Annotated in this window: 100 protein-coding genes and 1 pseudogene (2 of these 101 only partly in view); 61 read left to right on the top strand and 40 right to left on the bottom strand. The window is 64.2% G+C overall.

Annotated features, from left to right (window positions below):
- Both Q0030_RS13665 and Q0030_RS13670 read left to right on the top strand, forming a co-directional pair.
- Positions 1-1,281: the 3' portion of a glycoside hydrolase family 99-like domain-containing protein gene (locus Q0030_RS13665; RefSeq protein ID WP_298367557.1), read on the top strand. It extends 927 nt beyond the left edge of the window; the window shows 1,281 of its 2,208 coding nt (coding positions 928-2,208); its start codon lies beyond the left edge, outside the window; it ends in the stop codon at positions 1,279-1,281.
- Between the two features lie 11 nt (positions 1,282-1,292).
- Positions 1,293-2,216, top strand: a complete 924-nt coding sequence (locus Q0030_RS13670) for a glycosyltransferase family 2 protein (RefSeq protein WP_298367559.1) — start codon at positions 1,293-1,295, stop codon at positions 2,214-2,216.
- A 108-nt stretch (positions 2,217-2,324) separates the two neighbouring features.
- Here Q0030_RS13670 and Q0030_RS13675 read toward each other — a convergent pair whose 3' ends face one another.
- Positions 2,325-3,566: a hypothetical protein gene (locus Q0030_RS13675; protein ID WP_298367561.1), complete on the bottom strand. Its 1,242-nt coding sequence runs from the start codon at positions 3,564-3,566 to the stop codon at positions 2,325-2,327.
- 181 nt (positions 3,567-3,747) lie between these two features.
- On the opposite strand from Q0030_RS13675, the gene Q0030_RS13680 reads away from it, so the two are divergent.
- Positions 3,748-4,992: a glycosyltransferase family 92 protein gene (locus tag Q0030_RS13680; protein ID WP_298368034.1), complete on the top strand. Its 1,245-nt coding sequence runs from the start codon at positions 3,748-3,750 to the stop codon at positions 4,990-4,992.
- Between the two features lie 102 nt (positions 4,993-5,094).
- On the opposite strand, the gene Q0030_RS13685 is transcribed toward Q0030_RS13680, so the two are convergent.
- The 3 genes from Q0030_RS13685 to rfbA form a co-directional block, all read right to left on the bottom strand.
- Positions 5,095-5,739, bottom strand: a complete 645-nt coding sequence (locus Q0030_RS13685; RefSeq protein WP_298367563.1) for a hypothetical protein — start codon at positions 5,737-5,739, stop codon at positions 5,095-5,097.
- A gap of 84 nt (positions 5,740-5,823) precedes the next feature.
- Complete coding sequence (gene rfbB / locus Q0030_RS13690) at positions 5,824-6,891, bottom strand: dTDP-glucose 4,6-dehydratase (RefSeq protein ID WP_298367567.1); 1,068 nt, start codon at positions 6,889-6,891, stop codon at positions 5,824-5,826.
- Positions 6,881-7,792, bottom strand: a complete 912-nt coding sequence (gene rfbA, locus Q0030_RS13695; protein WP_298367568.1) for a glucose-1-phosphate thymidylyltransferase RfbA — start codon at positions 7,790-7,792, stop codon at positions 6,881-6,883. The genes rfbB and rfbA overlap by 11 nt, the downstream gene beginning before the upstream one ends.
- Positions 7,793-7,901: 109 nt before the next feature.
- Between rfbA and rfbC the strand changes: the two genes are divergently transcribed.
- Positions 7,902-8,456 carry a dTDP-4-dehydrorhamnose 3,5-epimerase gene (gene rfbC / locus Q0030_RS13700; protein ID WP_298367570.1) on the top strand — a complete coding sequence of 185 codons (555 nt, stop codon included), beginning with the start codon at positions 7,902-7,904 and terminating at the stop codon, positions 8,454-8,456.
- Entirely contained in the window at positions 8,456-9,367 is a 912-nt protein-coding gene (gene rfbD / locus Q0030_RS13705) for a dTDP-4-dehydrorhamnose reductase (RefSeq protein WP_298367572.1), read from the top strand. The genes rfbC and rfbD overlap by 1 nt, the downstream gene beginning before the upstream one ends.
- Before the next feature lie 136 nt (positions 9,368-9,503).
- Here rfbD and Q0030_RS13710 read toward each other — a convergent pair whose 3' ends face one another.
- Positions 9,504-10,811, bottom strand: a complete 1,308-nt coding sequence (locus tag Q0030_RS13710) for a UDP-glucose/GDP-mannose dehydrogenase family protein (RefSeq protein ID WP_298367574.1) — start codon at positions 10,809-10,811, stop codon at positions 9,504-9,506.
- Between the two features lie 228 nt (positions 10,812-11,039).
- On the opposite strand from Q0030_RS13710, the gene Q0030_RS13715 reads away from it, so the two are divergent.
- A complete protein-coding gene (locus Q0030_RS13715; protein WP_298367576.1) occupies positions 11,040-13,379 on the top strand; it encodes a glycosyltransferase family 2 protein in 2,340 nt (779 codons plus the stop codon).
- Here the strand turns inward: Q0030_RS13715 and Q0030_RS13720 are convergent.
- Positions 13,320-15,305 carry a glycosyltransferase family 2 protein gene (locus tag Q0030_RS13720; RefSeq protein WP_298367579.1) on the bottom strand — a complete coding sequence of 662 codons (1,986 nt, stop codon included), beginning with the start codon at positions 15,303-15,305 and terminating at the stop codon, positions 13,320-13,322. The two genes, Q0030_RS13715 and Q0030_RS13720, sit on opposite strands and share 60 nt — an antisense overlap.
- Positions 15,306-15,407: 102 nt before the next feature.
- Between Q0030_RS13720 and Q0030_RS13725 the strand changes: the two genes are divergently transcribed.
- A complete protein-coding gene (locus Q0030_RS13725) occupies positions 15,408-15,917 on the top strand; it encodes a hypothetical protein (protein ID WP_298367581.1) in 510 nt (169 codons plus the stop codon).
- On the opposite strand, the gene Q0030_RS13730 is transcribed toward Q0030_RS13725, so the two are convergent.
- Complete coding sequence (locus Q0030_RS13730; protein WP_298367584.1) at positions 15,901-16,836, bottom strand: hypothetical protein; 936 nt, start codon at positions 16,834-16,836, stop codon at positions 15,901-15,903. The two genes, Q0030_RS13725 and Q0030_RS13730, sit on opposite strands and share 17 nt — an antisense overlap.
- 197 nt (positions 16,837-17,033) lie before the next feature.
- Here Q0030_RS13730 and Q0030_RS13735 point away from each other — a divergent pair, with 197 nt between their 5' ends.
- The 3 genes from Q0030_RS13735 (at position 17,034) to galE (ending at position 20,333) form a co-directional block, all read left to right on the top strand.
- Positions 17,034-18,269, top strand: a complete 1,236-nt coding sequence (locus tag Q0030_RS13735) for a glycosyltransferase family 4 protein (RefSeq protein WP_298367586.1) — start codon at positions 17,034-17,036, stop codon at positions 18,267-18,269.
- 15 nt (positions 18,270-18,284) lie between these two features.
- Positions 18,285-18,947, top strand: coding sequence for a ParA family protein (locus Q0030_RS13740; protein ID WP_298367588.1), 663 nt, complete (start codon positions 18,285-18,287; stop codon positions 18,945-18,947).
- Between the two features lie 390 nt (positions 18,948-19,337).
- Positions 19,338-20,333, top strand: coding sequence for a UDP-glucose 4-epimerase GalE (gene galE, locus Q0030_RS13745; RefSeq protein ID WP_298367591.1), 996 nt, complete (start codon positions 19,338-19,340; stop codon positions 20,331-20,333).
- A 119-nt stretch (positions 20,334-20,452) separates the two neighbouring features.
- On the opposite strand, the gene Q0030_RS13750 is transcribed toward galE, so the two are convergent.
- Positions 20,453-20,806: a VanZ family protein gene (locus tag Q0030_RS13750; protein WP_298367593.1), complete on the bottom strand. Its 354-nt coding sequence runs from the start codon at positions 20,804-20,806 to the stop codon at positions 20,453-20,455.
- A 375-nt stretch (positions 20,807-21,181) separates the two neighbouring features.
- Between Q0030_RS13750 and Q0030_RS13755 the strand changes: the two genes are divergently transcribed.
- The 13 genes from Q0030_RS13755 to Q0030_RS13815 all read left to right on the top strand — a co-directional run bounded on the left by Q0030_RS13755 (position 21,182) and on the right by Q0030_RS13815 (position 37,641).
- Complete coding sequence (locus Q0030_RS13755; RefSeq protein ID WP_163154879.1) at positions 21,182-21,844, top strand: response regulator transcription factor; 663 nt, start codon at positions 21,182-21,184, stop codon at positions 21,842-21,844.
- A gap of 218 nt (positions 21,845-22,062) precedes the next feature.
- The gene (locus Q0030_RS13760) at positions 22,063-23,439 is read left to right on the top strand and encodes a sensor histidine kinase (RefSeq protein WP_298367604.1); all 1,377 of its coding nucleotides are present in this window, start codon (positions 22,063-22,065) and stop codon (positions 23,437-23,439) included.
- Between the two features lie 299 nt (positions 23,440-23,738).
- Positions 23,739-25,133 (top strand): hypothetical protein, encoded by a 1,395-nt coding sequence (locus Q0030_RS13765; RefSeq protein ID WP_298367606.1) that lies wholly within the window; start codon positions 23,739-23,741, stop codon positions 25,131-25,133.
- Positions 25,134-25,492: 359 nt separating this feature from the next.
- Positions 25,493-25,735 carry a DUF6471 domain-containing protein gene (locus Q0030_RS13770; protein ID WP_298367609.1) on the top strand — a complete coding sequence of 81 codons (243 nt, stop codon included), beginning with the start codon at positions 25,493-25,495 and terminating at the stop codon, positions 25,733-25,735.
- Between the two features lie 5 nt (positions 25,736-25,740).
- Positions 25,741-26,004, top strand: coding sequence for a hypothetical protein (locus Q0030_RS13775; RefSeq protein ID WP_298367611.1), 264 nt, complete (start codon positions 25,741-25,743; stop codon positions 26,002-26,004).
- Between the two features lie 348 nt (positions 26,005-26,352).
- Positions 26,353-27,474, top strand: a complete 1,122-nt coding sequence (ccmI, locus tag Q0030_RS13780) for a c-type cytochrome biogenesis protein CcmI (RefSeq protein ID WP_298367613.1) — start codon at positions 26,353-26,355, stop codon at positions 27,472-27,474.
- 59 nt (positions 27,475-27,533) lie between these two features.
- The gene (gene ccmE / locus Q0030_RS13785; RefSeq protein ID WP_207836602.1) at positions 27,534-28,031 is read left to right on the top strand and encodes a cytochrome c maturation protein CcmE; all 498 of its coding nucleotides are present in this window, start codon (positions 27,534-27,536) and stop codon (positions 28,029-28,031) included.
- Positions 28,028-30,013, top strand: a complete 1,986-nt coding sequence (locus Q0030_RS13790; protein ID WP_298367620.1) for a heme lyase CcmF/NrfE family subunit — start codon at positions 28,028-28,030, stop codon at positions 30,011-30,013. Before ccmE ends, Q0030_RS13790 begins: the two co-directional genes overlap by 4 nt.
- Positions 30,013-30,519: a cytochrome c-type biogenesis protein gene (locus Q0030_RS13795; RefSeq protein ID WP_298367623.1), complete on the top strand. Its 507-nt coding sequence runs from the start codon at positions 30,013-30,015 to the stop codon at positions 30,517-30,519. The genes Q0030_RS13790 and Q0030_RS13795 overlap by 1 nt, the downstream gene beginning before the upstream one ends.
- 171 nt (positions 30,520-30,690) lie before the next feature.
- A complete protein-coding gene (locus tag Q0030_RS13800) occupies positions 30,691-32,277 on the top strand; it encodes a Do family serine endopeptidase (protein ID WP_298367625.1) in 1,587 nt (528 codons plus the stop codon).
- Positions 32,278-32,542: 265 nt separating this feature from the next.
- A complete protein-coding gene (locus Q0030_RS13805) occupies positions 32,543-33,223 on the top strand; it encodes a response regulator transcription factor (RefSeq protein ID WP_097670709.1) in 681 nt (226 codons plus the stop codon).
- Between the two features lie 3 nt (positions 33,224-33,226).
- A complete protein-coding gene (locus Q0030_RS13810) occupies positions 33,227-34,681 on the top strand; it encodes an ATP-binding protein (protein WP_298367628.1) in 1,455 nt (484 codons plus the stop codon).
- Positions 34,678-37,641, top strand: coding sequence for a bifunctional [glutamine synthetase] adenylyltransferase/[glutamine synthetase]-adenylyl-L-tyrosine phosphorylase (locus Q0030_RS13815; protein ID WP_298367630.1), 2,964 nt, complete (start codon positions 34,678-34,680; stop codon positions 37,639-37,641). Before Q0030_RS13810 ends, Q0030_RS13815 begins: the two co-directional genes overlap by 4 nt.
- A 172-nt stretch (positions 37,642-37,813) precedes the next feature.
- Here Q0030_RS13815 and Q0030_RS13820 read toward each other — a convergent pair whose 3' ends face one another.
- The 5 genes from Q0030_RS13820 to Q0030_RS13840 are packed head-to-tail and all read right to left on the bottom strand — an operon-like array spanning position 37,814 to position 43,789.
- Positions 37,814-38,035 (bottom strand): formate dehydrogenase subunit delta, encoded by a 222-nt coding sequence (locus tag Q0030_RS13820; RefSeq protein ID WP_298367632.1) that lies wholly within the window; start codon positions 38,033-38,035, stop codon positions 37,814-37,816.
- Positions 38,019-38,855, bottom strand: coding sequence for a formate dehydrogenase accessory sulfurtransferase FdhD (fdhD, locus tag Q0030_RS13825; protein WP_298367635.1), 837 nt, complete (start codon positions 38,853-38,855; stop codon positions 38,019-38,021). The genes Q0030_RS13820 and fdhD overlap by 17 nt, the downstream gene beginning before the upstream one ends.
- A 2-nt stretch (positions 38,856-38,857) precedes the next feature.
- On the bottom strand, positions 38,858-41,734 hold the full coding sequence (gene fdhF, locus Q0030_RS13830) for a formate dehydrogenase subunit alpha (RefSeq protein ID WP_298367637.1): 2,877 nt from the start codon (positions 41,732-41,734) through the stop codon (positions 38,858-38,860).
- Positions 41,735-41,747: 13 nt separating this feature from the next.
- On the bottom strand, positions 41,748-43,316 hold the full coding sequence (locus tag Q0030_RS13835; RefSeq protein WP_298367641.1) for an NADH-ubiquinone oxidoreductase-F iron-sulfur binding region domain-containing protein: 1,569 nt from the start codon (positions 43,314-43,316) through the stop codon (positions 41,748-41,750).
- A complete protein-coding gene (locus Q0030_RS13840) occupies positions 43,313-43,789 on the bottom strand; it encodes a formate dehydrogenase subunit gamma (protein ID WP_298367644.1) in 477 nt (158 codons plus the stop codon). Before Q0030_RS13840 ends, Q0030_RS13835 begins: the two co-directional genes overlap by 4 nt.
- A gap of 256 nt (positions 43,790-44,045) precedes the next feature.
- Between Q0030_RS13840 and Q0030_RS13845 the strand changes: the two genes are divergently transcribed.
- Positions 44,046-44,942 (top strand): LysR family transcriptional regulator, encoded by an 897-nt coding sequence (locus Q0030_RS13845; protein ID WP_229181623.1) that lies wholly within the window; start codon positions 44,046-44,048, stop codon positions 44,940-44,942.
- A gap of 5 nt (positions 44,943-44,947) precedes the next feature.
- Here Q0030_RS13845 and Q0030_RS13850 read toward each other — a convergent pair whose 3' ends face one another.
- Positions 44,948-47,269 (bottom strand): ATP-binding protein, encoded by a 2,322-nt coding sequence (locus Q0030_RS13850; protein WP_298367653.1) that lies wholly within the window; start codon positions 47,267-47,269, stop codon positions 44,948-44,950.
- Between the two features lie 192 nt (positions 47,270-47,461).
- Positions 47,462-48,835, bottom strand: coding sequence for a cation diffusion facilitator family transporter (locus tag Q0030_RS13855; protein ID WP_298367654.1), 1,374 nt, complete (start codon positions 48,833-48,835; stop codon positions 47,462-47,464).
- A 570-nt stretch (positions 48,836-49,405) separates the two neighbouring features.
- Between Q0030_RS13855 and Q0030_RS13860 the strand changes: the two genes are divergently transcribed.
- A complete protein-coding gene (locus tag Q0030_RS13860; protein ID WP_298367657.1) occupies positions 49,406-49,708 on the top strand; it encodes a DUF5076 domain-containing protein in 303 nt (100 codons plus the stop codon).
- A gap of 78 nt (positions 49,709-49,786) precedes the next feature.
- Here Q0030_RS13860 and Q0030_RS13865 read toward each other — a convergent pair whose 3' ends face one another.
- Positions 49,787-50,425 (bottom strand): VOC family protein, encoded by a 639-nt coding sequence (locus Q0030_RS13865; protein ID WP_298367659.1) that lies wholly within the window; start codon positions 50,423-50,425, stop codon positions 49,787-49,789.
- A 248-nt stretch (positions 50,426-50,673) separates the two neighbouring features.
- Here Q0030_RS13865 and Q0030_RS13870 point away from each other — a divergent pair, with 248 nt between their 5' ends.
- Both Q0030_RS13870 and Q0030_RS13875 read left to right on the top strand, forming a co-directional pair.
- On the top strand, positions 50,674-51,234 hold the full coding sequence (locus Q0030_RS13870; protein ID WP_298367662.1) for a TetR/AcrR family transcriptional regulator: 561 nt from the start codon (positions 50,674-50,676) through the stop codon (positions 51,232-51,234).
- 73 nt (positions 51,235-51,307) lie between these two features.
- Positions 51,308-52,171 carry an EamA family transporter gene (locus tag Q0030_RS13875; RefSeq protein ID WP_298368038.1) on the top strand — a complete coding sequence of 288 codons (864 nt, stop codon included), beginning with the start codon at positions 51,308-51,310 and terminating at the stop codon, positions 52,169-52,171.
- A 125-nt stretch (positions 52,172-52,296) separates the two neighbouring features.
- On the opposite strand, the pseudogene Q0030_RS13880 reads toward Q0030_RS13875, so the two are convergent.
- Positions 52,297-52,516: pseudogene (locus tag Q0030_RS13880) on the bottom strand (zinc-binding dehydrogenase); the annotation flags it as partial.
- A gap of 217 nt (positions 52,517-52,733) precedes the next feature.
- Between Q0030_RS13880 and Q0030_RS13885 the strand changes: the two are divergent.
- Positions 52,734-53,228 (top strand): septal ring lytic transglycosylase RlpA family protein, encoded by a 495-nt coding sequence (locus Q0030_RS13885; protein ID WP_363323456.1) that lies wholly within the window; start codon positions 52,734-52,736, stop codon positions 53,226-53,228.
- Between the two features lie 156 nt (positions 53,229-53,384).
- Here the strand turns inward: Q0030_RS13885 and Q0030_RS13890 are convergent, their stop codons facing one another.
- The 7 genes from Q0030_RS13890 to Q0030_RS13920 form a co-directional block, all read right to left on the bottom strand.
- Entirely contained in the window at positions 53,385-54,353 is a 969-nt protein-coding gene (locus tag Q0030_RS13890) for a zinc-binding dehydrogenase (protein ID WP_298367667.1), read from the bottom strand.
- A gap of 185 nt (positions 54,354-54,538) precedes the next feature.
- Positions 54,539-55,534 (bottom strand): nitronate monooxygenase family protein, encoded by a 996-nt coding sequence (locus Q0030_RS13895; protein WP_298367670.1) that lies wholly within the window; start codon positions 55,532-55,534, stop codon positions 54,539-54,541.
- A gap of 246 nt (positions 55,535-55,780) precedes the next feature.
- Positions 55,781-56,215: a CBS domain-containing protein gene (locus Q0030_RS13900; RefSeq protein ID WP_092125272.1), complete on the bottom strand. Its 435-nt coding sequence runs from the start codon at positions 56,213-56,215 to the stop codon at positions 55,781-55,783.
- A 372-nt stretch (positions 56,216-56,587) separates the two neighbouring features.
- On the bottom strand, positions 56,588-57,904 hold the full coding sequence (gene oxlT, locus Q0030_RS13905; protein WP_298367675.1) for an oxalate/formate MFS antiporter: 1,317 nt from the start codon (positions 57,902-57,904) through the stop codon (positions 56,588-56,590).
- 253 nt (positions 57,905-58,157) lie between these two features.
- Positions 58,158-59,453 carry an oxalate/formate MFS antiporter gene (oxlT, locus tag Q0030_RS13910; protein WP_298367678.1) on the bottom strand — a complete coding sequence of 432 codons (1,296 nt, stop codon included), beginning with the start codon at positions 59,451-59,453 and terminating at the stop codon, positions 58,158-58,160.
- Positions 59,454-59,713: 260 nt separating this feature from the next.
- The gene (locus Q0030_RS13915; RefSeq protein ID WP_298367680.1) at positions 59,714-59,851 is read right to left on the bottom strand and encodes a hypothetical protein; all 138 of its coding nucleotides are present in this window, start codon (positions 59,849-59,851) and stop codon (positions 59,714-59,716) included.
- 364 nt (positions 59,852-60,215) lie between these two features.
- On the bottom strand, positions 60,216-60,722 hold the full coding sequence (locus Q0030_RS13920; protein WP_298368041.1) for a DUF2147 domain-containing protein: 507 nt from the start codon (positions 60,720-60,722) through the stop codon (positions 60,216-60,218).
- Positions 60,723-60,857: 135 nt separating this feature from the next.
- Here Q0030_RS13920 and Q0030_RS13925 point away from each other — a divergent pair, with 135 nt between their 5' ends.
- The 3 genes from Q0030_RS13925 (at position 60,858) to Q0030_RS13935 (ending at position 64,718) form a co-directional block, all read left to right on the top strand.
- Positions 60,858-61,415: a DUF2975 domain-containing protein gene (locus Q0030_RS13925; protein ID WP_298367683.1), complete on the top strand. Its 558-nt coding sequence runs from the start codon at positions 60,858-60,860 to the stop codon at positions 61,413-61,415.
- A gap of 5 nt (positions 61,416-61,420) precedes the next feature.
- Positions 61,421-61,666 (top strand): helix-turn-helix transcriptional regulator, encoded by a 246-nt coding sequence (locus Q0030_RS13930; protein WP_298367685.1) that lies wholly within the window; start codon positions 61,421-61,423, stop codon positions 61,664-61,666.
- Positions 61,667-62,114: 448 nt separating this feature from the next.
- On the top strand, positions 62,115-64,718 hold the full coding sequence (locus tag Q0030_RS13935; protein ID WP_298367687.1) for an MASE1 domain-containing protein: 2,604 nt from the start codon (positions 62,115-62,117) through the stop codon (positions 64,716-64,718).
- Positions 64,719-64,932: 214 nt separating this feature from the next.
- Here the strand turns inward: Q0030_RS13935 and frc are convergent, their stop codons facing one another.
- From frc to Q0030_RS13950, 3 genes are all read right to left on the bottom strand, one after another.
- Positions 64,933-66,210, bottom strand: coding sequence for a formyl-CoA transferase (gene frc, locus Q0030_RS13940; protein WP_298367690.1), 1,278 nt, complete (start codon positions 66,208-66,210; stop codon positions 64,933-64,935).
- A gap of 59 nt (positions 66,211-66,269) precedes the next feature.
- A complete protein-coding gene (oxc, locus tag Q0030_RS13945; RefSeq protein WP_298367692.1) occupies positions 66,270-68,000 on the bottom strand; it encodes an oxalyl-CoA decarboxylase in 1,731 nt (576 codons plus the stop codon).
- Positions 68,001-68,073: 73 nt separating this feature from the next.
- A complete protein-coding gene (locus Q0030_RS13950) occupies positions 68,074-68,769 on the bottom strand; it encodes a GntR family transcriptional regulator (RefSeq protein ID WP_097670734.1) in 696 nt (231 codons plus the stop codon).
- Positions 68,770-68,986: 217 nt separating this feature from the next.
- On the opposite strand from Q0030_RS13950, the gene Q0030_RS13955 reads away from it, so the two are divergent.
- The 6 genes from Q0030_RS13955 (at position 68,987) to Q0030_RS13980 (ending at position 74,227) form a co-directional block, all read left to right on the top strand.
- Positions 68,987-71,116 (top strand): acetate--CoA ligase family protein, encoded by a 2,130-nt coding sequence (locus Q0030_RS13955; RefSeq protein ID WP_298367695.1) that lies wholly within the window; start codon positions 68,987-68,989, stop codon positions 71,114-71,116.
- Between the two features lie 260 nt (positions 71,117-71,376).
- Positions 71,377-72,174 (top strand): sterol desaturase family protein, encoded by a 798-nt coding sequence (locus Q0030_RS13960; protein WP_298367697.1) that lies wholly within the window; start codon positions 71,377-71,379, stop codon positions 72,172-72,174.
- The gene (locus Q0030_RS13965) at positions 72,161-72,535 is read left to right on the top strand and encodes a hypothetical protein (protein WP_298367699.1); all 375 of its coding nucleotides are present in this window, start codon (positions 72,161-72,163) and stop codon (positions 72,533-72,535) included. The genes Q0030_RS13960 and Q0030_RS13965 overlap by 14 nt, the downstream gene beginning before the upstream one ends.
- Positions 72,536-72,547: 12 nt before the next feature.
- Positions 72,548-72,745 (top strand): hypothetical protein, encoded by a 198-nt coding sequence (locus tag Q0030_RS13970; protein WP_024579640.1) that lies wholly within the window; start codon positions 72,548-72,550, stop codon positions 72,743-72,745.
- A gap of 28 nt (positions 72,746-72,773) precedes the next feature.
- Positions 72,774-73,082, top strand: a complete 309-nt coding sequence (locus Q0030_RS13975; RefSeq protein ID WP_298367702.1) for a DUF6166 domain-containing protein — start codon at positions 72,774-72,776, stop codon at positions 73,080-73,082.
- 35 nt (positions 73,083-73,117) lie between these two features.
- Positions 73,118-74,227, top strand: coding sequence for a Zn-dependent alcohol dehydrogenase (locus Q0030_RS13980; RefSeq protein WP_298367704.1), 1,110 nt, complete (start codon positions 73,118-73,120; stop codon positions 74,225-74,227).
- A 6-nt stretch (positions 74,228-74,233) separates the two neighbouring features.
- On the opposite strand, the gene Q0030_RS13985 is transcribed toward Q0030_RS13980, so the two are convergent.
- Positions 74,234-74,992 carry a GntR family transcriptional regulator gene (locus Q0030_RS13985; RefSeq protein ID WP_298367707.1) on the bottom strand — a complete coding sequence of 253 codons (759 nt, stop codon included), beginning with the start codon at positions 74,990-74,992 and terminating at the stop codon, positions 74,234-74,236.
- 116 nt (positions 74,993-75,108) lie between these two features.
- A complete protein-coding gene (locus Q0030_RS13990; protein WP_298367710.1) occupies positions 75,109-76,521 on the bottom strand; it encodes an MFS transporter in 1,413 nt (470 codons plus the stop codon).
- A 364-nt stretch (positions 76,522-76,885) separates the two neighbouring features.
- On the opposite strand from Q0030_RS13990, the gene Q0030_RS13995 reads away from it, so the two are divergent.
- The 4 genes from Q0030_RS13995 (at position 76,886) to Q0030_RS14010 (ending at position 80,230) form a co-directional block, all read left to right on the top strand.
- Positions 76,886-77,293, top strand: coding sequence for a hypothetical protein (locus tag Q0030_RS13995; RefSeq protein ID WP_298367712.1), 408 nt, complete (start codon positions 76,886-76,888; stop codon positions 77,291-77,293).
- A gap of 152 nt (positions 77,294-77,445) precedes the next feature.
- On the top strand, positions 77,446-78,240 hold the full coding sequence (locus Q0030_RS14000; protein ID WP_298367715.1) for an NYN domain-containing protein: 795 nt from the start codon (positions 77,446-77,448) through the stop codon (positions 78,238-78,240).
- A 217-nt stretch (positions 78,241-78,457) separates the two neighbouring features.
- On the top strand, positions 78,458-78,847 hold the full coding sequence (locus Q0030_RS14005) for a DUF1236 domain-containing protein (RefSeq protein ID WP_298367717.1): 390 nt from the start codon (positions 78,458-78,460) through the stop codon (positions 78,845-78,847).
- Between the two features lie 321 nt (positions 78,848-79,168).
- Entirely contained in the window at positions 79,169-80,230 is a 1,062-nt protein-coding gene (locus Q0030_RS14010; RefSeq protein WP_298367719.1) for a 2-dehydropantoate 2-reductase, read from the top strand.
- A gap of 6 nt (positions 80,231-80,236) precedes the next feature.
- Here Q0030_RS14010 and Q0030_RS14015 read toward each other — a convergent pair whose 3' ends face one another.
- The 5 genes from Q0030_RS14015 to Q0030_RS14035 all read right to left on the bottom strand — a co-directional run bounded on the left by Q0030_RS14015 (position 80,237) and on the right by Q0030_RS14035 (position 83,030).
- Positions 80,237-80,887 carry a glutathione S-transferase family protein gene (locus Q0030_RS14015; RefSeq protein ID WP_298367721.1) on the bottom strand — a complete coding sequence of 217 codons (651 nt, stop codon included), beginning with the start codon at positions 80,885-80,887 and terminating at the stop codon, positions 80,237-80,239.
- A 17-nt stretch (positions 80,888-80,904) separates the two neighbouring features.
- Positions 80,905-81,345, bottom strand: coding sequence for an SRPBCC domain-containing protein (locus Q0030_RS14020; RefSeq protein WP_298367723.1), 441 nt, complete (start codon positions 81,343-81,345; stop codon positions 80,905-80,907).
- Positions 81,342-81,692: a metalloregulator ArsR/SmtB family transcription factor gene (locus tag Q0030_RS14025; protein ID WP_298367725.1), complete on the bottom strand. Its 351-nt coding sequence runs from the start codon at positions 81,690-81,692 to the stop codon at positions 81,342-81,344. Before Q0030_RS14025 ends, Q0030_RS14020 begins: the two co-directional genes overlap by 4 nt.
- 166 nt (positions 81,693-81,858) lie before the next feature.
- Positions 81,859-82,461 carry a thiamine pyrophosphate-dependent enzyme gene (locus Q0030_RS14030; RefSeq protein ID WP_298367729.1) on the bottom strand — a complete coding sequence of 201 codons (603 nt, stop codon included), beginning with the start codon at positions 82,459-82,461 and terminating at the stop codon, positions 81,859-81,861.
- Between the two features lie 8 nt (positions 82,462-82,469).
- A complete protein-coding gene (locus tag Q0030_RS14035; protein WP_298367731.1) occupies positions 82,470-83,030 on the bottom strand; it encodes a thiamine pyrophosphate-binding protein in 561 nt (186 codons plus the stop codon).
- Positions 83,031-83,216: 186 nt separating this feature from the next.
- Here Q0030_RS14035 and Q0030_RS14040 point away from each other — a divergent pair, with 186 nt between their 5' ends.
- The 4 genes from Q0030_RS14040 (at position 83,217) to Q0030_RS14055 (ending at position 87,076) form a co-directional block, all read left to right on the top strand.
- Positions 83,217-84,182, top strand: coding sequence for a tripartite tricarboxylate transporter substrate binding protein (locus Q0030_RS14040; RefSeq protein WP_298367734.1), 966 nt, complete (start codon positions 83,217-83,219; stop codon positions 84,180-84,182).
- Between the two features lie 4 nt (positions 84,183-84,186).
- Complete coding sequence (locus tag Q0030_RS14045) at positions 84,187-85,083, top strand: amidohydrolase family protein (RefSeq protein ID WP_298367736.1); 897 nt, start codon at positions 84,187-84,189, stop codon at positions 85,081-85,083.
- A 15-nt stretch (positions 85,084-85,098) separates the two neighbouring features.
- Positions 85,099-86,148 carry a hydroxyacid dehydrogenase gene (locus Q0030_RS14050; protein ID WP_298367738.1) on the top strand — a complete coding sequence of 350 codons (1,050 nt, stop codon included), beginning with the start codon at positions 85,099-85,101 and terminating at the stop codon, positions 86,146-86,148.
- Positions 86,149-86,860: 712 nt separating this feature from the next.
- Positions 86,861-87,076, top strand: a complete 216-nt coding sequence (locus tag Q0030_RS14055; protein WP_298367740.1) for a hypothetical protein — start codon at positions 86,861-86,863, stop codon at positions 87,074-87,076.
- 112 nt (positions 87,077-87,188) lie between these two features.
- Here the strand turns inward: Q0030_RS14055 and ilvD are convergent, their stop codons facing one another.
- The 3 genes from ilvD to Q0030_RS14070 all read right to left on the bottom strand — a co-directional run bounded on the left by ilvD (position 87,189) and on the right by Q0030_RS14070 (position 91,335).
- On the bottom strand, positions 87,189-89,033 hold the full coding sequence (gene ilvD, locus Q0030_RS14060; RefSeq protein WP_298367742.1) for a dihydroxy-acid dehydratase: 1,845 nt from the start codon (positions 89,031-89,033) through the stop codon (positions 87,189-87,191).
- Between the two features lie 189 nt (positions 89,034-89,222).
- On the bottom strand, positions 89,223-90,116 hold the full coding sequence (locus Q0030_RS14065; protein WP_298367744.1) for an MBL fold metallo-hydrolase: 894 nt from the start codon (positions 90,114-90,116) through the stop codon (positions 89,223-89,225).
- Between the two features lie 7 nt (positions 90,117-90,123).
- Positions 90,124-91,335 (bottom strand): ABC transporter substrate-binding protein, encoded by a 1,212-nt coding sequence (locus tag Q0030_RS14070; protein WP_298367746.1) that lies wholly within the window; start codon positions 91,333-91,335, stop codon positions 90,124-90,126.
- Positions 91,336-91,496: 161 nt separating this feature from the next.
- Between Q0030_RS14070 and Q0030_RS14075 the strand changes: the two genes are divergently transcribed.
- Genes Q0030_RS14075 through Q0030_RS14085 form a run of 3 tightly spaced genes read left to right on the top strand, consistent with a single transcriptional unit; the run spans position 91,497 to position 93,613 of the window.
- Positions 91,497-92,198, top strand: coding sequence for a TetR/AcrR family transcriptional regulator (locus Q0030_RS14075; RefSeq protein ID WP_298367748.1), 702 nt, complete (start codon positions 91,497-91,499; stop codon positions 92,196-92,198).
- Positions 92,176-92,733 (top strand): carboxymuconolactone decarboxylase family protein, encoded by a 558-nt coding sequence (locus Q0030_RS14080; protein WP_298367750.1) that lies wholly within the window; start codon positions 92,176-92,178, stop codon positions 92,731-92,733. The genes Q0030_RS14075 and Q0030_RS14080 overlap by 23 nt, the downstream gene beginning before the upstream one ends.
- 4 nt (positions 92,734-92,737) lie before the next feature.
- Positions 92,738-93,613 (top strand): SDR family oxidoreductase, encoded by an 876-nt coding sequence (locus Q0030_RS14085; protein WP_298367752.1) that lies wholly within the window; start codon positions 92,738-92,740, stop codon positions 93,611-93,613.
- A gap of 16 nt (positions 93,614-93,629) precedes the next feature.
- Here the strand turns inward: Q0030_RS14085 and Q0030_RS14090 are convergent, their stop codons facing one another.
- Positions 93,630-94,625, bottom strand: coding sequence for a LysR family transcriptional regulator (locus tag Q0030_RS14090; protein ID WP_298367754.1), 996 nt, complete (start codon positions 94,623-94,625; stop codon positions 93,630-93,632).
- Between the two features lie 184 nt (positions 94,626-94,809).
- On the opposite strand from Q0030_RS14090, the gene Q0030_RS14095 reads away from it, so the two are divergent.
- The 10 genes from Q0030_RS14095 (at position 94,810) to Q0030_RS14140 (ending at position 108,052) form a co-directional block, all read left to right on the top strand.
- On the top strand, positions 94,810-95,742 hold the full coding sequence (locus Q0030_RS14095; RefSeq protein ID WP_298367756.1) for an ABC transporter permease: 933 nt from the start codon (positions 94,810-94,812) through the stop codon (positions 95,740-95,742).
- Between the two features lie 77 nt (positions 95,743-95,819).
- Positions 95,820-96,845: a sugar ABC transporter substrate-binding protein gene (locus Q0030_RS14100; RefSeq protein ID WP_298367758.1), complete on the top strand. Its 1,026-nt coding sequence runs from the start codon at positions 95,820-95,822 to the stop codon at positions 96,843-96,845.
- Between the two features lie 104 nt (positions 96,846-96,949).
- Positions 96,950-99,082, top strand: a complete 2,133-nt coding sequence (locus tag Q0030_RS14105; protein WP_363323458.1) for an SMP-30/gluconolactonase/LRE family protein — start codon at positions 96,950-96,952, stop codon at positions 99,080-99,082.
- Positions 99,082-100,203: a hypothetical protein gene (locus Q0030_RS14110; RefSeq protein WP_298367762.1), complete on the top strand. Its 1,122-nt coding sequence runs from the start codon at positions 99,082-99,084 to the stop codon at positions 100,201-100,203. Before Q0030_RS14105 ends, Q0030_RS14110 begins: the two co-directional genes overlap by 1 nt.
- Positions 100,200-101,738, top strand: a complete 1,539-nt coding sequence (locus Q0030_RS14115; protein ID WP_298367764.1) for a sugar ABC transporter ATP-binding protein — start codon at positions 100,200-100,202, stop codon at positions 101,736-101,738. Before Q0030_RS14110 ends, Q0030_RS14115 begins: the two co-directional genes overlap by 4 nt.
- Positions 101,739-102,160: 422 nt before the next feature.
- Positions 102,161-104,476, top strand: coding sequence for a bifunctional salicylyl-CoA 5-hydroxylase/oxidoreductase (locus Q0030_RS14120; RefSeq protein WP_298368043.1), 2,316 nt, complete (start codon positions 102,161-102,163; stop codon positions 104,474-104,476).
- Positions 104,473-105,252: an SDR family NAD(P)-dependent oxidoreductase gene (locus tag Q0030_RS14125; RefSeq protein ID WP_298367766.1), complete on the top strand. Its 780-nt coding sequence runs from the start codon at positions 104,473-104,475 to the stop codon at positions 105,250-105,252. The genes Q0030_RS14120 and Q0030_RS14125 overlap by 4 nt, the downstream gene beginning before the upstream one ends.
- Positions 105,253-105,263: 11 nt before the next feature.
- A complete protein-coding gene (locus Q0030_RS14130) occupies positions 105,264-106,103 on the top strand; it encodes an enoyl-CoA hydratase family protein (RefSeq protein ID WP_298367768.1) in 840 nt (279 codons plus the stop codon).
- A gap of 1 nt (position 106,104) precedes the next feature.
- Positions 106,105-106,500: a RidA family protein gene (locus Q0030_RS14135; protein ID WP_050405073.1), complete on the top strand. Its 396-nt coding sequence runs from the start codon at positions 106,105-106,107 to the stop codon at positions 106,498-106,500.
- Positions 106,501-106,810: 310 nt separating this feature from the next.
- A complete protein-coding gene (locus Q0030_RS14140; protein ID WP_298367773.1) occupies positions 106,811-108,052 on the top strand; it encodes a flavin-dependent oxidoreductase in 1,242 nt (413 codons plus the stop codon).
- A 134-nt stretch (positions 108,053-108,186) separates the two neighbouring features.
- Here Q0030_RS14140 and Q0030_RS14145 read toward each other — a convergent pair whose 3' ends face one another.
- Positions 108,187-108,639 carry a cupin domain-containing protein gene (locus tag Q0030_RS14145; RefSeq protein WP_298367776.1) on the bottom strand — a complete coding sequence of 151 codons (453 nt, stop codon included), beginning with the start codon at positions 108,637-108,639 and terminating at the stop codon, positions 108,187-108,189.
- Positions 108,640-108,721: 82 nt separating this feature from the next.
- The gene (locus Q0030_RS14150; protein ID WP_298367779.1) at positions 108,722-109,888 is read right to left on the bottom strand and encodes an ABC transporter substrate-binding protein; all 1,167 of its coding nucleotides are present in this window, start codon (positions 109,886-109,888) and stop codon (positions 108,722-108,724) included.
- A gap of 294 nt (positions 109,889-110,182) precedes the next feature.
- Here Q0030_RS14150 and Q0030_RS14155 point away from each other — a divergent pair, with 294 nt between their 5' ends.
- From Q0030_RS14155 to Q0030_RS14165, 3 genes are all read left to right on the top strand, one after another.
- Positions 110,183-110,677 carry a MarR family transcriptional regulator gene (locus tag Q0030_RS14155; RefSeq protein WP_097670770.1) on the top strand — a complete coding sequence of 165 codons (495 nt, stop codon included), beginning with the start codon at positions 110,183-110,185 and terminating at the stop codon, positions 110,675-110,677.
- 3 nt (positions 110,678-110,680) lie between these two features.
- On the top strand, positions 110,681-111,496 hold the full coding sequence (locus tag Q0030_RS14160) for an alpha/beta hydrolase (RefSeq protein WP_298367783.1): 816 nt from the start codon (positions 110,681-110,683) through the stop codon (positions 111,494-111,496).
- Positions 111,497-111,655: 159 nt separating this feature from the next.
- Positions 111,656-113,050 carry the 5' portion of a benzoate-CoA ligase family protein gene (locus Q0030_RS14165; protein ID WP_298367786.1) on the top strand. It continues 249 nt past the right edge of the window, so only the first 1,395 of its 1,644 coding nucleotides appear in the window; the start codon lies at positions 111,656-111,658; its stop codon lies beyond the right edge, outside the window.

Below are 113,050 nucleotides of genomic sequence, written 5' to 3' on the forward strand. Positions count from 1 at the left end.
TGGTCCCGCCGATGGGACGGCTCGGATGCCGAGCTCCTGTTAGGACAAAATCACTCGCTGGACGACGATGTCCGCTTCATCGACGACATGGCTGACCTGCTGCTCGATGAGCGCTACATCACCGTCGATGGCCGAAAGGTCATCGTCATCTACAGGCCGTCACTGTTGCCGGACAAGCAGCGTCTGTTCGAAATCTGGCGCGAGCGGGCCAGAGAACTTGGAATCGGCGAGCTGCTGATCTGCAATGCGATGACCTTCGGAGAGTTCGATCCGCGTGACGTCAATTGTGATGCTGCGATCGAGTTTCCGCCGCACACGGTCTCGACGCGGGAGGTGCCGCCGGCCGAAGTCGATGCGCCGCCGACCTTCGCTGGAAAGGTGTACGACTATGTCGATGCGATGCGATCGTCGATCGGCAAGACCTACGATTTCCCGTTCTTTCCTGCCGTGATGCCGCGTTGGGACAACACGCCTCGCAAGGGCGCGCGCGGCCACGTCTTCACCAGGTCCAGTCCGGAGGCGTTCGAGGTCTGGCTTCGCGACGCGACGCTGCGGGCCAAGGGCAACAGCTTCTCCGAGTCGTTGGTGTTCATCAATTCCTGGAACGAATGGGCGGAGGGTGCGCATCTCGAGCCGGACTCGCGTCACGGACGGGCATTCCTGGACGTCGTGCGAAGGGTGGCTTCGGCTGAACCCATTTCGGCGCAGATCCGGAATAACCCGGATCTGCTGGATTGCCTGAGCAGGCAGGAGCTTGAATGGGCGGTGAAGGAGGCCTCGACACACGTCGAGGTGCTCGCAAACCTGCACCGATCGGGTCTCACTCATTCGGGCGTGCAGCGCGTCAGGAACGGCACGCCGGTTGAGGCAGAAGGCGCGTCCGACAATCCGGCAGGTTCGTTGCTGGTCATCGAGAACATCAATTCTCAAACCAGCGAGCGGGTGATCGTTGATCCGCGCTTCGAGATATTGGTGCGGGGATGGATCTGCGCGGGCAATGCGTTCGAAGCAAGCCGGCAACGAACGGGATTCCTGGTGCTGTCCGGGCTTGCGCCGGTTAGCGCGGTCAACAGCGGGTACTGCCTGATCGTTGATTGGCACGAGCGCGTGGACGTGAAGGAGTACATGAAGACCGAAAGCAATGACTGCTACTTCGGCTTCCAGCTGTCCTTCTCGATTCGAGACTTGCCGGATGGTGAGTATCAGCTCGCGGTCCTGGAGGTCGGCGACGGCGCCAGTGCGCTGGTGGGGTCGCGCCATTCGATCATCGTGAGACGTTGAGGTCGCCGCCGATGCTCGCAAGTGTCGTCATCGCGTGCTACAAGCACGAGCAGTATCTCGAGGAATGCCTCGAGACTGTCTATCAGCAGACTTTTGCCGACATTGAGCTCGTCATCGTCGACGACCATTCGCCGGACAAGAGTTTTGAAGTCGCGCAGCGGGTGATCAGGAAGCGGTCGTTTGGAAAGCGCTTTGTCTCCTGCAAGCTGCTCAAGAACCCGCAAAACCTCGGCGCCCACTACACCTGGAACAGGGCATTGTCGCTGACCAGCGGCGACATGATCTTTCTTTTGAACTCGGACGATGCCTTCTCGAAGGAGCGGGTTCGGCTGTTCGCGGATCAATATGCCAATGAGCGGCTGTTCTTCGGCTTCTCGGCCGTTGAGCCGATCGACGAACACGGCAAGTCGATCAGCAACTACCAGTTTCCCACGCGCCTGCGCTATGCAATCGATCGGGCCCAGATTGCCGGTGCGCCGCTGTCATGGACATTCCTGGATTCCCAGATTGCCGCGTCCACCGGAAACTTCGTCTTCAGCCGTGAACTGCTGCGGCAGGTGGGCTGGCTCGCCGACCTCAAATATTGTCACGACTGGGACTTCGCCCTGCGCGCCGTCACCAAGGTCGAGCCGACCTATCTCGAGACCGACCGCTATCTGTATCGGCTTCACTCGACCAACAGCTTCCGAAGTCTGAGCAAGGTGGCGGAGAGTGAGACGAAGGCGTGCATGGAATCGTACTGCCTGAATGCGATCTCATCGCGGCCGCAAAACAAGGCCTGCCTCAGCCCGTCCAATTTCGGCGATTCGTTCTATGAGTTCGTGAAGCTGCACCCGAACTTCAATTATTGGGTCAAGCAGATCTACGCGCCCTATCATCCGGAGCATCGGACGGTGGAGTCGAACGATCGGACCAGGCCCCTACGTTGGCGCTGATCGGGGGCGGAAGCCGACCTTGTCCGTTCCGATGCAATCGGAACGGCGCCTTGATCGAGAGTGCGGCGCGGCTTCACGCAAGCCGCGACACGTGTCTCTAAAACCGACCTAGCAGAGGTTTTTCGACGCCGCCCGTGCCGTCGCCTTGAGAACTTCGCGCAGCGCTTCCAGGCGATCGGTTTGGCAGGGCACGGTGGGGACCAGCCAGCCACCTTCGTCATTCTCGTTCCAGGCATAGATCAGCACCGCGGGGGCCCGGCGATCGGGCGCACGGCTGTTCACCCAGCTGATCGATCGCGCCAGATGGCTGGCCAATTCCTTCTTCGTCGGCGCGGTGTAGAAATTGGTGACGCCATCGCCGGGACGCTGCGACTTTTCCCAGGGCACGGGACGTTCGATGCGCGGGCGCCTGTCCCATCCGGTCATCACCGTTGGCACGACCGGGACTTGGCTCGCCGCCAGATCATTCCAGCCTTTTTCGGCATACTTTGCGAGATCTGCAAAGCTTCCGCGGCCGTTGCCGGTTGTGATCGCATATGAGCCTACCGCGTCGGCGCCCAGATTGGCGGCCTCCTGGCTCAGGAATTTCGTGTCTCCTGCCAGCACGACGTAGGGATCGGCAAGCCCGGCGCCGTTGGCGTCGGATTTGAACTTGCTCAGCTGGGCGCGGAGACCTTGCACGCCGCCCCAGCTTCGCTGCACGTCCGCACCCTTGATGAAGCCCAGGAAGTAGAGCGGCCGATCGTTCTCCACCCTCAGATAGTTCTTGTCCGCCATGAGGCCGATATGCTCCTGGGGCAGCGAGGATAGCTTGGCTGCCGATCCCCATCGCCCGAGCTCGGTGAACATGCAGTATCTCAGTTCGGCTGCCTTTGGCCGGGCTCTGAACGCGTACAGGGCTTTCGACATCGGGTGGTTTGCCCCGTAGGCGGCAAATGCCCAATAGTCCAGTCCTGCAAAGATGGCCTGGTCGATCTCCTTGTCCATCTCGGCCTCGATCGAAGCCGAAAAATCGAGCGCGTTGGGATCGCGGTTCATTTGCGTTCCGAAGAAGGGCGTTCGCCAACGATATTTTTCCGGGCCGAGCGATTGCTTCATGGCTTCCGTCGGCTGCGAGCCTGGCGAATACCAGGCGTCCCATCGGATTGCTCCGACCAGAGGCCGGGAAGCCGCCGCGGCCGCAGCAGGATGGCTGGAACCGAGCACGCTGAGCGAGCCGGGCAGGAGGCTTGCGGATAACGATGTCAAAAACATCCGTCGCGTAAGCGCGAACGGCTTACGAACTGTTGCATTCTCATTGTTCATTGGCGATCTCCGATCGTTCCCGTCGCGTGCGACGGTTTCGTGCAAATGACAGCGAGTCCTCTGCTTCTACTGTATTGATTTCCCTCGAAATAACCTTACAACAGTTAAATGTGAGCGCTACGTGTTATAGCCTTATTCTTGTAGGATAAGTGCGCTAATAGGGAATTCGTGGTGCGAACCAATGGTAATTGCTTGTTGATCTCGTGGGGAGTGGCTCAGGTTGGACATGGAAATTCCTGCATTGTCTAGTTTCAGCTCAGGCGTGAATCTCGATACGCTTCCAGCAAGTGAGATCGAGACAAGGCTTCGAGATTTCTTTTCCGGGCGGATCGCAAACCCGAAGCCCGACGACCTCATCCAATCGGTCGAGCAGTTGGAGCCGCAATACGGCCACTACAAGGAATTCCAGTTTGCAAAGGCGGCAGCGCTTGTGCAGGCATGTGATTTCGCCGGAGCGCGCGCAATCCTTCTTGACCTCGTCAAGCAGCTGCCATCGGACTCGCGGGTGTTGCATCGCCTTGCGATCGCGGATCTCAACATGGGATCAGCCGACGAAGCGCAGGACGTTTATCTTTCCGCGCTCGCTGCGGCCCCGACGAGTGAAAATCTGCGGCGAGAGTTTGCCGGCCTCCTGCGCGTGATGGAGGCGAAGAAGCTCTATGTCGGGCTCGATCGGAAGAAGCATGGCCTGGCCGTCGTGTGCGCCGTCAAGAACGAGGGCGACGACCTCTTGGAATGGCTGCACTTTCACAGACTGGTCGGAGTCGATCATTTCTACCTCTATGACAACGGCAGCACCGACAATACGCGCGCCGTGATCGAGTCCTTCCCGTGGCCCGAAATGATCACCTATCATTTCGTGGAGGGGGAATTTGGCCAGATGCGTGCGTTCTCCCATGCGATCGACAGCTATCGCAATTGTTCGGAATGGTGCGCCTTCATCGATGCGGATGAGTACCTGTTTCCGACCCAGGCCGGCAGTATTAAGGACGTCCTGGCGGAGGTTGGATCAGCGCCGGCGGTGGCGGTGCATTGGTTGAACTTCGGATCGAACGGTCACGACGCAAGGCCGGCCGGCTTGTGTATCGAGTCGTTCACGCGTCGCGCTCCGGACGACTTTCCGGATCATTTCATCATGAAGTCAATCGTGCGGCCCGACACCATCGTGTCCTACCTGCATCCCCATCAATCGCTCGTTCTGGGTTGCTACGTCCAGGAAGACGGCACGCCGGTTTTCCCGATCGACGGCCGCTGTACGGTTCCCAAGTGGAACAAGCTCGCCATCAATCACTACTACACGAAGTCACGGCAACAATTGTTGAAGAAGCGTGAGCGCGGCCGGCCGTTGGGCGATGGAGATCCTGAGAAGATCCGCGCAATGGAGTTTTTCACGTTGCGGGATCGCAACGATGTGGAAGACGCGACGATCCAGCGGTTTCTTCCGGAACTAAAGAAGCTGGTCCAGAGCTGAATCCGGGGAAAGCAAGAAGGGCGCGCCAATTGGCGCGCCCTTTTGTTTCGTGCGTTGAACTGATCGTCGACCGTAGCGGCCGGCTACAGAGGCTCTGGTCGGCTATAGCGGCTCCAGCCGGTATTTCGCGAGCAGGGCCTGTGCGGCATCGACGTCGATCCTTGGCGGCCGTTGGAAGATGGACATGTTGTTGGCACGCGCGATTTCGCGCGCGACCGTCCGCACGGAATGGTAGTGGGGACGGTTCTCGAAGTCGTGAATTGCGATGAAAGCTCCCGGTGTGGCGTGAAGCACGCACTGCACGAAGCAAGCCACGCGAAACCGGCCGTCGACGAAGTACAAGTCCGCAGTCCCGCTTTCGGGACGCTCCCAGATCCGTTCGTGATAGTCGGGCCAGGAGCTCTCCCTATCCTTGTCGATCGGATAACCCCACTCGCGCAGCTTGCCGATATCGACGTGCAGCAGCAGCGGTTGGGTGCTCGCATCGCTCGTGGCTTCGCCGACCTTGGAGAGCCATTCCGAGGAGGAATCGATGGAAATGACCCACTCCTTCTTGGTCTGACAGGCGAGCCAGGTGCTTCCGCCCGATCCGAATTCCAGATAGCGCGTCGAGAGGTCCACGAAGCTTTTGAACAGTGTCTGTTCCTGACCGTCCATTGCGATATTCATGGCGGGATCCCTTGGTTTCTCGATTTGCTGTCTTGGGGGTGGTTGCCAATCCACAGTCGGAAGGCGGTCGCGGCTCATCAAGCCGCGATGAGATCTGGTTGAATCATCATCGGGCTTCTCGGCTCCTTGTTGGCTATCCACGCCGATTGGAGCGACCGGCGGTTACTGGTTCAGCCCGACGCGCTCCACCTTGTAGCCGCGCTCCAGGATCGCGCGCCACCAGGGTTGCTCGTCGACATACCAGCGCACCGTCTTCGCGATGCCGGTCTCGAAATTCTCCTCAGCGCGCCAGCCGAGCTCGGTCTCGAGCTTGGTGGCGTCGATGGCGTAGCGGCGGTCGTGGCCGGGCCGGTCGGCGACGAAGTTGATCAGCTGGCGCCGCGGGCCCGCCGCAGCCGGCATCACCTCGTCGAGCAGGTCGCAGATGCTTTCCACGACGTGCAGGTTGGTGCGCTCGTTGCGGCCGCCGACATTGTAGGTCTCGCCGACCTCGCCGCGTTCCAGCACCAGCGTCAGTGCCTTGGCGTGATCCTCGACGAACAGCCAGTCGCGGACGTTCTGGCCGTCGCCATAGACCGGCAGCGGCTCGCCGGCGAGCCCCTTGATGATCATGTGCGGGATCAGCTTTTCCGGGAAGTGATAAGGGCCGTAATTGTTGGAGCAGTTGGTCACCAGGGTCGGCAGCTCGTAGGTCTCGCGCCAGGCGCGCACCAGATGATCGGACGATGCCTTGCTGGCCGAATAGGGCGAGTTCGGCGCATAGGCCGTGGTCTCGGTGAACAGGCCTTCGTCGCCGAGCGAACCGAACACCTCGTCGGTCGAGATGTGCAGGAAGCGGAACTGGTCGCGCTTCTCGGGCGAGAGCGTACGCCAGTGGCGGAGAGTCTCCTGCAGGATCGTGAAGGTGCCGACGATGTTGGTCTGGATGAATTCGCCGGGGCCATCGATCGAGCGGTCGACATGGCTTTCCGCCGCAAGATTCATCACCGCATCGGGCTGATACTTCTCGAACAGCCGGCGCAGGAGCTGTCCCTCGCAGATGCAGGCCTTTTCGAAGGTGTAGTTCAAGCTCTCGGTCGAGCCGGGCAGGGAGGCCAGGTTCGCCGCATAGGTCAGCTTGTCGATGTTGACGACGCGGGCATGGGTGTCTCGTAGCAGGTGCCGGACTACGGCGGAGCCGATGAAACCCGCGCCGCCGGTGACGAAAATCGTCGATCCCTTAAACCGCATGTCTGAATACCTCGGCTGTGCGGGGCTGACCCTGGAACGAACGGTAGACCGACAGCAGATACTCGCCGTAGCTGCTCTTGGCGGTCTTCTGTGCCACCCGCGCGAAGGCTTCCAGCGAGATGTAACCCTGGCGCAGCGCGATCTCCTCGGGACAGGCGATGCGCAGGCCCTGGCGCTGCTCCAGGATCTGGACGAAATGGCTGGCCTCGACCAGCGAGGAATGGGTGCCGGTGTCGAGCCAGGCGAAGCCGCGGCCGAGCACCTCGACATAGAGGTCGCCGCGCTCGAGATAGGCCTTGTTCACGTCGGTGATCTCGATCTCGCCGCGCGGCGACGGCCTGATGCCGGCGGCGATGTCGACCACGTCATTGTCGTAGAAGTAGAGGCCGGTGACGGCAACGTTGGACTTCGGCCGTTTCGGCTTCTCCTCGATCGACAGCGCCCGCCCGGTGCCATCCAGCTCGATCACGCCGTACTGTTCCGGCGCGTTGACGACGTAGCCGAACACGGTGGCGCCCTTCTTGCGGACCGAGGCGGCCGACAGCATGCTCGGCAGGCCGTGGCCGTAGAAAATGTTATCACCTAACACAAGGGCGACCGAGTCATCGCCGATGAACTCGCGTCCCACGATGAAGGCGTCGGCGAGGCCCCGCGGGGTCTCCTGCGTGGCATAGGCGAACCGGACGCCCATCTCGCTGCCGTCGCCGAGCAGGCGCTGGAACAGCGGCTTGTCCTGCGGCGTGGAGATGATCAGGATATCGCGGATTCCGCCGAGCATCAGCGTCGACAGCGGATAATAGATCATCGGCTTGTCGAAGACGGGCAGCAGCTGCTTGGAGACGACGGTGGTCACGGGGTAGAGGCGCGAGCCGGTGCCACCGGCAAGGATAATGCCTTTCATGGTCCCTCACAATTTGATTATCAGAACATAACATATAGCGTGCGCTGCACAAGTTTGTTATGAGGGGGAAATTAACATTTCGGGCGCATCAAACTGGAACAAATGTTAAATGAACGTCATCAAGACCGAGCTTCCTGAAGTTCTGATCGTCGAGCCGAAGCTGTTCGGCGACCAGCGCGGCTTCTTCCTCGAGACCTACCAGTCGCCCCGTTATGTCGAGCACGGCATCACGCGCCCCTTCGTGCAAGACAACATGTCCCGCTCGGCCTATGGGGTGCTGCGCGGGCTGCATCTGCAAAACCCGCTCACCCAGGGCAAGCTCGTCTCCGTGCTGCGCGGCAAGGTGCTCGACGTTGCCGTCGACGTGCGTGTCGGCAGCCCGAATTTCGGCAGGCATGTCGCGGTCGAATTGAGCGAGGACAACCGCCGTCAGCTATGGGTGCCGCGCGGCTTTGCCCACGGCTTCGTGGTGCTCTCGGAAACCGCCGACTTCTTCTACAAATGCGATGACTTCTATAGCCCGAAGGACGAGCTCTCGATCCGGTGGAACGATCCGGCGATCGGGGTCAAATGGGGCGTCGATAAGCCACAGCTGTCGGCCAAGGATGCGGATGCACCGCTGCTCGCCGACGCCAGCAATCTCCCGACCTATGGACAAATCTGATGCGGATTCTTTTGACGGGAACGCGCGGCCAGGTCGGCAGTGCGCTCAAGCCTCTGCTGGAAAGCCACGGCACCATCATCGCGCCGCCGACCGCGGAGTTCGATCTGTCGAAGCCGGAGGTGCTGACGGGCGAGCTTGAGAGACTGAAGCCCGATCTCATCATCAATCCCGCGGCCTACACGGCCGTCGATCGCGCCGAGGACGAGCGCGAACTGGCGTTCCTGGTCAACGCGAAGGGACCCGAAACGCTCGCGAAATGGGCGGCGACAAACCGTGTGCCGCTGGTGCATTTCTCCACGGACTACGTCTTCAACGGTTCGGGCGACCGGTCGTGGCGCGAGGACAGCCCGACCGAACCGTTGTCGGCCTATGGCGCGAGCAAGCTTGCCGGCGATGTCGCGATCCAGGCGGCCGGCGGGGCGCATCTGATCGCGCGCACCTCCTGGGTCTATGCCGCAAAGGGCACGAATTTCCTGCGCACCATCGCGCGGCTTGCCGGCGAGCGTAAGGAGCTGCGAATTGTGGCCGATCAAATCGGCGCGCCGACAACGGCACAAGCGATTGCGAGCGCGGTCGCCGGCATCGTCCTGCCGAACATCACCACGCTGCACGATCAGCTCGCGCGCAGGGGCGGTGTCGTCAATCTCGTTTGCGCCGGCGAAACCAGCTGGCACGGCTTTGCAACCGCTATTGTCGGCGGGCTGAGGTCGCGTGGCGTTACGCTCGCGGTCGACAACATCGTTCCGATTGCGACGGCCGATTTCCCGACCAAAGCGGTACGTCCGGGCAATTCACGGCTGGATCTGACGCGGCTCAAGACGCAGTTCGGGGTCGCGATGCCGACGTGGCAGGAAGCGCTCGCACGCGAGCTCGACGCATACGTCCAGCTCGGCGCGCCCGCCCACGCCTAGAGCCCAAAGCGCGGAGCGGATTTCCTGCGGCAAATGCCAGGCGTTTGCGCTGAGATAATCGTGAGACAACAGCAAAAAGCGCGATGAGGATTCAACCTCATCGCGCTTTGGGATTAGACGGCGCCGGTGCGGCCGCTTAGCGCGGCCGGCCGATGCTGTCGTAGGTGAAGCCGTGCGCGGCCATCTCGTCCGGCCGGTAGATGTTGCGCAGGTCGACGACGACCGGATGCTTCATTTCCTGCTTGATGCGCTTCAGATCGAGCGCACGGAACTGGCGCCACTCGGTCACGATCACCAGCGCGTCGGCCTGGCGCGCGCATTCATAGGCATCCTCGCAGTACTCGATCTCCGGCAATTCCTTGCGGGCCTGCTCCATGCCAATCGGATCGTAGGCCCGAACCTTGGCGCCGAAGTCGATCAGGCCGTTGATCAGCGGGATCGACGGTGCCTCGCGCATGTCGTCGGTATCGGGCTTGAAGGTCAGGCCGAGCACGCCGATCGTCTTGCCGCGCAACTCTCCGCCGAGCACGTTGGCGACCTTGCGCGCCATCGCGCGCTTGCGGTTGTCGTTCGCGGTCAGCGTGGCTTCGACGATCTTCAGCTGGACGTCGTGATCGAGCGCCGTCTTGAACAACGCGCGGGTATCCTTCGGGAAGCACGAGCCGCCATAGCCTGCGCCGGCATGCAGGAACTTGGTTCCGATCCGGTTGTCGAGCCCGATGCCGCGCGCGACTTCCTGTACGTTCGCCCCGACCTTTTCGGAGAGATCGGCGATCTCGTTGATGAAGGTGATCTTGGTGGCGAGGAAGGCATTTGCGGCGTATTTGATCAATTCCGCCGTGCGTCGTGCGGTATAGAGGATCGGCGCCTGGTTCAAATAGAGCGGGCGATAGACTTCGCCCATCACCCTCTTGGCCCGATCGTCCTCGGTGCCGACGACGATCCGGTCGGGATGGCGAAAATCCTGGATCGCGGCGCCTTCGCGCAGGAATTCGGGGTTCGAAGCAACCGCGAAATCCGCGTCGGGACGGGTCTCGCGGATCAGGCGTTCCACCTCGTCGCCGGTGCCCACGGGCACGGTCGACTTCGTCACCACCACGGTGAACTTCTTCAGTGCTGCGCCGATCTCCTTGGCGGCAGCATAGACGTAGCTCAGGTCCGCATGGCCATCGCCGCGCCGCGACGGTGTTCCCACCGCGATGAAGACGGCATCGGCGTCGCCGACGGCGCCCGCAAGCTCCGTCGTGAAGGTCAGCCGTCCGGCGGCGGCATTGGTCTCGACGAGCTTATCGAGGTCGGTTTCGTAGATCGGGATCTTGCCGCGCTTCAGGGCCTCGATCTTGCCGGCGTCCTTGTCGACACAAACGACCTGATGGCCGAAATCGGCAAAACACGCCCCGGATACGAGACCTACATATCCCGTTCCAACCATTGCAATCTTCATGAATCCGCTCGTCGATCAGTGTGGAGAGGAGGAGTTAGCACTAGCACAATTGGCGCCGATAACGCCAAGTTTTATGACGTATGGTTTGCGTTGGAGCTCGGCGGCTTTTTGTGCAAACGGTGATTGCCTCAGTGCAGGTGAGTGCTCGCTAGTCACCTTGGGCGCGCCATGGACACATTCTCAACTTGAAATCGACCGACAATCGAGCCGCCGTTTTGAGGGGTGGACATGAGCACGAAGACGATAGGCAAGCAGAGGCCCTCAGGAGCTGAATACGCGTCGTTGCAGACGCAATTCTCCAGATACGATCGCACCACGTTTTCTGGATTTGTTTATGACCGCGCCGATCCCAGCCGACGCTACGCCGTCGAGCTGCTGGTCGACGGCGAGCCATACATGTCATCATTGTGTGACGAGTTTGTAACAGAGCTTGCCGATGCCGGAATCGGCGACGGTCGATTTGGCTTTACGTTCAACGTGCAGGATGAGGTCAGCTCGAACGCTGCGATCATCGAGGCAAGACTGGCGAATATCGGAAGTCCGGTCGGTGCTCCGATTCGCTGCGATCTCGCTGCACCGGAAGCGCAGTGGCACCGAATCGGCGAGATCAAATGGGCCGGAGGCTTGCGCTTCGAGGGCTGGCTCTCGCAGGACGTCGATGAAGACATCGAGATCCTGATCGCGCAACGGCCGGTGATGACGGTGAAGCCGACAGGGTGGACCAACGTTGCGCGGGGCAGCGAGTTCGGCGTCGGCCGCCGGATCGATTTTCACCTGCCCGAGCATTTCGCCGATGGTCGCGTGCGCGGGCTGTCCGCGCGGACAGTTTCGGGACGGAGCCTGATCTCGGAGCCGGTTGCATTCGTCGCTTTCGAGCGCGGCCTGGAGCAGACCATCGCGGAGCTTGGACGCTGGGATAGCGAGCGGCTGCGCGGACAATTGTTCGATCAGCTGTTGCCTGCCTCGGTGCCGTTCCACACCTATCGCAGCTGGAAAGAGCGCTTCTCGCCGACAACACCGTCTGACGTTCCATCCGAGGCCGCGGTCGTCCTGATCGGGGACGCCAGGGTGGAGGAAAGCATCGAGAGCCTAGAGGCCCAACGGCACTCGGCGTGGTCGGCGGTGTGCCTCCCGGCGCGCGGGTTCAGTCAGTTCGATTCCGGCGCTGCGCGCGAGTTCGTCGACGGCGATGCCGCCAACAGCGCGTTCTTCGTCTTCTGTTTGAGCGGGACGATTCTTGCGGAAGATGCCTTGCAGCGCTTCGCCGATGTGTTCGCGTCCGAACCCGGCTGCGATCTCGTCTATGGCGACGTCGAGGTCTCGGCCGGCGCCGGCGCGGTCTGGCCGCTGGCGTTTTCGGCGTTCGACCTCGAACGTGCGCTCGAGCAGGGCTATGGCGCATATTGCTTTGCGGTGCGCCGGGAACGTGCCGTGGAAGCGTTGCGATCGGCGGCGTCGCTCTACGACATCTTCATTGGCTGCGTGGAGGCTGAGCGAATCTATCATCTGCCGGGATCGGTTGCGGCGTTGCCGCGGATTGATGCGTCGGCCGCAACCGCCGAACTGGTCGCTGCAAGCCAGGCGTATTTTGCCAGGACTGGCGTCGAGGCGAATGTCGAGCCGCGGAAAGCGGGGCTCCTTCCAGCGGTGCGGGTCAAGCGCGCGGTCGATTGGAACGAGCGCACCACCATCATCATCCCGACCAGAAACCGCGCCGAACTGCTCAAGCGCTGCATCGAGACGGTCTTGCCGGCCGCACATGAGACCAACGCTCGGATTCTCGTCGTCGACAACAGCTCGAGCGAGCCGGAAGCGCTGGATTATCTCGAAGGTCTCTCAGCGGACGAGATCGACGTCATTTCGGTCGAGGGGCCGTTCAACTTCGCGGCCATCAACAACGCCGCCGTCGATTGTGTTGATACGGACAACATCTGCTTCCTCAACAATGACGTCCAGGCGCTCGATGACGGCTGGCTGGCGGAGATGCTGTGGCGGCTGTCCGCGCCCGATGTCGGAGCCGTCGGCGCAAAGTTGCTCTGGCCGAGCAGCGTCGTGCAGCATGGCGGGGTGGTGCTGGGCGCCAATTTCTCCGCTGCGCACGCCTTCAACGACCGGATGGATGGTGATCCCGGCTACGGTGATCTGCTCCAGGTGGCGCATGAATGTTCGGCGGTGACGGCCGCCTGCCTCTTGATGCGCAAGCGTGATTTCGTGGCCGTCGGCGGCATGGACGAGATCCGCTTTCCCATCAGTTTCAACGATATCGATTTGTGCCTGAAGCTGCGCCAGCTCGGAAAGCGGATCGTATTCACGCCGGACGCGAAACTCGTTCACCTGGAGTCGGCAAGCCGGGGCCGCGATTCCGCGCCGGACCGCAAGGCACGCTTCGGGCGCGAGCTGGCGATGCTGCGCGCGAAGTGGGGCGAGGTGCTGCTCGATGATCCCTATTACAGCCCGCTGCTGGGGCTGGATTCGACGCCGTTCTCGTCGCTCGCATGGCCGCCGCGGTCATGGAAGCCGCGCGCCAACCTCCCGCCTGTGCCGACTGCTCCACCGATCGGGATGTAACTGCACGTCTTCGACCGCCCAGTCGAGGACGGCGGCAACCGCGTCATCGGCGTCAAGGCCGGGCTGCAGCTTCAGGTCGGTCTTTCGGCGACGTTCTGGTGGTGCCGGAATCCATTCCGTCGTGGCGGCCGGCAATCCGGTCGCCAGCAGCGCGTCCAGCAGCGGATGTCCGAATGCCGGTTCGCCGATGTCGAGAACCAGTTTCGTGATGCCGTGACCTTCGATGAGGGTAGCAACGTCGTCGACGGCGATTTCGCCGGTGACCATCACATTGGTCCGCTGCATCAGCTTGAGATCGTCGAGGGTGGTGCCGAGCACGATGATCTCGACGTCTGCATCGGCATTGGCGACTTGATCGCTCAGCGCTCTCGCGAAGCGAAATTCCACCGCGCTGCCGTGCAGGGCAAGTAGGCCGATACGCACCGGGCCGTCCACGGCAGGATGTCGCACCGGCCGCGCCGGCGGGTCGCTCGGCCTGACCACTTGCAGGCCGAGAACCGACACCGCAAAGGCTGCCCCGTCTTCGCCGATCGCAATCACGCCTCGGGCCCGTTCGACGAGACCGGTCCAGTCCGGATGGAGGCCCGATCCAATCGCGGCGCGCGCGGCAAGGCTGGTGTCGGTGATCAGGAGCTCGTAGGCGAAATGTTGCGTAAGCTGCGCGAGACATGCGCCGGGGATGCGGTTCGGCTCCGCAATCTCCAGCGAGCGGATTCGGAGATCGGCGAGAAGCTTCAGAAAGGCGTCGCGACCCTTAGCTGTCGCAACGTCGAGTGCGATCGACTGCGGAGCTCCGCCGTCCGGCGCGAAGATCGCAGCCTGCTGGCGCTGTCCATCGATGCGGAAGTGCACGATCAGACCGCGCGTTTTGTCCGCCGCGAGCTGCCTGCACCGCCTGATCGCAATCTCGCGGCCGACGGCGGAGCCGCAGAGGATGACGTGCGGGCCGGCCGCGCGCTGGTCGTTGCAGAGCAGCTTGAGCTCGAGCGCCGCGCGGCAATCGCGGAGCGGATCGGCAAGCAGGAACGCCGCGCACTCCGTCGCATAGCGCCGGTAACGGTGCTCGAGCACGCGAAGATTGCGCAACACCAGCGAACGCTTCTCGCCAAGAAACGAGCGCGAACCTTCGTGGCCGACAAAGACCGAAGGGATGCACACGTTGCGGAAGCCGGCCTCCGCGGCGCGCAGGCAGAAGTCGACGTCTTCAAGATAGCCGCGATAGAAGTCATCGGAGAGCTCATGCACGGCGTCGAGGCATTCGCGGGTGATGTACAGGCAGAATCCGATGCCGTTGGGAATGTCGATGGCCATCCCGGGATTTGCCGTGCCGGCAAGTTCGTCCAGCAATTCCAGCTCGTCGGGCGAGGGCAGGGGGTTCGACCGGTTCGGAATTGGAAAGCTGGTATATTCGCCGTTGTTCGAGAGCGGGGTTGCCGTGCCCACGCCCGGCGTCGATTGCACGGCGCTTCGCAAGCGCTGCAGCGCGAATTTCGGCACCGTCGTGTCCGAGTTCAGCAGCACGACGTCGCCGGTATCAGTCTCGCCAAGCGCGCGGTTGACCGCGCCGACAAAGCCCAGATTGTGCGCGTTGGTCAGGAGCCGGATGCGCTGCTCGGACGCCAGCTCGCCGAGCAGGCGCTTGATGTCGGGCTCGGGCGAGGCATCATCGACGACGACGATGGTCGCGCCCGGCGTGCAGGCCACCGCGGTCAATGCGCTCTCGATGCAGGCGCGCGTCGCGGCCAGATCCCGGTAGACCGGGATGATGATGGTGAGCGGCGGAGTTTCGGCGCTCCCAGCGCGAGGCGGTCGTTGTGGCGCGTCGCGGCGATCCGGCGCGCGGTTGGCCGGGAGCTGAATGCTCGCGATGACGCGGCCCGCCTGCGCGATCTCGAGGCGTTGCGAGGCCGCGGACGCCGGCCGCATCAGACGGAAGCTCGCAGCACATCGCCCATTGAGCGCAAACCTGTGACGGGGATCGGCAGGAAGCTGCACGGTGCTGGATTGATCCGCCTGCGCCAGTGAAAGGTGCGGCTCATCAGCGCCTCGCCACGTCACCCATCCCTTCACCTCCTCATCCAGGAAGTCGATACGGGCGCAGCTGTCCTGACCGTTCTGTTCGAGCAGCAGGAGAGCGGTCCTGACGGAATCCGGATCGTCATCGCGCCGCGCGACGCTTCGTGCGGCTTCGGTCTGCGCAGGACCGTCGCCCCAAGCCATCATCCGCCGCGCGGCGGCAAGATCGTCCGGTTCGAGCTCGAGCGCCCTGGTTACGCTGGCGACAGCCGCATCCCTCAGATCGAGGCGAAACAGCGCTTCTGCGCGCAGCAAATGGGCGCGGGCGCCCGGATGCGGCAAGATCCGGCAACGGCGGTCGGCGAGCGCGAATGCGCGACGGAAATCACGTGCCTCGAGCGCCGCGACAGCGGCCCGCTCGAGATCGACGTGGTGGAGCGTTCTGGAGGTGAAGGCGATCCTGCGCGCGTCGGCGGTCAAATGTCGCCCTTGTCTGCCCGCATGGTCAGCTCGCCGTCTTGACGGCGTTCTGCCGGCTCCGGAACACGCGTACCCGTCCCTCGAGGCGCGGTGCCTCCTGGCGCGGCATCGGGGGGGCGGGTTCAGCAGGCCTTGGCTGCCGGGGCGCGAGGGGCGCTGCCTGTACCCGGTGCTCTTCGAGGCTGAGCTTGAGGCCCACCAGGGGTTCCCGGCCTGAAGGGCCCATCACCACAATCCGGTTCCCGGTTACGCGTAAAGCGGGAGCCCCCAGGAAGATGGTTTCGGCTGCGATGGCGTAGCGATCCGCGCCGGGGCCTGTGGCTTCCAGCGAGAACCCCGTGATGGCCAGCGCGCGCCCCCGGGTTCCGGCAAAGGTTCCGAGCGGAACGAACTGGTTGTCGCCGCGCTGCGGCCTGGCAAACTTGACCGCGTATTGCAGGTTCAGATCGTGCGGCTTGTTCGGCCATTCGAGCGAAATTCCCTCAATTCGGGCGGGCGCGGCCGGTCCGGCGACCCACGCATTCGGGCCGACCGTCACGTCACCCAGACCCGCGACATGCGCGAGCAGCTTGAGGTCGCTCAACTCGTCAGGGCCCGCTTCAGGCTCGTAGGTGTCGAATGGCTGGCTGGCCGGCTGCGCGGCCGGTTGTCCGACCGGTTGTCCCTGGGTCAGCGGTTCGATCTTGATGTTGGCGGCGGTCGAGCCGCCGACGCGCCCTGCCGTGACCTCGACGATGAGGCGGCTTGGCCGGGCCACCGACACGACCAGTGCGGTCTCGGGCGCAAACAGGGTTCCATTGGCCGCATCGGGCCCGGTAATAATGTTACAATTGTTAAGGCTGGCGCGATCGGCATAGACGCGCACCACCGGAGGTGATGTCTTGTCTTCCGCGCCATTGTAGCGAACAAGGAAAAGCCCCCGTGCCAGGTCAATGGTTTTCTGCTGAATCTGTTCGTTCATGGTCGCCTGCGAGCCTAACGGAATGGGTTGATATGTTTCTCACACAGTGTGCCCCAAAAATTGATGTGATAGAAGGGGGCTTAATGTTAATCCGGTGAGATAGTTCGCACGTGCATATCGAAGACACCCTGCCGGTCATGATCTCGACCCTGACCCCAATCGAAGACCGCGCGGCCGGGGGGCGCGCTCGCCCGCCAATGAACGTCCTCTTCGTCCACAACAACTTTCCAGCCCAGTACCGCCACATTGCGCGTGCGCTCGCGGAGCAGCCCGGAAACAAGGTCGTTGCGGTCGGATCATCGACCGCCAGCACGACGCGGGATATCCGGCTGCTGAAATATTCGACGACCAAGTCGGACTCCGCGATGGTCCATCCCTTTGCCCGCCGCTTCGATGTCGAAGCGCGGCGTGCCGAAGAGGTCCTGTATGCGCTGTCGTCGCTGTCGGGGCAGGGCTTCGTGCCCGACCTGATCTTCGCGCATCCCGGTTGGGGCGAGACGCTGCCGCTGCGCACGATGTTTCCGAAAGCGCGGATCATCCTCTATTGCGAATTCTACTACGGCGCCGAGGGCCGGGACGTCGGCTTCGATCCCGAGTTTCCGATGACGGGCCTCGACGGCAATGTCGCACTCCATCTGAAGAACGCGACGACGCTGCTGGCGCTCACGGAGTGCGATTCCGGCGTTTCGCCGACGCCATGGCAGAGGTCGACCTTTCCCCGCGAGTTTCAGAGCAAGATCGAGGTCATCCACGAGGGCGTCGACACCGACGAGGTGAAGCCCAATCCCGTCGCCAGCTTTCAGCTTCCGAACGGCGCGACACTGTCGGCGGACGACGAGGTGATCACCTACGTCTCGCGCAATCTGGAGCCGGTGCGCGGATTCCATGTCTTCATGCGATCGCTGCCGAGGATATTGGCTGCGCGGCCGCATGCGCAGGTGGTGATCGTCGGCGGCAGCGGGACATCCTACGGCGCCAATCCGCCGAAGGGCTCGAGCTGGAAGTCGATGTTCCTGGACGAGATCAGGTCGGACATCGATCTCCGCCGCGTGCATTTCCTCGGCCGGATTCCCCGGGACCAGTATCTCGCGCTGCTGCAGATCTCCTCGGTGCACGTCTATCTGACCTATCCTTTCGTGCTGTCATGGTCGCTGCTGGAGGCCATGAGTGCCGGATGTGCGGTGGTGGCATCCGACACGGCCCCGCTTCGCGATATCATCTCGGACGGCAACGGCCTGCTGGCGCCGTTCTTTGATATTGATGCGCTGTCCGATCAGGTAGTCTCGGTGCTGTCACGGCCGAAAGCCTTCAAGAAGATGCGGATGAAGGCGAGGAGCTTTGTGAGAGACAATTACGACGCAAAGCGGGTCTGTCTGCCCCGGATGCTGACGCTCGTTGATGAAGGTGTCCTCCCGCGCACGTACGGCGGATAACGCCAGGAGCTAGCGATGCCGCTCGTCATCTCGGTTGCCCAGCGCAAGGGCGGGGTCGGAAAGACAACTCTTGCGGTCTTGCTGGCCGCAGAACTGGACCGGCGTACGGGCGTGGTGGGACTGGTCGACGCCGACTCCCAGGCGTCCGCCTGTCACTGGGCCGAGCCCGGCAATTTGTCGTTCCCCGTCTACCAGCTTGATCCGGAAACCCGGCCGGTTGCCGAATGGGCCAAGCTGATGCGCCAGATTCCGCATCAGATCATCGTCGTGGATTCCGCACCCAACGACCGGGTGCTGGGCGCCGTGCTCGCGGTCGCCAATATCGTGCTGATGCCCTGTACGCCGTCGGGCCTCGACATCGAGGCCACCGCGCGGACGCTCGACATCGTGCGTGAGGTACGTGCAACGCGACGAACGGCGCTCCGAGCCATGATCGTGCCGAACCGCGTCGACCAGCGCACGCTCGAAGGCCAACAGTTGATCGAGGAGCTGGATGCGCTCGACGAAGAGATCGGGCCGATGATCGGAAGCCGCTCGGCCTATGTTCGCGCCGTCGCGCTGGGACAATCGGTTGCCGATTTCGCCAGCGGTACGCCCGCGGATATCGAGATCAAGACGCTCGCCGATCTGGTCATGAGCTGGTGCGGGATCGCACCCCGGCAGCGCGCGACGGTCTAGATTTAACTGAGCGCTCCGGCTGCTTCACATTAGGCTAACCATGCCTGCATGGGAACAAGAAATCCCGCGCCACAGCTGCCGCTTCATCTGACGGCGGCGTCCACCGAAACCGCAGGAAAAATGGCGCGCAAGCGCGATGGAGACGCGGTCCGTCGACCTGCACGCGCGTTATCATTCGGCAACCGAAAGGCTCGCGGGCGCGGCAATCCGGCTTGGTTAACGGACTGCTCGCGCGCATCCGCTGGGGGCGCGCTAACCGTCACTGCGGCGGTAAATCCGTTCGGTCTTAACGCTATTCCCATCGTCATTTTGCCGCGCCGGACGGAATGTCGTACCCATCATTGCGTTTGGTGAGGCGCGGGATTGGTCCGCGCAGGGACGGCATTTTCAATGGCGAGCAGGGATTCGATCCTCATCACGGGCGGCGCAGGATACATCGGATCCCATTGCGCCAAGGCTGTCGCCGAGGCCGGGTTTCTCCCGGTCGTCTACGACAACCTCTCCACCGGCCATCGCAATTTCGTGCAATGGGGACCGCTCGTGATCGGCGACGTCGCCGATCACGACAAGATCGCCGGCACCATCCGCGAGCACAAGGCGCGCGCCGTGATGCATTTTGCTGCGTTCAGCGCGGTCGGCGAGTCCGTCGCGGATCCGCAGAAATACTTTGGCAACAACGTTGCCGGCACGCTCGGCCTGCTGCGCGGCATGCGTGAGGCTGGCTGCGACCGCCTGGTGTTTTCCAGCACCGGCGCCGTCTATGGCAATGCCGGGCGCGAGCCCATTCCCGAGAGCGCTGCAGGGCCGACCGTCAATCCCTACGGCCGCTCCAAATTCATGATCGAGCAGATGCTCGATGATTATCGCGCCGCCTATCGGTTCAAATCGGTCTGCCTGCGCTACTTCAACGCCTGCGGCGCCGATGCATCCGGCACCATCGGCGAGCTCCGCGATCCCGAGACGCATTTGATTCCGCGCGCGCTGATGGCGCTGCTCGGGCACGTGCCGGACTTTGCGATCTTTGGCGAAGACTATGAGACGTCTGACGGCACCGCGGTGCGCGACTACATCCATGTCGACGATCTCGCCGCCGCCCATATCGCAGCGCTCGAGCTGCTGTTGAAGGGGAGCGCCGGCGGTGTGTTCAACCTCGGCACCGGCACCGGCTATTCGGTCCGCGAGGTGCTCGACGCGATCCGCGCCGAGACCGGTGAAGCGGTGCCGAGCGTGGTGCGCGAACGCAGGGCAGGCGATCCGCCGATCCTGGTCGCTGATCCCGCCAAATCGGAGAGCGGCCTCGGCTTCAAGGCGAGCCGGTCGGATCTCGGCTACATCATCCGCTCGGCCTGGGCGTGGCACCAGAAGGCGCATCCGCGCCGGCGATAAACGCGCCGCCGCGGAGCATCAATCCAGCGTGATGTCGTGCTGCTCCGTCAGCCGGGCGAGGAACGGCATATCGACGAAGCTTGCCACCAGGAAGACGGCGACCAGCGCTAGCCGGAAGACTAAGCTGCGTCCGTGCGCGACCTCAACCGGCCGAACTGGCTGCGCAGCACCAGCAGGATGAAGTGGCCCGCGCCGACGCCGGCAAGACCTCCCGCCACCTTGACGATCGCGTCAAGCAGGCGGCCGTGACGGTCCGGTGTCAGCAGTTGCATCGCTTCGAGTGTGAACGAGCTGAAGACGACGAAGAGCACGATCAGCGCGGTACGCCGCGGGTATCCCAGCACAAAGGCCATTGCCATCATTGCATATGCGGCGAAGCGCTCGGTCTGAGGATGGAAAAACGACGGACGGTCCTGGATCGGCGACAGCGTCACGAAGGCGATAAAGGCGAGCGCGAGCCAGCCCGCAATCACGCCGAACTTCCGTATCTGTGAATTATGCAACAAAGTATTCCCGGTCCTGTACCGCAGGCGAGCCCTGGCTGGATTAGCGCATCACTCGTGTCAGCGACATGGAAATGGTCGCCGAAGGTTAACTTGCCCGCCGACTGTGACAGACACGACGCGCCGTCCTGTTGCCAATAGTAGGTACTAAAATACCTAGTTCTGAAACTCAATCCCATCTGGCGCGCATCTCTCTGCGGGAACCTGTCGCGCTTGCGCGGGTTCCCGGGATGGTGCACCTGACGAAAAAATAAGGTTTCGCCTGCGGCTCCATTCATAGGCCGTTCACGGCCGGAAGCCTCATTTGATGCCGGAATATCGCAATGCTCACTCTCGGAGGCTAAAGTGCGTCTGCTCGTCGTTGAGGATGACCCGGATCTGAACCGCCAGCTCACCACTGCCCTGACGGACGCCGGCTATGTGGTCGATCGCGCGTTCGACGGCGAGGAGGGGCATTTCCTGGGCGACAGCGAGCCCTACGACGCGGTCGTGCTGGATATCGGCCTGCCGAAGATGGACGGTATCTCGGTGCTCGAGGCCTGGCGGCGGAACAAGCGGGTGATGCCGGTGCTGATTCTCACCGCGCGCGACCGCTGGAGCGACAAAGTTCAGGGGTTCGATGCCGGCGCCGACGACTATGTCGCAAAGCCCTTCCATCTGGAGGAGGTGCTGGCGCGGATCCGCGCGCTGCTGCGCCGCGCGACCGGGCATGCCCAGGTCGAGCTGGTCTGCGGGCCGGTGGCGCTCAACACCCGCACCAAGCGGGTCACCGTCAACGGCAACCCGATCAAGCTGACCTCGCACGAGTACAACCTGCTTGATTACCTGATGCACCACACCGGGCGGGTGGTCTCGCGCACCGAGCTGGTCGAGCATCTCTACGACCAGGACTTCGACCGCGACTCCAACACGATCGAGGTGTTCGTTGGCCGCATCCGCAAGAAGCTGGAAGTCGATATTATCCAGACTGTTCGCGGCCTCGGCTACATGCTGTCGCCGCCGACCTAAAGCGTTTTCGAGCGAAGTGGATAGCGGTTCGCTCATATGAAGAAAACGCGACCAAACAAAAGGATGAGAGCATATCCTATTCAATCGGATCATGCTCTTAGAGCGCTTGATCGGCGTACACGGGCATTGGCATGATCCGCGCCGGGAGGACTGGATTCGCCAATGTTTGAATCCCTGATGTCTGTTGTCGCTGACGCGCTGTTCGAGCCCGTGCCCTGATGGGCGGCAGCTCGCTTGCGACCCGCCTGTTCGTCTCGGCGACCGCCTGGGTGGTGGTGATCCTGGCGATCACCGGCGTCATCCTGTCGTCGGTCTATCGCGACGCCACTGAGCGCGCCTTCGATCGGCGACTCAATCTCTATTTGCGCACCCTGATCGCCGAGGTGGCGACGCCGGACGAGCCGGCGGACCGCCAGTTCCAGTCGCTCGGCGAGCCGCTGTTCGACCTGCCGCTGTCGGGCTGGTACTGGCAGATCACCCGCACCGATACCGAGAAGGGCGAGACCCGCGCCTCGCGCTCGCTGTGGGACAAGAAGCTGCCGAAGCTCGAGGAGCACGGTGCCGAGCTGACCGCCGCCGGCGTCCGCCTCGGCTATGTCGATGGGCCCGAGGGCCAGAGCCTGCGCGTGGTGGAGCGGCCGGTCGATCTCGGCGCCGACGGCAAGTTCCTGGTCAGCGTCGCCGGCGATGCCACCGAGATCTTCGATGAGACGCGCAGCTTCGACTATTATCTCGGCGGCACCTTCGCCGCCCTCGGCATCGTGCTGCTGCTGACCACGATCTTCCAGGTGCGCTATGGCCTCGCGCCGCTCAAGCGCATTTCGGATTCGATTGCCGATATCCGCTCCGGCCGCGCCGAGCGGCTGGAGGGCCGGTTTCCGGTCGAGATCGCGCCGCTCGCGCGCGAGACCAATGCGCTGATCGATGCCAACCGCGAGATCGTCGAGCGCTCGCGCACCCATGTCGGCAACCTCGCCCATGCGATCAAGACGCCGCTGTCGGTGATCGTGAACGAAGCGGGCACGCATACCGGCGATCCCTTTGCCAGCAAGGTGCTGGAGCAGGCCGACCTGATGCGTGACCAGGTCGCGCACCACCTCGAGCGCGCGCGGATCGCCGCCCGCGCCACCATCGTCAGCACCATCACCGACGTCGCCCCCGTCATCGAGGCGCTGCGCCGGACCATGGAGAAGATCCATCGCGATCGCGATCTCGCGATCGAGGCGAAGGCGGACCCGGCGGCGCGGTTTCGCGGCGAGCGGCAGGACCTCGAGGAGATGGTCGGCAATCTCGTCGACAACGCCTGCAAATGGGCGGCTTCTCAGGTGTTCATCGAGGTCAGCGTGGTCCCGCCGGAGGCGTCGGGCGCTGGTCCCAGGCTGCGCATCGTGGTTGACGACGACGGGCGCGGCCTGTCGGAAGCCGAGCGCGCCCAGGTGTCGCGGCGCGGCCAGCGGCTCGACGAATCCAAGCCCGGCTCGGGGCTTGGACTATCGATCGTGACCGATCTCGCCGGTCTCTATGGCGGCAAGCTCGCGCTGAATGACGCCCCGATCGGCGGCCTGCGGGCCGAGCTCGTGCTGCCGGCGGTGTAGACCGGGATGAAATCACTATGGCCACGAACACGGTTCACCTCTCCCCGACGGGGAGAGGTCGATTTGCGCAGCAAATCGGGGAGGGGCCGCAGTTCTAACGAGAGACCGTAATCCCTCACCCGGCGCTGCGCGCCGACCTCTCCCAAGGGAGAGGTGAGCCTCCGTTGCCGCTCCAGCTCAACCTAATAGCGGGCTCGGCGCCGTCATTATTCCTAAACGGCTTCTTAACGCGCCCACCTCTATCATCGCGGGCGGACGGGCTGCGGCGTTTGCCGGGCACCTAGCTTTCACGACCGGGCATGAGCCAGAAATCGACCGAGCGGCTGAGGGATTATCTCGCGCAGCTTCCGCCGCAATCGCAGGCGCTGCTGATGCGGGAATTGGAGCGCGCCGTCGAACGCGGCGATGATGTCGCCGTCGCCAACCTGGTGCTGGAGCAGCTCCGCAAGATCGTGCGCGGGGCCGAGGAGGCCGAACAGATCCAGCCGCGCAGCGACGACCCGGCGCGGCTCCTGTTCCGGCCGCTCGAGCCGTTCCTTGCCGAGACCAATTTCCCGACCCGGCCCGGCCAGCTCCGGCGCGCCTCGCTGCTGCCGATCTGGCAGTGGCTGGCCCGCGAGGGCGCGCCTGAGGCTACCCGCGAATTCGAGACGGCGCTGGCGGCGGCCACGGAGAGCGGTCCGATGGAGATCGCCGCGCGCAAGTTCCAGCTTGCGGCTGCGGAAGCCATCCTCAAGATCGCGGGGCCGATGCAGGACGACCGTCAGCGCGCGCTGGCACGCGTGGGCCCGCCGAACGTTGTCGAGGATCTGCTGCCGATCGGCCTCGTGTTGCAGGCCCGTGAAGCCCTGGAAACCCTGGGCAGCCGGCTGCCGAGCCAGATCAGGGTGTTTTCCGATTCCCAGATCGCCTCCGCGATGGATGCGCTCAAGCTGCCGTCGCTGCAGACGCCGCAACTGCTGCCGTTCGCGTTGTCATTGATTGCGCAGCGGCTCGCCGCGCCATGGCAGCTCATCCGCCTTGCCATCAAGATGGCGGCCTCCGACGACGAGCTGCGGGTCGCGGCAACGCCGTACGGCATCGCCGTCACCATCGCGCTGCACGACCTGTCATTCGTCGCAGCCTGTCTGCGCACCGACATCAGGCGCGGACATTTCGATTATGTCGGCGAGCAGCTCAAGACCCTGCATGACGGGGTCCGCGGCCTGCGCACCGAGCTTGACCTGCGCAACGATTCCACCTGGGGCCGCCAGCTCACCTCGGTGCGCGCCGATACCTCCAACGCGCTGCAATCGGAGATCGACAGCGTGCCGGGCCGGGTCCGCCGGATCCTGCGTCAGCGCGCCGACAAGGACATTACGGCCGGCGCCAAGATCGATGCGTCGGAGGTCGAGGATGCCGCGGCCCTGATCGACTTTGTCGCGGTGTGCCGCACCTACGCCAGCGAGCTCGCCATCAACGAGGTGACGCTGCGGACCTTCTCGGACCTGCAACATTATGTCGAGCAGTCGACCGAGGGGCTGGTGCAGTCGCTGCGCGGCGGCGATGCGCGGGTCCGCGCCTTCCGGCAGCAGCAGGTCAAGGCCGCGATCCGCTTCTGCGAGGTGCTGTTCGGCCACGACTACGCCTCCCTGATGAACCGGGCGGCCGAGAACGCCGTGACCGGCGAGCGGAAGTCGTCTCGCGCGGGTTAGCGATACCTAGTGCGCTGTTACCGCAATTTCTGGCGCTTTTCGCGACATCGATTGAGGCTGAACTGATTTGCGCCGCCTGAGTAGTCAGTTGGGTCATCTTCCCAGCCTCATCTGTCACATATCTCATACGCTCCCACCTCCATGAGAACTTCGGAAGCGCAGTAGGGGCACAGAAGGAGGGCTTTTTCCGGTGTTGTGGCGCTCGCGGCCTCGACGTGCCGCATTTGCTCGTTCAAGGCGTCGTGCTGTTGCCGGTTCGCGAGTATCTGCCCGCCCAGCTCCATATGGAGCCGTTCAAGGGTGTTGATCGCCGGTCGGGTGTGAGGGTCTTTCGTCGGTCTGCCGCGCATTGAGATGCCATGGTCCTACCCACGGCGGAAGAGGAATGGGGCCAGCGCGCCAGCGCCTTCCTCAAGGCGGAGATGAAGAAGGCCGATGTGACCTATGCCGATCTGGTGAAGCGGCTGACAAAGCACGGCCTCAAAGACGAGACCGAGGCCGGGATCACCATGAAGCTCAAGCGGGGGTCGTTTACGGCGATTTTCTTTCTTGCATGCGTTGCAGCGTTGGAGCTTGAACAGGTGGTGTTGGAAGAGATTTGAGGATCATGCGCTGGCTTATTTATGTCTGGGGATCAGCAATACCTGTTTTTGCGTATCTCGAACTGCGTTTCGGCAGACAGGCGTTGCAGAACCTAGCTCCCGGCGTTGAGCCAAATGGCGTGAACTTCGTCCGCAAATTCGCGGCGCAGGTCGAGCCTCAGTACTTTAACGAACGGGGTCGGAAGTACCGAGCCCTAATGATTAGGAATGAAATCGTCTACGTGTTCTGGATTTTTGTGATTGGTCCAATAGCTATCCACTTTTCGTAGGCTTGTGGCGTTTGCGCCATAATATGGGGTCCCGCCCAAGGCCGGCACGACAAGCATTTGCGCAATTTCGGAATAATGGAAGTGTGGCGCTGATTTGCCCGACGTGTCAAGTCGTCAAGCGAGCGTCGGCGGCCCCTGCTACTTTGCATGGGGTTGTTTTCGATATTTTGGTCGCGCGCGCCTTCGCCCGGAGACGCCGTTGCAACATCGCCGGAACGGCGCCGGAAACCGGCTGATTTCGACCTTCGGTCGATCCAGCAATTGTCAATTGCCGGGCTTGGCGTGGGTAGTGTAAAGCGATTCTAAGGCGGCTTGCCGGAAGCCGCCGTTCCATCCGGGAACCGCTTGATGACGCTGTGGTTTGTGTTCGCGCTGATGACGGTCGCGGCGATCTTTGCCGTGCTGTGGCCGCTCAGCCGCCGCGGACTGGCGGATACCGGCGGCAGCGAGGTCGTGGTCTACCGGGACCAGCTCGCCGAAATCGACCGCGATATGGCCTCAGGCATCATCGGCGCCGCCGAGGCCGATGCTGCGCGGATCGAGATCAGCCGCCGGCTGCTGGCCGCCGCCGACCAGAGCGGACGTGACGCTCCGGTGACAGGCAGTCTCAGTCTGCGGCGCGCCGCCGCAGTCGTGGCCCTGGTCGGGCTGCCGGTGATTGCCTCGGGCTTCTATCTCGCGCTCGGCTCGCCGCGGCTTGGCGACTTTCCGCTGGCCGAGCGCAGCCGGGTGGCGGATGTCAATCAGCCGCTCGCCAACCTGGTCGCGCAGGTCGAGGCCCATCTGGAGAAGAACCCGACCGACGGCCGCGGCTGGACGGTGCTGGCGCCGGTGCTGTCGCACCTCGGCCGCTACGATGACGCGGTCCGGGCCTATCGCAATGCCATCACCTATGCCGGCGATAGCGCCGACCGCCGCGCCGATCTCGGCGAGGCGTTGATGGGGAGCGCCGGCGGCGTCGTCACCGCGGACGCCAAGGCAGAGTTCGAGCGCTCGGTCGCGCTGAATGGCGACGACGCCAAGGCGAACTATTTCCTCGGTCTCGCCGCCGAGCAGGACGGCCGCAAGGCGGACGCCGCGGCGCTCTGGCAGAAGATGCTGGCGAAGGGGCCGTCCGATGCACCGTGGCGGCCGCTGGTGCAGGCCGCGTTGGTGCGGGTCGGCGGGAGTGTGCCCGCTGGCGTCAGCGCACCTGCGCTGCCGGATGGCGCGGTGGCGGCGGCCAGGGACATGAGCGAGGCCGATCGCGGTACCATGATCAAAAGCATGGTCGATCGGCTGGCGACGCGGCTGAAGACGAATGGCGACGACGTCGAGGGCTGGCTGCGGCTGGTCCGCGCCTATCTCGTGATGGGAGAGCGCGACAAGGCGATGAGCGCGCTCGCGGATGCCCGCCAGGCGGTGGGCAATGATGCGGATCGGTTGCGTCAGCTCAATGAAGGGCTGAAGAGTCTCGGATTGGATGGATAACGCATGATGCCGAAACATGTGCAGCGGTTTTCGGCTGACGTCATGCGCAAGGAAGCACCATGACCAGGAAGCAACGGCGTTTGACACTGATCGGCTGCGCGCTCGTCGTGCTCGCGATCGCCGCGGGCCTGGTGCTGAACGCGCTGCGCGATTCTATCGTGTTCTTCTCGACGCCGTCGATGGTGGCTGAAAAGCATCTCGGTCCGGGCAAGCGGTTCCGCCTCGGTGGCCTGGTGGAGCAAGGCTCGCTCAAGCGCGGCGACAACCTCGCGGTGACCTTCACCGTCGGCGACGGCGGCGCGACGCTGCCGGTCGCCTACAAGGGTATCCTGCCGGACCTGTTCCGCGAGGGGCAGGGCGTCGTGGCCGAAGGCGCGCTCGATGCTGACGGCGTGTTCCGCGCCGACACTGTGCTCGCCAAGCATGACGAGACCTACATGCCGAAGGACGTCGCCGACGCCCTGAAGAAGCAGGGCCACTGGAAGGACGATTACGGCGCCAAACCAAACAGCATGCCGAGCGCCTCCGCGGCACCGACCCAGGGAGCGATGCGGTGATCGCCGAAAGCGGACATTATGCCCTGGTGCTCGCGCTCGCCCTCGCGCTGATCCAGTCGATCGTGCCGATCGTCGGGGCGCGCTGGCGCGATGCGGCGTTGATGAATGTCGCGCGCTCGACCGCGCTCGCCCAATTGCTGTTCGTCGCGGCGTCGTTCGCGGCGCTGGTGACCTTGCACGTCACCTCGGATTTCTCGGTTGCCAATGTCTTCGAGAATTCGCATTCGCTGAAGCCGCTGCTCTACAAGATCACCGGCGTCTGGGGCAACCATGAAGGCTCGATGCTGCTGTGGGTGTCGATCCTGGCGCTGTTCGGCGGCCTCGTCGCCGCCTTCGGCAACAATCTGCCGCTGTCGCTGCGCGCGCATGTGCTGGCGGTGCAGGCCTGGGTCGCCAGCGCGTTCTATCTGTTCATCCTGATCACCTCGAACCCATTCCTGCGCATCGCCAATCCGCCGATCGAGGGACGCGACCTCAATCCGGTGCTGCAGGACATCGGCCTCGCGGTGCATCCGCCGATGCTCTATCTCGGCTATGTCGGCTTCTCGATCTCGTTCTCGTTCGCGGTGGCGGCGCTGCTGGAAGGGCGGATCGACGCCGCCTGGGCGCGCTGGGTGCGGCCGTGGACGCTGATGGCGTGGATCTTCCTGACGCTAGGCATCGCGATGGGCTCCTACTGGGCCTATTACGAGCTCGGCTGGGGCGGCTGGTGGTTCTGGGATCCGGTTGAGAACGCCTCGTTGATGCCGTGGCTGGCCGGCACCGCGCTGTTGCATTCGGCGCTGGTGATGGAGAAGCGCAACGCGCTGAAGGTGTGGACCGTGCTGCTGTCGATCCTGACCTTCTCGCTGTCGCTGCTCGGCACCTTCCTGGTGCGCTCCGGCGTGCTGACCTCGGTTCACGCCTTCGCCACCGATCCGACGCGCGGTGTGTTCATCCTGCTGATCCTGTTCGTCTTCATCGGCGGCAGCCTGTCGCTCTATGCCTGGCGCGCGCCGGCGCTGAAGCAGGGCGGGCTGTTCGCGCCGATCTCGCGCGAGGGCGCGCTGGTGCTCAACAATCTGCTGCTCACCACCGCCTGCGCGACGGTGTTCATCGGCACGCTGTATCCGCTGGCGCTCGAGGTCCTGACCGGCGAGAAGATCTCGGTCGGCGCGCCGTTCTTCAATTTCACCTTCGCGCCGCTGTTCGTGCCGCTCTTGCTCGCGGTGCCGTTCGGGCCGCTGCTGGCCTGGAAGCGCGGCGACCTGCTCGGCGCGGCGCAGCGGCTGATGGTCGCCGGCATCGTCGCGCTGGTTGCGATCGCGGTGGTGTTTGCGTGGACCTATGGCGGCGCGACGCTGGCGCCGCTCGCGATCGGGCTTGCCGTCTTCGTGATCATGGGCGCGCTGTGCGACCTCGCCGAACGTATCGCGCTGTTCCGGATTCCGCTGTCGCTCTCGCTGCGCCGTGCACGCGGCCTGCCGCGCGCGACCTGGGGCACGGTCTTCGCGCATGCCGGCCTCGGCGTCGCACTGATCGGAATCGTCTGCGAGACCACCTGGAACAGCGAATATATCGGCTCCATGAAGCCGGACGACGTTGCCAAGCTCGCCGGCTACGAGCTGCGGCTTGACGGCCTGAACCCACGGCAGGGGCCGAACTTCCGCGAGATGGTCGCGCAATTCACCGTGACACGTGACGGCGAGAAGGTCAGCGTGATGACGCCGTCAAAGCGCAACTTCACGACCCGCGGCGCTTCGACGACCGAGGCCGCGCTGCTGACGCGCGGCGCCAGCCAGCTCTATATCTCGCTCGGCGATACCTCGGCCGACGGCGCGATCGCGGTGCGCATCTATCACAAGCCGCTGGTGCTGATGATCTGGTGGGGGCCGGTGCTGATGGCCTTCGGCGGCATGCTGTCGCTGTCCGACCGGCGCTTGCGGGTCGGTGCGCCGAAGCCGGCCAAAGCAGCGGCGCGCGCATTGCAGGCGGCCGAGTGATGCGGTCGCGCGGTCTTGCAGCCTCCGTGCTTGCGGCGAGCCTGATGCTCGGCGCGATGCCTGCCCGGGCGGTGCTGCCCGACGAGATCATGGCGGATCCGGCGAAGGAGGCGAGGGCGCGCGAGCTCTCCAAGGAACTGCGCTGCATGGTTTGCCAGAACCAGTCGATCGACGATTCGGAGGCGCCGCTGGCGCGCGACCTGCGCCTCCTGGTGCGCGAGCGCATCTCGGCCGGCGACAGCGACCGCCAGGTGATCGATTTCCTGGTGGCCCGCTATGGCGAATTCGTGCTGCTCAAGCCGCGCCTCAACGAGCATACGCTGGTGCTGTGGCTGACCCCGCCGCTGGCGCTTTTGCTGGGCGGCTTCGCGCTCTGGCGCCTCGGCCGCCGCAAGGCAAATCCGGCCGCCGGCGGGGGCGATTCCACCCCCGGATTGACGTCCGACGAACAAGCGCGCCTGGAGCGGCTGCTGGCTGCCGAATCCGCGCCGGACAAGCCGCTTTAGTTCCTTTCTAAGCCCTTAATTTGCATGCGCTATTCTGCCGCAGCACCGGCCGGCTCAATTACCAAAGTTTAATTCCGCAGCCAGCGCGCCGTAAGGCTGATGACCCCATGTTCAGACGCATCAGGTGCTCGCCCGCGCACCGAATGATTCTGGCCCTGGAGATCTCAAGACATGACCGACCGTCCCGACCTCTCGACCCTTCCGTCCTACAAGGCGCCGAAGCGCTCGCTGTTCTCTGCCCGCAAACTCGCGCTGATGGCGTCGGTCGTGGCCGGCCTCGGTGCCGCCACCTACGGCTTCAGCCCCACCCACAACCCGGCCGACCTGTTCACGACCCCCGCGCACGCGCAGGTCAATAACGAGGTCAAGAAGGTTCAGCAGCCGGTCGGCTTTGCCGACATCGTCGAGCGGGTGAAGCCGTCGGTGATCTCGGTCAAGGTCAACATTCGCGAGAAGGTCGCGAAGGACGACAGTGGCAATAATGACGATTCGCCGTTCCAGCCGGGTTCGCCGATGGAGCGCTTCTTCCGCCGCTTCGGCGGTCCGGATGGCTTGCCCCCGGGTCTGCGCGGTGGACCGCGTGGCGGCGGCGTGGTGACGGGCCAGGGCTCCGGCTTCTTCATCTCGGCTGACGGCTATGCCGTGACCAACAATCACGTCGTCGACGGCGCCGACAAGGTCGAGGTCACGACCGACGACGGCAAGACCTATTCCGCCAAGGTGATCGGCACCGATCCGCGCACCGACCTCGCGCTGATCAAGGTCGAGGGCGGCTCCAACTTCCAGTTCGCCAAGCTCTCCGACACCAAGCCGCGCATCGGCGACTGGGTGCTGGCGGTCGGCAATCCCTTCGGTCTCGGCGGCACCGTGACCGCGGGCATCGTCTCGGCCTCCGGCCGTGACATCGGCAATGGTCCGTACGACGATTTCATCCAGATCGATGCGCCCGTGAACAAGGGCAATTCGGGCGGCCCGGCGTTCGACGTGTCCGGTGAGGTGATGGGCGTCAACACCGCGATCTACTCGCCGTCCGGCGGCAGCGTCGGCATCGCGTTCTCGATCCCGGCCCAGACCGTCAAGAGCGTCGTTGCCCAGCTGAAGGACAAGGGCTCGGTCAGCCGCGGCTGGATCGGCGTCCAGATCCAGCCGGTGACATCAGACATCGCCGACAGCCTCGGCATGAAGAAGGCCGAAGGCGCGCTGGTTGCCGAACCGCAGGCCAACGGCCCCGCGGCCAAGGCCGGCATCGAGTCCGGTGACGTCATCACCGCCGTCAACGGCGAGCCGGTGAAGGATGCGCGCGAACTCGCCCGCACCATCGGCGGCCTCGCGCCCGGCAATGCGGTGAAGCTGAACGTGCTGCACAAGGGTCAGGACAAGACCGTCAACCTCACGCTCGGCCAGTTGCCGAACAACCTGGAGGCCAAGGCTGACACCGACAACAGCGACAAGGGCAACTCGTCCCGCGGCACCGACGTGCCGAAACTGGGCCTCACTGTGGCACCCGCCAACAGCGTGGCCGGCGCCGGCAAGGAAGGCGTGGTTGTGACCGAAGTCGATCCCAAGAGTGCTGCCGCTGAGCGGGGCTTCAAGGAAGGCGACGTGATCCTCGAGGTCGCCGGCAAGACCGTCGGCACCGCCGGTGAGGTGCGTGATGCGATCACCGCGGCGCGCAATGACAACAAGAACAGCGTTCTCATGCGCGTGAAGAGCGGCGGTTCGTCGCGCTTTGTGGCAGTGCCGCTGGCCAAGGGATAACTATCTATGAGTTGGAACGCGTCGCCGGCATTCGTCGCCCCCGCCGACGGCGCGTTCCGGGGGGCGGGCCCCTTGCTCGCTCCCTATGTTGCCTTTCGATGGAATATGCCCCCCTCTGTCGGAAGGTCTCAGGGCGGTGAGGTCCCCCAGCTTCACCGCCCACTTTTTTCAGACAATCTGGAATATTCGCGGTCGTCTTGCATGTGCAGGCCGGCCGCGCCATGCTGACAGAGGGCCCATTCCCGTGACCGCAACCGCTCCGCAAATGCGCATCCTGATCATCGAAGACGACCGCGAGTCAGCCGACTATCTGGTCAAGGCATTCCGTGAAGTCGGCTATATCGCCGATCTCGCCTCCGACGGCGAGGAAGGCTTGTCGATGGCTGAGACCGGCGATTACGACGTGATGGTTGTGGATCGCATGCTGCCGAAGCGGGACGGCCTGTCGCTGATCGGCATTCTGCGCGACAAGGGCAACCGGACGCCGGTCCTGATTCTTTCGGCGCTCGGCCAGGTCGATGACCGCATCAAGGGCCTGCGCGCCGGCGGCGACGACTATCTGCCAAAGCCCTATTCCTTCGCCGAGCTGCTCGCGCGCGTCGAGGTGCTGTCGCGGCGCAATGTCGGGCCGGCCGAGGAGACGACTTATCGGGTCGGCGATCTCGAGCTCGACCGGCTGTCGCATCGCGTCGCCCGCGGCAAGGATGAGCTGACCTTGCAGCCGCGCGAGTTCCGCCTGCTCGAATATTTGATGAAGCATGCAGGGCAGGTGGTGACACGCACCATGCTGCTCGAGAACGTCTGGGATTATCATTTCGATCCGCAGACCAACGTCATCGACGTCCACATCTCGCGGCTGCGGTCCAAGATCGACAAGGGATTTGAGCGGCCGCTGCTGCATACCATCCGCGGCGCGGGGTATATGATCAGAGACGGTATCAGGTAGATCGTGACGGCATTCGGCAAACTGATCCGGACCACGGCGTTTCGGCTGACGCTGGTCTACCTGTTCCTGTTCGCGCTGTTTGCCGCCTCGCTGCTGGCCTACTTCGCCTGGAACACGCGGCGGCTGATCACCGAGCAGATCACGACAACCGTCAACGTCGAGATCGGCGAGATCACGGCCATCTATAATCGCCGCGGCCTGCACGGCCTGCTGACCACCATGGGCAATCGTGCGCTGCGGCCGGGCGCCAACCTCTATCTCCTGACGGCGCCGAACGGGCAGGCGCTGGCCGGCAATGTCGGCTCGCTGGCGCCGGGCGTAATGAGCGTCCAGGGCTGGAGCGAGACCGCCTATCGCCGGTTCGACGACCAGGACAAGACCGATCACCGCGCGCTGGTGCGGGTCACCGAGATGGACAACGGTTTCCGCCTCCTGGTCGGGCGCGACCTTGAGGAGCGGCGGCGGCTGTTCGGCATCGTCGCGAAGGCCGCGCAATGGTCGATCCTCGTCGTCGTCGTGCTCGGCATCGGCGGCGGCATCTTCGTCGCGCGCCGCGTGCTGCGCCGGATCGACGCCATGACCGGCACCACCAAACGCATCATGGCGGGCGATCTGTCCGGCCGGCTGCCGGTCGGCCGCAGCGGCGACGAGCTCGACCGTCTCGCGGAAAATCTCAATGCCATGCTGGAGCGCATCGAGGCGCTGATGACGGGGCTGAAGGAGGTCTCCGACAACATCGCCCATGACCTCAAGACGCCGCTGACGCGGCTGCGCAACCGCGCCGAGGAGGCGCTGGCGCGCTCTAGCAGCGAGGCCGATTATCGCGCGGCGCTGGAGCGGACGATCGAGGAGTCCGACGGCTTGATCCGCACCTTCAACGCGCTGCTGATGATCGCGCGGGCCGAGTCCGGCCAGGCGCGCGGCAACATGGATGATTTCGACGGCGCCGACGTCGCCAACGGCATCCACGAATTGTACGAGCCGCTGGCCGAGGACGACGGCATGACGCTGCAGGTGAAGACCGCGCCGGCGCCGATTCACGGCAACCGCGAATTGATCAGCCAGGCGGTCGCCAACCTGGTCGAGAACGCCATCAAATATGGCAAGCCCGAACCGGGCGTGGAGCCGATGAAGGCCGATGCGCGGGAGATCCTGATCGAAGCCCGGCGCGAGGGCGATCAGGTCCTGCTCAGCGTCACCGACCACGGTCCCGGCATCCCCGAGGGCGACCGCAAGCACGCGGTGGAGCGCTTCGTTCGGCTCGAGGCCAGCCGCACCTTACCCGGGTCCGGTCTCGGCCTCAGCCTGGCCTCGGCGGTTGCCACGCTCCATGGCGGCGAGCTGCGGCTCGGTGATGCCCATCCGGGGCTGGTGGCCACCCTGGTGCTGCCGGCGCGGGCGGGCGGCAGTGACAGGCTTGCGGCTCAAACGCAGGATGTGCCACAGAAGGCGGCATGAATGCCGCCGCGCCGGGAAACGCGGATCGACACCATCTGGCCGCGCGGTTCGCGGACGGACCGCGTGTCGCCGTTTCCGTATCTGCCGATCAGCGCCTGACTGACTGGTTCGCCGAGCTCGAACCGGCGCAATCGGCCGCGCTCGCGGCGCTGCTGGAGCACCCATTCGCACGGGACATCCTGCGCGGCATTGCCGAGTTCTCGCCCTATCTGTTCGAGCTCGCGCGGGCTGATGCCGCGCGGCTGATCCGGGTCCTGTCATGCGACCCGGAGTCGCATCTGGCGGGCCTGATTGAGACCACCTCGCGCGACGTGCTTGCCGCCGGCAGCGAGGCCGATGTGATGGTTCTGCTTCGCCGCATGAAGGCGGAGGCCGCGCTGATGATCGCGCTGTGCGACATCGGCGGCGTCTGGCCGGTGATGCGGGTGACGGCGGCGCTGACCGACATTGCGGTGAATTCGGTGCAGTCGGCGCTGCGATTTCTGTTCCGGCAGGAGGTCGCCCGCGGCCGGATGACCGCCGCCGACCCTGACCATCCCGAGATCGGCTCGGGCCTGATCGTGCTCGCGATGGGCAAGATGGGCGCGGGCGAGCTGAACTATTCCAGCGACATCGACCTGATCGTGTTCTTCGATCGCACAGCCACCTCGCTCGCCGAGGATATCGAGCCACAGCCGTTCTTCGTCCGCGTCACCCAGGCGATGGCGCGGATGCTGCAGCAGCGCTCGGGCGAGGGCTATGTGTTCCGGGTCGATCTCAGGCTGCGTCCCGACCCGGCCTCGACCCAGGTCGCGATCTCGACCGACGCGGCCTTGCATTATTACGAGCGCGAAGGGCGCACCTGGGAGCGCGCCGCGATGATCAAGGCGCGGCCTTGCGCCGGCGATCCCAAGGCCGGCGACGCGCTGATCGCCGAGCTCGCGCCCTTCGTCTGGCGCAAGCATCTGGACTTCGCCGCGCTGGCTGACGTCCACGACATGAAGCGGCAGATGCAGACCTATCGCGGCCAGAGCGAGATCTCGGTCGAGGGGCACAACGTCAAGGTCGGCCGCGGCGGCATCCGCGAGATCGAGTTCTTCGCCCAGACCCAGCAGCTGATCGCCGGCGGCCGTCATCCGGAGTTGCGGGTCCGGCCGACCCTGGAGGCGCTCAATGTGCTCGCGGACAGCAACTGGATCACCTTTGAAGCGCGCGACGAACTGACGACGGCCTACGAATTCCTGCGCCGGGTCGAGCACCGGCTGCAGATGATCGCCGACGAGCAGACCCACTCGTTGCCCGAGGAGCCGGAAGCGGTCGAGCGCTTTGCGCATTTCTTCGGCTACGAGAATCGCGAGGCCTTCGCCAGGGATCTGCTCGGCCAGCTCAACATCGTGCAGAACCACTACAGCAAGCTGTTCGAGGGCGACGATCCGACCGGAAGCGCGAAGCTGCCGGATGTCGACTACGGGGCGGGCCCCGAAGACGGTCGCCTGATCGAGCATCTCGCCAGTCTCGGCTTCAAGAAGCCGGTCATGGTCGCCGGCACCGTGCAGCAATGGATCGAAGGCGACTATCGCGCGTTGCGCGTGGAGGCGACGCGGGCGGCGTTCCTCGAATTCATTCCCGGCCTGATCGACGGCCTCGCGGATGCCGAGGAGCCTGACGATGCGGTCGCGGCGTTCGACCGTTTCCTCGGCGCGTTGCAGCGGGGCGGGCGGCTGATCTCGCTGCTCAGCCAGAACCGCGATTTCGTCGCGCTGGTGGCGCTGATCCTTGGCGCGGCACCGCGGCTCGGCGACATGCTGGCGCGGAAGCCGCAGATCATGGACGGCCTGGTCGATCCACGCTTCTTCGGCGCGATGCCGGACAAGAAGGAGCTGTCGGAGCGGCTTGCCGCCACGCTGCAGGATGCGTCGTCTTATGAGGACTTCCTCGATCGTCTGAGACTGTTCGGCCAGGAGAGCCTGTTCCTGATCGGCACGCGAATCCTGTCCGGCACCGTGTCGGCGCAACATGCCAGCACCGCCTTTGCCGATGTCGCCGAAGGCATCGTGCACACCGTGCACGGTCTCGTCACCGATCAGTTCGCCGCGCAATACGGCCGGATCAAGGGGCAGGAGACCGCGATCATCGCGATGGGCCGGCTCGGCAGCCGGGAGATGACGGCGTCCTCCGACCTCGATTTGATTCTGCTCTACGATTTCGACAGTGAGACGCCGGACTCCGACGGCGAACGCTCACTGCACGGCGCGCAGTATTTTGCCCGCTTCACCCAGCGCCTGATCAGCGCCTTCACGACCCGGACCAATTACGGCGTGCTCTATGAGGTCGACATGCGGCTGCGGCCGTCGGGGCGTGCCGGCCCTGTCGCCTCGCGGATCGATTCGTTTTCCGACTACCAGGAGCGTGAAGCGTGGACCTGGGAGCACATGGCGCTGACGCGCGCGCGCGTGATCTCGTCGTCAGCGGAATTCTGCGAGAAGATCGAGGCGATCATCCGCAGCGTGCTGACGCGGCCGCGCGACGCGGCGTCGACCGCGGCTGACGTTGCCGACATGCGGCGCGCGATCGCGCTGGAGAAAGGCGAGGACGATGTCTGGGACCTCAAGCTTGCCGCCGGCGGGCTCGTCGACATCGATTTCATCGCGCAATATCTCCAGCTCGCGCACGCATCAGTGAAGCCGGAGATCCTCAGCGTCTCGACGCTGCAGGTGCTCGAGCATGCCGCCAAGCTCGGCCTGCTCGGCCAATCCGAGGCCGAGATCCTGCGCTCGGCGGCACGGCTCTATCATGACCTGACGCAGATCCTGCGGCTGTGCGTCACCGGCAAGTTCAATCCGGAGACCGCGGGCGAGGATCTGCGGCGCGTGATGGCGCGGGCCGGCGACGCGCCGGATTTCTCCGCCCTGGAAGCCCGCCTGCGCGAGACGCAGAGCGAAGTGCGCCGCGTCTTCAACGCGATTGTGGGCGGGGGATAGCGCCTCCAATCACGGCTCTATCTGCGTCATTGCGAGCGAAGCGAAGCAATCCATCGCTCCGCAAGCGGAGAAATGGATTGCTTCGTCGCTATCGCTCCTCGCAATGACGCCGGGGATAAGGCGTCACAATCTCTCGGAAGACGGTGAGTAGGCTGGAACAGGGCTCCGAGAGCTACGCCTGCTGCTGCAGCTTCTGCAAGGCGTCGCGGACGTCGGGGTCGAGGCCGAAACCGCCGGCATCGAGATGGGCGAAGATCTGCTTGCGCATCCGCGGATCCCAGAACTTCCAGATGTGCTCGGAAATGCCCTGCACCGCGCGGTCGTGCCCCTGGCTGTGGAAGAACTTTCCGATCTGGTTCGCCATATAGACCAGTTTGTCAGGCGACGACGACATAGGCGGACTCCTTGCCGGGCACCACGCCTGTGACGCGTTCCGGATGCGTAAAGATTTCAAATCCATCGGCGCGGGCGATCGCGGCAAGCGTGATGCCGGCGGCATCCGCCATCCGTACCGCAAGCGCGGTCGGGGCCGACACGGCAGCAATCAGCGGCGCGCCGATCGCGGCGGTCTTCTGCACCATCTCGACCGAGACGCGGCTGGTCACCAGCACGATGCCATCACTTGCGACGATCTTGTCGCAGGCCAGCGCGCCGGCGAGCTTGTCGAGCGCATTGTGGCGCCCGACATCCTCGCGCAGCGCGACGATGCCGCGCGCGGCGGTCCAGAACGCAGCGGCGTGCACTGCGCGGGTCTGGTGGTTGATCTCTTGCAGCGGCGCGACCGCCGCCACGGCGCTCATGATCTCGCGCGGCGAGAACACGCGGCTCGCCGGCACCACCGCGGCCGGCCGGACGGCCTCGGCGATGGAATCGATGCCGCACAGGCCGCAGCCGGTCGGGCCGGCGATGTTCCTGCGGCGTTGGGCGATCTGCTCGGCCTTGTCGGGCTTGAGCCACATCCGCAGCTCGATGCCGTCGTCGAGCTCGACGATGTCGAGGGTCTCGATCTCGTCGGCCGATTGCACGATGCCTTCGCTCAGGCTGAATCCGACCGCGAAATCGCCGAGGTCCTCGGGCGAACCCATCATCACGGCGTAGGTGCCGCCATTGTAGGTCAGCGCCAGCGGCGTCTCCTCCGGGATCAGACGCGCGCCGTCGCTGAAGACGCCGTCACGCCAGACCTTTCGGTTCGCCTTGTGGACCGGCTCGCGCATCGTTACTCCGCGGCTTCCACCACCGGCGCGATGCGGCGCGAATGGCGAGCCTGCTCGTCATAGGCCTTCTGCCAGTCGGACGGACCGTTCGACGGCGAGATCTGCACGGCAGTGACCTTGTACTCCGGACAGTTGGTCGCCCAGTCCGAGAAGTCGGTCGTGATGACGTTGGCCTGGGTGTCCGGATGGTGGAACGTGGTGTAGACCACGCCCGGCGCCACGCGGTCGGTGATCTCGGCCCGCAGCGTCGTCTCGCCGGCGCGGCTCGCCAGCCGAACCCAGTCGCCGTCGCGCACGCCGCGCTGCTCGGCGTCGTGCGGATGGATCTCGAGCCGGTCCTCGGCGTGCCACACCACGTTCTCGGTGCGGCGGGTCTGCGCCCCGACATTGTACTGGCTGAGGATGCGCCCCGTCGTGAGCAGCAGCGGGTAGCGCGGGCCGGTGCGCTCGTCGGTCGCGATATATTCGGTGATGATGAACTTGCCCTTGCCGCGTACGAAGCCGCCGATGTGCATCACCGGCGTACCCTCAGGCGCCTTCTCGTTGCAGGGCCACTGCACCGAGCCGAACTCGTCGAGCTTGGCGTAAGAGACGCCGGTAAAGGTCGGCGTCAGCGCCGCGATCTCGTCCATGATTTCCGACGGATGGTTGTAGTGCATCTCGAAACCCATCGCCTTGGCGAGCAGGATCGTCACTTCCCAGTCGGCATAGCCGTTGAGCGGCGTCATCACCTTGCGGACGCGCTGGATGCGGCGTTCGGCGTTGGTGAACGTACCGTCTTTCTCGAGGAAGGTCGAGCCGGGCAGGAAGACGTGGGCGTAATTCGCGGTCTCGTTCAGGAAGAGATCGTGAACGATGACACATTCCATCGCCGACAGCGCCGCCACCACATGCTTGGTGTTCGGATCGGACTGCAGGATGTCCTCGCCCTGCACGTAGAGCCCCATGAAGCTGCCCTCGATCGCGGCGTCGAACATGTTGGGGATGCGCAGGCCGGGCTCGTTGTTGAGCTTGACGTTCCACATCGCCTCGAACTGCTCGCGCACGGCATCGCCCGAGATATGGCGGTAGCCGGGCAGCTCGTGTGGGAACGAACCCATGTCGCAGGAGCCCTGCACGTTGTTCTGGCCGCGCAGCGGGTTCACGCCGACGCCGGGCCGGCCGATATTGCCGGTCACCATCGCGAGGTTGGCAATCGCGATCACCGTGGTCGAGCCCTGGCTGTGCTCGGTGACGCCGAGCCCGTAATAGATCGCGCCGTTGCCGCCGGTGGCATAGATCCGCGCCGCTTCGCGCAGATCCTTCGGATCGACGCCGGTCATGATCGCAGTGGCTTCAGGGCTGTGCTTCGGGTCTGCGACGAAGGCGGCCCAATCCTCGAACTCGCTCCAGTCGCAGCGCTCGCGCACGAAGGCCTCGTCGACCAGTCCTTCGGTCACGATGACATGGGCGAGCGCGGTGAGCACGGCGACATTGGTGCCGGGCATCAAGGGCAGATGCAGCGCCTTCACATGCGGCGATTCCACCATCTCGGTGCGGCGCGGATCGATCACGATCAGCCTGGCGCCCTGGCGCAGCCGCTTCTTCAGCCGCGAGGCGAACACCGGGTGAGCCGAGGCCGGGTTGGCACCGATGATCAGCACGACGTCGGTGTCCTCAACCGAATCGAAATCCTGCGTGCCGGCCGAGGTGCCGAAGGTCTGCGACAGGCCGTAGCCGGTCGGCGAATGGCAGACGCGGGCGCAGGTGTCGACATTGTTGTTGCCGAAGCCGGCGCGGATCAGCTTCTGCACCAGGTAGGTCTCTTCGTTGGTGCAGCGCGACGAGGTGATGCCGCCGACCGCGTCGCGGCCGTATTTCTGCTGGATGCCCTTGAACTTCGCGGCGGCGAAATTCAGCGCCTCGTCCCACGACACCTCCTGCCAGGGATCCTCGATCCGCTCGCGGATCATCGGCTTCAGGATGCGCTCCTTGTGGGTGGTGTAGCCCCAGGCGAAGCGGCCCTTGACGCAGGAATGGCCGCGATTGGCCTTGCCGTCCTTCCACGGCACCATGCGCACCACTTCCTCGCCGCGCATCTCGGCCTTGAAGGCGCAGCCGACGCCGCAATAGGCGCAGGTGGTGACCACCGAGTGCTCGGGCTGCCCGATCTCGATCACGGATTTTTCGGTCAGCGTCGCGGTCGGGCAGGCCTGCACGCAGGCGCCGCAGGACACGCATTCGGAGCCGAGGAAGCTCTCGCTCATGCCGGGCGAGACGCGGCTGTCGAAGCCGCGGCCGGAGATCGTCAGCGCGAACGTGCCTTGCACTTCCTCGCAGGCGCGGACGCAGCGCGAGCAGACGATGCACTTCGAGGGATCGTAGGTGAAGTACGGATTGGATTCGTCCTTCGGCATCCAGTTGTCGTTTTCGCAGCCGTGCGATTTGGCGAAGACGTGGTTCTCGCCCTCATAGCCGTAGCGCACGTCGCGCAGGCCGACGGCGCCCGCCATGTCCTGCAATTCGCAGTCGCCGTTCGCGGCGCAGGTCAGGCAGTCCAGCGGATGGTCTGAGATGTAGAGCTCCATCACGCCCTTGCGCAGCTTCTTCAGCCGCTCGCTCTGGGTATGCACGACGAGGCCGGGCATGACTGGCGTGGTGCAGGAGGCAGGCGTGCCGGCGCGGCCCTCGATCTCGACCAGGCAGAGCCGGCAGGAGCCGAAGGCGTCGACCATGTCGGTCGCGCAGAGCTTTGGAATCTGGGTGCCGGCCTCCATCGCCGCGCGCATGATCGAGGTGCCCTCGGGCACGGTGATCTGATTGCCGTCGATGGTCAGCGTGACCATCGCCTCGGATTTGGACTTGGGCGTGCCGAAATCGATTTCCTGGATCAGCGACATCGTGATTTCCTTGCTATTCCGCGGCCTGCAGGTGGGCCGGTGCGGGACCTAAATCTCCGCCAAAATCTTCCCGGAAGTGTTTCAGTGCGCTCATCACGGGGTAGGGCGTGAAGCCGCCGAGTGCGCAGAGCGAGCCGAATTTCATCGTGTTGCAGAGGTCTTCGATCACGGCGAGGTTTTCCGCGACGCGCTCGCCGTTGATGATCTTGTTGATGGTCTCGACCCCGCGGGTCGAGCCGATCCGGCACGGCGTGCACTTGCCGCAGGATTCGACAGCGCAGAATTCCATCGCAAAGCGCGCCTGCTTGACCATGTCGACGGTGTCGTCGAACACCACGATGCCGCCATGGCCGATCAGGCCGTCGCGCGCGGCGAATGCCTCATAGTCGAACGGCGTATCGAACAGCGCGCGCGGGAAATAGGCGCCGAGCGGACCGCCGACCTGCACCGCGCGCACCTCCCGTCCGGTGAAGGTGCCGCCGCCGATCTCGTCGACGAGCTCGCCGAGCGTGACGCCGAACGCGGTCTCGAACAGCCCGCCATGTCTGATGTTGCCGGCGAGCTGGATCGGCATCGTGCCGCGCGAGCGGCCCATGCCGAAATCGGCATAGGCCTTGGCGCCGTTGTCGAGAATGAAGGGGATCGCCGCAAACGACAGCACGTTGTTGATCACGCTCGGGCGGCCGAACAGGCCCTTGTGCGCCGGCAGCGGTGGCTTGGCCCGCACGATGCCGCGCCGGCCCTCGAGGCTTTCCAGAAGCGAAGTCTCTTCGCCGCAGACATAGGCGCCGGCGCCGACCCGCACCTCGAGATCGAACTCATGCTTGGTGCCGCCAATGCGCTTGCCGAGGAAGCCGGCGCGCCGTGCGGCCGCGATCGCCGCGTTCATCGCCTCGACCGCATGCGGATATTCCGAGCGGATGTAGATGTAGCCCTTGGTGGCGCCGACCGTGATACCCGCGATCGTCATGCCCTCGATCACGACGAAGGGGTCGCCTTCCATGATCATGCGGTCGGCGAAGGTGCCGCTGTCGCCTTCGTCGGCGTTGCAGACGATGTATTTGCGGTCGGCGCTGGCCTGCGCCACCGTCTTCCACTTGATGCCGGTGGGGAAGCCGGCGCCGCCGCGGCCGCGCAGGCCCGACGTGGTGACGTCGGCAAGGATCTGGTCGGAGTTCAACGTCAGCGCCCGCTCGAGGCCCTTGTAGCCGCCATGGGCACGGTAGTCGTCGACCGAGCACGGATCGACCACGCCGCAGCGGACGAAGGTCAGTCTCGTCTGACGCTTCAGCCAGGGGATCTCATCCGTGACACCAAGCCGCAGGGCATGCTGGCCGTTGCCCGCCATCGCATCGAGCAGTGACGGAACGTCGGCCGGCGTCACCGGGCCGAACGCAATGCGGCCCTGGGCGGTCGAAAGCTCGACCATCGGCTCCAGCCAGCACAGCCCGCGCGAGCCGTTCCTGACGATCTCGATTGCCGCGCCACGTGCTGCTGCGGCCTGCGCGAAGGCGAGGGCGACATCGTCGGCGCCGACCGCGACGGCTGCGGCATCGCGAGGGACGTAAATTCGCATCGTCATCGCTGTGCCTCCGCGACCAGCGCGTCGATGCGCGCTTCGTCGAGCCGGCCAACCAGCCGGCCATCCAGCATCGCCGACGGCGCGGTGGCGCAGAGCCCGAGGCAGTAGATCGGCTCCAGCGTCACGCGCTCATCCGCCGTGGTGTTTCCCAGGGATACGCCGAGCTTGGCCTCCGCGCGCGCCGCAAGCCGGTCGCCGCCAGCAGCCTGGCAGGCCTCGGCGCGGCAGAGCTTGAGGACGTGGCGTCCGGCAGGTCGCTTCCGGAAGTCGTGGTAGAAAGTGAACACGCCGTGCACCTCGGCGCGGGACAAATTGAGCGCCTCGGCCACCATCGGGATCGCTGGCTCCGGCACATAGCCAAAGGCTTCCTGCAGCGCGTGCAGGATCACCAGCGTGGCGCCTTCAAGCCCGGCATGCTCGGCGACGATTTCAGCGCCGCGCGCCTTGTCCCAAGGTTCGTATCCCACCGTCATCAGCGCTTCTCACGATCAGTTTTTTGCTTTGCACATGAGAATTGGAATCCTTCGAAACATCAATAAAGCTGTCTCATGCGGCGATTGCGAAACGCGATTAATAGCGTTGCCGAATGGGTCGATCCGGGATCGCAATAATGTTCTGGAATCACGCACTTCCGGGGCGCTTTGGATTTCGGGATCGCACCCCGATCGTGCTACCTATGGACAGGTCGGGCCGCCATTGGGGGCCCCGTTTTCCGAAGGGATTTGAACGTTGATCGACAAGCTGGAACTTCTGCTGGCGCTGGCCAAGGAACGGCATTTCGGCCGCGCTGCGGAGGCCTGCGGGGTCACCCAGCCGACCATGTCGACCAGTCTCAAGCAGCTCGAGGAAATCCTCGGCGTCATGCTGGTGCAGCGCGGATCGCGGTTTCAGGGTTTCACGCCGGAGGGCGAACGGACGCTGGACTGGGCGCGGCGCATCGTCGGCGATGCGCGGGCGATGAAGCAGGAGATCAACAGCCTCAAGGACAAGCTGTCGGGCGAGATCCGGATCGCGGCGATCCCGACCGCGCTGGGCATGGTGGCCTCGCTCACCACGCCGTTCCGGGCGCGCCATCCTGATGTGCGGTTTCGTATCCAGTCGTGCACGTCCGCCGACGTGCTCGGCCTGCTCGAAAATCTCGAGGTCGATGCGGGGCTGACCTATATCGAGAACGAGCCGATCGGCAAGGTCCGCACCATCCCGCTCTACAATGAGAGCTATCGTCTGCTGACGGCGCCGGATGCGATGTTCGGCGACCGCAAGCAGGTGACGTGGAAGGAAGTCGGCACCGTGCCGCTGTGCCTGCTCACGCCCGACATGCAGAACCGCCGCATCATCGATCGCGCGCTGACCTCGGTCGGTGCGGAGGCGACGCCGTCGCTGACGTCGAATTCACTGCTCGTGCTCTACACCCATGTGAAGACCGGACGCTGGGCCAGCGTGATGCCGGCCAAGCTCGCCGAGACGCTTGGCCTTGCCGATGCCGTGCGCAGCATTCCGATCGTCGATCCGGTGGTCGACTACAGCATCGGCCTCGTGATCCCGCAGCGCGATCCGATGACGCCGCTGATCGCAGCCCTGGTGCAGGTCGCGCGCGAGGTCGCGCCGAAGCTGGAGAGCGCGTAGCCAGCCTAGGCCGCCTCCTGCAGCTTCGCCCGCAAGCTACGCGGATCGCGCGGCAGCGTGACACGGACGACGGTGCCGACGCCGAGCTTGGAGCGCAGCTTCATCGAGCCGCCGTGCAGGTTGGTGAGCGAGCGCGCGATCGCCAGTCCGAGGCCCGAGCCCTGGTAGCTCTTGGTGAGTTGGCTCTCGACCTGCTCGAACGGCTTGCCGAGCCGCCGCAGCGATTCCGGCGCGATGCCGATCCCGCTGTCGGCAATCAGGAGCACGATCGAGTCATCCAGCATCTGGCCGCGCACCAGCACGCGGCCGTTGTCGGGCGTGAACTTCACGGCGTTGGAGAGCAGGTTGACGATGATCTGCTTGACCGCGCGGCGGTCGGCGACGACCGAGATCGTGCTCTCGATATCCGATTCCAGCGACAGGCCCTTATGCTCGGCACGGCCGGAAACCACCCGCAGCGACTCGGCGAGGATGCCGGAGAGATCGAGCGGCTCCATGTCGAACTTCATGCGGCCGGCTTCGATCTTCGACATGTCCAAGATGTCGTTGATGACCTCGAGCAGGTATTTCCCCGAGGTCAGGATGTCGTGGCAGTACTCCGCGTATTTGTCCGAGCCCAGCGTTCCGAACAGGCCGGAGCCCATGATCTCGGAGAAGCCGATGATGGCGTTGAGCGGCGTGCGCAGCTCATGGCTCATATTGGCGAGGAATTTCGACTTCGCGGCGTTGGCATCCTCGGCGCGGGTCTTCTCCTGCGAGTACTTCTCGGCGAGGTCGGCGAGCTCGACGGCCTGGCGCTCCAGCTCGGATTGCGAGCGCTGCAGGTCGATCACGGTGGCGCGCAGGCGGAGGTCGTTGTCGACCAGCTTCTGCTCGTGCGCCTTGATGCGGGTGATGTCGGTGCCGACAGAGACGTAGCCGCCGTCCTTGGTGCGGCGCTCGCTGATGTGCAGCCAGCTGCCGTCGTCGAGCTGCGCCTCGAAGGTGCGAGCGCCCGGAGCCGGCACGCCGCTCTCGTGCAGGCGGGTGCGCACCTCGGGCATGCTGCCGACCTCGATCACGGTCTCATAGGAGGTGCCGGGGCTGACCGCGGTGTCCGGCAGCTTGTGCAGCCGCTGGAAGTGCGAGTTACACAGCACGAGGCGGTCCTCGGCGTCCCAGAGCACGAAGGCCTCCGGAATGGTTTCGATGGCGTCGCGCAGCCGGAGGTCGGCTTCCACCGACTTCTCGGCGAGGCTCTTCTGTTCGGTGATGTCGACCGCGATGCCGATCAGATGCAGGCCGCTGTCGGCCGCGGCGTGGCTGAGCTCGCAACGCACGCGCAGCCAGATCCAGTGGCCGCCGACATGCCGCATGCGGAAGCTCTGGTCGATGTGATCGATCTTGCCCGAGATCAGCTGGTCGGCGATGTCGAACAGGTTGATGTCGTCGGAGTTCACCAGCGCGTTGACCTCGCCGAAGGTGAGGAGGTCGTTGCGGGTATCGAGGCCGAGCAGCGTGAACATCGACTGCGACCAGAAGATCCGGCCGCGCGACAGGTCCCAGTCCCACAATCCGCAACGGCCGCGATTGAGCGCGGTGTCGATCCGGCCGCGCACGGCGTCGTTGATCAGGTCGCCCTCGCGGGCGCGGGTCGATTGCCAGTGGAAGGCGAAGCCGAGGATCAGCACCACGAAGCTCGTGGTCGCCGACAGCGTCACCGAGAGCGCAGCGTCCGATCCCCAGATAGGCTCGTTCATCTCCTGGATGACGACGACCTGGCCGGGTAGCGACTTGACGAGCTGCGAGATCGCCAGCGCGCCGGTGCCGCCCGGCAGCGTCATGTCGCTGACGGCACCCTGCTGGCCCGGTGCGACCAGGAGCTGCGCGGTGGAGACGATGTCGAGGACGCGGTCGTTCTCGCCGGCGACGTCGATCGGCGCGCGCGCCAGCACGCGATGATCGGCGCTGGTGATGATGACGTGGCGGCCGTTGGCGATGCCCCAGGACGGGATCAGGTCGGGCAGCAGCTCCTGCATCCGCTCGATATTGGCGAGCCGGTCGCGGCGCACCGAGGTCAGGCGGTCGAGGCGCTCGGCGAGGATGTCGGAGAGCGCGGCCAGGTCGCGCTTCATCGCACCGCGCTTCTGCCGGTTCTGGTCGATCACCTGGACGAAGGCGCCGAGGCAGATCGTAATGAGGAAGGCGATGATCAGCGTAGGAACAGCGCGGCGCAGTGCAGGCTCGGCCGTCAAGAGCCTGTGATAGGCCGGTTTCGCGATCGACTGCGCCAATCCCTTGATCGAATCGGATTGGACGCAAGCGTTCGCTGCATGCGCGCGCGCCATGCCTTAGACCCCCATCTAAGCTGATTTTTTACCCGGATCGGATGCTCCCCACGTCGCATCCGAATCATGATGATTTGAATCCAGATTTCGCGGGCTGTCGAGAGTCAACGATTCGTTAATGCGAAAAAATTCTTGTCCAAGAGAGAATCATGGGGCGCAAAGTGAGTCCGAAACAGGAACGGCTCCGTAGAATTACGCGCGCGCCGGTTCTGCGTGACTGATCACACGCTTCACGGTGGGGAACGTGCGACGCAGCTTGCGTTCGATCTCGTCGACGCTTTCGTGCACCTTGATCACACTCATCGAGGGCGCGGCGCGGCAATGGAAGTTGACGATCTCGCCGGCGTCGGTGTTGCGGACCCGCACATTATGGATGTCATGGATCGCGCCGCCATCGGCAAAGCCGGTCAGCGCGGTCTTGATGGCTTCGACGCGGTCGGGCGCGGCGTCGGTTCCCCACGGCAGTTCGGGCTCGAGCGGCTCGATATGGGTGTCGACCTCGACGTCCTCGCCAAAATCCTCGCGGATCGCGCGCTCGAGCTCGTGGGCGATGTCGTGGGCGGCGTCCAGCGCCATGTCGCTGTCCACCTCGAGGTCGATGCCGACGATCAGCTTGCCGCCGATATCGTGCACCGTGACGTGGTGGATGGCGAGGCCGGAATTGCGCGCGATCACCATGATGCGCTCGCGCACGCTCTCATTGTCGCGCGCCACCGGCACCGCGGTGAAGGTGAGGTCGGCGTCGCCGAACGTCTTGGTCATCGCCTGCTGCGCCCGGCGCTTGATGTCCTCGACGCGGTCGATCGGGTAGGTGCGCGGCACGGCGGCAATGGCGTCGATGAAATGCGTGGCGCCGACCATGCGGACCCGCAGCCGCTCGACGTCGACGACGCCCGGCACGGCCTTGATCGCCGCGGTGGCCTTTTCCAGCGCGCCTTCGGGCGCGCGGTCGAGCAGGGTCTCGACCGTCTCCCGCGCCATGCGCAGGCCGAGCAGGGCGATCATCACGGCAACCGCGATGGCGGCCGCGGCATCGCCCCACCAGAAGCCGAAGCCCGCCAGCACCAGGCCGACGATGACTGCCGCAGATCCCATCACGTCGGAGGCGAAATGCAGCGCGTCGGCGGCGAGCGCCTGGCTCTTGGTGTCGCGCGCGGCGCGGTGCAGCGCGCGGGCGCGCCACAGATTGACGCCGATATCGAGGACGAGGACGATGAAGGGAATGGCTGAGATCGACGGCGGCGGCGCGCCTTCGCGCAGATGGCTGTAGGCCTGCACCAGGATGCCACCGGCCAGCACGTAGAGCAGGGCGATGATGAAGAGCGCCGAGACGCTCTCGAACTTGCCGTGGCCGTAATGATGCTCGGCGTCGGCCGGCTGGTCCGACACCCGCACCACCGCCCAGGTGATGATGGTGGCGACCAGGTCGATCGAGGAGTGCAGCGCCTCGGAGATCAGCGCCAGCGACCCGATGGCGATACCGACGACGAACTTCGCCGCGGCCATGCTGCCGCTGGCAAGGATCGAGATCGCGGCGACTGATGTCTTGGTGCTGGATGCGCTCATGGGCGGCGGTTTAGCAGGGAGTCCGTGAACATCAAGTGTCAGTCGTCACGCGCAATCGCCACTCACTTGCAATTGCATCTTTGTGCCAACCACGCCGCCGTCGTGGCGAAAGCCAGGATCCATAGCCACAGGGTTGTGTTGTTGAAGTGAGCTGTAGCAACTGCCGTGTCATGACCCGCATCCGGGGTAATGGGTCCTGGCTTTCGCCAGGACGACACTGGAAGTGGTGCGCAGTGTGTGAAGCATACATCCTCGTTTTCGCGGCGCGCTTCACCCGAGCTTTGCAAAATCTTTTCCGCCCCGAAGCGCAGGGAATGCCAGGTGCGCGCTGCACCCGCGGTCTTGTGTTTGAGGCGAGGGATTGAGGGGTTTTGCTGAGTTGCCCGTCGTGTCGAACATGCAATACATGTCGCCAGTCACGATCTGTGATCGTAGGATGGGTAGAGCGAAGCGAAACCCATCAATTGCGCGGTGAGGTGATGGGTTTCGCTTCGCTCTACCCATCCTACGCACTATGGCGCAAGCGCCACAAGGGTACGGCAGTGATCAGCGTCAAAGGAGATCAACCATATGAACGAGAGGCCGATCCCAGAAGCTGCCCTACGCGATAAGAACGCAGTGGAAATGTTGCGTGTCTGGATCGCGGAAGAGCAGTTACAATGTTCGATGAAAGTTGGAATGTATCAGGAGACCATGAATATCCCAGAAGGTCGTGCTTGGGGGGTCATTCTTGCCGATGTAACCCGGCACGTCGCATCGGCGCTGGAAGCTGGCTATTCGGCCGATCGAGCCGAAATTATTCAGGAGATTCGTGCCAGTTACTTGAGGGAGCTTGGAAAGCCTTCGTCAGGCGCTACCGGCGAATTCATATAGTTCAAAAGCGAAACCCATCATCTCACCGCGTGGCCGCAATGGATGGGTTTCGCTTCGCTCTACCCATCCTACGGACCACTACGCCGGCAATCCGATGCTCGGAATTTGCTCGGGCAAATAATGGCCCGCACGAATTTCTTTCAGCAGGGTGCCGAAATCGGTGCCGGATTTGAAGCTCTGGTGGACGCGCGCCGGATCGAAGAATACGCCGATCGGATTTTCGGAGAATGCTCGGGACGTCCGCATGTACTCGGTCGACAGCTTCCAATCGGAAAAATTGTCGCTTTGCAGTTCAACGTAGTTGGCCTCGGGGTCCTGATAGTAGATCGAGATCGTCAAGCCATGATCGACGCTGAACGCCGGCTCGACGCCGGCCTTGCGCAAACGGTCGTACGACGACATCAGGTCAGCGAAGCTCGCGTATTCGAACGCACAATGGTGCATCCCGTTGTGACGGATCTTGTCGGCGTCGTCTCCGAGACCGGGCACAGCCAGGAATGCGATCCGATGGTTTGCCTCGTCATTCGACGTCCAGGCGGCCACTTCGTTTCGGAACTGCACCTGCGTGCCGAGAACAAGACCATACCATTCGATCATCTGGTCGAGGCGGCTGGTTTTCATCGTCACGTGGTGGAGCGAGGGTCTGATGACGGTCGTGGAAGTTGTCATGGCTTTCTCCTTTTCGCCGCAGAGTGTTCGCGTCAGGCCGCCGCGCAACGAGGATATCAAGCCGGGCGTGACGGCGGCAGCTTTTCCGGTTCAATTGAACCCGACATCGCTGATCTAGGTGGGCATCGCGTCGCGATGTCGCCAAAGCACCCACGAATCCCGCCAGCCCTGCCGCAGCTCGCGGGCTCGTGATCCAAAGCGACTACTTGCCATATATGGACCAATCGGTCTATATGTGGGGAATGAGCCGCCAAGCCCCCGTGCAGTTGCCCCGTGGCCGCCCGCGAAGCTTCGACATGGAAGCCGCCGTCGAACGTGCGATGGATGTGTTTTGGTCGCGCGGCTATCATGCCACGGCGCTTCCGGACCTGCTTCGTGCGACGAAGCTCTCGCGTGGCAGCCTTTATGCCGCTTTCGGCGACAAGCACTCGCTGTTCCTGCGCGCACTCGATCGCTACATCGCCGATGCGCTGACTCGGATGGATGTCGAACTCGCCCCCCGCAAAGAGCCGGTTGCCGGTCTGCGGACCTACCTTGCCGGTTACGTCGAGCGCGCCAGCGGCGCCAATGGCCGGCGCGGATGCCTGCTGGTGGCGACAGCCATGGAACTGGCCGGCCAGGATGCCGAGGTTGGCCGTCGCGTCGCAAGCTTTTTCAAAACCATGGAAGCCAGGGTGGCAGACGTGCTGTCTCGCGCGGAGGCGGCGGGCAGATTGGCCGATGGCGTCGAGCCCGCAAGTGCCGCCCGAATTCTCGTCTGTTTCGTTTGGGGGTTACGAGTGGTCGCCAAAACGGCACAGACGCGGATCACATGGCAAGCCACCGCTGACGCGCTTCTCGATCGCTTCATCAGATAAACGATAACCCATGGACGCCTTCGATATTGGTGCGTCCATATTTGGACTGATCGGTCTTGAAAGGAATGATGCCATGACTGCCATCCAGATCGTCTGCGCAGTGGCCGTTCCCTTGCTCTGGGGTCTTCAGTTCGTGGCCATCAAGGTGGGCGTCGCGGAGTTTCCGCCGCTGTTCTTCCTTGCACTGCGCTTCCTGGCGATCGCGCTGCTGCTCGTTCCGTTCGTCAAAAAGCCCACGCGTCAACAGTTCGGCCCTGTCGCAGCTATTTCGCTTTTCCTTGGTGGACTGAACTTCGGGCTGTTCTATGTTGGCCTTGGGCTCGGCTCGGGAAGCATATCGGCTGTCGCATATCAACTCGCGCCGCCTTTCACCGTCCTGCTGGCCTGGCCGCTGCTCGCGGAAAGGCCGTCTCTCGTCACGTCAGCCGGCGTGGTGCTTGCATTCGCCGGCGTGGTGGTGTTGGCAGCGGGGCCGGGGCTGTCGACCAACGCGCTTCCGCTGCTGCTTGTGGTCGGGGCGGCGTTCGCGTTCGCGGTGTCCAACGTCCTGACGAAACGCTACGGCCCGTTTGATCCCCTGATGTTGATGGGCTGGTCCTCGCTGCTCACCGTGCCGCAGGTGATGGTGATGTCGCTGCTGCTCGAATATGGACAGCTGGCGAGCCTTGGTACGGCGGATCAACGCGGCTGGCTGGCGCTCGCCTACACCATCTTCATCGGAGGCATTGTCGGCTTTGGCCTCTGGTTCTGGCTGATCGCGCGTTGCTCGATGGGCCGCGTCGCACCCTTCGGGCTGCTGCTACCGGTATTCGCGCTGATCTCGAGCGTGATGTTCCTTGGCGACAGCGTGACGCCGAAATTGGTTGTCGGCGGGCTGCTCGCAATCTCCGGCGTCGCCATTACACAGGTAAGACCGAGGCAGGCGCGTAGCGCGTAGGGCGGATTAGCCCACCGGGTCCGCGCGTAGCGCAGCCCGATGACAGGCTCCGGCGTAATCCGCCGTTGCACCCGATAGAAGATGGCGGAACTACGCTTCGCTAATCCGCCCTACGCACCTCGTCGCTACAGCGTCACCACGATCTTGCCGAGGTGCTTGTTGGCTTCCATGTGTTCGAACGCCTTGCCGACGTCGGCGAATTTGTAGACCTGGTCGATCGGCAGCCGCAGCTTGTGCGCCTCAACCGCGGGCCAGATGTCCTTGCGCCACCTCGTCGAAGATCTCGCGGATCTCCTCGATCGGGCGGGTGCGGAAGGTGTCGCCGATATACTATTCGCGCGCCGCCGAAGAGGATCTGTCCAGTCATGTTGCTGACGCAATCTCTGTCTTAGTCGGGCGAGAACTAAAAACACTGTGTGGGGCCGCTCCGGTTCCCACATTGGTTCCGTCGCCGGAGTTGGCGCGAATCCGCAAAGAATTGGCACGCGTTAACGCCTCCGCGTTCGCTCCACCAAGTCTTGCGGAATCGGGAACCGAACGATCAAAAATCAGTCAAGGAGTTATGATGCTGTTCGGCTCGAGCGCCGCAGTTTGCGGCGCCGTAGTTGCGCTTGCCGTTTTTGGCCCCGCTGCTGGAAGTGAAGTCGGTGCGGTTCATTCAAGCGATGTCGTCAATGCCGCTCGTGGGGATGCGATCGTTGGCGCGGCATCCATGTACAATCCGTTCAAGCCCGGCAAGGAGGAGGGCGGTCCGAGCACAGCCTCCGGCGAGCGCTATGATCGCTCGGTCTGGGCCGCTGCCATCAAGACAAGTTTGCGTCGGAAGTTTGGTGGGGTCGAATTCGGCGCGAGGCCGAAATATGCCTTGGTCGAGGCCGTAGGCAAGAAGGTCATCGTCAAGATAAATGATGTGGGGCCACTACGGCCTGGCCGCATCATTGACCTCAATGAGCGGACGATGCGCTATTTCGATCCAAGCCTGGAGCTCGGAGTCATTAGTGACGTAAAAGTTAGCCCGCTTGCGGGGGATTATTGGGTTCCCGGACCGGTCGGCTGAACACCGCACGCGAAAGAGCCAGGGCATAGCGCGTAGCAGGCGGATTAGCCCACCGGGTCCGCGCGAAGCGCGGCCCGATGACAGGCTCCAGCGTAACCCGCCGTTCCATCCGGAGAAAGGATGGCGGATTACGCTTCGCTAATCCGCCCCTCGTCGCTAGAGCGTCACCACGATCTTGCCGAGGTGCTTGTTGGCTTCCATGTGTTCGAATGCCTTGCCGATGTCGGCGAATTTGTAGACCTGGTCGATCGGCAGCTGCAGCTTGCGCGCTTCGACCGCGGGCCAAATGTCCTTGCGGACCTCGTCGAAGATTTCGCGGATCTCCTCGATCGAGCGGGTGCGGAAGGTGACGCCGATGTACTGGATGCGGCGCGCCGCGTGCAGGTCGAAGTTGAAGTCGGCGTGGGTGCCGCCGAGCCGGCCGACATTGACGATGCGGCCCTTGACCTTGGTCGCCTTCAGGTTCTGGTTTGCGACGGGTCCTGAGATCTGATCGACGATCAGATCGACGCCTTCGCCGCCGGTGGCTTGCAGCACCTGATCGACCCAGCCGGGATCCTTCGAGTCCACGGCGAGATCGGCGCCGAATTCCTTCAAGCGCCCGCGGCGCATCGCATCGGTCGATGATCCCACCACGAGCTTGGCGCCCTTCAGTTTTGCGATCTGCATCGCCATCAGGCCGACGCCGGAACTCGCGCCCTGGATCAGCACGGTCTGGCCCGGTTGCAAAGCGCCGTTGGTGACGACGGCGTTGTGCATGGTGGCGAGCGCGACGGGGAGGGTGGCGGCCTCGTCGAAGTTCATGTTCGAGGGGCTGCGAAACAGCCGGCCGTGATCGGCGAGCGTGTATTCGGCGAAGGCCGCTCCGCCCGAGCCCATGATCTTGTCGCCGACCTTGACGCCCTTGGCGTCGGGACCGAGCTCGGCGACCTCGCCGGCCCATTCCATGCCGAGCACGGTGCCGACGCCGCCGGCTGCGCCGTGGGCATGGCCCTTGGTCATGCCGAGATCGGCGCGGTTCAGGCCGCAGGCGTGAACCTTGACCAGCACCTGGGTGCCCTTCGGCGTGGGCTTCGCGACGTCGGTGATTTCAGGGCCGTTGGCTCCGTACACATAGGCTTTCATGGGCTTCTTCTCGTTTGGGTCTAACGTGAGGTGAACTCTGTTCCGTCATCCCCGCGCAAAGGCTTCGCCTTTGTCGCTTGAGGTGCGAGCGAAGCGAGCCTCGAAGGATAAACGGCCCGGCCGGTGGCCGTCGACCCTTCGAGACGGCCGCTGCGCGGCCTCCTCGGGGTGACGGCACTTGAGACCTATTCCGCGGCCTGGCGCTTGCCGGCGGCCGTCATGCGGTCCAGACGTTCGCGGATGATCGCTTCCGCCTCGCTTACGATGCGCGAGATCAGTTCGGCGCAGGACGGAATGTCGTGGATCAGGCCCTGCACCTGGCCGGCCGACCAGATGCCTTCGTCGGCATCGCCGGTGGCGTAGACCATCTTGCCGCGGGCGCCGGCGACCAGCTCGCGGACGTCCTCGAACTTGGCGCCTTCCTTCTCCATCTGCACGACCTTGGTCGAGATCGCATTCCTGGCGACGCGCGAGGTGTTGCGCATGGTGCGGAAGATCAGCTCGGTCTCGCGCTCGTCATTGGCGACGATGCGTTCCTTGACGAGCTGATGGATCGGGCTCTCCTTGGTGCACATGAAGCGCGTGCCCATGTTGATGCCTTCGGCGCCGAGCGCCAGCGCTGCGACGAGGCCGCGGGCATCGCCGAAGCCGCCCGAGGCGATCATCGGGATCTTCACCTTGTCGGCGGCGGCCGGAATCAGGATCAGGCCGGGGGTGTCGTCCTCGCCGGGATGGCCCGCGCATTCAAAGCCGTCGATCGAGATCGCGTCGGCGCCCATCCGCTCGGCGGACAGCGCGTGGCGGACGCTGGTGCATTTGTGCAGCACCTTGACGCCGTGCCGCTTGAACTCGTCGACATGTTCCTGCGGCTTGTTACCGGCGGTCTCGACGATCTTGATGCCGCTCTCGATGATCGCCTGGCGATACTCGGCATAAGGCGGCGGCTTGATCGCGGGCAGGATGGTCAGGTTGACGCCGAACGGCTTGTCGGTCAGCTCGCGGCAGCGCGCGATTTCCTTGCGCAGATCGTCCGGCGTCGGCTGCGTCAGCGCGGTGATCATGCCGAGCGCGCCGGCATTGGCGACGGCGGCAACCAGCTCCGCGCGCCCGACCCATTGCATGCCGCCCTGCACGATCGGGTGGTCGACGCCGAACATTTCGGTGAAGCGTGTCTTGATCATTCTGCCCTCGTTTCCATCTGAATTTTCCGCGACGCGGACGGCCGCGCACGGTGTTGTTTTTGGATGTCGAGGGAAGGATGCAGTCCTGTCCGGCAAATGTCTACCGGCGACGTGCGGCGCGCCCATGCGGAAATGGACGGGGCGCGGCGATCAGGCGAGGGCAGAACGGAAATCTTTCGTCATCTCTTCAGGCGCTGCTGATCGCACGCAGCGCCTGGCCGAGAGCAGTGACAGCCGGGATGCTGGTTACGCTGGCACGGCGTCCTTCTTCGACGCGGAAGTTTCCTCGTCGAACGCGGCCGCGATGTCGCGCATGCTGACGACGCCGATCAGGCTGTAATTGTCGATCACGGGCACGTGGCGAATGTGGTGCTTGGTCATGAGATGACGGATGTGCTCGAGCGTGTCGCTCGAGGTGCACGACACCAGCTGCTGCACCGAGACCAGCTGCGAGACCTTCATGCTGGCGCCCGCGGCGCCGTGCTCGGCAATCGCGCGCACCACGTCGCGCTCGGTGAACATGCCGACGGCGGTGTTGCCCTCGGTGCGAACGACATCCTTGACCACGAGCGCGCTGATATTGCTGGCGCGCATCAATTGCGCGGCGATCGCCACCGTCTCGTTCATGCGAACCGTGGCGACGCGAGGGGTCTTCTTGCGCAGGATATCTCCGACTTGCATGGCAACCTCCTTGGTTATCGTTGACAGGATTCTGGTATACAAAATGCCAATTGTCAACGCCGCCGTGACTGGAATCTACCACCTGGAAACAGCCGAAATAGGCAGAGTCGCTGACGTTTCAGACGATTGTGACCTGTTGTGAGCGGGCAGGCCATCGGCCGCTCAAGGTCCTTGTGGTATCTGGCATCCCTGTCGGGTCAAACGAAAGAGGCGCACCGAAGTGCGCCTCCATCCGTTCCGTGAAAAGCTCGGGACGACATTTGCTCCGTCATTGCGAGGAGCGAAGCGACGAAGCAATCCATCCCTCGCCGGGGGGATAAATGGATTGCTTCGCTCCGCTCGCAATGACGGCTAGAGAGTGGCGCGCTTCTTTCAAGCGGTCTTGGCGTTCGTCGCGGTCTCGGCTGCGGCGGCAGCCTCGTTGCCGTTGATGAAGGCGCGGCGCATCGGCTTGATCACGAACAGCGCCATCAGCGCGGCGGTGGCATTGAGCGCGACCGCGATCACAAACACCGCCTGCCAGCCATAGCTGGCGGCAACGATGCTGGCGGCCGGCACCAACAGCGCGGCGGTGCCCTTTGCGGTGTAGAGCATGCCGTTGTTGGTGGTCGCGAACTTCGAGCCGAAGGTGTCGCCGGAGGTCGCCGGGAACAACGAGTAGATCTCGCCGAACACGCCGAAATAGACCGCGGTCGCCAGCACGAACACCAGCGGGTTGTGGCCCCAGGTGGACAGCGTCAGCAGCATCAGCGCGCCGGTACCGAACGCGATGAACATGGTGTGCTCGCGGCCGATATTGTCGGAGACCCAGCCGAAGAACGGCCGTCCGAAGCCGTCGAAGATGCGGTCGAGCGAGATCGCAAAGGTCAGCGCGGCCATCTGGAAGCCGGCAAGCGAGACCGGCGTGGTGGCGATCTTGTAGTCGTGCGCGATCGGCGCGATCTGCGCCGCCGCCATCAGGCCGCCGGAGGCGACCATCACGAACACCAGATACATCACCCAGAAGATCGGGCTGCGCAGCACCTGCGGCGGCGTGAAGTCGATCTTGGTCTGCGGCAGGTTGAGCTGCTTCTTCTTCGGCGGGATCGTGACCGCAGGCTTCTGGATGAAGAACGCGAGCAGGAACACGATCAGGCCTTGCCCGATTCCGAAATCGAAGAACGCGGTCTGATAGCCGCTCGAGGCGATCATGTTGGCGATCGGCACCACGGTCAGCGCAGCGCCGGCGCCGAAGCCTGCGGCGGTTGCGCCGGCGGCGAGGCCGCGGCGATCGGGAAACCATTTCAGCGCATTGCCGACGCAGGTGCCGTACACCGAGCCGGCGCCGATGCCACCGATGACAGCCGCGGCGTAGAGCAGGGTGAGTGAGTCAGCGTAGGAGTTCAGCACCCAGGACAGCGTGATCATGACGCCGCCGAACATGATGACGATCCGCGGGCCGTATTTGTCGACGAACCAGGCCTCGACCGGCACCAGCCAGGTCTCCGTCACCACGAAGATCGTGAAGGCGAACTGGATCGCCGCGCGGCCCCAGTGATGCGCGCCGTCGATCGGATCGACGAACAGCGTCCAGCCATATTGCAGGTTGGCGATCATCGCCATGCAGACGATGCCCATGACGAGCTGAAGCCAGCGGAAGCCACTGGACGAAGGTTGTGCTTGTGTTACGGCGGCATTGCTGGAAACCATCAAATCCTCCCGAGCGCGCCTGGTCTTGTTGTGACCCAGTGTCGCAATTCTTGTGGCGTATCGTCGCAAGCGCTTAGTCGGAGGTTGGTATACTATATTCCAGAAAGCAAGCCCATCTTTCTGCTGCGTCGCAACAAAACTGGCATACGAAGCGCCGGTTCGGGCGCGTATCCGAGCTCCTTAAGGGACGCCGGAAAATGAAAACGCCCGGCGTTGGCCGGGCGCTTTCGTCAGCTGAAGAGTGGCGCGTTGCTTAGGCCATCGCCGCCGATTTCTCGACCACGATTTTCCGCCAAGGCTTGAGCACGGCGATCGCAAGCAGCGAGGCAAGGATGTTGGCGCCGGCTGCGATGATGAACACGTTGTCCCAATGGCCCGACGACTGCTGCATGTAATTGGCGATCGGCACAAGGAGCGCAGCAGTGCCTTTCGCGGTGTAGAGCAGGCCCGCATTGGTCGTCGCGAACTTTGCGCCGAATGTGTCGGTGCAGGTCGAGGGGAAGAGCGAGTAGATCTCACCCCAGGCGAAGAACACGAAGCCCGAGAGCAGCACGAACCAGACCGGGTCGTGGCCCCAGAGGTAGAGCATCCAGATGCCGAGGCCTTCCATGCCGAAGGCGATGAACATCGTGTTCTCGCGGCCGATCATGTCGGAGATCCAGCCGAAGAACGGACGCGTCAGACCGTTGAGGACGCGGTCGATGGTGGCCGCGAAGGTCACGGCCGTCATCGTCACCGCCATCAGCGTGACCGGCACGCTGTCGACCTTCCAGTCGACCGCGATAGGCTTCAGGTTCGCCGTCACCATCAGGCCGCCGGCGCCGACGATCACGAACATGAAGTACATCAGCCAGAAGATCGGCTGCCGCAGCACTTCGGTCGGCTGATAGTTGCGTCGGGTCTGGATGATGTTGGCATTCGCGACGACGGCCGGCACCTGACCGGCCTTCGGCGCGAGCAGGAAGAAGGCGAGCAGCACGATGATGATGCCCTGGCCGAGACCGAAATAAAGGAAGGTGGTCTGGAAGCCGGAGTCCTTGATCATCGCCTGGATCGGCGCGACCGTGAGCGCGGAGCCCGCGCCGAAACCGGCTGCGGTGATGCCCGCCGCAAGACCGCGCTTGTCGGGAAACCATTTCAGCGCGTTGCCGACGCAGGTGCCATAGACGCCGCCGGCGCCGATGCCGGCGATGATCATGCCGAGATAGTAGCCGTTCAGCGAGGTCGCCTGCGCGTTGATCGCCCACCCGATCGCGCAGAGAATGCCGCCGATCAGCACGACGAGGCGCGGACCATATTTATCGACGAACCAGCCTTCGACCGGCACCAGCCAGGTCTCGAACAGCACGAACAGCGTGAAGGCCCACTGGATCGATGCGCGATCCCATCCGAATTTCTTCTGGATGTCGGGGACGAAGAACGTCCACCCGTATTGATAGTTTGCGATCATCACCATTGCGGCGACGCCGATCGCAAGTTGCGTCCAGCGATAGGCATCGCTGACACGTGCGGCCGCGGGGGCCGCAGTTGCATGAACCATGTCCGACATTGATCCTCCCAGTGCGCGCTTTGTCATTCTGCTTGTGGCGCGGCTCGGTCATCTTGGTATTTGATATGCCAAGGTTCAAGCTGACGCAGAGGTCGCGTGCGCATATGCCGCAGAGAACTCAAGGCGGTCACCGCGGTGAGAGTAATTCAGCGCGCAAAAAAAATGGCCCCGAAAATCGGGGCCATTGGTCGAAGGTTCAATGCACGTCGCGCGTCGCGACGAAACAGTCTCGGTGAAGCGTGTGCAGAATCCTTCAGGCCTCAGAGGCCGAAGCGCGGCAGGTCGCCATTACGGTTCGCGATTTCCGCGCTCTTCATCAGCAGGCGGTCGATCGTGGCCATCAGGCGGCCGAACAGGGTGGAGGAGGGCGCGAGCGCGAGTGCAGAAGTCTTGGACATTGGTGTCCCCTTTGGCTGGAGGGCCAGCAACGGGCCGGCTCATCATCTGCAGCCAAATTATGTATACCAGATGCCAGAGACAATGGACTTGTTTGCATAGCAGCATACGCGATTGTGCAATGCAACAAGATAGGTGGGGTTGGCATCCCAGATTGAAGGGGAGCGCATTGAAACCACGGCCAAGTCCAAGCAATCGCGGGCCTTCGCCAGATCCAGCAATCCTGCTGCTCTTGCGCGGTGCCCTTCGATGCGGCCGGACCGACGCCGTCGCTGCCGTCATAAAGAAAGGCCGCCGAATGCGGCGGCCTTGAGTGACTGGGTTTGCTTTTCTTCTTGGCCGATGAAGGGTCGGGGCCAGATCCCTTCACCGCGTCCAGTCTTCGCCCGCGCACAGCGTTCCCATGCAGCCGCGAACGTTCAGCGTGCCCGACGACACCAGCGTCACCGAGCTCTCATAGGTCTTGCCGTCATCGGCGTTGTAGATCCTGCCGGCCCATTTGTTCGGGCCTGCGGGCTGCATGTTGATGAAGAGCGAGATGCCCATCACCGGCCGGGTCCGCAGCGTGGGATCGGCATTCTTGTCGTCGCGCTGCGGCTTGCCGGTGGCCTTGTCGGTCGGCTCCTTCAGCCAGACGACGCGGCCGCACAGCGCGCTGCCGCAGCGGTGGACCTTGATCCTGGCGTCACCGGACTGGGTCAGCCAGACGCCGGCCGGATCGTTGGCCTTGTCGTTGGCTTTGGCGGCATCGGCGGCGCTGCCGAGCAGTGGAATGTAGAACGCTGCCACGATCAGGCGGCGCGTGAGGTGAGCGCGAATCAGCTGTTTCAGGGCCTTGGCGAGGCCGTCATTATCTGGGGGTAACGTCATTATCCACCTTCTTCATGAAAAATTTCATGATAAACATGAAATAAATCACGTTTAAGGTTGAGTCAACAACATTACCGCAGCATGATGCTGCCCGGCCGTAACGGCCTGCATGGGCAAAAAATTATTCGGATGGATGCGATGAGGAAATCGGTTCGTGAGCAGCGCCAGCTTTGGTTTCGCCGGCTCGATCGGACGTTCTGGGTGATCTGGGCCGCGCTGCCGGTGGTGCTGTGGCTGGCCTATTACCGCAGCACGACTGCCGCGGGCGCGATCGCCGAAAGCCTCACCGCCGAGCAGGCGAAATGCGCGGCCATCGTCGCCGACCCGCTCACCATGTCGGCCAAGGGGCAGATGCTGTTCTGGGCGCTGTTCGCGCTTGGGGTATCGTTTTATGCCGTGTTGATCGGCATCCTTCATCGCATGGTGAACCGATTCGCCAATGGGCGAATCTTCGTGTCGGAAACCTTGCAGGGTGTGTGGTGGATGGGGATCTTCCTGGTGGTCTGGCCGTTTGTCGATACGATCACCACCAACGCGGTCGCCTATGCCTTGTACAAGCTCGGCGACATCAAGTTCTTCCTGCCGAGCTACGGCGTCGACGTCGGCACCATCGCAGGCGGCGTTTTCCTGATGGCGCTGAAGTTCGTGATCGAGCACGCCATCCTGCTGCAGTCCGAAAACGAGCTCACGATCTGAGGTGAATGCTGGTGCCCATCGTGGTGAACCTCGATGTCATGCTTGCAAAGCGCAAGCGCCGCCTCGGAGACCTCGCGGAGGCGATCGGCATCTCGATCCAGAACCTGTCGATCCTGAAAACCGGCAAGGCGAAGGCGATGCGCTTCTCGACGCTGTCGGCGATCTGCCGCGAGCTGGACTGTCGGCCGGGCGACATTCTGGAATATGTGCCGGGCGATGAGGGTGAGGCCGAAGGCGGCGAGGGCGGATGATCGAGCGGGATTGATCGCGCGCGAGTGTCCCCGAGCACACCCTGGTCCATTGGTCCAATGTCGGCGTGTCAGATTTTGCTTCTCGGCTGCCCCTTCGAGTTCCGCCGCCCCTCGTTAATCACGGCAGTGGTTTGCCTCTTTGCCTAGACAAGATGCAAATCGCACTAAGGTCCGCTTCTGATCTGAAGTGGTCATCAGAGCGACAGCGAGAGTTCTTGCGCCAACAGGGAAAATGATTGCTGATGATCTCACCGAAACGCGGCGGGATCGGCCCGATTCGTATTCCGGATGCCGCCGCGCCTAGTGTACCATCGCTGTTGGGTCAACGGTGCTGCCCGATGGCCCCTCGTTCCGAAGTTGGCTAGCGCCACTCTACTCACGATCGTGCGGCCATGTTTTGGTCAAAACTGCGTCCGCATTGTTGAGATGCCCACTGCAAAGGCTTGCGATGGAAAGGGCAACGTTCGCCAAGGCCAAGATTGTCGCTTTTGGCGACGCTCGGAGCGTTGCGACCTACGCGGTCGAAATCCTGATAGTTGCCGCGATTTATGCTGGTCTTGCCGAATCCGCGCGGTTCCTTCCCGCAATAAATCCAACGGCGACACCGCTATGGCCACCAACCGGGCTTGCCCTCGCGCTGGTCCTGCTGCGCGGCTACCGGATCTGGCCCGCGGTCCTGGTGGGGGCCGTCTCGCCTTACCTCATGGCCGACCGATCGCTCCTGGAGATCGGCGCCGCCGGGATCGGCAGCCTCCTTGCCGCATGTGCCGGGACATGGCTGATCGGCCGCTGGTCGAACGGTCGCCAGACGTTTGCCACGCCGTCCGGTGTCGCTAAGTTTGCAATCATTTCGTTTGCGCCGACCACGATGATCAGTTCAGCCATCGCCTTGGCCGGCTTCACGCTCACCAACGAATCGAGCTTTTCCGATTCTGTCGTCGCCGGGTTGACCTGGTGGCTTGCGGACGCCGCCGGGGCCCTGGTGATTGCTCCGGTCATCGTGCTCTGGGCGACGATGCCGTTACGCATTGCTTCCAGATGGGCGTCGTTGGAATCGATCACGGTCGCTGCTCTCGCTGGTATCATCGGGCTCGCTACTTACAGCCCGCTGATCGGTAGCGATCTCGTCAGCAACGGCCTCGACGTGTTGCTGCCACATCGCAGCCTTCTGGGCTTTCTGGTTCTGCTGCCCTTGATCTGGGCCGGTCTGCGCGGCGATCGATGCACCGTGGCGACGGCCGCGTTCATTTTCATCGGAACTGCCGTGTGGGGGTTCTCGGTGGGGAATGATCCATTTCCGAAAATCGATCCAAACGGTGCGCTGTTATCCTTGTTCGTGCTTTCGATCATCGTGTCGGCGCCTCCGCTTGCGCTGGCCGCGGCCAGCGCGACGCGCCAGGCCAGAGAAGCCCATTTGCTTTCAATCCAGGATCAGCTGAACGGTCAACTTGAACGGAAAGCCCTGGCGCTCGACAGCATCAGACGGCACTTCCAGACCCTTATCGAGGGCGTTGTCGACTACGCAATCTTTGCGCTTGATCGAGAAGGACACGTGACGAGCTGGAATAGCACCGCTCAAAAGATCATCGGCTACAGCTCGGAAGAAATCATAGGCAAGCACTTCGGGATCTTCTATCGGCCGGACGAACGCCGCGCGGGTTCACCGACACACGCGCTGGAGTCGGCAATCGAAAGCGGCAAGTACGACGTAGAGGGTTGGCGTATCAGAAAGAATGGTACGCCGTTTTTCATCACGGGCTCAGTCTCTTCGAGCCATGATGATGCAGGAAATCTGATCGGTTTTATCAGTATCCTGCGCGACGCGACGGAGCGCCGCGACGCGGAGGAGAAGCTGGTCCAGGCGCGCGAACAGCTCGCGATGTCTCAGAAGATGGAGGCAATCGGCAAGCTGACTGGCGGGATTGCACACGACTTCAATAATCTATTGATGATCATCGGAGGCAGTGCTCAGATATTTCAACGCCTGCTTGATCCAAAACTGCCAAAGGCCATCGAAGCCATACAAACCGCGGCCAAACGCGGCGAGAGCCTCACGCGCCAATTGTTGACATTCTCTCGTCACCAGCACCTCAGCCCGACGGTCGTCGATCTGAATGCGTCCATCAAGAACATGCGGACCATGATCGAGAGCTCGCTGCGCGGCAACATCGTGTACAACGAGAACGTTGGCGACGGTGTTTCGCCGGTCAAGGTGGACCTCGCCGAGCTGGAGCTTGCGATCGTCAACATCGCCGTTAACGCGCGAGATGCAATGACAAGCGGCGGCACATTCACGTTGTCCGTCCACGCGGTCACCGCCAATCAGGAAACCGGCGGCGATCGGCGTGGCAAGGCCTTCTTTGCGATCACGCTTGGCGATACGGGCACCGGTATTCCGCCAAATCTTCTGTCCAAGATGTTCGATCCGTTCTTCACGACCAAGGAGGTCGGCAAAGGGACCGGGCTCGGTTTGTCCCAGGTCTATGGTTTTGCGCACCAGGCGGGCGGAACCGTGACGGCAGACAGCAAGGTTGGACAAGGGACAACGATTACAATCTATCTGCCATCCTGTGCGGACGAGCAAATCACCAGCAAGGAGCTCGCCGCTGCCCGGGCAAAGCCAAGGCAGCCGCCGCGGCAGACGGTTCTCGTTGTCGACGACAGCCCCGAAGTGGCGGACGTGACATCCTCGCTGTTCGAGCATCTGGGTTATGAAACCATCTACCGAGATTCGGCCGAAGCGGCATTGAAGTTGCTCGATAGCGGTACAAGGATCGATCTCGTCTTCAGCGATATCGTCATGCCGGGGACCATCGATGGCGTCGGGCTCGCGAGAGAAGTTCGGTCGCGGTACCCCGGTTTGCCCATAGCCCTCACAACCGGTTACAGCGACGCCGCAAAGGCAGCCCCGCCAAGCCTGAAAATCCTCCGCAAGCCGTTCGATACCGAGGCGCTCAGAGACTTTATCCAGGATCTTGCGCCGCCGAGATCGACGCGCTCATCCGGCGTACCTTTGGCGTCAAACACGACTGACGCTGTGCGCAGAAGCTGACCGGTCGCACCATCGCGGGCATTGCCCTGCGGTGCCGACGCAGTGATCGAACAGGCTATCGTCGCAAAAGCTGAATGGATTGTCCGCATCTCGCCCTGGGCAGACATGAGGCATCGAGCTCATCAATGTCCGCCATTGATGCGGCGAGCGGCAGTCGAAACAAAAATGGCCGCGGTTGCCCGCGGCCATTTGTAGTCTCGTCAGTATGCCGCCGTTACTCGGCCGCCTGCTTGCGCGGCGGATCGAGTGCGCCGGAGCCGTGGATCTCGGCGACCTGGTGATCGCTGAAGCCGAGCACCTCGCGCAGGATTTCGTCAGTGTGCTCGCCGAGCAGCGGCGAGCGCTGAACGTCGCTCGGCGAATCCGACAGCTTGATCGGGTTGCCCACCGAGATGTACTTGCCGCGGGTCGGGTGATCGACCTCGACCACGGTACCGGTCGCGCGCAGCGACTGGTCTTCCGCGATCTCCTTCATCGACAGGATCGGGCCGCAGGGGATGTCGTCCTTGTTGAGGATCTCCATCGCCTCGAACTTGGTCTTGGTCATCGTCCACTGCTCGATGCGGGCGAAGATCTCGTTGAGGCGCGGCAGGCGGGCCGGCGGCTTGGCGTAGTTCGGATCGGTCTTCCAGGTCGGCTCGCCGATCACGTCGCAGATCTTCTCCCAAACCTGCGCCTGGGTGATGAAGTAGATGTAGGCGTTCGGGTCGGTCTCCCAGCCCTTGCACTTCAGGATGCGGCCGGGCTGGCCGCCGCCGGAATCGTTGCCGGCGCGCGGCACCGCGTCGCCGAACGGAATGCCTTCGCCGAACTGGCTGTATTCCCTGAGCGGACCATGGGCGAGGCGCTGCTGGTCGCGCAGCTTGACGCGCGCCAGGTTGAGCACGCCGTCCTGCATCGCGGCGGTGACCTTCTGGCCCTTGCCGGTCGTGGTGCGCTGATGGAGAGCGGCCAGGATGCCGATCGCAAGATGCAGGCCGGTGCCGGTGTCGCCGATCTGCGCGCCGGTGACCAGCGGCAGGCCGTCGCGGAAGCCGGTGGTCGAGGCGGCGCCGCCGGTGCACTGCGCGACGTTCTCGTAGACCTTGCAATCCTCATACGGGCCGGGACCGAAACCCTTGATCGAGGCGACGATCATCTTCGGGTTGAGGCTGTGGATCTTCTCCCAGGGGAAGCCCATGCGATCGAGCACGCCCGGGCCGAAATTCTCGACCAGCACGTCGCACTGCTTGATCAGCGCGGTCAGCACTTCCTTGCCCTTCGGGTTCTTGGTGTCGAGCGTGATCGAGCGCTTGTTGTGGTTCAGCATGGTGAAATACAGGCTGTCCACGTTCGGGATGTCCTGCAACTGGCCGCGCGTAATGTCGCCGACGCCGGGACGCTCGACCTTGATCACGTCGGCGCCGAACCAGGCCAGCAATTGCGTGCAGGTCGGACCCGACTGGACGTGGGTGAAATCGAGAATGCGAACGCCCTTGAGCGCCTTGGTCATATCTATTGCTCCGTACTCTATCTGCCCCTGCACCCGCAGGGAGTGGTGGGGTTAGGGGGTTACTTCTTCTTCAGAACGCTCTGAGGATTGAGGTTGCCGATGCGGCCGCTCTCCGAGCCCGCCGCCGGATCGATCACGGCGTTGATCAAGGTCGGCTTGCCGGAATCCAGTGCCGCATTGACCGCGCGCTTCAGCTCGTCGGGCGAGGTGGCGTTGACGCCGACGCCGCCGAAGGCTTCCATCATCTTGTCGTAGCGCGAGCCCTTGACGAACACGGTGGTCGCCGGATCGTCGCCGGCGCTGTTGACGTCGGTGCCGCGATAGATGCCGTCATTGTTGAAGATCACGACGCAGATCGGCAGCTTGTAGCGGCAGATCGTCTCGACCTCCATCCCGGAGAAGCCGAACGCGCTGTCGCCTTCGACCGCGAGCACGGGCAGGCCAGTCTCGACCGCGGCCGCGATCGAATAGCCCATGCCGATGCCCATCACGCCCCAGGTGCCGACGTCAAGCCGCTTGCGTGGCTTGTGCATGTCGACGACGCCGCGGGCGAGGTCGAGCGTGTTGGCGCCTTCGTTGACGAAGATGGTGTCGGGGCGTTCCGCGATGATGGTGCGCAGCGCGCCGAGCGCACCGTGATAATCCATCGGCGAGGCGTTGCTCATCAGCTTCGGCGCCATCTTGGCGACGTTGTCGTCGCGCTTCTTCGCCACGGTGGCGAGCCAGTCGCTCGGTGCGGCCGACCAGTTTGCGCCCATGGCGTCGAGGAAGGCGGACACGCAGGAGCCGATATCGCCGACGACGGGGGCGACGATCTCGACGTTGGAATCCATTTCCTTCGGCTCGATGTCGACCTGGATGAACTTCTTCGGGGCCTCGCCCCAGGTCTTGCCCTTGCCGTGCGACAGCAGCCAGTTGAGGCGGGCGCCGATCAGCATCACGACGTCGGCTTCCTTCAGCACGGTCGAGCGCGCCGCACCCGCGCATTGCGGATGCAGATCGGGCAGCAAGCCCTTGGCCATGCTCATCGGCAGGAACGGCACGCCGCTCTTCTCGACGAAATTCTTGATCGCCTCGTCGGCCTGCGCATAGGCAGCGCCCTTGCCGAGGATGATCAGCGGGCGTTTCGCGTTCTTCAGCACGTCGAGCGCGCGCTTGACCGCCGACGGGGCAGGCAGCTGCGCCGGCGCAGCATCGATCACCTTGACCAGCGACTTCTCGCCGGCAGCCGCGTCCATGACCTGGCCGAACAGCTTTGCGGGGAGATCGAGATAGACGCCGCCGGGACGGCCTGACACCGCGGCGCGGATCGCGCGCGCGAGGCCGATGCCGATGTCCTGGGCGTGCAGCACGCGGAACGCCGCCTTGCAGAGCGGCTTGGCGATCGCGAGCTGGTCCATCTCCTCATAGTCGCCCTGCTGCAGGTCGACGATCTCGCGCTCGGACGAGCCCGAGATCAGGATCATCGGGAAGCAGTTGGTGGTGGCGTGGGCAAGGGCAGTGAGGCCGTTGAGGAAGCCGGGCGCCGACACCGTGAGGCAGACGCCGGGACGCCTGGTCAGGAAGCCGGCGATCGAGGCCGCATATCCGGCATTCTGCTCGTGGCGGAACGAGAGCACGCGAATGCCCGCCGCCTGGGCCATGCGGCCCAGGTCCGTGATCGGGATACCCGGCACACCATAGACGGTGTCGATGCCGTTGAGCTTGAGCGCATCGATGACAAGGTGGAAGCCATCGGTTAGTTCCTGCTCGGTGCCCGGTGCCTCGGACTTCGTAGCGGTATTCAGCATCGGCATCGTCTCCCTGATCGTTCTTTGTTCGGACGATCTGATCGTCGTCTGAAGCGGGTGTGGACTCTCAAACTTACGTGAACAACTCTTGGCCATGCGCCTCGACATAGGCGGCAAGCCCAAGGGTGTGATCGCGGGCGCGCTTTTCGGCGAGCTCGGTGTCGCGTGCTTCCAGCGCCTCGATGATCCCGAGATGCTCGGGCAGCGAGGTCGCGGTGCGGTCCTTGCGGCCGATCGTGAGCTGGCGATAGCCGCGCACATGCAGCAGCAGGTCATTGGTGAGGTCGACCAGCACAGGCGATTCCGACAGCGAGATCAGCGCCTGGTGGAAGGCGATGTTGGCCTTGGAATATTCCTCGACGTGATCCTGCGGCAGGCGGTCGTCGCTGAAGTCCTTGAAGAAGTCGCGCAGCGCAGTGATGTCCTTCTTGCGCGCCGTGGTCGTGATCAGGCGTGCGGCCATGCTCTCCAGCGCCGCCCAGGCACGGATCATGTCGACGATCTCCGCCTTGGTGCGGCGGACCACGACGATGCCGCGGCGCGGCACGGTCTTCACGAATCCGTCCTGCTCGAGCATCGCGATCGCTTCGCGGATCGGCGTGCGGCTGACGCCGAGGCGCTCGGACAATGCGCGCTCGTCGAGCATCACGGGCTCCGGCGTTGCGTAGATGTCCATCTTCAGGATCGCTTCCTTCAAGGCCTCATAGGCCTTGTTCTTGAAGCTCGTCTCCGGCGCGATCCGGACGATGGCGATATCTGTGTCAGCCATGGTGGGCGACGCCTTGGTCTGTTTCGGTTCTGGCACGACTCGTCTCCTCCTCTTGGAGACGTCTTCTTAGCAGAAGAAATTACCTTAGATTTTTGGCATGCCAAATACCAGAATGTCAAGCTGCCTATATTTTTCGGCATTTTTGGACATCGACGGACCTTGACAATTACGTTTTTGGCATACCAAATGCCACGAAATCTGTCCCAGGAGGAAGCCAATGTCAAATTCGAAGGATGCGGTCCGCAAAATTCTCGATGCGGTCAGGGCCGACAAGCGCACGAGCCTCACCGCGCCCGAAGGCAAGGTGGTCTGCGACGCCTACGGCATTCCGGTGCCGAAAGAGGGCGTCGCCAAGTCGGCCGCCGAGGCTGCCCGGATCGCCTCCGACATGGGCTTCCCGGTCGTGATGAAGATCGTCTCGCCCGACATCCTCCACAAGACCGAGGCGGGCGGCGTGATTGTCGGCGTCAAGAGCGCAGCGGACGCCGAGAAGAGCTACGAGACCATTCTGGCCAACGCCCGGAAGTACAAGGCCGATGCCAAGATCGAGGGCATCCAGGTCCAGCAGATGCTGGGCGGCGGCACCGAGGTGATCGTCGGTTCGATCACCGACGGCTCGTTCGGCAAGCTGGTCGCCTTCGGCCTCGGCGGCGTGCTGGTCGAAATCCTCAAGGACATCACCTTCCGCCTCGCGCCGGCGACCAAGGAAGATGCGCTGTCGATGCTCGACGGCATCCAGGCCCATGAGATGCTGAAGGGCGTGCGCGGCGGCGAGCCGGTCAATCGCGAGGCGCTCGCCGACGTCATCGTCAAGGTGTCGCAGCTGGTCAGCGATTTCCCCGAGATCGTCGAGCTCGACCTCAATCCAGTGTTCGCCACCAGCAAGAACGCGATCGCCGCCGACGTCCGCATCGTTGTCGACTTCGACTACAAGCCGCGTCCGGCGCCGCGTCCGACCGAAGAGATCGTCGCGGCGATGAGCCGCATCATGCAGCCGAAGGGCGTCGCGGTCATCGGCGCCTCCGCCGAGGACGGCAAGATCGGCAACTCCGTGATGAAGAACCTCATCAACGGCGGCTACAAGGGCGAGATCTATCCGATCCACCCGAAGGCCGCGGAGATCCTCGGCTACAAGGCCTACAAGAGTGTCAAGGACGTGCCCGGCGTGATCGACACGGCGGTGTTTGCGATCCCGGCGAAATTCGTCGCCGGCGCGCTCGTCGAGTGCGGCGAGAAGAAAATCCCCGGTGCGGTGCTGATTCCCTCGGGTTTTGCCGAAGCCGGCGCGCCCGAATTGCAGGCCGAGATCGTCGAGGTCGGCAAGAAGTACAACATCCGCCTGATGGGGCCGAACATCTACGGCTTCTATTATACCCCGGCCAATCTTTGCGCCACGTTCTGCACCGCCTATGACGTCAAGGGCCACGCGGCGCTGTCGTCGCAGTCGGGCGGTATCGGCATGGCGATCATCGGCTTCTCGCGTTCGGCGAAGATGGGCGTGTCGGCGATCGTCGGTCTCGGCAACAAGTCCGACATCGACGAGGACGATCTGCTCGCCTTCTTCGAGCAGGACCCCAACACCAATCTGATCGCGCAGCACTGCGAAGACCTGAAGGACGGCCGTGCCTTCGCGGAGGCCGCCAAACGCGTCTCCAAGAAGAAGCCGGTGGTCGTGCTCAAGGCCGGCCGCACTTCTGCGGGTGCCAAGGCAGCGTCGTCGCACACCGGCGCGCTCGCCGGCAACGACAAGATCTATGAGGATGTGTTCAAGCAGTCCGGCGTGATCCGTGCTCGCTCGCTCCGGCAGCTGCTCGAATTCGCCCGCGGCGTACCGGTGCTGCCGACGCCGAAGGGCGAGAATGTCCTGATCATCACCGGTGCCGGCGGCTCCGGCGTGCTGCTCTCCGACTCGGTCGTCGACAACGGCCTGTCGCTGATGCAGATGCCGCCGGATCTCGATGCGGCGTTCCGCAAGTTCATCCCGCCGTTCGGCGCGGCCGGAAATCCTGTGGATATCACCGGCGGCGAGCCGCCGATTACCTACGTCAACACGGTGAAACTCGGTCTCTCCGATGAGCGCATCCACGCGTTGATCCTCGGCTACTGGCACACCATCGTGACGCCGCCGATGGTGTTCGCGCGCAACATGGTCGAGGTGAAGAAGGAGATGGAAGCGAAGGGCTTCGTGAAGCCGATCGTCGCCTCGCTCGCCGGCGACGTCGAGGTCGAGGAAGCCGCCGAGTATCTCTACCAGAACGGCATTCCGGCCTACGCCTATTCGACCGAACTGCCGGTCGAGGTGCTCGGCGCCAAGTACAAGTGGGCCCGCGGCGCGGGTCTGCTCTGATCGTCTGATCTGTCGAAGACCAGAGGCCGCCTCGGACATTGTCCGGGGCGGCTTTTTTCATGAGTCGCCTCGTTGTCGAGGTGGACGGGAAGGGGCGGCATCGGCCCGATCGTTCGAAAACCAGCCCAGGCTTCCTGGCCGCCTTGCGCGGGTTCCGCGCGCCATCCCTTTTCCCGACCGCGTCCGGCCCACCAAGGCAGCTTGCCTTTCGCATCTGATGTGCTACTGATATGTCAGATAAGAATGATGGAGGACCCGCGATGGAGTTGGCTGCAACAGGGATGACCGACCGCCAGCGCAAATATCGCGCGACCTACCGCGAGCGTGTGGTGGGCTGGTACAATGGCTGGCTGCACGTCGTGCTGATCTACACGATCGGCTTCACCGCGCTGTACGTCTATCTGGCCAATGTGCACGACGTGAAGTGGTGGGAATACCTCACCATTCCGGCGGTCTTCCTGATTGCGAACTTCTTCGAATGGGCGGTGCATCGCTTCGTCATGCACCGGCCCTCGAATGTGCCCTTGCTGCGCGCGATCTACAGCCGCCACACCCTGATGCACCATCAGTTCTTCACCGAGGAGGAAATGCGCTTCGCCGATCACCACGATTGGCGCGTCACCTTCTTCCCGCCCTATGCGCTCGTGGTGTTTACCCTGATGTCGATCCCGCCGGCGATCGTCGCAGGGCTCGTGATCTCGGCCAATACCGGCTGGCTGCTGATCACCACGACCACGTCGATGTACCTGATCTACGAATTCATGCATTTCTGCTGCCACGTCGAGGAAAACGCCTTCGTGCGCAACATGCCCTTCGTCAACACCATCCGCCGGCATCATACCGCCCATCATAACCAGTCGATCATGATGGAGCGGAACATGAACCTGACCTTCCCGGTGATGGACTATGTGTTCGGCACCTCCGACCTCAATCGCGGCCTGCTTGGCCACGTCTTCAACGGCTACAGCACGCGCTACGTGAAGACCGACATGCGACGGACGGCGCGGACGCCGCGGGTCGTGGTGAAGGAGCAATCGGTGCCGCATGGCGCAGCTTGAACCCAATCTCGCCGGCCTCGCCTGGTTCGGCCTGCTGTGGAGCGTGTGCTGCATCGGCTTCCTGCAACTGGCCGGGATGTATCCGCTGCGCAGACGCGCCGTTCTGCCGGTGACGATGACGACCGCATTGTGGGCGATGTTGCTCGCCGGCACGCTGGCGTTCGCCTCGGCCGAGCTGCGCTGGACCACCGTCGTTGTCGTGGGCGGTGTGCTGTTCCTGTTCCTGCCCGGGCTGTTTCAGGCGCTGCCGGAATGGTGGCGCGACGGACGCGCGGGATTGCGCCTGTCCTGTTGCGCCATGATTGCGGCGCTGGCGCTGCTGGTCGGCGTGGCTGCACCGTCGTTTCACATGTGGACCTAGAGGGAGGGCTCGATGCCAAGCCACATCAAGCTCATGCTGTCGCTGGCGTGCCTCGCCACGGCGGCCTGCGGATATTTCTTCATGGTCTATCTGGGACAGCAGGGACCGAGCTACGCGGTCGCCTTCCTCGGCGTATTCGCTACCGTCGCGATGTGGATCTTCCCCGAGGTCGTCAAGAAGGACCTCAAGATGCGTCCGCCGGGATCCTGATATGATGCTGCAGCACAGGGAGACTCCGATGGCGAGCTATGCCGGGGACCGTACCATCGACGGCATTTCCGTGCTGGTCGACGGCGAGCCGCTGTCACCGCATTACGACCAGCTTCGTCTCACCGAACACGGATTCGAATGGAGCTACGAGGGGCCGGAGCCGGCACAACTCGCCTTCGCGCTGCTCTATGATCATCTGCACGACGCCACTTCTGCAAAGGCGCTGCACGAGAGCTTCATGCGGCGCATCGTCGCCAATTTCGGCAATGAATGGGAGCTCTCCTCGGCCGATCTCGACGAGGCGGTCGCGGCGCTGCGGTCCGGACCAACGGCCTGACCCCACGCTGATTTCCCGGCGAGAGAATTTTTGAGATGACCCTGACCTGTCGCGCGGCGGTGCTGCACCAGAGCGGAACGCCGCTCTCCATCGAGCGCGTTTCGCTTGCACCACCGATGCCGACCGACGTCGTGGTGAAGGTGCGTGCCGCCGGGCTCTGCCACACCGATCTGGAGGTGATCGACGGATCTCTGCGCTATCCCTTGCCGATGATCCTCGGGCACGAGGCCGCCGGCGTGGTCGAGGAGGTCGGCAGCGCGGTGCGTGACGTGCGCGCCGGCGATCACGTGATCCTGTCCTGGAATCCGCATTGCGGGCATTGCTTTCACTGCGACCGCGGGCAGCCGATCCTGTGCGAGACCTATCTCGCCAGGGGCGCGGAAGGCGTGCATTTCGACGGCGCCTCGAAGGCGCAGCTTATGGGCGGCGGCGGCCTGGCGCATCTGATGTTCCTCGGCGCGTTCTCGGAATATGTCGTGCTGCCGGCGCAGCAGGCGATTGTCGTGCCCAAGGAGATCCCCTTCGATCGCGCCTGCCTGATCGGCTGCGGCGTCATGACCGGCGTTGGCGCCGCGCTCAACGTCGCGGCCATCGGCTATGGCGATACCGTGATGGTCACCGGCTGCGGCGCGGTCGGGCTGGCAGCGGTGCAGGGCGCCCGGCTCGCCGGCGCCGGTGCTGTTATCGCGGTCGACCTCGATGATGCAAAGCTTGCGCTGGCGCGGCAGCTCGGCGCCACACACGCCGTCAACGCGACGCGCGAGGACCCGGTCCAGTTCGCAAGGGAGGCGACGCACGGGCGAGGGGCCGACGTCATCCTCGAGGCGGCGGGCCATCCCACGGCGTTCCGGCAGACCGCGGAGGCGGTGCGGCCGGGCGGCGAGGTGATCTGGCTCGGCAAGATCGACGTCGCGCAGGACGTGAGTTTCCGCTGGGGGGCGTTGATGGGCGAGAAGCGATTTCGCCGCTCGAGCTACGGCGGCGCGCGGCCACGGCGCGACTTCCCCTTGCTGGCGCAGGCCTATCTCGACGGCCGGCTCAAGCTCGACGAACTGATCACTGGCCGCTGCAGCCTCGACGGCATCAATGACGGCTTCGAGGCGTTGCGGCGCGGCCGCTCGATCCGCACGGTCGTCGAGTTCTGAAAGCTCTTAGAGCGTCGAACGCGCAAAACTCTCGATGTAGTCGATCAGGCTGTCGGAGGCTGCGCCGGCGGCATCGACGCGGCGCTCGGCGACGGCTTCGGCGACGTCGGCATGCAGCCGTGCTGCGAGCGGCAGATCGGCCGCTTCCTTGTAATGCTGGTACCAGAATCGGCGCGACAGCCCGTGCATCAGGCCCATGGCGCGGGAGGCGAACTCGTTGCGTGACGCCGCCGAGATCAGTGTGTTGAACTGGTGATCCAGCCGCATGAACAGCAGATCGTCGGATTTTTCCGACGCGCGCCGCATGCCGGCGGCGATCTCGGAGAATTGCTTGCGTTGCTCGCTGGTGGCGCGCTCGGCGGCGCCGCGCGCCATCAGCCGTTCCAGCTCGCGCCGGACCTCGAGCAGGCGGAGCTGGGCCCGCAGGTCGATCTCGGACACCAGTACGCCGCGGCGGGCCAGGATGTTGACGAGGCCGTCGCGCGACAGCCGTTGCAACGCCTCGCGGATCGGGGTGCGGCCGATATCGAGCCGCTTGGCGAGCACGAGCTCGGAGAGCGCGGTGCCGGGCGGCAGTTGCAGCGTCACGATCAGCTCTTCCAGCTCGGCATAGGCGCGATCGGTGAGGGTGACGTCGGCTTGCGGGAGCGGGGCCTGCGCGGCAGTGCGCGGCTTGCCGGCAGCAGCGGACGATGGCCGCGCCGGCCGGCGGCTTCCTGCTGCGCGGGCGCGCACCGTGCTGGATCGTTTGCTCGAATCGGCCATCGGGATCTTGAGTGCTGCTGTACAGCAGATATCTCACACGCCCCGATGGCACTGACAAGGCCGCTCGATCGGCGCCACACCGAATCCGGCCGCATGCAGCCAACAGCGGCGCATCATCAGTGCGAAATGCTCTCCAGCGTGCGGCCACGGGTTTCCTCTCCGAGCACCAGCACCGCCAGCGCCGCCACCACGAACGCGCCGGCGCCCAGCGCGAACACGCCGCTCTGTCCCGCCGCAGGCAAGATCACGCCGATCACATAGGGGCCGATCAGCGAACCGATTCGGCCGACCGCGGAGGCAAAACCGGTTCCAGTGGCGCGGACATGGGTCGGGTACAGTTCGGGCGTATAGGCGTAGAGCGCCGACCACATGCCGAACAGGAAGAACTGCATGCAGAGGCCGGCGATGATGAGCTGGGTCTGGTCCGCCGCCGAGCCGTAGAAGTGGCAGGCGATCGCGCCGCAGAGCAGGTTCATCACCAGCGTCGCCTTGCGGCCCCAGGATTCGACGAGCCAGGCGGAGACCAGGAAGCCGGGGATGCCCGCGAGCGAGATCAGGATGGTGTAGAACACCGATTTGGTGATCGGGAATCCCTTGGCCTGCAGCAGTGCGCCGAGCCACGTGGTCAGCCCGTAGAAGCCGAGCAGGGCGAAGAACCACAAGGTCCACAACATCGTGGTCCGCTTGGCGTAGATGCCCGAAAACAGCGTCCTCAGGCCGGTCACTTCGGATGCAGGCGCCGCGGCCTGGCGCACAACAGGCGGCAGCTCCTTGCTGCCGAGACGATCGCGGACCCTGCTTTCGATGTCGCGCACGGTCGCTTCGGCCCGTTCGGAATAGCCGTGGGAAGCGAGCCAGCGCGGCGATTCCGGAACGTAGCGTCGTACCACAAGCACGAAGACGGCCGGGATCGCCTGCAGGATGAAGACCCAGCGCCAGTCGGCGGCCTGCAGCACGAAGTAGGTCAGCAGGCCCGACGCGATGAAGCCGAGCGGCCAGAACCCTTCGAGGAATGCGATGTAGCGGCCGCGGTTGCGGGCCGGCATGATCTCCGAAACCATCGACTGCGCGACCGGAAACTCCATGCCCATGCCGAAGCCGAGCAGCAGACGGGATGCGCCGAGCGCGGTCGCGGTCGTCGAGAGACCACAGAACAGGCTGCCCAAGCCCCAGAAGATCATGCTGACCTGGAAGACGCGGGCGCGGCCGAAACGGTCGGCCAGCAGGCCGGCGGACGCGGCGCCGACGAACATGCCGAGGAAGCTCATGCTGGACAGCAGCCCGGTTTCCGCCGTCGACAGGCCGAAGGTCTGGCGGATCGAGCCGAGCACGAAAGTCAGCGCGGCCAGGTCCATGCTGTCGAAGAACCATGCGGTTGCGATGATCCCGAAGATCCATCGCTGATAGGAGGTCAGCGGCAGCCGTTCGAGCCGTGCCGCGATGTCGGCGACCTGCTGCGCCTGCGCGGTGCGCGCGACGGCGGCCGGAGCCCGGCTTCCGGCCGATGCGGTGACGTCGGAAACGGTCATGCTGTCCTCCCCAAGTGGACGTTGCCGGGCTCTTGTCGGCCCGTTCCATAAAATGTCACACGGATAGCAGTGATATGTCAATTGGTGATCACGCGCGAATTAGCGGCGTGAACCGACCTGCGGCGCCGGACAGGACCGGGGATGAATCGGCGCGGAGCGCGGGCCTTCTGTGGTCTGACCGACGTTCGATGCCGCTTCGGACATCTTCCGAAGCGGCATCAAAGCCCGGTTAACGACTTCCGAGAAATCGGGGCATGTCCGATAATCCGGCCTTAATGGGGGGCCGACTAAAAGTCTCGTGGTTGCAATGTGCCGGACGCCTGGGGGTATCCGGTGTTGCGTCCGGAGGAGGCGTTTCCCCATCATGTCAGTTCAGGTCGATCCGGATTTTGCGAGCGACGATCGCGCAAGGGCGCAGATCGGCGCGGCGGTGAGCTATCTGCTCAGGGACGCGACCGGTGCGGCGCGTGAGCATGCGGTCGAGATGATTATCGAGATGGTCCGCGATGTCGCAAGCCGGCCGGCCGACCTCGAAGCGGCGTCCCTTCAGCCGCTCATGAGCGGCGTCACCTATCGGGATTTTGTGATCGATGCCTACCGGCGCGATGTCGATCGCTGGCGCGCGACGATCCGCCGGTCTAACGGCAAGAAGATCCGGATCGCTTCTCCGCCGTCGGTGCGCGACGAGGCGACGACGACAGCGGATGCGATCACCGCCGAGAAGGCCATCGAGTTCGCCAAGCGCGCGATCGATATGGGCGAGGTGCTCTGACCACACTGCCCGAGGGTGCATTCGCCGCGAAAGTCCCGGCGATGCCACCGACCCTATGCTTGGGACGCGCGATGTGCTCCGATGCGACGGCTGCGTCGGTTCCGGAGCCGTCAGCGGAATCTTGATCCATCGTACCCCAGCAGAGAGAAGCCATGCCTTCCGAACTCCGTTCGCCCCGTCTGGCGGTCCTGATCGACGCCGACAACGCATCTGCCAGGATCGCCGATGGGCTGTTCGAGGAGATCGCCAAGATCGGCGAGGCCAGCGTGCGCCGCATCTATGGCGACTTCTCCAATCCAAGGTCCAAGGGCTGGGCCGACATTCTGTCCAAGCACGCCATCATCCCGCAGCAGCAATTCGCCTATACGACCGGCAAGAATGCCTCCGACATCACCCTGGTGATCGACGCGATGGATCTGCTGCACAGCGGCCGGTTCGATGGATTCTGCCTGGTGTCGTCGGACAGCGATTTCACCCGGCTCGCCGCCCGCATCCGCGAGCACGGCATCGACGTGTTCGGGTTCGGCGAGCAGAAGACGCCGGAGAGCTTTCGGCAGGCCTGCCGCAGGTTCGTCTATACTGAGAATTTGCGCGGCGGCGTGACGAGCAATCAGGACGCAGCGGTGCGCGCCCAGCCATTGCAGCCGCCCGACGCCGCCACGCCCATCCTCAAGAAGGTGATCGGCCAGATGGCCAGCGAAGACGGCTGGGTGACGCTTGGTGAGGTCGGACGGCAGCTGGCCAATCTGGCGTCGGATTTCGATCAAAGGACCTACGGCTTCCGCACCCTGAGCGAACTGGTGCGCAGGACAAATGCCTTCGAGATCGAGCAGCCCAAGGGCGGGACGACGCGAATCCGCATCAAGCCTTCAGTTGACACCCCTGCGAAAGCATCTCCAAGACGGCGAACGCCAAGACGGCGAGCCGATCAAAGACCGCCGGAATGAACGGCGCGCAGCGCGCTTCTGCTCTGAACCATCTCCGAATCTGAACCAACGATGAATGCTGCTTCGGACATGATCCGGAGCAGCATTTTCGTTTGTGCGGGAACCGGAGCGAGTTGCTGCGGAACTGGAATTTGCGCGCAACTTGCCGCGTTGGAACTGGAACGTCTCGTTCCCTCCGATGTTGAAGGGGCGTCTCATAGCTCGGAGGAGGAGAATCATGAACAAGCGTTTTGCTGTTTCCATTGTTGCTGCTGCGTCGCTGCTCGCGTCCGGCTCGGCCTTCGCACAGTCGACGACTGCGGCGGGCGCCGCGAACGGTGCACGGACCGGTGGCGAGATCGCAGGCCCGGTTGGTGAGATCGTCGGCGGCACGGTCGGTGCTGCGGTCGGTGCCGGCCTCGAGATTCCGAATGCGGTGATCACGTCGATACCGCGCGACGAGCCGTCGGTCGTGGTGCGCGAGCGCGTCGTGGTCGGCGAGCCGCTGCCCGACACCGTCGTGCTGCGTCCGGTGCCGCGCTACACCGAATACCGCTACGCGATCGTCAATGATCGCCGCGTGATCGTGGAGCCGCGCACCCGCAGGATCGTCAAGATCATCGACTGATCGCGTTTATTTCCCCGTCATTGCGAGGAGCTCGCGACAAAATTGCAAAGCAATTTTGCGCTGAAGCGACGAAGCAATCCATTGCACCGCATATGCTGAAGCGTGGATTGCTTCGCTTCGCTCGCAATGACGGGCGTGGGAACATGTCATCCTCGCGGGCACATCACCCGTGGGGATTTTCGTGGTCTCATGAATACCGGCATGGCACAGGCCCGCTTTTTTCATGAGGCGCCTGGTTGGCCTGACGGCCCGATCCCCTAGACTGGTCCGCAATAAGCGGACGCAGCCAGCGGCCGCCTGAGGCAAGAGCAGGGTGGAAACATGGGTCGGAAGATCGCGATCGTCGGCGCGGGTGCGGTCGGCGGCTATGCCGGCGCGCATATGGTGCAGGCGGGTGAGGACGTCACCTTCATCGATCCCTGGCCCGAGCATGTCGAGCACATGCGCAAGCACGGATTGCGCGTCACCCACGCGATGGATGTTGCGGAATTCTCGGTGCCGGTGCGCGCGCTGCACGTCACCGATGCGCAGCAGCTGGCTAAGGAGAAGCCGGTCGACATCGCCTTCGTCTGCATGAAGTCCTACGACACCGCTTGGGCGACCATGCTGATCCGGCAATATCTGGCCGCCGACGGCTACGTCGTGTCGCTGCAGAACTGCATGAACGAGGAGACGATCGCCGGCATTGTCGGCTGGGGCAAGACGCTCGGCTGCATCGCGAGCAGCATCACCGTCAACCTGCCCGAGCCCGGCCATATCCATCGTGGCGCCGGCAAGGGCGGTGCTGATCACACCGTGTTCCGCGCCGGCGAGGTGCACGGCCGCATCACCGCGCGGGCGGAGGAAGTTTGCCGCCTGGTCGGCACTTCCGACAGTGCCAGGGTGACCTCCAATCTCTGGGGCGAGCGCTGGTCGAAGCTCGTCGCCAACGTGATGGGCAACGGGCTGTCGGCCTGCACCGGCTTGCCGGGCGGCGAGGTGCTGCAAAGCGAACCGCTGCGCCGCTTCTCGACGCGGCTTGGCAGCGAGGCGATCCGCGTCGGCCAGGCGCAGGGCTATCAGCTGGAGGAGATCCTGCATCTGCCGCCGGAGACGATCGCGCGTGCCGGCGAGGGCGACGAGGCCGCGACGCGCGCCTGCGACGAGCAGCGCTTCAAGGATGCCAAGCGCACCTCATCGGCGCAGCGCCCCTCGATGGGCCAGGACATGCAGAAGGGCCGCCGCACCGAGATCGAGTTTCTCAACGGCTTCGTGGTGCGCGAGGGCGAGAAGCTTGGCCTGGCATGCAATGCCAACGCCGCGCTGACCGACATCGTCAAGCGCGTCGAGCGCGGCGAACTCACGCCCGATCCGCGGCATATCACGGAGTTGAGGCTGAATTGAGCGATCTCACGATGTCTGGCTCCGGCGCGGCGGGCCCGCGGGAGGCAACGTGCGCTGGAAGCTCGGCCGCGCAGCGTGCTGCTCGTAGTAGCGGGTCAGATGCGGCGCAGCGGCAAGCACGCTGGCGCCTTCAGGCGCCTGCCGTACCCGATGCAGGATCGGCAGCAGATTGAGGTCGGCGAATGTGAGATCGCTGCCGACGAGGTAGCCGCGCGGCGCGACCGCCTTGTCGAGAACCTCGATCTGCGCCTGCAGCGCCGGCATGATTGCGTCGATCGTTGCACGATCGGGGCCGCCATCGGCGGTGTTCGGCGCGATATAGGCGAACAGGTACGTGCGGATCAGGGTGTGGTCCATCAGGGTGTTGACGAGCGAGATCCACTGCTCAGTCAGCGCGGCCAGCCGCAGGTCGTCCGGAAACAGATACGGCGCTGGGAAGCTGCGGTCGAGATAGCCGGCAATCGCCTTGGACTCGAACAACTCGAAATCGCCGTGGCGCAGCACCGGCATCTTTCCGAACGGATGGATCGCATAGAGCTCCGGCGCGCGCAGCGGGCATTCGGTCAACTTGTAGTCGATACGCTTTTCCTCGCACACCAGCCGGATAGCGTGCGTGTAGGTCGAGCGAGTCGAGCCGATGATTTCCGGAGTGGTCATGGAGATCTCCCGTACCGTCAGTGCGCGATCGCAGCGATGCGGTCGAGCGCGGATGACCAGCCGATCACGTGGCGGTCGCCAATATCCTTGTTCTCGAAGCGCGCCTGCAGCAGCACGAGCCGCGTGCCGCCGGGGGCGGCTTCAAAGCTCACCGCGACCTCGCTTTCGTGGCCGCGCGCGCCGTTCTCGTCTTCCCAGGCCCAGGTGAAGGAAAGACGGTGCGGCGGCTCGACGATGCGATAGACACCGCTGGTTGCGACCACGCCGCCGTCGGGCCGCCGCATCGTGGTGCGCCAGCGGCCGCCAGTCTTCACGTCGAGCAGGTCGACCGACGGCACGTGGCCGTCCGGCGCCCACCATCGCAGCAACTGCGCAGGCTCGATCCAGAGCGCGAACAGCACATCCGGCGGGGCGGCGATCAGCCGTTCGATGCGCAACGTCGTGTCGGTGTCGCTCATGACTTCCTCCGCTTCGGCGTTTGCGCGGCGGCCAGCGCTTCGAGGCGATCGAGCGCTGCCGACCAGTGCTGCCGGTGGCGCGACAGCCAGCTCTCCATCGGCGCCAGCGCATCGGCGCGCAAGCGCACGAAACGCCATTGCCGCTCGATCCGGCGCTCGATCAGCCCGGCCGCCTCCAGCACCTGCAGGTGCCGCGTGATCGCAGGCGTGCTGATGGCAAACGGCTCCGCGACCTCACCGACGTTCAGCTCGCCGCGGGTCAGCAGCCGATCGAGGATCGCACGCCGGGTCGGATCGGCGAGCGCCGCGAATAGATCGTCGAGCTGAGGCCGAGCTGCGGCCGGCATGGGAAAGTCTCGAAGTTGATTAACGAGTTCATTAAATAACATAGTTGTTAAATAATGCAATCGTTAAATAGCAGCGTCGATCGAGTTGCTCCGTCGTCCGTGCGAGGAGTGACGCGGCCAAGCAATCCACCGATCGGCAGATGCGGATCAACCTAATCTCACCGCGCTACAGCAACTGCCTCACCCCCATCCCATGCATGAAGCGCTCGCGGATCTGCACGGGGTCGCGGCGGGTGGTGCCGGTGCCGGGCTTGTCGTCGATGCGGACGCCGATCAGGGTCGGGCCGGAGGCCTGTTTCGACTGCGCGATCAGCCGCTCGAAATCGTCCTCGTCGGCGGCCCAGGAGCTGCTCGCAATCCCGCTGGCAAGCGCGACCGCGACGATGTCGGTATGGCCCGCCGCAGGCGTCGGCTGGCTGCCCGTGATCTGGTAGATGCCGTTGTCCATCACCACCATGGTGAGATTCTTCGGCGCCAGCGTAGCGATGGTCGAGAGGCAGCCGAGCTGCATCAACAGCGAGCCGTCGCCTTCGAGTGCGAACACGCGCCGCTTGGGCTGCGCAAGTGCGACGCCGAGCGCGATCGGAAACGCCAGCCCCATGCTGCCCAGCATGTAGAAATTCTCAGGACGATGGCCGGCGGCCCAAAGATCAAAGTTGGTGTTGCCGATGCCGCCGATCACGGCCTCGTCCTTCAGCCCGGCGACAAGGCGCTGGGTGAGCTCGAAGCGGTTCATCACCTTGGTGTTGCGCGCGTGGGTGCTGGTCATGGCCGATCTCACTTGTCGAAGGTCTTGCCGCCGGTCAACAGCGGCGAGAGGATCAGCGCCACCGGCGCCTGGGTGGTGACGGCCTGCTTGATCGAGCGGTCGGCAATGAATTCGAGCTCGTCGAGCCGGGTGATGGTGTGATGTTCCATCGCCAGCGAATCCAGCACCGGGCGCATGGTGCGGCAGACCAGTGCCTGGCCGTAATTGAACTCGCCGAGCGTGCCGCGCTCGGAGATGAACATGATCAGCGGGATCTGGTAGGGCACCGCGAGAGAGGCCAGCACGTTGGCAAGCGTGGCAAAGCCCGAGGTCTGCATCAGCACCGCGCCGCGCGTCCCGGCCATCCAGGCGCCGGAGACGATGCCGACGGCTTCTTCCTCGCGCGCGGTCGGAAACGTCGTGAAATAGGGATCGGCGTGCAGGTCCTTGATCAGCGTGGTCAGCACCCGGTCGGGCACATAGGGCACCAGCTTGATCTCGTTCCGCTTCAGCGTCTGCAGCACGATGCCGTGCCAGGTGGTCGCTGACTGGGCTTTATCTTTGGACGAGGCTTGTTCCGCGGCCGCCATCCGGTTCTCCCTCTCGCGCGGCGCTGATGGCCGCTTGCCGCTCGAAACTTGACGCTGACCATGCGATTGTCAACATGCCCCGGCCGCATCGCGATCTGCGGAATTCGGTCATCGCAGCGCCGAACCGCCGTGCGATACAGGCGGTAACGACAAAGAGACGGAACGATCACGGGACGGGAGGCGTCGATGGCCGGATGGGTCTGGCGGACCGCCATTGCGGCAGCGGCCATGGTGATGGCCGGCCTTGCGTCCGCGCAGCCATACCCGGCAAAGGCCGTTCACATTCTCGTCCCATACCCGCCCGGCGGCGGCGTCGACGTTCTGACGCGGACGCTCGCCGAGGTGGTGTCGAAGACCTGGACGCAGTCGATCGTGGTGGAGAACCGGCCCGGCGCCGGCGGGGTGATCGCCTCGCAGGCGATCGCGAGCGCCGCGCCCGACGGCTATAACCTGATCATGGTGGCGAGCGGCCACGCCACCAATCCGTTCCTTTATCCGAAGCTGCCTTACGACACGTTCAGGGATTTTTCGCCGATCTCGCTGCTCGCGTCGTCGCCGAACGTGCTGCTGGTGCGCGCGGACTCGCCGTTCAAGTCGGTCAGTGACGTCATCGCCGCGGCGAAGGCCAAGCCGGGCAGCCTGTCGTTCGCCGATGCCGGCAACGGCACCTCGACCCATCTGGCCGGCGAGTTGCTCAACAGTCTTGCCAAGATCGATCTCAACGCGATCCCCTACAAGGGCGGTGCACCCGCGATCAACGATCTGCTCGGCGGACAAATTCCGATGTCGTTCAACAACGGGCCGGAATCGGTCGGGCAGTTGCAGGCCGGCACGGTCCGCGCGCTGGCGGTGACGACGGGCTCGCGCGCGCCGTTCTTGCCCGATGTGCCCAGCATGTCGGAGACCGTGCCGGGCTACGACACCGAGGTGTGGTGGGGGCTGCTCGGACCCGGCAACATGCCCGCCGATCTCGTCGCGAAGATCTCGCATGATTTCGTCGCGGCCGTAAACACCGATGCCGTGAAGGAGCGTCTCGGCAAGCTCGGCGCGATCTCGATCGGCTCGACGCCGGAGCAATTCGCGGCCAAGATCAAAGCCGACTACGACAAATGGGGCCCGATCATCAAGGCCGCCGGCATGAAGGCGGAGTAAGAAGATGGTTGCGCCCGAGATTCCCGCCTGCCTGCCGCCGCGTCCAGTGACGCCGCCGAGAGAGAAGTTGCCGCCAAAGGCCTGCGATACGCATGCGCATGTATTCGGCCCGGCGGACCGCTTCCCCTATGCCGCCGATCGCAGCTACACACCGCCGGACGCGCCGCTCGCGAGCTATCTCGGCATGCTCGATGCGCTCGGTTTCACCCGCGGCGTGCTGGTGCAGGGCAGCGCGCACGGCCACGACAATTCGGCGATGCTGGACGCGCTGCAGCGCGAGCCGGCGCGGCTGCGCGGCGTCGCGGTGGCCGATGCCGACGTGGCGGCGGGCACGCTGCGGCAATGGCATGTGCTCGGCGTGCGCGGCTTGCGCTTCAACCATTTCTTCCGCGGCGGGCAGTTGCACTATCGCGGCGGCATCCCCCTCGATGTTGCCGAGACGCACGCGCCCGTGATGGCCGAGCTCGGCTGGCATTTGCAGCTCTGGATCGATGTAAAGGATCTGCCCGACACGGTCCCGACGCTGAAGGCGCTGGGCCTGCCGGTCGTGGTCGATCACATGGGCCGCACAGATGCTGCCGCCGGCACCAATACTGCGGGCTTTCAGAGCCTGCTGCGCGCGGTCGGCGAGGGCTGGTGCTGGGCCAAGCTCTCAGGTGCGCATCGCCTGAGCCAGCGGGCGCCGGATTATCCGGATGCGCGGCCGTTCCACGAGGCGCTGGTGTCAGCCAACTCCGAACAGCTGGTGTGGGGCGGCGACTGGCCGCATCCGCGCGTCGAGGGCGACATGCCCGACGCCGGCCACCTGCTGACGCTGTTCCAGGCGTGGACGCCGGATGTGGCGACCCGGCACCGCATCCTCGTCGACAATCCCGCACGACTCTATGGCTTCCCAAACTGAAAGCTGCCCGAAGACATGACCGTCAACAACAAGCGCGTGTTCTACGTCAAATACCTCGCCCACGAGATCTACGTCGACATCCTGAAGAAACGGCCGGATGTCCGGCTCGACCGTCTCGAGAACGAGACGCCGGAAGCGGCGTTCGCACCTGTCCTCGCCGACGCGCATGCCTACCAGATCGGCGCGGCGCGCGACGAGCTGGCGCCGCATTTCCATGCCCATGCCGAGCTGCTGAAGCGCGCGCCGAACCTGTTGATCGTGTCGTCGAACGGCGCCGGCTTCGATCCCGTCGATGTCGATGCCTGCACGAAGGCCGGCGTGCTTGTGGTCAACCAGTCCGGCGGCAACGCCAATTCGGTTGCCGAGCACGCGCTGGGCATGATGCTGACGCTGTCGAAGCGCATCATCCAGTCCGACCGCCGGCTGCGGCGCGAGGCCAACGTCAACCGCAACGATCTGATCGGCAACGAGCTGAACGAGAAGACCGTCGGCATCGTCGGCCTCGGCAACGTCGGCCGCCGCATCGCCGAGCTGTGCAAGGGCCTGCTGCATATGAAGGTGATCGCTTACGATCCGTACCTGACGGCCGAGGAGATGGCGAAGCGGGGCGGGGAGAAGGTCGAGCTCGACGATCTCTTGCGCCGGGCCGATTTCGTCTCGATCTCCTGTCCGCTGGACAACAAGAGCCGAGGCATGATCGGCGCGCGCGAATTCGCGCTGATGCAGCCGCCCGCCTATTTCGTTACCACCGCGCGCGGCTTCATCCATGACGAGAAAGCATTGGAAGAGGCATTGCGAGAGAAGCGCATCGCCGGCGCAGGCCTCGACGTCTGGGCCAAGGAGCCGCCGCCGCCGGATCATCCGCTGTTGCAGTTCGACAATGTGCTGGCAAGCCCGCACACCGCCGGCGTCACCCGCGAGGCGCGCATCAACATGGGCCGGATCGCGGCCGAGCAGATCCTCGACGCCCTCGACGGCAAGCGCCCGCCGCGCATCATCAATCCCGAGGTCTGGCCGGTTTATGCCAGAAGGTTCGAGAAGGCGTTCGGGTTCATGCCGGGGTAGGTCGACGGTCATTGCTGTCAACGATGAAGTCAGCCAGCTGAGGTGAGCACGCTGGTCAGGCCTCCGTCTTGCGGGGCCGCGGCTGCGCGCGGCCAAAATATCGAAAACAACCCCATGCAAAGAAGCTGACGGCTGCCGGCGGTTCGACCGGGTAGCTTGACGCGTCGGGCAACTCAGGGGTAGATTTCCAATATTCAGAAATCGTCGAAGCGCCCGGCCTTGCGGGACGAGAGACCGCAAGGGCGGAGGGAACTGTCCCGCCAGTGCGTGCCTCACACAAATGATCAATCGTACGAGTGTTGTTGCAGGCGCAAAAAAACACCGGAGAAAATCTCCTTCGTGGTAGCCTCGATCGAGGCAATAAACCCACTGCCAAAGCACCGCCCCACAACGCGTCCGTTGTTATTTTCCCTGAGATATCGACGGCTTAGCCCGATATCGCCATCTTCCCTTTGTGCTCGCCCGTTCGAGGCACGGAAGGAAGAAGTGTCATGCGACAGGTCCAGTCATTGCTCCGCAACGCGCACGCCAGGATCGGCCGCCGTCTTGCGCAGATCGTCGCGATCGCTGCCGCCAGCCTGCCCCAGGCCGGCGCGTAGTTTCCACCGCTGCGCAGCGCCGCATCCGCGCGCGCCGAATTAACTCACCACCATTTCGCGTTAGTGCTAACGTGGTACCCCCGGGCTCTGCCGGCGCAGCAGGGAGGGTTTCCATGTCGCGTTTCGTCGTTCAATTCATGAAGGACGTGCTCGGCGGCAACGGCCGCGAGCGCGAAGTTTGCCAGGGTGAACTCGAGGTCGACGCCTCGAGCGAAGGCCAGGCCACCGAGATGGCCAAGCTCAAATTCTGTCAGGAACAGGCGCTCTGCGACTGGTCATTGCATGCCGACCGCATCCGGATCGAAGCGGCCGACTTGCGAGTGACCTGATGCGTCCAGAGCCCCGTTCCGATTGAATCGAAACGGGGCTCTGGATTTTCGTTTGACGCGTTTTCTTGACGCGAACCGGTATCCACCTCGCACTTGAAAACGCTTAGGCCGATTACTCCGGCAGGATGCGCACTGCACCCTTCGCCGCGCTGCTTGCGAACGCCGCGTAGGCCTTCAGCGCGGTCGAGACGGCGCGCTTGCGCGGCGCGGCCGGCTTCCACGCCGCATTGCCCTTGGCTTCCATCGCCGTGCGGCGGCGCTTCAGTTCGGCATCGTCGACCTTGAGGTTGACCTTGCGGTTCGGGATGTCGAACTCGATGATATCGCCTTCCTCGACGAGGCCGATCAGGCCGCCTTCGGCGGCTTCCGGTGAGACGTGCCCGATCGACAGGCCGGACGATCCGCCGGAGAAGCGGCCGTCGGTGATCAGCGCGCAGGCCTTTCCGAGGCCCTTCGACTTCAGATAGCTGGTCGGATAGAGCATCTCCTGCATGCCCGGGCCGCCGCGCGGACCTTCATAACGGATCAGCACGACATCGCCGGCCTTGACCTTGTTGGTCAGGATGGCGTCGACCGAGGCGTCCTGGCTCTCGAAGATGCGGGCTGGACCCGAGAATTTCAGAATGCTCTGATCGACGCCGGCGGTCTTCACGATGCAGCCGTCCTCGGCGAGGTTGCCGAACAGCACGGCGAGACCGCCGTCCTTGGAATAAGCGTGCTCGGCGTTGCGGATGACGCCCTCGGCGCGATCGATATCGACGTCGTCGAAGCGGCGGTCCTGGCTGAAGGCTTCCTGGGTCGGCACGCCGCCCGGCGCGGCGCGGTAGAAGTTGCGCACCCTGTCGCTCGTGGTCCGCACCACATCCCAGCGGTTCAGCGCGTCGTCCAGCGTCGCCGCATGCACGGTCGGTCCGTCGGTCGTGAGCAGTTTGGCGCGGTCGAGCTCGCCGAGGATCGCCATGATGCCGCCAGCGTGATGCACGTCCTCCATGTGGACGTCCTGCACCGACGGCGCGACCTTGCACAGCACCGGCACCTTGCGCGACAGCCGGTCGATATCGGCCATCGTGAACGGCACTTCGCCCTCGCGCGCGGCGGCGAGCAGATGCAGCACGGTGTTGGTGGAGCCGCCCATCGCGATGTCGAGCGTCATCGCGTTCTCGAACGACTTGAAGTTCGCGATGTTGCGCGGCAGCACCTTGGCATCGTCCTGCTCGTAGTAGCGGCGGGCGAGATCGACGATCAGATGGCCAGCCTCGACGAACAGGCTCTTGCGGTCGGCATGCGTCGCCAGCACCGAGCCGTTGCCGGGCAGCGCGAGGCCAAGCGCCTCGGTCAGGCAGTTCATCGAATTCGCGGTGAACATGCCGGAGCAGGAGCCGCAGGTCGGGCAGGCCGAGCGCTCGATCACCTCGACCTCTTCGTCCGACACGTTGGAGTCGGCGGCCGCGACCATCGCATCGATCAGGTCGACCGCGCGCTTCTTGCCCTTGAGCAGGACCTTGCCGGATTCCATCGGACCGCCCGAGACGAACACGGTCGGGATGTTCAGGCGCAGCGTCGCCATCAGCATGCCGGGGGTGATCTTGTCGCAGTTGGAGATGCAGACCATCGCGTCGGCGCAATGCGCGTTGACCATGTATTCGACGCTGTCGGCGATCAGTTCGCGCGAGGGCAGGCTGTAGAGCATGCCGTCATGGCCCATCGCAATGCCGTCATCCACCGCAATGGTATTGAATTCCTTGGCGACGCCGCCGGCCTTCTCGATTTCCCGCGCCACCAGCTGGCCGAGGTTCTGCAAATGCACATGGCCGGGCACGAACTGGGTGAAGGAGTTGACCACCGCGATGATCGGCTTGCCGAAATCCTCGTTCTTCATGCCGGTGGCGCGCCACAGGCCGCGGGCACCCGCCATGTTGCGGCCATGGGTGGTTGTGCGGGAGCGATAGGCGGGCATCGTAAATCCTTGGGCTATGGCCATTTTTTAGGGAGATGGCAGCCCTTATGCCCGCCCGTGGATGCGGATTCAAGCGCGGAACCGCATGGCTGAACCCCGCTATCTGACTTCGATCCCGGCCCTCGTGGCGACGGCAGGCGCCAGACCGGCCGCGGCTCGTTTTCGCGGCGCCCTTTCGATCCGATTGTCTCAATCCTCGAACCTGAATCGGAAGGCCTCGCCATGCCGGACCACGCGGCCCGCGGTCGGGGCGGGGAAGTGCCCGGTCAAGAGATAGCTCGGCGTATCCGCCAATTCCTCCAGCAGCGTCATGCGGGTGGCGAGCGCCGCCGCGGGATCGACATCCGCGGCATTCGACAGCCACGGCTCCGCGCACTGGATCGGATGATGGATCACGTCGCCCGACATCACGGCATGATCGCTGCCGCCGTTGAGATGAATCTGCATGTTGCCGGCGGTGTGGCCCGGCGCCGGCGCAAAGCGCAGGCCGGCGTCGCGGTCGTCGAACAGCAGGTGATCGGTCTCGACGAATTCGGCCTGGCCGGCCGCGACGACAGGCAGCACCGAATCCTCGAACGCGCCGTGATTGACCGGTGTGGGCGGAGTTGCCCGGTGCGCGGCCTCCCAGTGCCGGAATTCGGCGCGCCCCATCAGATAGCGCGCCTTCGGAAAGGTCGGCACCCAGCGCGCGTTGATCAGCCGCGTGTTCCAGCCGACATGGTCGACATGCAGATGCGTGCACATCACGAAGTCGACCTGTTCGGGCCGCACGTCGAGCGCGGCCATGTTCTCCAGATAGGGCTGGTTGAGATTGTTCCAGGCCGGCACGCGCGGGCGCGGCTTGTGATTGCCGCAGCAGGTGTCGACGACGGCGGTCCAGCGCGGCGTCCGCACCAGATAGGAGTGGTGGCTCAGGATGAAGCGGCCGGTCTCCGGCTCGATATAGCGGTGATCGAGCCAGCTTCGGTTCGCGGCGATCACCTCGTCGGTGACATTGGCGAACAGCCATGTCTTGTCGAAGGCAAGCGAGGGGATTTCGACCAGGCGGTCGATGCGCATGCTGCCGATGGTGATCTGGCGCATGCGGTGCTCAGTTCTTGATGAGGTCGCCGAACGGCACCCAGCGCGTGCCGTCGTAGCGGATCAGTTGCAAGCTGGTCATCGGCGTATACCGCTGCGGCGAATTGCTGACCGCGGTGCCGTTGATCAGCATCGGTAGATGCAGATCCCTGATGCTGGTCGCCTGTTTCATCACATTGGCGCGGGTGAGGTCGTTGCCGGCGGCCTTCAGCACCGCGACCAGCGTCTGTGCGATGGTGTAGCCATAGACATTGAGCCAGTCGCTCTTGTTGGCGTCGGGCAGATATTTGTCCATGAAGGCGACCCATTCCTTGTAGCCGGCGTCGTCCTTCAGCGCCGGGTCGGTCGAGTCCTTCAGATACTGGCTCGAGATCACGCCGGTGGAATTGTCCTTTCCGGCGGGTTCGAGCACGCCGCTGATCGAGGCCGAGACGTTGGAGATGATGGTGGTGGGCTTCCACCCGATCTCGCCGATCTTGCGGATCGCTTGCGCCGCGAATTTCGGCGTTGCCGCGACCAGCACGACGTCGGCGCCGCTGCTCCTGAGCAGCAGGATCTGCGTATCGACGGTGGGGGCGGTGGTCTCGTAGGCCGCGCGAGCCGCGATCGCCTCGGTGCTGCCGAGGCCTTCCTCCAGCGCCTTCAGATAGTCATTGCCGAGGTCGTCATTCTGATAGAGCACACCGACCCTGGCGTTCGGGTGGCTCGCCTTGATGTATTTGGCGTAGGCGATCGCCTCGTCGCGATAGGTCGGCTGCCAGCCGACGGTCCACGGAAAGTTCTTCGGGTCGTCCCACTTCGCCGCGCCCGAGCCGAGGAAGAGCTGCGGCACCTTCCTGTCGTTGAGATATTTGTGCACGGCGCTGTTGGTCGGCGTGCCGACGCCGCCGAAGATCAACAGCACCTCGTCGCTCTCGACCAGGCGACGGGTCTGTTCCACCGTTTTCGGCGGGCTGTAGGCGTCGTCGGCGATCATCATCTGGATACGCCGGCCGTTGATGCCGCCCTCGTCATTCACCTTGCGGAAATAGGCATCCGCCGATTTCGCGATTTGCGCGAATGCCGAGACGGGGCCGGACAGCGGCGCGGTGGTACCGATCTTGATCGTCCTGTCGTCGGCGCCAGAGTCATATTTCGCGCTCTCGGCCCGCACGGCGCCGGCGGCGATCAGCGGCAGCAGCAAAAAGGCCGCGCGCAAATGAGAGCGGACGAGGCGCGCCATGACGGAATCTCCCCAGATTGCTCTCCGCCTCTTCGGGCGGAGTTGAAACGCGAATACTTCGCCCGCCGCCTGCGCGGCTTTCGGGCTACAACCGCCGCCGTACAGACGAACGATCGTTCGTACGGTTGACTAGCGAACGATCGTTCGTTAGTCAAGGCGCCATGGCGGCTTCCACATCCAGCGCGGCCGAGGCGGTCGTGACCTCCACCCGCGAGCGCATCCTCAGCGAGGCGCTCAGCCTGTTCGCGCAAAGCGGCTATAGCGGCGCGTCGATGCGCGAGCTCGCGCGCCGCGTCGGCATCCGCGAGAGCAGCCTCTACAATCATTTTCCGGGCAAGGCCGCGATCCTCGAGGCGATCGTCAGCGAGCACGGTCCGGCGAGTTCGGCCGATCGGCTCGAGGCGCCGCGCTACCGGCAGCTCGTGCAGCAGCCGAGCGCTTTCTGCCGCCAGTTCGCGCTCGACCTCGTCGAACAATGGTCGGATCCGCGCGAGCATCAGTTCCAGAAGGTCATCACCGCCGAGCGCAACCGTGTGCCCGGTATCCGCGCCAAGTTCGCCGACCATTTCTATGCGCGCGAACAAAGCCTTATGACGGACTACTTCCGCGGCTTCGCGCTCGCCGGACTGATCTCGACCACAGACCCGCGCGAGGCGGCGCGGTTGTTCGCGGCCGGCCTGATCTATGTCAGGCTCGAACATTATGTGATGGGCGCGCAGGCCTCGCCGCGGCCGAAGGTGATCGAGGCGATTGACCGCTATCTCGCGTTCTTCCTGTCGCTGATTGCGGCAAAGGACGCAGACATTTCGGATAAGAAGCAACGAAAAAAGGGAGAGACGCATGGCAAGGCTGCCCCTGATTGATCCGGAGACGACCAGCGGCGACATCCGCACGGTGTTCGATCGCATGCCGGTCAAGCTGAACATCTTCCGCATGATGGCCCATGCCGAGGCCAATGCGATGCCGCTGATGCGGCTCGCCAATTCGATCCTGCACAAGCAGAAGCTCTCGGCGGTCAACCGCGAGCTGCTGATCCTGCAGGCCGCGCAGCTCGAGGGCGGTGCCTACGAATGGCGCCAGCATGTACCGATCGCGCTCGGCGTCGGCGTGACGCAAGCGCAGATCGATGCCGTCGAGCACGGCAACTACGATGCCGCCGCGCTCAATGCGGCCGAGCGTGCGCTGCTCGGCTTCGGCCGCGAAGTGGTCGAGAAGGTGCGCGTTAGTGACGCGGCCTTTGCCGCGGTACGCGGGCATTTCAGCGATCAGGAGATCGTCGAGGCGATCGTCGCGCTCGGCTTCTACATGATGATGGCGCGGCTGACGGAGGCGACCGAGACCGATCTCGATCCGGCCGCCGGCATGGCCATCTATGAGAGCGGCAAGAAGCGGGGTTGATGGGATGTCGGAGACTTCGCAAGAGGCCAAGCAAGGGGCCTCACAAGACACGAAGCCGGAGCGCCATGTCCGTCCGCTGAGCGCGGAGTCGTCAGGCACCGCGCCGGGCAGGGGCCGTCTCAACGGCCGCCGCATCCTGGTGGTCGGCGGCGGCCAGCGTGTGTTTGAAGCAGCGACCGATCCGATCGGCAACGGCCGCGCCATGAGCCTGCTGTTCGCGCGCGAGGGCGCCCATGTCGCGGTCGCCGACCTCAACCGCGCCTCTGCGGACGACACGGTCGCGCGCATCGCGGCTGACGGCGGCCGCGCCTTCGCGATCGCCGCCGACGTCACCAAGGAGGCCGACGTCATCAGGATGATCGCCGAGGCGCACCACACGATGGGCGGGCTCGACGGCATGGTGCTGAACATCGGCACCTTCGGCAAGACCGGGCTCGACAATGTCAGCGCCGAGGAATGGAACAGGATCTACGACGTCAATGTGCGCGGCCCGATGCTGTGCTGCCGCGCCGCCTTGCCGAAGTTCGCCGACGGCGGCTCTATCGTCTTCATCTCCTCGATCGCGGCGCTGAAGGCGGGATCGCAGATGGCGGTCTATGATTCCTCCAAGGCGGCGCTCGGCGGCCTGATGCGCAACATCGCCCATACCGGCGCGCGGCGCGGCATCCGCGCCAACCTGGTCTATCCCGGGCTGGTCGACACGCCGAACGGCCGCGAGGCCGGCGCGGGACGACCGTCGCGCGGCAAGAGCCAGGTTCCGTTCGGCCGCCAGGCGACGGCGTGGGAGATCGCCTACGCGGTGCTGTTCTTCATGTCGGATGAAAGCGTCTACGTCACCGCGCAGACGCTCGCGGTCGACAGCGGCCTGAGCGGAATGTGAGCGGCGCGGCGCGCCGCTATTCGGCGGCGATGCTGGTCGGGATCGGGATTGTCACCTTGGGGCCTGTCTTGGCCACGCGGCGGTTCTTCTTGCTGAAACGGCTGCCGGCGAGCAGCGCCGCAGCGGCGCGCAGCTGCTCGCGCAGCCATTGATTGGTGGTGTCGCCCTCGGCAGTGGCATGCCAATAGAGATAATTGACGTGCGGGCTGATCGGGAACGGGCAGGGGAAGCACTGCAACAGCCCGGGATCTTCCAGCACGGAGGCGGCGCTCTCCGACGCCGTCAGCAGCATGTTGCTGCGGCTCACGACATGGCAGGCGGTCGCGAAGTTCTGGCAGGTCAGGCGCACGGTACGCGTCAGGCCGAGGCGCTGGAACTGGAAGTCCTCGAACGACAGGCCGCTGCGCCGCGACGTCACGCAGACGTGTTCCAGGCGCAGGTAAGCCTTCTTGTCGAGCCGCGTGCCGAGCTCGGGATGGCCGCGCCGGGCGAACACCGCGATATGCTCGGTCAGGATCTGCTCGCGCCGCACCTCGGTCGAGAGCGGCAGCAGCGTGTCGATCGCGACATCCAACGTGCCGGCGGCAAGCTCTCGCTCCAGATTGTTGCGCTCGCTGCGCACGGTCGCGATCTCGACCAGCGGCGCGACGGCGCTGATTCGGTTGATCAGCGCGCTCAGCATTGGCGCCTCGAGATTGTTGCGCAGGCCGATCACGAACCGCTTCGGCGTCTTGGCCGGATCGAAGCGGTTGGTGTGGGTCAGCGTCGTCTCCAGGCCGTTGAGCGCCTGGCGCACCGTGGTGATGATCTGGCGCGCCAGCGGCGTCGGCGTCATCACGTGATGGCGGCGCACGAACAGCGGATCGTTGAACATCGCGCGCAGCCGGCTCAGCGCATGGCTCACCGCGGGCTGCGTCAGATTGAGGCGGAAGCAGGCGCGGCTGACGCCGCCCTCGGTGTAAATCGCGTCGAACACGACGAACAGGTTCAGATCGATATCGCGTACATGCATGGAAATAATCAATCCGTATCCGTCGAATGCATTTGACGAATATGAGTTGGCACTCTTAAAGTCTCAAGCAAAATAATACCTGGAGGAAACGATGAGCGTGCAATCGCCATCGCGCGGCGTTGCTGTCCCTGCGGCATCATCTCGCTCGGGCTCAATGTTCGCAAAGCCGAGCCAGGAGCAGATCGTGCTCCTGATCACGATCGCGCTTCTTGTTGTGTTTGGCCTGACCCTGAACGGTTTCGCCACCGTCTCCAATCTGCTGAATCTGCTGCGCAGTATTTCCATCCTCGGCGTGCTCGGCCTCGGCATGGGGCTGATCGTGATCAGCCGCGGCATCGACCTCTCCGAGGTCGCGATCATGGCGGGTTCCTGGGCGATCGCCCTGATCTACATGCAGAACGGCATGCCCGTTTTCACGGCAGTGCTGCTGGCGCTGGCCATTGCGGTGCTGATCGGCGTCGCCAACGGCGTCATGGTCGCCTTTGTCGAGGCGCCGGCGCTGTTCGTGACGCTGGCCGCCGGCTTCGTGATCTATGGCCTCGCGTTCTGGATCGCACCGGCCTGGGTGGTCTACGCGCCGAAGGACGCGCCGGGCCTGATGTATCTCGGCGCCGGACGGCTGTTCGGCATTCCGGTTCCGATCCTGGTGTTCGCGGTCTGCGCGATCGCGATGCACCTGTTCCTGTCGCGCACCTCGATCGGTCGCTTCATCTATTCGCAGGGCGACAATCCGGAGGCTGCCCGGCTGACCGGCATTCCGCTGCGTCCGCTGATCGTGCTGGAGCACGTCTTGGTTGCACTGCTCGCCTGGATTGCAGGCTTGGTCTGGGTTGGCACCACGGGCAGCATGCAGATGGCGATCACCCAGGGCACCATGATCTTCGACGTCGTGCTGGTCGTCGTGATCGGCGGCATCAGCCTGATCGGCGGCCGCGGCAGCGTATTCAGCGTCGTGGTCGGCTGCGTCCTGATCGGCACGCTGCTTAACGCCTTCACCATCATGGACGTCAACAGCGAGGTGCAGAACATCATCAAGGGCGTGGTGTTGCTGGCCGCGATCGTGCTCGACAACTGGCTGCATCCCCGCGACGAGGAGACCGCGCGGCAGGGCGACTAAGAGCGTCCAAGCAGCCAGATCTCTGGCCGATCAAAAGAATCCAAATCAATCAAAAGAATTTTGTGTGGAGGAGACGAATGAAGACGACCAAGTTCTGGACGATCCTGCTCGCCGGCGTGACGCTCGCCGCGATGCCGTTCGCGGCATCGGCGCAGGAGGAAGGTACCAAGGCCGGGCGCGAGCTGCGCGCTGCCTACGACAAGTCGCTGCAGGGTAAGACCGTCGCCTATCTGCCGATCGCGCTCGGCGTGCCGCTGTCCGACGAATGGGGCCGCGTGGTGCAGGAAGAGGCCGAGTGGCGCGGCATGAAGTACATCGTGCGCGATCCCAACAACAATCCATCCGCGATGCAGCAGGCGCTGACCGCGCTGGTCGACCAGAAGCCCGACGTCCTGATCGTGCAGAATCCGAGCGTGACGTTGCTGATGAAGGACCTGAAGCGCGCCGAGGCCCAGGGCACGCATGTGATCCAGGTCAACATGGCCTCCAACTACAAGTCCGGTGCCTTTGTCGGCGTCGACTGGCGCGAGATCGGCAGGATGCTCGCGAACGAAGCCGTCAAGGCCTGCGGCACCGGCTCCGGCAAATCGGGCAAGGTGCAGATCGTGCAGGGCGAATTGACCGCAGCCGCCAGTGTCGATCAGGTCGGCGCCATCATGGAGGTCCTGAACAAGGATCCCAACATCAAGGTGGTGTCGAACCAGGCGGCGAACTGGGACGCCAACACCGCGCTCAACATCACCGCCACCGTGATCCAGCAGCATCCCGATCTCTGCGCCTCCATCGGCTTCTGGGGCATCATGGAATCGGGCGCCGCACAGGCGATCCGCAATGCCGGCAAGATCGACGATGTGAAGGTGTTCGCCTCGGGCGAGGGCTCGCAGCTCGATTGCGACCAGGTCACGTCAGGTAATTTCAGCAAGTTCCTCAGCTACAAGGCGACCGAGCAGGGCCACGACCTGATGTTTGCCGCTGAAACCCTGCTGATGTCCGGCGACAAGCCCGGCACGAAAAACCTGTCCTATTACACGCGGCCGATCTGGATCGACAAGTCGAACGCCTCGCTCGGCGGCACCTGCTTCGCGCTACCCAAGAAAAACTAACAAGGCGCGAGACAGCCGGCGCGGGGGGCATTCCCGCGCCGGCTGTATCACGGGTCAGAATCCGGAAACGTTGAAACCGGATCAGGAGTGCTTTGGCGATGTCGATGGCAGTTGATTCCTTTTCCGCATCGGTGCGGCGGTTCTCACCCCGGCTCCTGCTCTCGGAGCTGTTGCTGAAACAGTGGTTCGAGCCGGTCGTCCCCTTCACCGTGATGATCGGGCTGTGGGCCTATTTCGCGCTCACCATTCCCGACTACGCTTCGGTGCAGAACTCGGTGTCGCTGCTGCGGCTGTTCGCTGAATTCGGCTTCGTCGCGCTGGCGATGGGCTTCTGCCTCGTCACCGGCGGCATCGACCTTTCGGTCGGCGCGATCTTCGCGCTGTGCAATTTCGCAGCGCTTTATTTCCTCCTGGTGCGCGAATGGCCGGTCGGCCTCGCCGTGCCGGCGACGCTTCTGGTCGGCGCGCTGCTCGGCAGCATCAACGGCTTTTTGATCGGCTTCCTGAAGACGCGGCCGTTCCTGACCACGCTGGTGACGCTGATCATCCTGCGCGCCTCGGTCAACCTACTCAACACCAGCTACGCCCAGGTGTTCGCGACCAACTCGGTCGAGAGCGACGCCTGGGATTTCATCGGCGGCGGCAGCGTGCTCGGCATTCCCGTCAATGCGGCGACACTGTTCGTGGTGCTTTTGATCTGCCACATCTTCCTGTCGCGCTCGCGCTATGGCTGGCATCTTACCGCGATCGGCGCCAGCCGCAAGGCGGCGCGCCATGCCGGCATCCGCGTCAGGCTGATGCTGTTCATGACCTATGTGCTGTCGGGCACGCTGTGCGCGGCGAGCGGCATCTTCTATGCGGCACGGCAGGCGTCGACGGACTCCACCACCGGCGTGGGCTGGGAATTCCAGGCACTGACCGCCGTGGTGCTCGGCGGCGTGTCGCTGGCCGGCGGCAAGGGCACGGTGTGGCGGGCGATGATCGGCGCGCTGATCATCTTCCTCTTGATCAACGGCCTCGTGCGCATGGGCATCCCGGGCTACGTCACTTCGGCGGTAACCGGCATGATCCTGCTCGCCGCGGTCGGCATTGACGTCAAATGGTCCAAGAACCGCGGCAAGGCGATCCAGAAGATCTATGTCAATCCGGCGTTCGTGCCGCTCGCCTCGGCGCCTGCGGTGCAGCCCGGCGCGGCATCGCCCTACGCGCAGAACGACCGGCTGATCAAGGCGCAGGCGATCGGCGTCGACCAGGTCGAGGGGCCCGAGGACGTCATCCTCGATCGCCAGGGCCGGCTCTACGGCTCGACCCGCGACGGCAATGTGATCCGCTTCTCCGGGCCTGACTTCAAGACCCGCGAGGTGTTCGCCCATATCGGCGGGCGGCCGCTCGGCATGCAGTTCGATCGCGACGAGAATCTGATCGTCGCGGTCGCCGGCATGGGCGTCTACGGCATCGCGCCCGACGGCCGCATCTTCAAGGTTACCGACGAGACCAACCGCACCTGGTACAAGCTCAACGACGATTCCCGGCTGCGCATGGCCGACGATCTCGACATCGCGCCCGACGGCAAGATCTACTTCAGCGACTGCACCACGCGCTACGAGATGACCACCAACACGCTCGACATCCTCGAGGGCCGGCCGAACGGCCGCGTGGTCTGCTACGATCCGGCGACCAAGACCACGCGCACGGTGATCAACCACTTCTATTTCCCGAACGGGATCTGCGTCTCCCATGACGGCAAGTCGATCCTGATCGCGTCGACCTCGCTGTGCAAGGTGTTCCGCCACTGGATCGACGGGCCGAACAAGGGCAAGACCGAAGTGCTGATGGACGAGCTGCCGGGCAACCCCGACAACATCAACCGCGCTTCCGACGGCACCTACTGGCTGGCGCTGGTCGGCATTCGCACGCCCACATTCGACCTTGCCGCGCGAAAACCAGGATTCCGCCTGCGCATGGTCAAGCAGGTGCCGACCGACGAGTGGCTGGCGCCCGCGCTCAACCATGGCTGCGTGCTGAAGTTCAACGAGCAGGGCGAGGCGCTGGAGTCGTGGTGGGATCCGACCGGCATCTCGCACTCGACCCTGACCTCGATGCGCGAGCATCAGGGCTATCTCTATCTCGGCGGGCTGGAGAACAACCGCATCGGCCGCATCAAGCTCGAGGGCGTCGACGACAGCTGGACCGGCTACGATGCCTATTGGGGCGCAAAGAGCAGGGTGACGAAATAATGGGCTTTTTCGATCATCTGCTGCGTGACATCCGCAGCGTCATCGACCGCGACGGCGGTCAGAACGCGATCCCGCCGCTCGACGGCGCGCTGAGCCCGAACGACCGGCTCGACACCGCCGTGCCGATCGGCGAGCCGCTGCCCGGCGTCGACGACGTCATCGCCGCCGGCGACGGCGCGATCTATGCCTCCGCCGGCCGCCAGGTGCTGAAGCTCAGCGGTGCGGATTTTTCGACCCGCGCTGTTATCGCCGAGTTCGAGGATGATGCCGGTGGACTCGCGCTGCATCCGGACGGCCGCCTGCTGGTCTGCATCGCAGGCAGGGGCCTTGCCGCGATCGATCCGGCAAAACCCGCGCCGCGCTGGCTGGAGACCGCCGGCGGCAGCGCGCTCGCCGGGCTGTTGTCGGTCACGGCGGCGCCCGATGGCCGCATTTATGCGGTCGAGGGCAGCGCCGGCCGCCGCCCAGGCGAGTGGCGGCACGATCTGATGGAGAAGCGTGCCGGCGGCCGCCTGATCAGTTGCGGCGCAGGCCTCGACAACCCGCAGGTGCTGCTGCGCGATCTGCCATATCCCTATGGCGTGATGGCTTCGGCCGATGGCAGCAGCCTGTGGCTCACCGAGAGCTGGGCGCATCGCCTCAGCCGGTTCGCGATCGCTGGCAACGGGCTTGGTCCGCGCGAGACCGTCGCCGCCAACATGCCGGGCTATCCGGCGCGGGTGCATCCGGACGGCCATGGCGGGGTGCTGCTCGCCGTGTTCGCACGCCGCACCCATCTGATCGAATTCGTGCTCAAGGAAGACGATTTCCGCGAAGAGATGATGGCGACGATGCCGCCCGATTACTGGGTGGCGCCGGCGCTGGTCGGCGGCAGCGATTGCCTGGAACCGATGCAGATCGGCAGCGTCAAGGCGCTCGGCATCCAGAAGCCATGGGCGCCGCCGCGCTCCTATGGCCTGCTCGTGCATCTCGATGCCGAGGGCGAGGCGAGCGACAGCCTGCACAGCCGCGCCGGCGGTCGCTTCCACGGCATCACCGCCGCCTGCGCGACGCCTTCGGGCGTCGTGATCGCGGCGCGCGGCGCCGGACGGCTGCTGCGCTATACCGGAGAGCTGCGATGAACGACGGCGTGATGCAGGCGGCACCCGCGACCCAATCTGCAACCCGCGAGCCGGTGCTGCAGATCAGCAACGGCTCCAAGATATACGGCGGTGTCCACGCCATCGAGGGCGTCAATTTCGATCTCTATCCCGGCGAGGTGCATGCGCTGGTCGGCGAGAACGGCGCCGGCAAGTCGACGCTGTGCAAGGCGATCGCGGGCGCGATCAATCTCACCTCCGGCGACTATCTGCTGGACGGCAAGCCCGCCAATTTCGAGCAGCCGCGCGACGCGCTCGATGCCGGCATCTGCATGGTCTATCAGGAGACCAGCCTGGTGCCGACCATGACCGCGGCGCAGAACATCGAGCTCGGCAATGAAAAGCTGCTGACGCGCTTCCGCACGCTGAACATCCAGGCCCAGCAGCTGTTGCAGTCGCTCAATTTCCACGTCGATCCGGCAACGCCGGTGGCGCTGCTCGGCACCGCCAAGAAGCAAATGGTGGAGATCGCGCGCGCGATCTACAACAAAGCGCGCATCATCATCTTCGACGAGCCGACCGCATCGCTGACGCCGGAGGAGATCGTCCACTTCTTCCACTTGGTGCGCGATCTGCGTGCTCGCGGCGTCTCGATCATCTACATCTCGCATGCGCTGGAGGAATCGCTGCAGATCGCCGACCGCATCACCGTGCTGCGCGACGGCAAGCTGGTGATCACGGCGCCCGCCAAGCAACTCACGCGTGATGCGCTGGTGCAGCACATGGTCGGGCGCGAGGTGGCGCAGGCGGTGTATGGCGGCAGAGCGAAGACCCACCAGCGCCGCGAGAAGGTGCTGACCGTCGAGAACGTCACCATGGGCATGGCGGTCAAGAACATGTCGTTCTCGGTCTATGCCGGCGAGGTGGTCGGCATCGCCGGCCTGATCGGCTCCGGCCGCACCGAGATTGCCAAAATCGTCTACGGCGCGCTGAAGCGAAACCTGGTCAATGGCGGCACCATCCGGCTGCGCGGCAAACCGATCCGCTATCGCGTGCCGCGGCAGGCGATCAATGACGGCATCGCCTACATCACCGAGGACCGCAAGGCCAACGGCTTCTTCGAGACCATGGTGGTCGACGACAACGTCTATATCGGCAATCTCGCCACAAGGAAGGGCTGGAGCTTCCTGCTGTCGCGCGCAAGGCGCGGCAAGCTCGCCAGTTACTGGGTCGACCGGCTCAAGATCAGTGCATTGCAGCGCAAGGCGCGGATCATCGAGCTGTCCGGCGGCAACCAGCAGAAAGTGGTGCTGGCCAAGACGCTGGTGCAGGAGCCGTCGATCATCTTCTTCGATGAGCCGACGCGCGGCGTCGATGTCGGCACCATCCCGCATATCCACGGCGAAATCCGCCGGCTCGCCGACGAGGGCAAGGCGGTGGTGGTCATCTCGTCCTATCTGCCGGAGATCCTCGCCGTCTCCGACCGCATCCTGGTCGCCCGCACCGGCCGCATCGTCGCCGAGTTCGACGCGGCGGACGCGACGCAGGACAAGATCCTGTACGCAGCGGTGCATTGAGGGCACGGGCGCGACGTCTCTCCGCTGTCATTCCGGGGCTCGCGAAGCGAGAGCCCGGAATCCATTCCGCCGCACATGATGTGGCCTGATGGATTCCGGGCTCGACGCTCCGCGTCGCCCGCCGGTGCGCGAATGACAGCCGTATCCTGCTCTGTCATCGCCCGCGAAAGCGGGCGATCCAGTACGCCGCGGCCTATCGGTGTAATCACAGCCGTCTCTGGAATACTGGATCGCCCGGTCAAGCCGGGCGATGACAGGGCGGATGGGTGCTGAACCCACCCTTGACAATTATTTTAAGTATAAAATAATATGCCGTATCGGCTGGCGGGGAAACCGACCCCGGCCGAAGCCAGAGCATGATCCGGAAGAGTGGCACCCGGTTTTCCGACGCGATCATGCTCAAACGGAAAGGCGAGAACGCCATGCGCATCGTTTGCATTGGAGGCGGGCCGGCCGGGCTCTACTTCGGCATCCTGATGAAGATGCTGGATCCCGCGCACCGGATCTCCGTGGTCGAGCGCAACCGGCCCTACGACACCTTCGGTTTTGGCGTGGTGTTCTCCGATGCGACCATGGACAACATGCGCAAATGGGACCCGGTCACCGCTGATACGATCGAGCAGGCCTTCAACCATTGGGACGACATCGAGGTCCTGATCAAGGGCCGCCGCATGCGCACCACCGGCCACGGCTTCGTCGGCATCGGCCGCAAGCGGCTGCTCAACATCCTGCAGGCGCGGGCCGAGGAGCTCGGTGTCGAATTGATCTTCGAGCGCGAGGTCAATTCCGACCTCGAGTTTCCCGACGCCGATCTGATCGTGGCGTGCGACGGGGTGAACTCGAAGGTTCGCGCCAAGTATGCCGAGACCTTCCAGCCCGACATGCTGATGCGGCCGAACCGCTATATCTGGCTTGGCACCAACCGGCCGTTCGATGCTTTCACCTTCGACTTCCGCAAGACCGAGCATGGCTGGTTCCAGTCGCACATCTACAAGTTCGAGGAGGGCGCGGCGACCTTCATCGTCGAGACCACCGAGGAGGCGTATCTTGCCCACGGCCTCGACAAGATGGATCAGGGAGAATCCATCGCGTTCTGCGAGAACGTCTTCGCTGAAATCCTCGAGGGGCATCATCTGGTCTCCAACGCGCGGCATCTGCGCGGCTCGGCCTGGCTGTCGTTTCCGCGGCTGATCTGCGGCAAGTGGACCGCGTTCAACGGCAACAGCCATGTCGTGCTGATGGGCGATGCCGCCCATACCGCGCATTTCGCAATCGGCTCGGGCACCAAGCTCGCGCTGGAAGATGCGATCGAGCTCACCAACCAGTTCAAGATCCATGGCGCGGCCAGGGACAGCATTCCCACCGTGCTGAAGGCTTACGAGGAGCTGCGCCGGGTCGATGTGGCGCGGATCCAGAATGCCGCGCGCAACGCGATGGAATGGTTCGAGGTGGTCGGCTCGCGTTATGCCGACACGCTGGAGCCCGAGCAGTTCATGTATTCGCTGCTGACCCGCTCGCAGCGCATCAGCCACGAGAATCTGCGGCTGCGCGACAAGACATGGCTCGAAGGCTACGAGCGCTGGTTCGCCGAGCGCAGCGGCGTGCCCGCGACCAACGACCGCGTCACGCCGCCGATGCTGACGCCGTTCCAGATCCGCGGCCTGTCGCTGCACAACCGGATCATCGTCTCGCCGATGGCGATGTATTCGGCGGAGGAGGGCGTGCCGAACGACTTTCACCTGGTGCATTTCGGCTCCCGCGCGCTCGGCGGCGCCGGCCTCTTGTTCACCGAGATGACCTGCGTCTCGCCGGAGGCGCGGATCACGCCCGGCTGCTGCGGCCTGTGGAACGACGCGCAGGCGGTGGCCTACAAGCGGATCGTCGAGTTCGTGCACCGCAATTCGCAAGCCCGGATCGGCATCCAGCTCGGCCATGCCGGCCGGAAGGGTTCGACGCGGGTCGCCTGGGAAGGCATGGACGAACCGCTGCCGGACCATAACTGGCCGCTGGTGTCGGCCTCACCGGTGCCGTACCTGTCCGACGGCCAGATCCCGGAGCCGATGAGCCGCGCCGAAATGGACGAGGTGTGCGACCAGTTCGTTGCCGCCGCCAGGCGTGGTGCCGCCGCGGGCTTCGATATTCTGGAGCTGCATTGCGCCCACGGCTATCTGCTGTCGAGCTTCCTGTCGCCGCTGACCAACCGCCGCACCGACGCCTATGGCGGATCGATCGAGAACCGCGCGCGTTATCCGCTGGAAGTGTTCCGCGCGATCCGTGCGGTGTGGCCGGAGGACAAGCCGATGTCGGTCCGCCTGTCCTGTCACGACTGGGCCGAGGGCGGCAACACGCCCGAGGAGGCGCTGGCCTTCGCAAAACTGTTCAAGGCGGCCGGCGCCGACCTGATCGATTGTTCCTCGGGCCAGGTCTGGGCCGACGATCATCCGATCTATGGCCGGCTCTACCAGACGCCGTTCGCCGACAAGATCCGCAACGAGGTCGGCATCGCCACCATCGCGGTCGGCGCGATCTCGGAGGCGGACCACGCGAACTCGATCATCGCCGCCGGCCGGGCCGATCTCTGCGCTATCGCGCGGCCGCATCTGGCCGATCCAGCCTGGACGCTGCATGAGGCCGCGAAGATCGGCGTCAAGCAGATCGCCTGGCCGAAGCAGTATCTGTCGGGCAAGTCGCAATACGAGGCCAATCTCGAACGGTTAGCCGCGGGAGGGAAGGCATGACACGCTTCTGGCCCAACGCACATGCGCTCGTCACCGGTGCGGGTTCCGGTATCGGCGCCGCGACGGCGATCGCACTCGCAAAGGCCGGGGTGCGCGTCAGCATTGCCGGACGTCGGATCGATGCGCTGAAGGCAACGGCGGCGTTGCTCGGTGAGCACGCGGGCGTCGCTGTTTCGATCGACGCGACCGATGAAGCGGCGGTGACCAAGGGCGTCGCGCAGATCGAGGCCGAGGCCGGCCCGATAGACATCCTCGTCAACAACGCCGGGAAGGCTGCGAGCGCGCCGTTCGACAAGACGAGCGCGGCGCTATGGGCGGACATGCTGGCGAGCAATCTCTCCAGCGTGTTTCTGGTGACGCATGCGGTGTTGCCAGGGATGGCGCAGCGCGGCCGCGGGCGGGTGATCAACGTTGCCTCGACCGCCGGTCTCACCGGATACGCCTATGTCTCGGCCTATGTCGCCGCCAAGCACGGCGTCGTCGGTCTGACGCGCTCGCTGGCGCTAGAATACGCGCGGCGCGGCATCACCGTGAATGCGGTCTGCCCCGGCTACACCGACACGCCGCTGGTCGCGGATGCCGCAGCGAACATCGTCGCCAAGACCGGCCGCAGCGAGCAGGAGGCGCGGGCTGCGCTCGCCAAGGTCAATCCAATGCAGCGGCTGGTCACGCCGGAGGAGGTCGCCGACACCATCCTCTGGCTCGCGTCCGAGGGCGCATCATCAATCAACGGACAAGCCGTCGCGGTTGCCGGCGGTGAAGTCTTTACCGGGTGAAGGAACACGTCATGTCCGAGATGAAAGCAAAGCTCCGTCCGTTCAAGGATTATCCCGCAAAGCATTTCCGCTGGCAGGTCGATGCGAACGGGCGCGTCGCGACCATCACGCTGAACCGGCCGGACAAGAAGAACCCGCTGACCTTCGAGTCCTACGAGGAGCTGCGCGATCTCTTCACCAACCTCAAATACGCCTCCGATGTCCGCGCCATCGTGCTGACCGGCGCCGAGGGCAATTTCTGCTCCGGCGGCGACGTGTTCGAGATCATCGAGCCGTTGACGCGGATGGCGATGCCGGACCTGCTCGCCTTCACCCGGATGACCGGCGAAGTGGTGCGGGCGATGCGCAAATGCCCGCAGATCATCGTGGCCGCGATCGACGGCATCTGCGCCGGGGCCGGTGCGATGCTGGCGCTGGCGTCCGACCTGCGGCTGGCGACGCCGCAAGCCAAGACCGCATTCCTGTTCACCCGCGTTGGCCTCGCCGGCGCCGACATGGGCGCGTGCGGGCTGCTGCCGCGCGTGATCGGGCAGGGCCATGCTGCCGATCTGCTCTACACCGGCCGCGCGATGAGCGCCAACGAAGGTTTTGCGTGGGGCTTTCACAACCGCCTGGTGCCGCCGGCGGAGCTTGCCGCCGCCGCGCAGGAACTGGCGCGCTCGCTTGCGGATGGACCGTGGTTCGCGCATGGCGTGACGAAGACGATGTTCAATCAGGAATGGGCGATGGGCGTCGACGAGATGATCGAGTCCGAAGCGCAGGCGCAGGCGATCTGCATGGTGACCGGTGATTTCCGCCGCGCCTTCGAGGCCTTTGCCGCCAAGCAGAAACCCGCCTTCGAGGGCAATTGAGATGATCGAGATCCTGCAACCGGAAGGATGGGCCAAGCCGATCGGCTACGCCAACGGCATGGCCGCGCGCGGCAAACAGATCTTCATCGCCGGCCAGATCGGCTGGAACGGGCAATGCGTGTTCGAGACTGATGATCTCGTCGCGCAGATCGGCCAGACCCTGCGCAACATCGTCGCGGTCGCCGCCGCCGGCGGGGCCGGGCCCGAGCACATCGTGTCGATGACCTGGTTCTTGCTCGACCGCAAGGAATATTCCGCGCGGCTGAAGGAGATCGGCGCGGTCTATCGCGACGTGATCGGCCGGCGGTTTCCGGCGATGACCGCGATCCAGGTTGCCGGACTGATCGAGGATCGCGCCAAGGTGGAAATCCAGGCCATCGCGGTGGTGCCGGATTAACGACGATGCTGGATTGTCAAACCCGTCATCCCCGCGCAAAGGCTCCGCCTTTGTCTCTGGAGGAGCCGCGAAGCGGCGTCTCGAAGGATGCACGGCCCGGCTGGTGGCCGTCGACCCTTCGAGACCCGCGTTCCGCGCTCCTCAGGGTGACGGGGATGGATGGGAGTGCGCTGAGCGACTGTTAATCCTAAGGCGAAACAGCGCGGATCGGCCAAGACCGGCGGCGACAAAGCAGCTTGCGGCCGGGCGAGGGGGGTGCGACCCTAGGCGAAAGTGTAAAAGCGTCCTGTTGTGAGTGGAGTAAGGGACGATGAAGGCGATTATCGTCGGAGGCGGAATCGGAGGCCTCACCACTGCGCTGATGCTGCGCTCGCGCGGTATCAGTTGCGAGCTGTACGAGCAATCGGAGACGATTCGCGAGCTCGGCGTCGGCATCAACACATTGCCGCATGCGATCCGCGAGCTGGCGGGGCTTGGCTTGCTCGACAAGCTCGACGAGGTCGCGATCCGCACCTATGAGCTGTTCTATCTGACGCGGCACGGCCAGCAGGTCTGGCACGAGAAGCGCGGGCTCGATGCCGGCCACGACGTGCCGCAATTCTCTGTTCATCGCGGCCGCCTGCAGGGCGTGATCCATCAGGCCGTGATCGACCGGCTTGGCGCCGATGCAATCCGCACCGGCTGCCGGCTCGGCTCCTTCACGCAGGACGAGGGCGGCGTCTCCGCGTATTTCTTCGATCGCAGCGGCAGCCATGTGCACACCGCGCGCGGCGATATCCTGATCGGCGCCGACGGCATTCACTCCAAGGTGCGGCAGACGTTGTTTCCGGATGAGGGCGGGCCGTGCTGGAACGGGCTGATGCTGTGGCGCGGCGCCACCGACTGGCCGGCCTTCCTGACCGGACGTTCGATGATCATCGCCGGCGGGTTGAACGCCAAGGCCGTGATCTATCCGATCGCGCCGGGATCGAGCCCGGCGAGCCGCCTCACCAATTGGGCGGTACTGGTGCGGATCGGCGACGGCTCCGCGCCGCCGCCGCGCCGCGAGGGCTGGTCCAATCTCGGCCGGCGCGACGAGATGATGCCCTACGTCACCAGCTTCACGATCCCGCAGGTCGACTTCGCCGGCCTGATCAACGCGACGCCGGAGTTCTGGGAGTATCCGTGCTGTGATCGCGATCCGCTGCCCTATTGGTCGAGTGGCCGCGTCACGCTGCTCGGCGACGCCGCGCATCCGATGTATCCAGTCGGCTCGAACGGCGCGTCGCAGGCCATTCTCGATGCGCGCTGCCTCGCCGACATGCTGGCGCGATCGGAGCATCCGCGCCAGGCGCTGGCCGGCTATGAGCGGCAGCGGCTGCCGATGACCGCCGACATCGTCGCCTCCAACCGCCGCGGCGGGCCGGAGGGCGTGATCGACGCCGTCGAGCAGCTCGCGCCGCAGGGCTTTACCGACGTCGACACGATCCTCAACTACGAGGCGCGCGAGGCGATCGTGCGTGGTTATGCCGCCAAGGCCGGCTTCGCCGCGCGCGTGGTGGCGCGGCAGTAAGTCCTTGAAGAAGGAGACGCCCGGCCGGCCATCTCCACATTGTCATTGCGAGGAGCGAAGCGACGAAGCAATCCATCGTTCCGCGATCGCTGAACCATGGATTGCTTCGCTTCGCTCGCAATGACGGAGGAATCCTACGCCGGGGGCGGCGGCAGGAAGTGGATGTTGTGCTCGGCGGCGAGCCGCACCACGTCGTCCGGGTTCTGCTCCTTCATGTTGTGGATCGCCCAGAACAGGTCATACAGCCTGCGCGTCGGCGACACCCAGAACAGCGTCTTGGCCAACTGCTGCGACTTGTTGAAGATGCCGTGCGGCTTGCCGGCCGGCAGGCGCACCAGATCGCCTGGCGTGGCGGATTCATCGGCGCCGTCGAGCATGAAGTCGAGCTTGCCCTCGAGGATGTAGAGATACTCGTCCTGATCGGGATGGATGTGCGGCGGAACGAAAGTACCCGGCGGGAAGGTGGCGTGCCAGGAGAAGGAGTGCTCGGTGCGGCTCTTCGGCACATAGGTCTGGCCGAGGATGCTCCAGGAAATGCCCTGGATGCCCTCATTGGCGCGGGTGATGCCGGCGATCTCGTCTTTCATGTTTGTAGTTCCTCGATGTTTCAATTTTGCGCGTTTTCTTCACGCGAACCGGTGTCCACTTCGCTTGAAAACGCTTTGTGAGCTACTTGGCCGCGCAGTCCTTGGCGTAGCGATCGCCATAATTCGAAAAGACCTTTTCGACGATCTCGGTCTGGAATTTGCCGTCCGGCCGCTTCGCGACCTTGGTGAGGTAGAAATCCTGGATCGGATAGCCGTTGTTGTTGAACTTGAAGTTACCGCGCAGCGAGGTGAAGTCGGCCTTCCTCAGCGCCGCCGCGACGGCGTCCTTGTTGGAGAGATCGCCCTTCACGGCCTTGACCGCGCTGTCGATCAACAGCGCTGCGTCATAGGCCTGCATGGCGTAGGTGCCGGGCACGCCCTTGTAGGCCGCCTCATAGGCCGCGACGAACTTCTTGCTCTGGGGATTGTCGAGATCAGGCGCCCAGTTCGCACCGCCGAACATGCCGACCGCTGCGTCCTGCTGTGCGGGCAGGGTGGATTCGTCGACGGTGAAGGCGGAGAGCACCGGCACGGTCGCGCCGGCCTGCTTGTACTGCTTCACGAGGTTGACGCCCATGCCGCCGGGCATGAAGGTGAACAGCGCGTCCGGCTTCAGCGAGGCGATCTTGGAGAGCTCGGGCTGGAAATCGAGCGTGTTCAGCGGCGTGTAGGATTCCTCGACGATCTCGCCTTTGTAGTCGAGCTTGAAACCGGCGACGGAATCGCGGCCGGCCTGATAGTTCGGCACCAGCAAATAGACCCGCTTGTAGCCGCGGTCCTGCGCCACCTTGCCGAGAACCTCGTGCACCTGGTCGTTCTGGTACGACGTCACGTAGAAGAACGGGTTGCACTCCTTGCCGGCGTAGCTGGAGGGGCCGGCATTCGGGCTGATCAGGAAGGTCTTGCTGTCGGTGACCGGGCGGTGGATCGCCTGCAGGATGTTGGAGAAGATCGGGCCGACCACGAAGTCGACCTTGTCGCGCTCGAGCAGGCCGCGCACCTTGACCACAGCACCGTCGGGCTTGAGTTCGTCGTCGGCGTTGACGATCTCGACCTCGCGACCGGCCATCTTGCCGCCGAGGTCCTTGATCGCGAGCGCAAAGCCGTCGCGGACCTGCTGGCCGAGCGCCGCAGCCGGGCCGGAGGTCGTCACCAGCACGCCGATCTTGATCTTCTCCTGTGCGCTCGCCGGTGTCACCGCGATACCCAGCAGCGCCGCCAACCCCATGAGCTTCGTCACTTGTTTCATGTCTCTCCCTCAACCACAGGCTTGATGTTTCGGCTTCAGCCCGTTTGGCCTCAGCTTAGTCCGACGCGCGCGACCGCTGCAAGCGATGTGGCATTTGCGTGAGGGCAAACGCCGCGCATCATACAGGTGCTGCACATGCAAGCGCCGCGCCAATTGCTTGAAGTTTAAAGAAATTGCAGGATCGGCCGGGCATGTCGGGCAGGATTCGCAATTGTCCTTGCGGCGCAGCGCGAATTGCTTGAAGCTCAAAGCAATCGGTCCGACCGAAACCCGGCGCGGAGGCACGATCGCCGCATGAACCTCGATTCCGAAACCAAAGCCGTCGAACTGCCCGACGATCATGGCACCGAGCTCAGGCTGTGGCTGCGTCTCTTGACCTGCACCACGCTGATCGAAGGCGAGGTGCGCAGCCAGCTGCGTGAGAAGTTCGACGTCACCCTGCCGCGCTTCGACCTGATGGCCCAGCTCGACAAGGTGTCCGACGGCATGACGCTGTCGGACCTGTCGAAGCGGATGATGGTGTCGAACGGCAACGTCACCGGGCTGGTCGAGCGGCTGGTCGAGTCCGGCCATCTCGATCGCCGCACCTCGGAGACCGACCGCCGCGTACAGTTCATCCGGCTGACCAAGCTCGGCCGCGCCGAGTTCCGCAAGATGGCGGCCGAGCACGAGAAATGGATCGCCGATATCTTCGGTGACCTGTCGCCGAAGGATATCCGCGAACTGATGCGGCTGCTCGCCAAGGCCAAGGGTTCGGCCCAGCGCTCCGCCAAGGCGAGGACCGCTTGAGCCGTGAGCGAGATAGATTACGAGGTCGAATACAACAACCGGGCACGGGTGCCGGAAAACCCGGCGCTGATGGCCGGCTGGGCGAGGGATTCCGCGGCCTATCGCGAGCAGCATCCGCCGCGTCGCCTGATCTATGGACCGGGCAGCCGCAACGTCATCGATCTCTTTGAGGGTAACAGCGACGGGCCGCTCGTTGTCTTCATCCATGGCGGCTATTGGCAGGCGCTCGACGGCTCGTCGTCGAGCCACTGTGCGCGGGGCCTCAACGGCCACGGCATCAGCGTCGCGGTGCCGAGCTACGACCTCTGCCCCAACGTCACGGTCGGCGACATCATCGTCGAAATGCGCGCGGCGTCACGCGAACTGGCGAAGCTCGGCCGGCCGCTGGTCATGTCGGGACACTCCGCAGGCGGGCATCTTGCCGCATGCATGCTCGCGACCGATTGGCCGGCCTACGATGCGTCGCTGCCGACGAATCTGGTCAGGGCTGCTTACGCGATCTCAGGCCTGTTCGAGCTCGAGCCGTTGGTCGGCACCTCCATCAACAAGGCGCTTGGCCTTGACCGCGACGCAGCAAGGGCGGCGAGCCCGCTGCTCTGGAAAGCGCCCGCAGGCGCGACGCTCGATGCGGTGGTCGGCGGCAATGAAAGCGCCGAATATCACCGGCAGAGCCGGACCATCGCCGATGTCTGGGGCAAAGCGGGCGTGGCGACGCGGTTCGGCACCGTGCCCAATGCCAATCATTTCACCGCGATCGCACCGCTTGCCGACCCGGACTCGGCGATGGTCGCGCGGCTGAAGCAGCTCACGCAGATCTGAGGTTTGCAGGACCGCGCCATTTCCACGCGATTTCCACCCTTGCGCCAAATTATTTTAAGTATAAAATGATTGGCGATTGGAACGCTGCCGGGCGTCCTCGATACTGGTCTTCTCGATGTTGATCTTGGCCTTTCTGGATGGAAAGCGAGGGGCAATCGAATGTCAGGTGAACTTCCCGGGCTCGGCCCATCCGGGCATGTCGACGATTTCGCGCGGCGCAACCTGCCGCCGTTGGCGCAGTGGCCGCAGCTGCTGCTCGACCGGCCCGAATTCAGCTATCCCGATTATCTCAACGCCGCGGTCGAACTGACCGACCGCATCGTCGAGCAGGGCATGGGCGATCGCATCGCGCTGATCGGGAACGGCCGCCAGCGCACCTACAAGGAGTTGACCGACTGGTCGAACCGCCTGGCGCATGCGCTGGTGGAGAATTACGGTGTCAAGCCCGGCAATCGGGTCCTGATCCGCTCGGGCAACAATCCGGCGCTGGTCGCGGCCTGGCTCGCGGCGACCAAGGCCGGCGCTGTCGTCGTCAACACCATGCCGATGCTGCGCGCCGGCGAGCTGGCCAAGATCGTCGACAAGGCCGAGATTGCGCTGGCGCTGACCGACAGCCGTATCGCGGATGAGCTGGTGGCCTGCGCCAAGACCAGCAAATTCCTCAAGCAGGTGGTCAATTTCGACGGCACGCAAAACCACGATGCCGAGCTCGACCGGATCGCGCTGAACAAGCCGGTCAAGTTCGATGCGGTGAAGACCGGCCGCGACGACGTTGCGCTGCTCGGCTTCACGTCGGGCACGACAGGCGAACCCAAGGCGACGATGCACTTTCACCGCGACCTCCTGATCGTGGCGGACGGCTATGCCAGGGAGGTGCTCAAGGTGACGCCGGACGACGTGTTCGTCGGCTCGCCGCCGCTCGCGTTTACATTCGGCCTTGGCGGGCTCGCGATCTTCCCGCTGCGCTTCGGCGCCACCGCGACGTTGCTTGAGAATGCGGCGCCGAGCGAGATGATCCGGATCATCGAGACCTACAGGGCGACGATCTGCTTCACGGCGCCGACCGCCTATCGGGCGATGATGGCCGCGATGGACAACGGCGCCGATCTGTCGTCGCTGCGGCTCGCGGTCTCGGCCGGCGAGACGCTGCCGGCGCCGGTGTTCGAGAGCTGGACGAAGAGGACCGGTAAGCCGATCCTCGACGGCATCGGCAGCACCGAGCTGCTGCACATCTTCATCACGAACCGCACCGGCAGCGCCGTCGCCGGAACTACGGGCACGCCCGTCACCGGCTACGAGGCGAAGATCGTCGACGAAGACATGAACGAATTGCCGCCGGGCCAGGTCGGCAAGCTGGCGGTTCGCGGCCCAACCGGCTGCCGTTATCTCGCCGACTCCCGGCAGACCAAATATGTCCGCGACGGCTGGAACATCACGGGCGATGCCTTCGTCAGCGATGAGAATGGCCGGCTGTCATTCGTGGCGCGCGCCGACGACATGATCATTTCCGCGGGCTACAACATCGCCGGTCCCGAGGTCGAGGCGGCGCTGCTC

It is taken from the genome of uncultured Bradyrhizobium sp. (genome assembly GCF_947648125.1).
GTDB lineage: Bacteria > Pseudomonadota > Alphaproteobacteria > Rhizobiales > Xanthobacteraceae > Bradyrhizobium.

What these genes read in the sequence shown, in the direction of transcription:
- Q0030_RS13670 (WP_298367559.1), top strand. Translation starts at nt 1,293, where the DNA reads ATGCTCGCAAGTGTCGTCATCGCGTGCTACAAGCACGAGCAGTATCTC.
- Q0030_RS13680 (WP_298368034.1), top strand. Translation starts at nt 3,748, where the DNA reads ATGGAAATTCCTGCATTGTCTAGTTTCAGCTCAGGCGTGAATCTCGAT.
- Q0030_RS13685 (WP_298367563.1), bottom strand. Translation starts at nt 5,739, where the DNA reads ATGAGCCGCGACCGCCTTCCGACTGTGGATTGGCAACCACCCCCAAGA.
- rfbB (WP_298367567.1), bottom strand. Translation starts at nt 6,891, where the DNA reads ATGCGGTTTAAGGGATCGACGATTTTCGTCACCGGCGGCGCGGGTTTC.
- rfbA (WP_298367568.1), bottom strand. Translation starts at nt 7,792, where the DNA reads ATGAAAGGCATTATCCTTGCCGGTGGCACCGGCTCGCGCCTCTACCCC.
- rfbC (WP_298367570.1), top strand. Translation starts at nt 7,902, where the DNA reads ATGAACGTCATCAAGACCGAGCTTCCTGAAGTTCTGATCGTCGAGCCG.
- rfbD (WP_298367572.1), top strand. Translation starts at nt 8,456, where the DNA reads ATGCGGATTCTTTTGACGGGAACGCGCGGCCAGGTCGGCAGTGCGCTC.
- Q0030_RS13710 (WP_298367574.1), bottom strand. Translation starts at nt 10,811, where the DNA reads ATGAAGATTGCAATGGTTGGAACGGGATATGTAGGTCTCGTATCCGGG.
- Q0030_RS13715 (WP_298367576.1), top strand. Translation starts at nt 11,040, where the DNA reads ATGAGCACGAAGACGATAGGCAAGCAGAGGCCCTCAGGAGCTGAATAC.
- Q0030_RS13720 (WP_298367579.1), bottom strand. Translation starts at nt 15,305, where the DNA reads ATGCGGCCGGCGTCCGCGGCCTCGCAACGCCTCGAGATCGCGCAGGCG.
- Q0030_RS13730 (WP_298367584.1), bottom strand. Translation starts at nt 16,836, where the DNA reads ATGAACGAACAGATTCAGCAGAAAACCATTGACCTGGCACGGGGGCTT.
- Q0030_RS13735 (WP_298367586.1), top strand. Translation starts at nt 17,034, where the DNA reads ATGAACGTCCTCTTCGTCCACAACAACTTTCCAGCCCAGTACCGCCAC.
- Q0030_RS13740 (WP_298367588.1), top strand. Translation starts at nt 18,285, where the DNA reads ATGCCGCTCGTCATCTCGGTTGCCCAGCGCAAGGGCGGGGTCGGAAAG.
- galE (WP_298367591.1), top strand. Translation starts at nt 19,338, where the DNA reads ATGGCGAGCAGGGATTCGATCCTCATCACGGGCGGCGCAGGATACATC.
- Q0030_RS13760 (WP_298367604.1), top strand. Translation starts at nt 22,063, where the DNA reads ATGGGCGGCAGCTCGCTTGCGACCCGCCTGTTCGTCTCGGCGACCGCC.
- Q0030_RS13765 (WP_298367606.1), top strand. Translation starts at nt 23,739, where the DNA reads ATGAGCCAGAAATCGACCGAGCGGCTGAGGGATTATCTCGCGCAGCTT.
- Q0030_RS13770 (WP_298367609.1), top strand. Translation starts at nt 25,493, where the DNA reads ATGGTCCTACCCACGGCGGAAGAGGAATGGGGCCAGCGCGCCAGCGCC.
- Q0030_RS13775 (WP_298367611.1), top strand. Translation starts at nt 25,741, where the DNA reads ATGCGCTGGCTTATTTATGTCTGGGGATCAGCAATACCTGTTTTTGCG.
- ccmI (WP_298367613.1), top strand. Translation starts at nt 26,353, where the DNA reads ATGACGCTGTGGTTTGTGTTCGCGCTGATGACGGTCGCGGCGATCTTT.
- ccmE (WP_207836602.1), top strand. Translation starts at nt 27,534, where the DNA reads ATGACCAGGAAGCAACGGCGTTTGACACTGATCGGCTGCGCGCTCGTC.
- Q0030_RS13795 (WP_298367623.1), top strand. Translation starts at nt 30,013, where the DNA reads ATGCGGTCGCGCGGTCTTGCAGCCTCCGTGCTTGCGGCGAGCCTGATG.
- Q0030_RS13800 (WP_298367625.1), top strand. Translation starts at nt 30,691, where the DNA reads ATGACCGACCGTCCCGACCTCTCGACCCTTCCGTCCTACAAGGCGCCG.
- Q0030_RS13805 (WP_097670709.1), top strand. Translation starts at nt 32,543, where the DNA reads ATGCGCATCCTGATCATCGAAGACGACCGCGAGTCAGCCGACTATCTG.
- Q0030_RS13815 (WP_298367630.1), top strand. Translation starts at nt 34,678, where the DNA reads ATGAATGCCGCCGCGCCGGGAAACGCGGATCGACACCATCTGGCCGCG.
- Q0030_RS13820 (WP_298367632.1), bottom strand. Translation starts at nt 38,035, where the DNA reads ATGTCGTCGTCGCCTGACAAACTGGTCTATATGGCGAACCAGATCGGA.
- fdhD (WP_298367635.1), bottom strand. Translation starts at nt 38,855, where the DNA reads ATGCGCGAGCCGGTCCACAAGGCGAACCGAAAGGTCTGGCGTGACGGC.
- fdhF (WP_298367637.1), bottom strand. Translation starts at nt 41,734, where the DNA reads ATGTCGCTGATCCAGGAAATCGATTTCGGCACGCCCAAGTCCAAATCC.
- Q0030_RS13835 (WP_298367641.1), bottom strand. Translation starts at nt 43,316, where the DNA reads ATGACGATGCGAATTTACGTCCCTCGCGATGCCGCAGCCGTCGCGGTC.
- Q0030_RS13840 (WP_298367644.1), bottom strand. Translation starts at nt 43,789, where the DNA reads ATGACGGTGGGATACGAACCTTGGGACAAGGCGCGCGGCGCTGAAATC.
- Q0030_RS13850 (WP_298367653.1), bottom strand. Translation starts at nt 47,269, where the DNA reads ATGGCGCGCGCGCATGCAGCGAACGCTTGCGTCCAATCCGATTCGATC.
- Q0030_RS13855 (WP_298367654.1), bottom strand. Translation starts at nt 48,835, where the DNA reads ATGAGCGCATCCAGCACCAAGACATCAGTCGCCGCGATCTCGATCCTT.
- Q0030_RS13860 (WP_298367657.1), top strand. Translation starts at nt 49,406, where the DNA reads ATGAACGAGAGGCCGATCCCAGAAGCTGCCCTACGCGATAAGAACGCA.
- Q0030_RS13870 (WP_298367662.1), top strand. Translation starts at nt 50,674, where the DNA reads ATGGAAGCCGCCGTCGAACGTGCGATGGATGTGTTTTGGTCGCGCGGC.
- Q0030_RS13875 (WP_298368038.1), top strand. Translation starts at nt 51,308, where the DNA reads ATGACTGCCATCCAGATCGTCTGCGCAGTGGCCGTTCCCTTGCTCTGG.
- Q0030_RS13885 (WP_363323456.1), top strand. Translation starts at nt 52,734, where the DNA reads ATGATGCTGTTCGGCTCGAGCGCCGCAGTTTGCGGCGCCGTAGTTGCG.
- Q0030_RS13890 (WP_298367667.1), bottom strand. Translation starts at nt 54,353, where the DNA reads ATGAAAGCCTATGTGTACGGAGCCAACGGCCCTGAAATCACCGACGTC.
- Q0030_RS13895 (WP_298367670.1), bottom strand. Translation starts at nt 55,534, where the DNA reads ATGATCAAGACACGCTTCACCGAAATGTTCGGCGTCGACCACCCGATC.
- Q0030_RS13900 (WP_092125272.1), bottom strand. Translation starts at nt 56,215, where the DNA reads ATGCAAGTCGGAGATATCCTGCGCAAGAAGACCCCTCGCGTCGCCACG.
- oxlT (WP_298367675.1), bottom strand. Translation starts at nt 57,904, where the DNA reads ATGGTTTCCAGCAATGCCGCCGTAACACAAGCACAACCTTCGTCCAGT.
- oxlT (WP_298367678.1), bottom strand. Translation starts at nt 59,453, where the DNA reads ATGTCGGACATGGTTCATGCAACTGCGGCCCCCGCGGCCGCACGTGTC.
- Q0030_RS13915 (WP_298367680.1), bottom strand. Translation starts at nt 59,851, where the DNA reads ATGTCCAAGACTTCTGCACTCGCGCTCGCGCCCTCCTCCACCCTGTTC.
- Q0030_RS13925 (WP_298367683.1), top strand. Translation starts at nt 60,858, where the DNA reads ATGAGGAAATCGGTTCGTGAGCAGCGCCAGCTTTGGTTTCGCCGGCTC.
- Q0030_RS13930 (WP_298367685.1), top strand. Translation starts at nt 61,421, where the DNA reads ATGCTGGTGCCCATCGTGGTGAACCTCGATGTCATGCTTGCAAAGCGC.
- Q0030_RS13935 (WP_298367687.1), top strand. Translation starts at nt 62,115, where the DNA reads ATGGAAAGGGCAACGTTCGCCAAGGCCAAGATTGTCGCTTTTGGCGAC.
- frc (WP_298367690.1), bottom strand. Translation starts at nt 66,210, where the DNA reads ATGACCAAGGCGCTCAAGGGCGTTCGCATTCTCGATTTCACCCACGTC.
- oxc (WP_298367692.1), bottom strand. Translation starts at nt 68,000, where the DNA reads ATGCTGAATACCGCTACGAAGTCCGAGGCACCGGGCACCGAGCAGGAA.
- Q0030_RS13950 (WP_097670734.1), bottom strand. Translation starts at nt 68,769, where the DNA reads ATGGCTGACACAGATATCGCCATCGTCCGGATCGCGCCGGAGACGAGC.
- Q0030_RS13955 (WP_298367695.1), top strand. Translation starts at nt 68,987, where the DNA reads ATGTCAAATTCGAAGGATGCGGTCCGCAAAATTCTCGATGCGGTCAGG.
- Q0030_RS13960 (WP_298367697.1), top strand. Translation starts at nt 71,377, where the DNA reads ATGGAGTTGGCTGCAACAGGGATGACCGACCGCCAGCGCAAATATCGC.
- Q0030_RS13965 (WP_298367699.1), top strand. Translation starts at nt 72,161, where the DNA reads ATGGCGCAGCTTGAACCCAATCTCGCCGGCCTCGCCTGGTTCGGCCTG.
- Q0030_RS13970 (WP_024579640.1), top strand. Translation starts at nt 72,548, where the DNA reads ATGCCAAGCCACATCAAGCTCATGCTGTCGCTGGCGTGCCTCGCCACG.
- Q0030_RS13975 (WP_298367702.1), top strand. Translation starts at nt 72,774, where the DNA reads ATGGCGAGCTATGCCGGGGACCGTACCATCGACGGCATTTCCGTGCTG.
- Q0030_RS13980 (WP_298367704.1), top strand. Translation starts at nt 73,118, where the DNA reads ATGACCCTGACCTGTCGCGCGGCGGTGCTGCACCAGAGCGGAACGCCG.
- Q0030_RS13985 (WP_298367707.1), bottom strand. Translation starts at nt 74,992, where the DNA reads ATGGCCGATTCGAGCAAACGATCCAGCACGGTGCGCGCCCGCGCAGCA.
- Q0030_RS13990 (WP_298367710.1), bottom strand. Translation starts at nt 76,521, where the DNA reads ATGACCGTTTCCGACGTCACCGCATCGGCCGGAAGCCGGGCTCCGGCC.
- Q0030_RS13995 (WP_298367712.1), top strand. Translation starts at nt 76,886, where the DNA reads ATGTCAGTTCAGGTCGATCCGGATTTTGCGAGCGACGATCGCGCAAGG.
- Q0030_RS14000 (WP_298367715.1), top strand. Translation starts at nt 77,446, where the DNA reads ATGCCTTCCGAACTCCGTTCGCCCCGTCTGGCGGTCCTGATCGACGCC.
- Q0030_RS14005 (WP_298367717.1), top strand. Translation starts at nt 78,458, where the DNA reads ATGAACAAGCGTTTTGCTGTTTCCATTGTTGCTGCTGCGTCGCTGCTC.
- Q0030_RS14010 (WP_298367719.1), top strand. Translation starts at nt 79,169, where the DNA reads ATGGGTCGGAAGATCGCGATCGTCGGCGCGGGTGCGGTCGGCGGCTAT.
- Q0030_RS14015 (WP_298367721.1), bottom strand. Translation starts at nt 80,887, where the DNA reads ATGACCACTCCGGAAATCATCGGCTCGACTCGCTCGACCTACACGCAC.
- Q0030_RS14020 (WP_298367723.1), bottom strand. Translation starts at nt 81,345, where the DNA reads ATGAGCGACACCGACACGACGTTGCGCATCGAACGGCTGATCGCCGCC.
- Q0030_RS14025 (WP_298367725.1), bottom strand. Translation starts at nt 81,692, where the DNA reads ATGCCGGCCGCAGCTCGGCCTCAGCTCGACGATCTATTCGCGGCGCTC.
- Q0030_RS14030 (WP_298367729.1), bottom strand. Translation starts at nt 82,461, where the DNA reads ATGACCAGCACCCACGCGCGCAACACCAAGGTGATGAACCGCTTCGAG.
- Q0030_RS14035 (WP_298367731.1), bottom strand. Translation starts at nt 83,030, where the DNA reads ATGGCGGCCGCGGAACAAGCCTCGTCCAAAGATAAAGCCCAGTCAGCG.
- Q0030_RS14040 (WP_298367734.1), top strand. Translation starts at nt 83,217, where the DNA reads ATGGCCGGATGGGTCTGGCGGACCGCCATTGCGGCAGCGGCCATGGTG.
- Q0030_RS14045 (WP_298367736.1), top strand. Translation starts at nt 84,187, where the DNA reads ATGGTTGCGCCCGAGATTCCCGCCTGCCTGCCGCCGCGTCCAGTGACG.
- Q0030_RS14050 (WP_298367738.1), top strand. Translation starts at nt 85,099, where the DNA reads ATGACCGTCAACAACAAGCGCGTGTTCTACGTCAAATACCTCGCCCAC.
- Q0030_RS14055 (WP_298367740.1), top strand. Translation starts at nt 86,861, where the DNA reads ATGTCGCGTTTCGTCGTTCAATTCATGAAGGACGTGCTCGGCGGCAAC.
- ilvD (WP_298367742.1), bottom strand. Translation starts at nt 89,033, where the DNA reads ATGCCCGCCTATCGCTCCCGCACAACCACCCATGGCCGCAACATGGCG.
- Q0030_RS14065 (WP_298367744.1), bottom strand. Translation starts at nt 90,116, where the DNA reads ATGCGCCAGATCACCATCGGCAGCATGCGCATCGACCGCCTGGTCGAA.
- Q0030_RS14070 (WP_298367746.1), bottom strand. Translation starts at nt 91,335, where the DNA reads ATGGCGCGCCTCGTCCGCTCTCATTTGCGCGCGGCCTTTTTGCTGCTG.
- Q0030_RS14075 (WP_298367748.1), top strand. Translation starts at nt 91,497, where the DNA reads ATGGCGGCTTCCACATCCAGCGCGGCCGAGGCGGTCGTGACCTCCACC.
- Q0030_RS14080 (WP_298367750.1), top strand. Translation starts at nt 92,176, where the DNA reads ATGGCAAGGCTGCCCCTGATTGATCCGGAGACGACCAGCGGCGACATC.
- Q0030_RS14085 (WP_298367752.1), top strand. Translation starts at nt 92,738, where the DNA reads ATGTCGGAGACTTCGCAAGAGGCCAAGCAAGGGGCCTCACAAGACACG.
- Q0030_RS14090 (WP_298367754.1), bottom strand. Translation starts at nt 94,625, where the DNA reads ATGCATGTACGCGATATCGATCTGAACCTGTTCGTCGTGTTCGACGCG.
- Q0030_RS14100 (WP_298367758.1), top strand. Translation starts at nt 95,820, where the DNA reads ATGAAGACGACCAAGTTCTGGACGATCCTGCTCGCCGGCGTGACGCTC.
- Q0030_RS14105 (WP_363323458.1), top strand. Translation starts at nt 96,950, where the DNA reads ATGGCAGTTGATTCCTTTTCCGCATCGGTGCGGCGGTTCTCACCCCGG.
- Q0030_RS14110 (WP_298367762.1), top strand. Translation starts at nt 99,082, where the DNA reads ATGGGCTTTTTCGATCATCTGCTGCGTGACATCCGCAGCGTCATCGAC.
- Q0030_RS14115 (WP_298367764.1), top strand. Translation starts at nt 100,200, where the DNA reads ATGAACGACGGCGTGATGCAGGCGGCACCCGCGACCCAATCTGCAACC.
- Q0030_RS14120 (WP_298368043.1), top strand. Translation starts at nt 102,161, where the DNA reads ATGCGCATCGTTTGCATTGGAGGCGGGCCGGCCGGGCTCTACTTCGGC.
- Q0030_RS14125 (WP_298367766.1), top strand. Translation starts at nt 104,473, where the DNA reads ATGACACGCTTCTGGCCCAACGCACATGCGCTCGTCACCGGTGCGGGT.
- Q0030_RS14130 (WP_298367768.1), top strand. Translation starts at nt 105,264, where the DNA reads ATGTCCGAGATGAAAGCAAAGCTCCGTCCGTTCAAGGATTATCCCGCA.
- Q0030_RS14135 (WP_050405073.1), top strand. Translation starts at nt 106,105, where the DNA reads ATGATCGAGATCCTGCAACCGGAAGGATGGGCCAAGCCGATCGGCTAC.
- Q0030_RS14140 (WP_298367773.1), top strand. Translation starts at nt 106,811, where the DNA reads ATGAAGGCGATTATCGTCGGAGGCGGAATCGGAGGCCTCACCACTGCG.
- Q0030_RS14145 (WP_298367776.1), bottom strand. Translation starts at nt 108,639, where the DNA reads ATGAAAGACGAGATCGCCGGCATCACCCGCGCCAATGAGGGCATCCAG.
- Q0030_RS14150 (WP_298367779.1), bottom strand. Translation starts at nt 109,888, where the DNA reads ATGAAACAAGTGACGAAGCTCATGGGGTTGGCGGCGCTGCTGGGTATC.
- Q0030_RS14155 (WP_097670770.1), top strand. Translation starts at nt 110,183, where the DNA reads ATGAACCTCGATTCCGAAACCAAAGCCGTCGAACTGCCCGACGATCAT.